Annotated in this window: 91 protein-coding genes, 1 tRNA gene and 1 pseudogene (2 of these 93 cut by a window edge); 42 read left to right on the plus strand and 51 right to left on the minus strand. The window is 63.6% G+C overall.

Translation table 11 applies throughout. The features are described from left to right. Positions 1 to 1,255 carry the 5' portion of an OPT family oligopeptide transporter gene (locus ACLI1P_RS11540; RefSeq protein ID WP_296133089.1) on the minus strand. Its footprint begins 725 nt before the window's first position, so the window shows 1,255 of its 1,980 coding nt (coding positions 1-1,255); its start codon is at positions 1,253 to 1,255; its stop codon lies beyond the left edge, outside the window. Positions 1,256 to 1,369: 114 nt separating this feature from the next. Between ACLI1P_RS11540 and ACLI1P_RS11545 the strand changes: the two genes are divergently transcribed. From ACLI1P_RS11545 to ACLI1P_RS11580, 8 genes are all read left to right on the plus strand, one after another. Then, entirely contained in the window at positions 1,370 to 2,737 is a 1,368-nt protein-coding gene (locus ACLI1P_RS11545) for a dipeptidase (protein ID WP_411708932.1), read from the plus strand. Positions 2,738 to 2,989: 252 nt separating this feature from the next. Beyond that, positions 2,990 to 5,935: a Na+/H+ antiporter subunit A gene (locus tag ACLI1P_RS11550; RefSeq protein ID WP_411708933.1), complete on the plus strand. Its 2,946-nt coding sequence runs from the start codon at positions 2,990 to 2,992 to the stop codon at positions 5,933 to 5,935. Then, on the plus strand, positions 5,935 to 6,435 hold the full coding sequence (locus ACLI1P_RS11555; RefSeq protein ID WP_408929640.1) for a Na(+)/H(+) antiporter subunit C: 501 nt from the start codon (positions 5,935 to 5,937) through the stop codon (positions 6,433 to 6,435). The genes ACLI1P_RS11550 and ACLI1P_RS11555 overlap by 1 nt, the downstream gene beginning before the upstream one ends. Further along, positions 6,428 to 8,248, plus strand: a complete 1,821-nt coding sequence (locus ACLI1P_RS11560; protein WP_411708934.1) for a Na+/H+ antiporter subunit D — start codon at positions 6,428 to 6,430, stop codon at positions 8,246 to 8,248. The genes ACLI1P_RS11555 and ACLI1P_RS11560 overlap by 8 nt, the downstream gene beginning before the upstream one ends. Continuing rightward, positions 8,245 to 8,763 carry a Na+/H+ antiporter subunit E gene (locus tag ACLI1P_RS11565; protein WP_411708935.1) on the plus strand — a complete coding sequence of 173 codons (519 nt, stop codon included), beginning with the start codon at positions 8,245 to 8,247 and terminating at the stop codon, positions 8,761 to 8,763. Before ACLI1P_RS11560 ends, ACLI1P_RS11565 begins: the two co-directional genes overlap by 4 nt. Beyond that, entirely contained in the window at positions 8,763 to 9,035 is a 273-nt protein-coding gene (locus ACLI1P_RS11570; protein ID WP_408929643.1) for a monovalent cation/H+ antiporter complex subunit F, read from the plus strand. The genes ACLI1P_RS11565 and ACLI1P_RS11570 overlap by 1 nt, the downstream gene beginning before the upstream one ends. Continuing rightward, complete coding sequence (locus tag ACLI1P_RS11575; protein WP_411708936.1) at positions 9,032 to 9,418, plus strand: monovalent cation/H(+) antiporter subunit G; 387 nt, start codon at positions 9,032 to 9,034, stop codon at positions 9,416 to 9,418. Before ACLI1P_RS11570 ends, ACLI1P_RS11575 begins: the two co-directional genes overlap by 4 nt. 18 nt (positions 9,419 to 9,436) lie before the next feature. Further along, entirely contained in the window at positions 9,437 to 10,675 is a 1,239-nt protein-coding gene (locus ACLI1P_RS11580; RefSeq protein ID WP_411708937.1) for a glycosyltransferase 87 family protein, read from the plus strand. 30 nt (positions 10,676 to 10,705) lie between these two features. On the opposite strand, the gene ACLI1P_RS11585 is transcribed toward ACLI1P_RS11580, so the two are convergent. The 3 genes from ACLI1P_RS11585 to ACLI1P_RS11595 are packed head-to-tail and all read right to left on the minus strand — an operon-like array spanning position 10,706 to position 13,050. After that, positions 10,706 to 11,842 (minus strand): glutamate--cysteine ligase, encoded by a 1,137-nt coding sequence (locus ACLI1P_RS11585; RefSeq protein ID WP_411708938.1) that lies wholly within the window; start codon positions 11,840 to 11,842, stop codon positions 10,706 to 10,708. Positions 11,843 to 11,890: 48 nt separating this feature from the next. Continuing rightward, positions 11,891 to 12,769, minus strand: a complete 879-nt coding sequence (locus ACLI1P_RS11590; RefSeq protein WP_411708939.1) for a LytR C-terminal domain-containing protein — start codon at positions 12,767 to 12,769, stop codon at positions 11,891 to 11,893. Positions 12,770 to 12,795: 26 nt separating this feature from the next. Continuing rightward, positions 12,796 to 13,050 carry a DUF3263 domain-containing protein gene (locus ACLI1P_RS11595; RefSeq protein WP_408929648.1) on the minus strand — a complete coding sequence of 85 codons (255 nt, stop codon included), beginning with the start codon at positions 13,048 to 13,050 and terminating at the stop codon, positions 12,796 to 12,798. A 16-nt stretch (positions 13,051 to 13,066) separates the two neighbouring features. Here ACLI1P_RS11595 and ACLI1P_RS11600 point away from each other — a divergent pair, with 16 nt between their 5' ends. From ACLI1P_RS11600 to ACLI1P_RS11615, 4 genes are read left to right on the plus strand one after another with little or no spacing between them, the layout of a single operon-like run. Further along, positions 13,067 to 13,681: a peptide deformylase gene (locus tag ACLI1P_RS11600; protein ID WP_296133080.1), complete on the plus strand. Its 615-nt coding sequence runs from the start codon at positions 13,067 to 13,069 to the stop codon at positions 13,679 to 13,681. Next, positions 13,682 to 14,665, plus strand: coding sequence for a GNAT family N-acetyltransferase (locus tag ACLI1P_RS11605; protein ID WP_411708940.1), 984 nt, complete (start codon positions 13,682 to 13,684; stop codon positions 14,663 to 14,665). A gap of 5 nt (positions 14,666 to 14,670) precedes the next feature. Then, the gene (locus ACLI1P_RS11610; RefSeq protein ID WP_296133078.1) at positions 14,671 to 15,480 is read left to right on the plus strand and encodes an exodeoxyribonuclease III; all 810 of its coding nucleotides are present in this window, start codon (positions 14,671 to 14,673) and stop codon (positions 15,478 to 15,480) included. 6 nt (positions 15,481 to 15,486) lie between these two features. Beyond that, entirely contained in the window at positions 15,487 to 16,950 is a 1,464-nt protein-coding gene (locus ACLI1P_RS11615) for a phospholipase D-like domain-containing protein (RefSeq protein ID WP_411708941.1), read from the plus strand. On the opposite strand, the gene ACLI1P_RS11620 is transcribed toward ACLI1P_RS11615, so the two are convergent. Genes ACLI1P_RS11620 through ACLI1P_RS11645 form a run of 6 tightly spaced genes read right to left on the minus strand, consistent with a single transcriptional unit; the run spans position 16,922 to position 20,357 of the window. After that, the gene (locus ACLI1P_RS11620) at positions 16,922 to 17,389 is read right to left on the minus strand and encodes a hypothetical protein (protein WP_411708942.1); all 468 of its coding nucleotides are present in this window, start codon (positions 17,387 to 17,389) and stop codon (positions 16,922 to 16,924) included. The two genes, ACLI1P_RS11615 and ACLI1P_RS11620, sit on opposite strands and share 29 nt — an antisense overlap. A 15-nt stretch (positions 17,390 to 17,404) precedes the next feature. Next, positions 17,405 to 17,971: an MFS transporter gene (locus tag ACLI1P_RS11625; protein ID WP_411708943.1), complete on the minus strand. Its 567-nt coding sequence runs from the start codon at positions 17,969 to 17,971 to the stop codon at positions 17,405 to 17,407. Positions 17,972 to 17,986: 15 nt separating this feature from the next. Continuing rightward, positions 17,987 to 18,115, minus strand: coding sequence for a hypothetical protein (locus ACLI1P_RS11630; RefSeq protein ID WP_411708944.1), 129 nt, complete (start codon positions 18,113 to 18,115; stop codon positions 17,987 to 17,989). Then, complete coding sequence (locus ACLI1P_RS11635) at positions 18,112 to 18,876, minus strand: ABC transporter permease (RefSeq protein WP_411708945.1); 765 nt, start codon at positions 18,874 to 18,876, stop codon at positions 18,112 to 18,114. The genes ACLI1P_RS11630 and ACLI1P_RS11635 overlap by 4 nt, the downstream gene beginning before the upstream one ends. Next, positions 18,876 to 19,829: an ABC transporter ATP-binding protein gene (locus tag ACLI1P_RS11640; RefSeq protein ID WP_411708946.1), complete on the minus strand. Its 954-nt coding sequence runs from the start codon at positions 19,827 to 19,829 to the stop codon at positions 18,876 to 18,878. The genes ACLI1P_RS11635 and ACLI1P_RS11640 overlap by 1 nt, the downstream gene beginning before the upstream one ends. 39 nt (positions 19,830 to 19,868) lie before the next feature. Further along, a complete protein-coding gene (locus tag ACLI1P_RS11645) occupies positions 19,869 to 20,357 on the minus strand; it encodes an NUDIX domain-containing protein (RefSeq protein WP_411708947.1) in 489 nt (162 codons plus the stop codon). A 48-nt stretch (positions 20,358 to 20,405) separates the two neighbouring features. On the opposite strand from ACLI1P_RS11645, the gene ACLI1P_RS11650 reads away from it, so the two are divergent. The 3 genes from ACLI1P_RS11650 to ACLI1P_RS11660 are packed head-to-tail and all read left to right on the plus strand — an operon-like array spanning position 20,406 to position 25,596. Continuing rightward, positions 20,406 to 21,842: a hypothetical protein gene (locus ACLI1P_RS11650; RefSeq protein WP_411708948.1), complete on the plus strand. Its 1,437-nt coding sequence runs from the start codon at positions 20,406 to 20,408 to the stop codon at positions 21,840 to 21,842. After that, complete coding sequence (locus ACLI1P_RS11655) at positions 21,842 to 22,930, plus strand: glutamate ABC transporter substrate-binding protein (protein ID WP_411708949.1); 1,089 nt, start codon at positions 21,842 to 21,844, stop codon at positions 22,928 to 22,930. The genes ACLI1P_RS11650 and ACLI1P_RS11655 overlap by 1 nt, the downstream gene beginning before the upstream one ends. After that, positions 22,927 to 25,596 (plus strand): tetratricopeptide repeat protein, encoded by a 2,670-nt coding sequence (locus ACLI1P_RS11660; RefSeq protein WP_411708950.1) that lies wholly within the window; start codon positions 22,927 to 22,929, stop codon positions 25,594 to 25,596. Before ACLI1P_RS11655 ends, ACLI1P_RS11660 begins: the two co-directional genes overlap by 4 nt. A gap of 28 nt (positions 25,597 to 25,624) precedes the next feature. On the opposite strand, the gene ACLI1P_RS11665 is transcribed toward ACLI1P_RS11660, so the two are convergent. After that, complete coding sequence (locus ACLI1P_RS11665) at positions 25,625 to 26,845, minus strand: acetate kinase (protein ID WP_411708951.1); 1,221 nt, start codon at positions 26,843 to 26,845, stop codon at positions 25,625 to 25,627. Continuing rightward, positions 26,846 to 28,210: a phosphate acetyltransferase gene (gene pta / locus ACLI1P_RS11670; protein WP_411708952.1), complete on the minus strand. Its 1,365-nt coding sequence runs from the start codon at positions 28,208 to 28,210 to the stop codon at positions 26,846 to 26,848. Between the two features lie 333 nt (positions 28,211 to 28,543). On the opposite strand from pta, the pseudogene ACLI1P_RS11675 reads away from it, so the two are divergent. Together ACLI1P_RS11675 and ACLI1P_RS11680 are read left to right on the plus strand one after the other, a co-directional pair. Then, positions 28,544 to 30,651: pseudogene (locus tag ACLI1P_RS11675) on the plus strand (glucose PTS transporter subunit IIA). Positions 30,652 to 30,776: 125 nt separating this feature from the next. Then, positions 30,777 to 31,604: a PRD domain-containing protein gene (locus ACLI1P_RS11680; RefSeq protein ID WP_411708953.1), complete on the plus strand. Its 828-nt coding sequence runs from the start codon at positions 30,777 to 30,779 to the stop codon at positions 31,602 to 31,604. A 6-nt stretch (positions 31,605 to 31,610) separates the two neighbouring features. Here the strand turns inward: ACLI1P_RS11680 and ACLI1P_RS11685 are convergent, their stop codons facing one another. The 7 genes from ACLI1P_RS11685 to ACLI1P_RS11715 all read right to left on the minus strand — a co-directional run bounded on the left by ACLI1P_RS11685 (position 31,611) and on the right by ACLI1P_RS11715 (position 52,343). Then, positions 31,611 to 32,609, minus strand: a complete 999-nt coding sequence (locus ACLI1P_RS11685; protein WP_411708954.1) for a class F sortase — start codon at positions 32,607 to 32,609, stop codon at positions 31,611 to 31,613. A 160-nt stretch (positions 32,610 to 32,769) separates the two neighbouring features. Next, positions 32,770 to 38,664, minus strand: coding sequence for a VaFE repeat-containing surface-anchored protein (locus ACLI1P_RS11690; RefSeq protein WP_411708955.1), 5,895 nt, complete (start codon positions 38,662 to 38,664; stop codon positions 32,770 to 32,772). Positions 38,665 to 39,402: 738 nt separating this feature from the next. Further along, positions 39,403 to 40,740, minus strand: a complete 1,338-nt coding sequence (purT, locus tag ACLI1P_RS11695; RefSeq protein ID WP_306507612.1) for a formate-dependent phosphoribosylglycinamide formyltransferase — start codon at positions 40,738 to 40,740, stop codon at positions 39,403 to 39,405. A 144-nt stretch (positions 40,741 to 40,884) separates the two neighbouring features. Then, entirely contained in the window at positions 40,885 to 48,195 is a 7,311-nt protein-coding gene (locus ACLI1P_RS11700; protein ID WP_411708956.1) for a hypothetical protein, read from the minus strand. A 542-nt stretch (positions 48,196 to 48,737) separates the two neighbouring features. Further along, positions 48,738 to 50,030: an adenylosuccinate synthase gene (locus ACLI1P_RS11705; protein WP_306507310.1), complete on the minus strand. Its 1,293-nt coding sequence runs from the start codon at positions 50,028 to 50,030 to the stop codon at positions 48,738 to 48,740. A gap of 85 nt (positions 50,031 to 50,115) precedes the next feature. Further along, positions 50,116 to 51,243: a hypothetical protein gene (locus tag ACLI1P_RS11710; protein WP_408929662.1), complete on the minus strand. Its 1,128-nt coding sequence runs from the start codon at positions 51,241 to 51,243 to the stop codon at positions 50,116 to 50,118. 20 nt (positions 51,244 to 51,263) lie between these two features. Continuing rightward, positions 51,264 to 52,343, minus strand: coding sequence for a hypothetical protein (locus ACLI1P_RS11715; RefSeq protein ID WP_306507312.1), 1,080 nt, complete (start codon positions 52,341 to 52,343; stop codon positions 51,264 to 51,266). A 153-nt stretch (positions 52,344 to 52,496) separates the two neighbouring features. Here ACLI1P_RS11715 and ACLI1P_RS11720 point away from each other — a divergent pair, with 153 nt between their 5' ends. Next, complete coding sequence (locus tag ACLI1P_RS11720) at positions 52,497 to 53,390, plus strand: hypothetical protein (RefSeq protein ID WP_306507313.1); 894 nt, start codon at positions 52,497 to 52,499, stop codon at positions 53,388 to 53,390. On the opposite strand, the gene ACLI1P_RS11725 is transcribed toward ACLI1P_RS11720, so the two are convergent. The 10 genes from ACLI1P_RS11725 to ACLI1P_RS11770 all read right to left on the minus strand — a co-directional run bounded on the left by ACLI1P_RS11725 (position 53,387) and on the right by ACLI1P_RS11770 (position 66,723). After that, the gene (locus ACLI1P_RS11725) at positions 53,387 to 54,610 is read right to left on the minus strand and encodes an FUSC family protein (protein WP_306507314.1); all 1,224 of its coding nucleotides are present in this window, start codon (positions 54,608 to 54,610) and stop codon (positions 53,387 to 53,389) included. The two genes, ACLI1P_RS11720 and ACLI1P_RS11725, sit on opposite strands and share 4 nt — an antisense overlap. A gap of 148 nt (positions 54,611 to 54,758) precedes the next feature. After that, complete coding sequence (gene fbaA, locus ACLI1P_RS11730; protein ID WP_306507315.1) at positions 54,759 to 55,793, minus strand: class II fructose-bisphosphate aldolase; 1,035 nt, start codon at positions 55,791 to 55,793, stop codon at positions 54,759 to 54,761. A 185-nt stretch (positions 55,794 to 55,978) separates the two neighbouring features. Continuing rightward, positions 55,979 to 57,175 (minus strand): glycoside hydrolase family 76 protein, encoded by a 1,197-nt coding sequence (locus tag ACLI1P_RS11735; protein ID WP_306507316.1) that lies wholly within the window; start codon positions 57,173 to 57,175, stop codon positions 55,979 to 55,981. A gap of 63 nt (positions 57,176 to 57,238) precedes the next feature. Next, positions 57,239 to 57,907: a TrmH family RNA methyltransferase gene (locus ACLI1P_RS11740; protein ID WP_306507317.1), complete on the minus strand. Its 669-nt coding sequence runs from the start codon at positions 57,905 to 57,907 to the stop codon at positions 57,239 to 57,241. Beyond that, positions 57,900 to 58,445 (minus strand): orotate phosphoribosyltransferase, encoded by a 546-nt coding sequence (pyrE, locus tag ACLI1P_RS11745; protein WP_306507318.1) that lies wholly within the window; start codon positions 58,443 to 58,445, stop codon positions 57,900 to 57,902. Before pyrE ends, ACLI1P_RS11740 begins: the two co-directional genes overlap by 8 nt. Positions 58,446 to 58,545: 100 nt before the next feature. Continuing rightward, on the minus strand, positions 58,546 to 59,853 hold the full coding sequence (locus ACLI1P_RS11750) for a hypothetical protein (protein ID WP_306507319.1): 1,308 nt from the start codon (positions 59,851 to 59,853) through the stop codon (positions 58,546 to 58,548). Positions 59,854 to 59,909: 56 nt separating this feature from the next. Continuing rightward, positions 59,910 to 60,761 (minus strand): sulfurtransferase, encoded by an 852-nt coding sequence (locus ACLI1P_RS11755; RefSeq protein ID WP_306507320.1) that lies wholly within the window; start codon positions 60,759 to 60,761, stop codon positions 59,910 to 59,912. Positions 60,762 to 60,839: 78 nt separating this feature from the next. Further along, the gene (gene clpB, locus ACLI1P_RS11760) at positions 60,840 to 63,404 is read right to left on the minus strand and encodes an ATP-dependent chaperone ClpB (RefSeq protein WP_306507321.1); all 2,565 of its coding nucleotides are present in this window, start codon (positions 63,402 to 63,404) and stop codon (positions 60,840 to 60,842) included. 233 nt (positions 63,405 to 63,637) lie between these two features. After that, positions 63,638 to 65,026, minus strand: coding sequence for a WHG domain-containing protein (locus tag ACLI1P_RS11765; RefSeq protein WP_411708957.1), 1,389 nt, complete (start codon positions 65,024 to 65,026; stop codon positions 63,638 to 63,640). Positions 65,027 to 65,352: 326 nt separating this feature from the next. Beyond that, on the minus strand, positions 65,353 to 66,723 hold the full coding sequence (locus ACLI1P_RS11770) for a sodium/glutamate symporter (RefSeq protein ID WP_408929665.1): 1,371 nt from the start codon (positions 66,721 to 66,723) through the stop codon (positions 65,353 to 65,355). Positions 66,724 to 66,914: 191 nt separating this feature from the next. On the opposite strand from ACLI1P_RS11770, the gene ACLI1P_RS11775 reads away from it, so the two are divergent. Then, on the plus strand, positions 66,915 to 68,114 hold the full coding sequence (locus tag ACLI1P_RS11775) for an FAD-binding oxidoreductase (RefSeq protein WP_408929666.1): 1,200 nt from the start codon (positions 66,915 to 66,917) through the stop codon (positions 68,112 to 68,114). A gap of 13 nt (positions 68,115 to 68,127) precedes the next feature. On the opposite strand, the gene ACLI1P_RS11780 is transcribed toward ACLI1P_RS11775, so the two are convergent. Further along, a complete protein-coding gene (locus ACLI1P_RS11780; protein ID WP_411708958.1) occupies positions 68,128 to 68,937 on the minus strand; it encodes a carbon-nitrogen hydrolase family protein in 810 nt (269 codons plus the stop codon). A gap of 101 nt (positions 68,938 to 69,038) precedes the next feature. Here ACLI1P_RS11780 and ACLI1P_RS11785 point away from each other — a divergent pair, with 101 nt between their 5' ends. Together ACLI1P_RS11785 and ACLI1P_RS11790 are read left to right on the plus strand one after the other, a co-directional pair. Then, positions 69,039 to 69,299 (plus strand): hypothetical protein, encoded by a 261-nt coding sequence (locus tag ACLI1P_RS11785; protein ID WP_408929668.1) that lies wholly within the window; start codon positions 69,039 to 69,041, stop codon positions 69,297 to 69,299. Continuing rightward, complete coding sequence (locus tag ACLI1P_RS11790; RefSeq protein WP_408929669.1) at positions 69,296 to 70,456, plus strand: alpha/beta hydrolase; 1,161 nt, start codon at positions 69,296 to 69,298, stop codon at positions 70,454 to 70,456. The genes ACLI1P_RS11785 and ACLI1P_RS11790 overlap by 4 nt, the downstream gene beginning before the upstream one ends. A gap of 45 nt (positions 70,457 to 70,501) precedes the next feature. On the opposite strand, the gene ACLI1P_RS11795 is transcribed toward ACLI1P_RS11790, so the two are convergent. From ACLI1P_RS11795 to dnaK, 4 genes are all read right to left on the minus strand, one after another. Next, entirely contained in the window at positions 70,502 to 70,915 is a 414-nt protein-coding gene (locus ACLI1P_RS11795; RefSeq protein ID WP_306507328.1) for a heat shock protein transcriptional repressor HspR, read from the minus strand. 13 nt (positions 70,916 to 70,928) lie between these two features. Further along, positions 70,929 to 72,134 (minus strand): molecular chaperone DnaJ, encoded by a 1,206-nt coding sequence (dnaJ, locus tag ACLI1P_RS11800; protein ID WP_306507329.1) that lies wholly within the window; start codon positions 72,132 to 72,134, stop codon positions 70,929 to 70,931. Between the two features lie 123 nt (positions 72,135 to 72,257). Then, positions 72,258 to 73,001: a nucleotide exchange factor GrpE gene (grpE, locus tag ACLI1P_RS11805; RefSeq protein ID WP_411708959.1), complete on the minus strand. Its 744-nt coding sequence runs from the start codon at positions 72,999 to 73,001 to the stop codon at positions 72,258 to 72,260. Positions 73,002 to 73,004: 3 nt separating this feature from the next. Next, the gene (gene dnaK, locus ACLI1P_RS11810; protein ID WP_411708960.1) at positions 73,005 to 74,849 is read right to left on the minus strand and encodes a molecular chaperone DnaK; all 1,845 of its coding nucleotides are present in this window, start codon (positions 74,847 to 74,849) and stop codon (positions 73,005 to 73,007) included. A gap of 476 nt (positions 74,850 to 75,325) precedes the next feature. Here dnaK and ACLI1P_RS11815 point away from each other — a divergent pair, with 476 nt between their 5' ends. Next, positions 75,326 to 78,769 (plus strand): bifunctional proline dehydrogenase/L-glutamate gamma-semialdehyde dehydrogenase, encoded by a 3,444-nt coding sequence (locus tag ACLI1P_RS11815; RefSeq protein WP_411708961.1) that lies wholly within the window; start codon positions 75,326 to 75,328, stop codon positions 78,767 to 78,769. A gap of 35 nt (positions 78,770 to 78,804) precedes the next feature. Then, on the plus strand, positions 78,805 to 80,124 hold the full coding sequence (locus ACLI1P_RS11820; protein WP_408929672.1) for an AI-2E family transporter: 1,320 nt from the start codon (positions 78,805 to 78,807) through the stop codon (positions 80,122 to 80,124). A gap of 34 nt (positions 80,125 to 80,158) precedes the next feature. On the opposite strand, the gene ACLI1P_RS11825 is transcribed toward ACLI1P_RS11820, so the two are convergent. Then, positions 80,159 to 80,743 (minus strand): nucleosidase, encoded by a 585-nt coding sequence (locus tag ACLI1P_RS11825; protein WP_411708962.1) that lies wholly within the window; start codon positions 80,741 to 80,743, stop codon positions 80,159 to 80,161. 89 nt (positions 80,744 to 80,832) lie between these two features. Between ACLI1P_RS11825 and ACLI1P_RS11830 the strand changes: the two genes are divergently transcribed. Further along, complete coding sequence (locus ACLI1P_RS11830) at positions 80,833 to 81,447, plus strand: LppP/LprE family lipoprotein (protein WP_411708963.1); 615 nt, start codon at positions 80,833 to 80,835, stop codon at positions 81,445 to 81,447. Here the strand turns inward: ACLI1P_RS11830 and ACLI1P_RS11835 are convergent, their stop codons facing one another. After that, entirely contained in the window at positions 81,448 to 82,431 is a 984-nt protein-coding gene (locus ACLI1P_RS11835; protein WP_411708964.1) for a hypothetical protein, read from the minus strand. Positions 82,432 to 82,758: 327 nt separating this feature from the next. On the opposite strand from ACLI1P_RS11835, the gene ACLI1P_RS11840 reads away from it, so the two are divergent. The 4 genes from ACLI1P_RS11840 (at position 82,759) to ACLI1P_RS11855 (ending at position 86,253) form a co-directional block, all read left to right on the plus strand. Then, the gene (locus ACLI1P_RS11840) at positions 82,759 to 83,655 is read left to right on the plus strand and encodes a hypothetical protein (RefSeq protein WP_411708965.1); all 897 of its coding nucleotides are present in this window, start codon (positions 82,759 to 82,761) and stop codon (positions 83,653 to 83,655) included. Between the two features lie 74 nt (positions 83,656 to 83,729). Next, positions 83,730 to 84,374: an LppP/LprE family lipoprotein gene (locus ACLI1P_RS11845; RefSeq protein ID WP_411708966.1), complete on the plus strand. Its 645-nt coding sequence runs from the start codon at positions 83,730 to 83,732 to the stop codon at positions 84,372 to 84,374. A gap of 269 nt (positions 84,375 to 84,643) precedes the next feature. Then, positions 84,644 to 85,558: a hypothetical protein gene (locus tag ACLI1P_RS11850; protein ID WP_411708967.1), complete on the plus strand. Its 915-nt coding sequence runs from the start codon at positions 84,644 to 84,646 to the stop codon at positions 85,556 to 85,558. Between the two features lie 14 nt (positions 85,559 to 85,572). Then, positions 85,573 to 86,253 carry a hypothetical protein gene (locus ACLI1P_RS11855; protein ID WP_408929677.1) on the plus strand — a complete coding sequence of 227 codons (681 nt, stop codon included), beginning with the start codon at positions 85,573 to 85,575 and terminating at the stop codon, positions 86,251 to 86,253. Positions 86,254 to 86,271: 18 nt separating this feature from the next. Here ACLI1P_RS11855 and ACLI1P_RS11860 read toward each other — a convergent pair whose 3' ends face one another. From ACLI1P_RS11860 to ACLI1P_RS11870, 3 genes are read right to left on the minus strand one after another with little or no spacing between them, the layout of a single operon-like run. Further along, positions 86,272 to 87,564: a sulfate adenylyltransferase subunit 1 gene (locus tag ACLI1P_RS11860; protein WP_408929678.1), complete on the minus strand. Its 1,293-nt coding sequence runs from the start codon at positions 87,562 to 87,564 to the stop codon at positions 86,272 to 86,274. Further along, positions 87,564 to 88,460, minus strand: coding sequence for a sulfate adenylyltransferase subunit CysD (cysD, locus tag ACLI1P_RS11865; protein ID WP_306507340.1), 897 nt, complete (start codon positions 88,458 to 88,460; stop codon positions 87,564 to 87,566). Before cysD ends, ACLI1P_RS11860 begins: the two co-directional genes overlap by 1 nt. Then, a complete protein-coding gene (locus ACLI1P_RS11870; protein ID WP_411708968.1) occupies positions 88,460 to 89,242 on the minus strand; it encodes a phosphoadenylyl-sulfate reductase in 783 nt (260 codons plus the stop codon). The genes cysD and ACLI1P_RS11870 overlap by 1 nt, the downstream gene beginning before the upstream one ends. A gap of 161 nt (positions 89,243 to 89,403) precedes the next feature. On the opposite strand from ACLI1P_RS11870, the gene ACLI1P_RS11875 reads away from it, so the two are divergent. Next, entirely contained in the window at positions 89,404 to 89,826 is a 423-nt protein-coding gene (locus ACLI1P_RS11875) for a methylenetetrahydrofolate--tRNA-(uracil-5-)-methyltransferase (RefSeq protein ID WP_411708969.1), read from the plus strand. Here the strand turns inward: ACLI1P_RS11875 and ACLI1P_RS11880 are convergent. The 3 genes from ACLI1P_RS11880 to ACLI1P_RS11890 are packed head-to-tail and all read right to left on the minus strand — an operon-like array spanning position 89,823 to position 92,386. Beyond that, positions 89,823 to 90,518, minus strand: coding sequence for a hypothetical protein (locus ACLI1P_RS11880; protein ID WP_306507343.1), 696 nt, complete (start codon positions 90,516 to 90,518; stop codon positions 89,823 to 89,825). The genes ACLI1P_RS11875 and ACLI1P_RS11880 overlap by 4 nt on opposite strands. A gap of 9 nt (positions 90,519 to 90,527) precedes the next feature. Further along, positions 90,528 to 92,027, minus strand: coding sequence for a molybdopterin-dependent oxidoreductase (locus tag ACLI1P_RS11885; RefSeq protein WP_306507344.1), 1,500 nt, complete (start codon positions 92,025 to 92,027; stop codon positions 90,528 to 90,530). Positions 92,028 to 92,029: 2 nt separating this feature from the next. After that, positions 92,030 to 92,386 (minus strand): hypothetical protein, encoded by a 357-nt coding sequence (locus ACLI1P_RS11890; RefSeq protein WP_411708970.1) that lies wholly within the window; start codon positions 92,384 to 92,386, stop codon positions 92,030 to 92,032. 588 nt (positions 92,387 to 92,974) lie between these two features. On the opposite strand from ACLI1P_RS11890, the gene ACLI1P_RS11895 reads away from it, so the two are divergent. The 5 genes from ACLI1P_RS11895 (at position 92,975) to ACLI1P_RS11915 (ending at position 97,933) form a co-directional block, all read left to right on the plus strand. Further along, positions 92,975 to 93,235, plus strand: coding sequence for a CBU_0592 family membrane protein (locus ACLI1P_RS11895; protein WP_306507346.1), 261 nt, complete (start codon positions 92,975 to 92,977; stop codon positions 93,233 to 93,235). Positions 93,236 to 93,280: 45 nt separating this feature from the next. After that, positions 93,281 to 93,535 (plus strand): CBU_0592 family membrane protein, encoded by a 255-nt coding sequence (locus tag ACLI1P_RS11900; RefSeq protein ID WP_306507347.1) that lies wholly within the window; start codon positions 93,281 to 93,283, stop codon positions 93,533 to 93,535. Positions 93,536 to 93,625: 90 nt separating this feature from the next. Then, on the plus strand, positions 93,626 to 94,192 hold the full coding sequence (locus ACLI1P_RS11905) for a TetR/AcrR family transcriptional regulator (RefSeq protein WP_306507348.1): 567 nt from the start codon (positions 93,626 to 93,628) through the stop codon (positions 94,190 to 94,192). 78 nt (positions 94,193 to 94,270) lie between these two features. Next, on the plus strand, positions 94,271 to 95,989 hold the full coding sequence (locus ACLI1P_RS11910) for an ABC transporter ATP-binding protein (RefSeq protein ID WP_411708971.1): 1,719 nt from the start codon (positions 94,271 to 94,273) through the stop codon (positions 95,987 to 95,989). Further along, positions 95,990 to 97,933: an ABC transporter ATP-binding protein gene (locus ACLI1P_RS11915; RefSeq protein WP_411708972.1), complete on the plus strand. Its 1,944-nt coding sequence runs from the start codon at positions 95,990 to 95,992 to the stop codon at positions 97,931 to 97,933. Here the strand turns inward: ACLI1P_RS11915 and ACLI1P_RS11920 are convergent. The 3 genes from ACLI1P_RS11920 to ACLI1P_RS11930 are packed head-to-tail and all read right to left on the minus strand — an operon-like array spanning position 97,930 to position 99,398. Then, positions 97,930 to 98,469 carry a hypothetical protein gene (locus ACLI1P_RS11920; RefSeq protein WP_408929684.1) on the minus strand — a complete coding sequence of 180 codons (540 nt, stop codon included), beginning with the start codon at positions 98,467 to 98,469 and terminating at the stop codon, positions 97,930 to 97,932. The genes ACLI1P_RS11915 and ACLI1P_RS11920 overlap by 4 nt on opposite strands. Beyond that, entirely contained in the window at positions 98,462 to 98,836 is a 375-nt protein-coding gene (locus tag ACLI1P_RS11925; RefSeq protein WP_408929685.1) for a DUF6114 domain-containing protein, read from the minus strand. Before ACLI1P_RS11925 ends, ACLI1P_RS11920 begins: the two co-directional genes overlap by 8 nt. Next, positions 98,826 to 99,398 carry a DUF6230 family protein gene (locus ACLI1P_RS11930; protein ID WP_296134139.1) on the minus strand — a complete coding sequence of 191 codons (573 nt, stop codon included), beginning with the start codon at positions 99,396 to 99,398 and terminating at the stop codon, positions 98,826 to 98,828. Before ACLI1P_RS11930 ends, ACLI1P_RS11925 begins: the two co-directional genes overlap by 11 nt. Positions 99,399 to 99,512: 114 nt before the next feature. Between ACLI1P_RS11930 and ACLI1P_RS11935 the strand changes: the two genes are divergently transcribed. The 4 genes from ACLI1P_RS11935 to ACLI1P_RS11950 are packed head-to-tail and all read left to right on the plus strand — an operon-like array spanning position 99,513 to position 105,632. After that, positions 99,513 to 102,524, plus strand: coding sequence for a (Fe-S)-binding protein (locus ACLI1P_RS11935; RefSeq protein WP_411708973.1), 3,012 nt, complete (start codon positions 99,513 to 99,515; stop codon positions 102,522 to 102,524). A gap of 40 nt (positions 102,525 to 102,564) precedes the next feature. Beyond that, positions 102,565 to 103,776: a cation:proton antiporter gene (locus ACLI1P_RS11940; protein WP_411708974.1), complete on the plus strand. Its 1,212-nt coding sequence runs from the start codon at positions 102,565 to 102,567 to the stop codon at positions 103,774 to 103,776. Between the two features lie 10 nt (positions 103,777 to 103,786). Continuing rightward, complete coding sequence (locus ACLI1P_RS11945; protein ID WP_411708975.1) at positions 103,787 to 104,398, plus strand: DUF1707 domain-containing protein; 612 nt, start codon at positions 103,787 to 103,789, stop codon at positions 104,396 to 104,398. 10 nt (positions 104,399 to 104,408) lie between these two features. Further along, positions 104,409 to 105,632, plus strand: a complete 1,224-nt coding sequence (locus ACLI1P_RS11950; RefSeq protein ID WP_408929689.1) for a pyridoxal phosphate-dependent aminotransferase — start codon at positions 104,409 to 104,411, stop codon at positions 105,630 to 105,632. Between the two features lie 47 nt (positions 105,633 to 105,679). On the opposite strand, the gene ACLI1P_RS11955 is transcribed toward ACLI1P_RS11950, so the two are convergent. Then, positions 105,680 to 106,891 carry an HNH endonuclease signature motif containing protein gene (locus ACLI1P_RS11955; RefSeq protein WP_411708976.1) on the minus strand — a complete coding sequence of 404 codons (1,212 nt, stop codon included), beginning with the start codon at positions 106,889 to 106,891 and terminating at the stop codon, positions 105,680 to 105,682. Between the two features lie 121 nt (positions 106,892 to 107,012). Here ACLI1P_RS11955 and ACLI1P_RS11960 point away from each other — a divergent pair, with 121 nt between their 5' ends. Next, on the plus strand, positions 107,013 to 108,239 hold the full coding sequence (locus ACLI1P_RS11960) for a YibE/F family protein (RefSeq protein WP_296134129.1): 1,227 nt from the start codon (positions 107,013 to 107,015) through the stop codon (positions 108,237 to 108,239). Here the strand turns inward: ACLI1P_RS11960 and ACLI1P_RS11965 are convergent. Next, complete coding sequence (locus ACLI1P_RS11965; protein ID WP_411708977.1) at positions 108,169 to 109,500, minus strand: UDP-glucose dehydrogenase family protein; 1,332 nt, start codon at positions 109,498 to 109,500, stop codon at positions 108,169 to 108,171. The two genes, ACLI1P_RS11960 and ACLI1P_RS11965, sit on opposite strands and share 71 nt — an antisense overlap. A gap of 53 nt (positions 109,501 to 109,553) precedes the next feature. After that, on the minus strand, positions 109,554 to 110,126 hold the full coding sequence (gene dcd, locus ACLI1P_RS11970; protein WP_411708978.1) for a dCTP deaminase: 573 nt from the start codon (positions 110,124 to 110,126) through the stop codon (positions 109,554 to 109,556). 87 nt (positions 110,127 to 110,213) lie between these two features. On the opposite strand from dcd, the gene ACLI1P_RS11975 reads away from it, so the two are divergent. The 3 genes from ACLI1P_RS11975 to ACLI1P_RS11985 all read left to right on the plus strand — a co-directional run bounded on the left by ACLI1P_RS11975 (position 110,214) and on the right by ACLI1P_RS11985 (position 111,562). Next, a tRNA-Gly gene (locus tag ACLI1P_RS11975) sits at positions 110,214 to 110,287 on the plus strand. Between the two features lie 47 nt (positions 110,288 to 110,334). After that, complete coding sequence (locus tag ACLI1P_RS11980) at positions 110,335 to 110,523, plus strand: hypothetical protein (protein WP_411708979.1); 189 nt, start codon at positions 110,335 to 110,337, stop codon at positions 110,521 to 110,523. Positions 110,524 to 110,632: 109 nt separating this feature from the next. Next, positions 110,633 to 111,562 carry a class C sortase gene (locus tag ACLI1P_RS11985; RefSeq protein ID WP_411708980.1) on the plus strand — a complete coding sequence of 310 codons (930 nt, stop codon included), beginning with the start codon at positions 110,633 to 110,635 and terminating at the stop codon, positions 111,560 to 111,562. Positions 111,563 to 111,640: 78 nt separating this feature from the next. Here ACLI1P_RS11985 and ACLI1P_RS11990 read toward each other — a convergent pair whose 3' ends face one another. The 3 genes from ACLI1P_RS11990 to ACLI1P_RS12000 all read right to left on the minus strand — a co-directional run. Further along, the gene (locus ACLI1P_RS11990; RefSeq protein WP_411708981.1) at positions 111,641 to 112,252 is read right to left on the minus strand and encodes a prealbumin-like fold domain-containing protein; all 612 of its coding nucleotides are present in this window, start codon (positions 112,250 to 112,252) and stop codon (positions 111,641 to 111,643) included. 128 nt (positions 112,253 to 112,380) lie between these two features. Next, positions 112,381 to 115,143 (minus strand): DUF6923 family protein, encoded by a 2,763-nt coding sequence (locus ACLI1P_RS11995; protein ID WP_411708982.1) that lies wholly within the window; start codon positions 115,141 to 115,143, stop codon positions 112,381 to 112,383. Next, on the minus strand, positions 115,143 to 115,343 hold the 3' end of the coding sequence (locus ACLI1P_RS12000; protein WP_250409129.1) for a surface anchored protein. The gene runs 684 nt beyond the window's last position; 201 of the gene's 885 nt are visible here — the last part of the coding sequence; the start codon falls outside the window, past its right edge; it ends in the stop codon at positions 115,143 to 115,145. Before ACLI1P_RS12000 ends, ACLI1P_RS11995 begins: the two co-directional genes overlap by 1 nt.

A 115,343-nucleotide genomic window follows, 5' to 3' on the forward strand; every position in this document is an offset into this window, starting at 1 on the left:
CGAGGGACAGCGGCTCGGCGTCGGTGCCGCGAGTCACCAGCGCGATGATGAGCGCGGCGACGATGACGGCGATAATGCCAATGGAGGAAATCGGCGAGTTCGACGCACCGATAAGGCCCGCCATGTAGCCGCACACCGAGGCGATGACGAGACCCACCAGCAGCGTAAAGAGCACAGACACGGTAATGAGCACCGCCATGTGCTCGTGAATATCGGTGCCGCGCACGAAGTTCCACAGCAGCAGGCCGATGGGGATCATGAGGGCAACGATGGTGCCAATGACGTAGGGCGCCGGAATGTCGCGCTCCTCCACGTCCACCTGCTGGCCGCTCTTGCGGTGGCGGGAGGAGGCGAAGGACTCCGCCATGCCCTTAGCAATCGGACCGGCAATCTTGATCAGCGTCCACACGGCCGCGATGGCCATGGTGCCCACGCCGATGAAGCGGATGCGGCCGGAGAAGACACTATCCACGGTGTCCATGAGGGTGGCCGGATCTCCCAGAGCCTCACCACCGGTGAGGATGGGCAGCAGAATCAGGTAGGAGATGACAACGCCGACGAGCATGGCTATACCCACCGCCAGGCCCACCAGGTGGCCCACACCGATGAGCGCCAGGGACAGCGAGGAGCCCAGGGTGGTAGCACCGGAGCCGAGCTTGAAGTACGCCGCGACTTCCGACGCCGCCGCCTTCATCGCTGCCAGCAGCGCCATCACGGCAGACAGGATGCCGCCGAAGACGATGACGCGCAGGCCCTTGGCGTTTTCCTCGTGGGCAACATCGCCCTCCACACCGGAGCTATCGCCCACCTTGAGGACCTCGGCCGCGGCCACGCCCTCCGGGTACGGCAGGTCGGAGCCAGTCACCAGGGCGCGGCGCAGCGGGATGGAGTACATCACGCCCAGCACACCGCCGATGGCGCACACCGCCGCGGTATCGACGAAGGAGAATCCCTGCCAGTAGCCCACCATCACCAGGCCCGGAAGCACGAAGATGATGGCGGACAGGGTGCCGGCGGCCGACGCGATGGTCTGCACAATGTTGTTTTCCTTAACATTGTGACCGGCAAAGCGGCGCAGCACGGCCATGGAGATCACCGCGGCCGGGATGGAGGTGGCAAACGTCAGGCCCACCTTGAGGCCCAGATAGACGTTGGCCGCGGTAAAAATCAGCGTGATGAGTCCACCAATGATGATGCCGCGCAGCGTGAGCTCGCGGAGCGTGGACTGGGAACCTTCGGCGGTGGTAGTCGCCATGTCAGGTCCTTTCTAATGCAATATGGAGTGAACCTTAGAAAGTCTAGTATGCCGCGGCCGTTACGCCTAGCCAATACGCTCGGCGCCCAGCCCGCACAGGGTACGTTGGAAGCTATGAGCAACATTTCTGAATTCATCGCTTCCGACCGCGAGAACATCTTTAGCCAGCTCAAGGAGCTGGTGTCCTTCAACTCCGTGCACAACGAGCCGGGCTTGGAAGACCAGACTGCCAAGGCCGCTGAGTGGGTCAGCAACGCCCTGTCTACTGCGGGCCTTGAGCCGCAGTCCATCACTACTGCCGATGGCTCCACCGCCATCCTGGCCACCCGCCCGGGCAAGGAGGGTGCGAAGACGGTGCTGCTCTACTCGCACTACGACGTCGTCCCGGCCGGCAACCCGGAGGCGTGGGAGTCGGATCCGTTTACCCTCACCGAGCGCAATGGCCGTTGGTACGGCCGCGGCGCCGCCGACTGCAAGGGCAACGTGGCCATGCACCTGGCCGCCCTGCGCGCCCTAGATGCGAATGGCGGCACCGACCTCAACCTCACCGTCCTCATCGAAGGCTCCGAGGAGCGCGGCGGCGAGGGCCTGTCCGCACTCATTGAGGAGCGCCCGGAGCTGTTCGCTGCCGACGCCATCCTGATCGCCGATGCCGGCAACGCCAAGGCGGGCGTGCCGACGTTGACCACCTCCCTGCGCGGTGGCTCCCAGATCAACGTCAAGGTCTCCACCCTCAACTCGGCAGTGCACTCCGGCCAGTTCGGCGGCGCGGCTCCCGACGCCGTCAAGGCTCTCATGCGCGCGCTGGACTCCCTGACGGATGAGTACGGCCGGACGACTATCGACGGCGTCGATTGTGACGGCACCTGGCCCCTCGCCGCCGGCCAGGACACCGCCTACACCGAGGAGGACTTCCGCGCCGACGCGCAGATGCTCGACGGCACCGAGGTCATGGGCGCCCACGACCCTGCAGGCGCCACCGCCATCGCGGACCTCATCTGGGCCCGCCCGGCCATCACCGTGACTGGCTTTACCTCTACCCCGGTGGCAGAAGCCGTCAACGCGGTGCCGGCAACCGCGGAGGCCAACCTGAACCTGCGCACCCCGGCCACCATGGACCCGCAGACCACCGCCGAAGCCGTAGCAGAGCACCTCAAGAAGCACGTCCCGTTCGGCGCGCACATCGAGGTCACCATCCTGGAAGCCAACCTGGGCTTCGAGACGGACCCGGAGAAGCCCGCCGTAGCGTTGCTGGGCCAGTGCCTGGGTGAGGCCTACGGTTCCGAGGCCATCACGCAGGGCATGGGCGGTTCCATCCCGCTGACCGTGGAGTTGCAGGGCAAGCACCCCAGCGCTGAGATTGCTCTGTTTGGTGTGGAGGAGCCGCAGGCCACCATCCACTCCGCCAACGAGTCCGTGGACCCGAACGAGATTGAGAAGATTGCCGTTGCGGAGGCGCTCTTCCTGCAGCGTTTCCAGTAACGCGCTCTGCACAAACTCTGCGCCCACACCGCATCCGCCCAGGAGCCGCCCAGTACCTGCCAGGTATCTGCTCGGTATGTGCTCGGCATCCGGCCCTGCGGAAAGTCTGTAGGCGCACCATATATAACTGTATGAACCCAGAATGTGAAAACCGGCTTTCCTGTCTGTACTGTGAGCACTAGTACTTCCTGCTCATTCGTGCAGCGGGATTAGCCGGTTTTCAATTTTGCAAAGGACGCCCCTACTAGCACCGTGCTCATCCTTTTTTGCGCCCTGGTTCTTACCACCATCGCCGCTCCGTTTCTCATCTTTTCTCTCGGCCGGTGGGCCTTTGGTCTGCTCGCAATGGTGCCCGCCGTCGGTTTCTTTTGGGTGCTGCGCCAGCTGACCGAGGGCACGCTACGCGAAGGCCATCAGCTAGCCTTCGACGCCGAGTGGATGCCCGCCGTCCATCTGGACATCAGCTTCCGCATGGACGCGCTTTCAGCGCTGTTCAGCCTGATCATCTTGGGCGTGGGCGCGCTCGTACTCATTTATTGTTGGGGCTACTTTGACCACTCGCCGCGGCGTCTGGCACTGTTCGGCGCGCAGATGGTGGGCTTTGCCACCGCCATGTACGGCCTGGTCATCTCGGACAACTTCCTGCTGCTCTACGTCTTCTGGGAAATCACCTCCTTGCTGTCCTTCCTCCTGGTCAGCTACTACGGCGAGCGCGCGTCCTCCCGGCGTGCCGCGCAGCAGGCGCTCATGGTCACCGTGTTGGGCGGCCTGGCCATGCTCATGGGCATCATCCTGCTCGGCCGACAGACCGGCGCGTGGTCCTTTACTGACATCGCCGCCACGGAGGACCTGGCCACCACCCCGTACCTCACCGTGGCCATCGTGCTCATCCTGTGCGGTGCGCTGTCCAAGTCCGCCATCGCGCCGGCGCACTTCTGGCTGCCGGGCGCCATGGCCGCCCCGACCCCGGTCTCGGCCTACCTGCACTCGGCCGCGATGGTGAAGGCGGGTATCTACCTCGTCGCGCGCCTAGCTCCCTCGGTGCACGAGGTCACCACCTGGCACCTCGTCGTCGTCCCGCTCGGCGCGTTCACCATGCTGCTGGGCGGCTGGATGGCGCTCAAGCAGCGCGATCTCAAGCTCATCCTGGCCTACGGCACGGTCTCCCAGCTGGGTTTTATCACCGCCGTCATTGCCATCGGCTCCCGCGAGGCCATGCACGCGGGCCTGGCACTGACCTTTGCGCACTCGCTGTTCAAGGCCGCGCTGTTCATGATCGTCGGTGCGATTGACCATGCGGCGGGAACGAGAGACGTCGGCAAGCTGGCGGGCCTGGGCAAGCAGAAGCCGGGCCTGTACATTCTGGCTATCCTGCCCGCGATGTCGATGGCAGGCGTCCCGCCGCTGCTGGGATTCGTGTCCAAGGAGGCCACGCTCGAGGCCATCATGCATGAAGAGCTCTTGGTGGGCATGCCGCGCAACCTGCTGCTCGCGGCCGTCGTGGCCGGCTCGGCGCTGACCATGGCCTACGCGCTGCGCTTTTTGTGGGGTGCGTTCTCCTCCAAGGGCCAGGAGGAGCCTTCCGAGGCCGTAGCCGCCATGCATCCGGTGGCCCCCTTCCTGTGGCTGCCGCCGGCGGCGCTCACGCTGCTCACCATCTTCTTCGGTGTCCAACCCACCCCGCTGGATCACGGCATTACCCAGCACCTGAACAACACCTTCGGTATAGAAAAGGGCTCCCACCTGGCGCTGTGGCACGGCTGGACCGTCGCGCTGCTGCTCTCCGCGGTGATCATCGCCGCCGGTGTGATCCTACACTGGCAGCGCAAGGCACTGGCCAAGGCTCAGTTCGCCTACCCGGCGCTGGGTTCGGCAGACAAGGCCTACGACGCCGTCATTAACTACCTGCGCCAGCTGTCCCTGCGCACCACCGCCTCCACGCAGCGCGGTTCCCTGCAGCTGAACCTCACCATCATTTTTGCCACGCTCATGGTGCTGCCGGTGGCTATGCTCATTCGCGGCGACCTCACGGATGTGCACATGATTGTGGCCGACAATCCGTGGCAGGCTATGGCCGCGGTCGTCATCATCATCGCGGCGGTGACCGCCGCGGTGCTGGATAACCGCCTCTCCGGAGTCATCCTCGTCGGCACCACCGGCTACGGGCTAGCCTTCATCTTCGCCCTGCATGGTGCCCCAGACCTGGCGCTCACGCAGTTGCTGGTGGAGACCATCGTCATGGTGCTCTTCATGCTGGTGTTGCGCCGTATGCCGGCCTCCACCGAGTGGAAGCAGGACCCGAAGATGGGCCGCCTGCGCGCCTGGCTGGCCGTGGGCGTGGGGCTCACGGTGACCATGGTGGGCATGTTCGCCGTCAACGCGCGGCGCGAGGAGCCTATCTCCCAGTTCATGCCGGATCTGGCCAAGGAGATTGGCCATGGTGCTAACACCGTCAATGTGCTGCTGGTTGACCTGCGCGCCTGGGATACCTTCGGTGAAATCACCGTCCTTATCATCGCCGCCACCGGCATTGCCTCCCTCATCTACCGCACCCAGTCCTTTACCCGCGAATCCCGGCGGCCCACCTTGCGCGCCACTGGCCGTCGTTGGCTGGCCGCCGGGGCGGAATCGGAAAAGGCACTCAACCGCTCCCTCATGGTGGACGTGAGCACCCGCCTGCTCTTCCCGTCCATGATGGCGCTGTCGCTATACTTCTTCTTCTCCGGGCACAACGCACCGGGCGGCGGCTTCGCCGGCGGTCTCGTGGCCGCCCTGGCGCTCATCCTGCGCTACCTGGCCGGTGGGCGCGCGGAGCTGGAGGAGGCGCTGCCTATCGACGGCGGACGCACCATGGCCGTGGGCTTACTGTTCTCCCTGAGCGCGGTGGTCACGCCGATGTTCTTCGGACACCCGCCACTCACCACGGCCTACACCAAGGTGCCCATCCCGCTCGTCGGCGATGTGTCGCTGCCCTCGGCGCTGATTTTCGACGCCGGCGTGTACCTCATCGTCGTCGGCCTCACCCTCTGCGTGCTCTCCTCCTTGGGCGCCAAGCTGGATGAGGAAGAGGACATGCGTAAGCAGCGCGCCCGCGACCGTGCCCGGTCGCTGGCCCGACGCAACCAGGAAAAGAAAGCGGCGAATGCCACGAACTCTGCACAGTCCAGTGCCCGTTCCACCGAAGGGAGCAACGCCTAATGGATGCTAATCTCATGCTCCTGCTGGCCGCGGGAACGCTCTGCGGCGCAGGTGTCTACCTCCTGCTGGATCGCGCCATGACCAAGATGCTGCTGGGCATCCTGCTGCTGGGCAACGGCGCCAACCTCTTCATGCTGATGGCGGGCGGCCGAGCGGGCTCGCCGCCTATCGATGGCCGCACGTCCGCGCCCTACGGCGAGGAAATCGCCGATCCGCTGGCGCAGGCCATGATCCTCACGGCCATCGTCATCTCCATGGCCATGACCGGATTCATCCTTACCCTGGCCTACCGCCAATACCGTTACCGCTCGGCCGACGTCATTGAGGACGACACCGAGGACACCGCCATCGCGGCCATTGCCTCGCGCCCGGGTAACGCCGCCGCGGCGCCCGACCACGATGCATCCAGCGACCCGTCTACCGGCCGCGCTACCAAGGCGGGCGACAAGTTTGGCCCCGAGTTCTTCGAGGCACCGGTGAAGGAGGCTAACGATGACTGAGACCATCCAGCCCGTCGTTGATGCCCTGCTGCCCTACATCAGCTACCTCATCCCGCTGCCGATCATCATCCCGGCCATCGCGGCGGCCCTGGCCATCCTGTGCGCCCGCAGCGCCACGGCCCAGCGTCAGATCGCGTTCTTCTCGCTGCTGCTGCTCGCGGCGGTCAACGCCACACTCATCTTCATCGCGGATACCACCGGCATCCAAACCCTGCAGGTCGGCGGCTGGGACGCCCCAGTGGGCATCACGCTGGTGGCGGACCGGCTGTCCACGGTGATGCTCTTTACCTCCTCCGTCGTGCTCTTCAGCGTGATGTGGTACGGCATCTCCCAGGGCGTGCGCGACGGCACAAAGGACGAGCCGGTGGCGGTGTTCCTGCCTACCTACATGCTGCTCACCATGGGCGTGAACGTGTCCTTCCTGGCGGGCGACCTGTTCAACCTCTACGTGGGCTTCGAGATCTTCCTCGTGGCCTCCTACGTGCTGCTCACCCTGGGCGCCTCCCCGGCCCGAGTGCGCGCCGGCGTGGGCTACGTCATGGTATCCATGGCCTCCTCGCTGATCTTCGTGCTGGCCTTGGGCTACGTCTACGCCACGGTGGGCACCATGAACATGGCGCAGATTGGCATCCGCATGGAGGACGTCCCGGAGGGCACGCGCACCGCGGTCTTCTCCGTCCTCCTCATCGCCTTCGGTATCAAGGCCGCCATCTTCCCGCTGGACGCCTGGCTGCCGGACTCCTACCCCACCGCGCCGTCCCTCGTCACCGCGGTCTTCGCGGGCCTGTTGACCAAGGTGGGCGTGTACGCCATCATCCGCGCGCGCACCTCCATCTTCACCGGCGGCGGCCTGGACACGCTGCTCATGTGGGTGGCGCTGGCTACCATGCTGGTGGGTATCCTGGGCGCGATTGCGCAGTCCGACATCAAGCGTTTGCTGTCCTTTACCCTGGTCAGCCACATCGGCTACATGATCTTCGGCGTGGCGCTGGGCACCGCGCAGGGCCTGTCCGGCGCCATCTTCTACGCCGTGCACCACATTCTGGTGCAGACCACGCTCTTCCTCGTCGTGGGCCTAGTCGAGCGCCAGGCGGGTACCTCCTCCCTGCGTCGGCTGGGTTCGCTCATCTACAGCGCGCCGCTCATCGCCATCCTGTACTTCATCCCGGCGATCAACCTGGGCGGCATCCCGCCGTTCTCCGGCTTCCTGGGCAAGGTGTTGCTCCTGCAGGCCGGCGCCAACGAGGGCTCCTGGCTGTCGTGGGTGCTCATCGCCGGCGCGATCATCACCTCCCTGCTCACGCTCTACGTCATGATCCTGGTGTGGGCCAAGGGCTTCCTGCGGGACCGCGGCGACGCCCCGGAGGGCCACCTGGCCATGGCCCGGCCCTCTACCCTGGGCGAGGTCACCGAGTACGTCGAACTGGATGAGCGTGCCGACGTGGGCCGCCTGCCGTTCGGCATGCTGGCCTCGACGTCACTGCTAGTACTCGCCTCCGTCTCGATGACGTTCCTGGCCGGCCCCATCTCCGCGGTGACGGGCCGGGCGGCTACCTCGGCGCAGGATGGCTCCATCTATCGCTACGCCGTGTTGGGTGACAACGCCGATAATCCGACTCGCCACCTGGATCCGAAGGACCGCTACGACGGCGGCGCGGACTCGCTGGAACACCGCGGCGGCCCGGTGTCGGAGCCGGAGCCGGGGACCACGAAGGCGCCGCCAAGCACTGCGCCCTCCACCCCGTCCTCTGTATCCTCGCCCCCGCCGCTTCCTACCTCCGTGGGCAGCGCAGAAAAGGAGGTGTCCCGATGAAGCTTTCAGGAGTAAAGCACCGCTTCCGCCCGTGGTTCATCGTGTGGCTCACCATCATGTGGTGCCTGCTCATGGGCGAAGTCACCGTGGCCAACCTGGTCGGCGGCTTGCTGGTGGGCATCTTCATCGTCTTCGCGCTGCCGCTGCCAGCCATGCCGGTCGCGGGCATCTCCATTAGTTGGGGACGCCTGGTGGCCTTCGGCGCGCGCTGGTTTATGGAGCTCATTCACGCCTCTCTGAAGGTGGGCTGGCTAGCGGTGCGGCCCAAGCCGGTGCCGAAGACGGCCATTATCCAGATGCCCATGCGTGTGGACAATGAGTTCATCCTGGCCCTGGCGGTGAGCCTGTACAACCTGCAGCCGGGCGGCACCATTTCCGATATCGATATTGCCAACCGCATGCTCACCATCCACCTCCTATCGGCCGACTCTGACGGCGACCTAGAGCGGGAAACCGCGGCCGTGCGCCGGCTGGAGGCGGACATGATCGCCATCTTCGAAAGGAGCCATTCCTGATGGACACGGACGTCTACAACATCTTCCTCACCGTGGCCGCCGGCATCCTGGTGGTAGCGTTCCTCATCACCACGTGGCGCATCGTCGTCGGCCCCAACTCGCTGGACCGCCTGGTGGGCGTGGACGGTTTTGTAGCCATGGCGCAGTGCGCGATGGCCACGTACATGTGCTGGACGCTGGACACCACAGTGTCGAATGCCATGCTCGTCGTGGCACTGTTGGGCTTTATCTCTACGGTCTCCGTGACGCGCTTTAGGAAGAGGGATTCATGAGTTACGAATTTATTGCTGATGTAGCCTCCCTGGTCCTCATCTTCGCCGGCTCCCTGCTCATCCTGACTGCCGCCGTGGGGATGGTGCGCTTCAAGGACACGATGTCGCGCGTGCACGCCATCTCCAAACCGCAGACCACCGGGCTTATCTTCACCATTGTGGGGGCGATCATCAAGGTGACCGGATCCCAAGATTTCAGTGCGGCTGAGCGTGGCGATCTGGGCATCCTCTTCCTACTGGTACTGTTTGCAATGATTACCAGCCCGGTGACCGCCCAGAGGACCTCCCGCATCGCGCGCCGTGAGGGTCTGTACGGCACGCCGGAGTCGATGTCGCGCAACGAGAGCCCAGCCACGCGCCCGCTGCGCCGTAAGAAGGATTAGCAGCAAGGAGGACTCGCCGTGAAGAAGCTGTATGGCGCGACCACCATGTTCGCCATACTGGCCGCCCTGGTTGCGGTGATGGTGTACAAGTTCAGCCAGTACGATGGCCCCCACGCCTTCACCTTCATCCTCCCCTTCGACCTGTCCATCTACCGGATGGCAGGCCAAGACCTGCTCGACGGCGGCCTGCTGTACGACGCTCCCTATATCTTCAACTTCCCCTTCACCTACCCGCCGTTTGCCGGCGTGCTCTTCATGGTGCTGCCGCTGTTGAGCAAGGACGTCCTCACGGTCCTGTGGCCCGCGCTCATGTTCGCCGCGCTGCTGGCGATCATCATCATGGTCTTCCGCGAGCGCGGGCTGAAGATGACCCCGGCCGCCTGCCTCATCGCGGCGCTGCTGACCGCCCTGACCCCGGCTAATGAGACGATTCACGGCTCGCTCTACTACGGCCAGATCAACGTCTTCCTCATGCTGCTCGTCGCCTTCGACCTGCTGCCTATCAAGCGCCGCCTGCCCGGCGTGGGCATCGGCCTGGCTGCCGGCATCAAGCTCACCCCGGCCTACATGGGCCTAGCACTCCTCTTTGAGAAGCGCTGGTGGGCGGCCGCGGGGTCTGTCATCACGTTCTTTGTCACCGTTGCCATCGGCTTCCTCGTGGTGCCGGACGCGCTCGACTTCTGGACCGATGCCATGTTCAACTCCTCCCGCGTGGGTGAGCACGATAACCCGGGCGCGAAGTCGCTGCGCTCCCTGATGTTCCGTCAGCTGGATATCGACGGCGGCTTCTGGTGGATCCTGGCGGTGGCCGTGGTCTTCGCCCTGACCTGCCTGGCGCTGCGCACCGCGTACCTGCGCGGCAACCGCTCCGCCGCCCTGGCCATCACGGGCCTGAGCACCTGCCTGGTCTCCCCGTTCTCCTGGTACCACCACTTCGTGTGGACCATCCCCTTCGGCATCTGGATCTTCGTCGAAGCCAACCAGGCCGTGGGCAAGCGCCTGTCGGGCACGGCCGGCACCCAGCTCGCCGGCCTGGCGGGCGTGGCCGCGCTGGTGCTGGTGGAGCTGCCGTTTGTCTCCGTGCCGGTGTGGTTCACCATGTCCTCGGCCAACCTGGACGTGACCACCACCCTGCAGCCGTGGGCCACGTGCCTGTGGACGCTGTCCTGCGTAGCCTACATTGCGGCCTACGCCGTGTGGGGCTTCATCGCGCCGCGCCACCCGAAGGGCACGGCGGTCCCGGCGTCGAAGAAGTAGTCCACCGGGGGCAGGTTTCGGCCGCCTACCTTAGAGTGGGCGCAGCTGCTCCATCTCGTCCGCGGTGGCCTTGACCACCTTCTGCCAGCTGCCGGTGTCCTGGAACAGCCGGCGCTGACGCTCATAGCCGGCGCCGGAGTCAATGATCTCCTGCACCAACTGCAGTTCCCGGGCGCAGCCGAGCTCCTGGGACAGCGGCGCGAGCTCCTCGATCAGGTCTGCGAGCTCGTCCTTGACCCAGCGCTCGTCGGTCTCGCGCGAGGTGATGACCAGCGCGTCCATGCCGTAGCGCGCACCGCGCCACTTGTTCTCCGCCACGTGCCAGGGCTGCAAGGTGGGCAGCGTCTCGCCGGCGTCGATAAGGCGGTCGTAGTAGACGACCAAGCAGTGAGTCAGCGCCACGATGGCGGAGAGCTCGCGGAGGTTTGAGGTGGCGTCGGAAATGCGCACCTCCACCGTGCCCCACTTGGAGGCCGGGCGGACATCGAAGTGCATGGAGCCGGTGTGGTTGATGACCCCGGAGATGGCCTGGTCCCGTGTGTAGGACTGCCACTGCGCCCAGCTCTCAAACTGGTAGGGCATGCCGGCCGTGGGCAGCTGCTGATACAGCATGGTGCGGTTGGATGCGTAGCCGGTGTCGAGCCCCTCCCACGCCGGCGAGCAGGCAGAGATGGCCAGCAGGTGCGGGTACTTCGTCATCAGCGCGTTGATGATGGGCCACACGCGGTCCTCGTGGCAAATACCCACGTGCACGTGCGTGCCCCACAGCAGCATCTGCTGCCCCCAGTACTGGGTGCGGTTGATGATTTCGGAATAGGCGGGCTTATCGGACACCGGGTTCTTCCGGAAGTCCGTAAAGGGGTGCCCGCCGGAAGCCCACAGGCGCACGCCCATAGCATCGGCCACGTCGCGCACTGCGCTAAGCGACGCCTCCAAGTCCCTCATCGCCTCCGGTACCGTCGCGCATACCCCGGTGACGAGTTCCACGGTGTTCTGGAGGAATTCCTTTTCCACGTGGATGCCGGGATGAGCAGCATTGACGCGATCAATAAGCTCGGCACCACGCGGCACGAGATCCCAGGTCACTGGGTCAACGAGGGCTACCTCCCACTCAACCCCGAGCGTGGGCTCGGGGGAGCAGGCGAAGTTCTCTTCCGGAATGTTCACCCGTCCATCGTATCTGTCAGACGGATGAATTTAATAAGATTTTATTCCTTAAGCCTGCGGTACGGCGAGGACCACGACGACCGCGTCGCCCTTGGTGTAATCGCCCTTCAGCTCGGCCGGGTACGGCGCGAGGGCCTCGGCCGGGACACTGCCGCCGTAGTACTGCGCGGCGACTTCCTTGGCCAGGTTCTCCGCGGCGGCGTCGCCCTCCGGGAAGTAGATGGTGGTCTGCGGCGCCGTGAAGACGTCACCGCTCAAGTTGCCTACCTCGGAGACCTTGAAGTTTTCGGACTTCAGGCGCTCGGCCTCATCGGCGGCGTAGTTGACGCGGGCGGAGTTGTTGTAGACGTTGACCGGGATGTCAGCCTGCTTGCGGTTGCCCGCAGCGTTGCCGCCCTGGCCAGCCGCGCCGTTCTCCGCGTCCGCGGCCGAGTCCCCCGTCGAGTCCGCCGGGGCACCAGGCTGGGAGCCGTCCTGAGCCTCGCCGGCGGCACCGTCCCGGCCCGGCTTGTCGCCGGCCTGGTCCTGGGAGCCGTGCTCGGCGGCGCTGCCCGGCTCGCCGCCCTCGGCGCCGCCGGTGGCGGGTGCGGACACGGTGGCGTCGCCCGTACCAGAGCCGTCGCCTGCGGCAGAGTCATCCTTGTCCGAGGTCAGCGAGTACAGGGCCCACATGCCCAGCATCACGGCCACGGCGATGAGCACCATGGCGACACCGCGCAGCGGCAGCTTGCCGGCGCCGGCGGAGGAGCCAGACGATGCCGGAGCTGCAGAATTGGCAGAGTTGGCAGGGGTAGCGGCGCCACCCTTCGCCCCGGAAGCCGCCCCAGCAGCAGTAGCCGTGGCGGCCTCGGGCTCGGCGGGCTTCGCGGCGTGGCGCGGGCCGCGAGGGGTCGTAGAGTCAGAGTTATCTGGATTCACATTAGTCACACGGGCAACTTTAGTAGTTCCGGGCGCTACTCCGGTGCATTGTCCCGCGCGGCGCGCCGGACATCCTCGCGCGCGTCCCGCAGCCGGCGCAGGCGCGCCACGAGGAGGGGATAGGCGGCGTGGGCCGCGGGGACGTCGAGAAGCACGTTGAGGCGTTGGTGATAGCGCACGGGCGAGATGTCCAGGCGGGTGCGGATCGCCTCCTCCTTCGCGGCAATCTCCCGCGGGGCGTGGGACTCGAACTCCAAAATGGCGGCGTCTAGGTCTGACAGGGACTGCATGCCTAAACTGTAGGCCATGACTATTCGACCCATCGTGATCCACGGCGACCCGGTCCTTCACAATCCGACCGAGCCGGTGACCGAAGCCATCGACTCTCCAGAGCTCCAGGAGCTCATCGCGGACATGCACGAGACCATGGACGCGGCCCACGGCGTAGGCCTGGCCGCCAACCAGGTCGGCGTGAACAAGCGCCTCTTTGTCTACCACTGCCCCGACACCGACGGCCCGGACGGCACCGAGCTGCCAGAAGGCGGCATGCGCCGCGGCTGCGTCATCAACCCCGTGCTGGAAACCTCCGAGATCCCGGAGACCATGCCGGCGGATGACGGCTCCGAGGACGAGGGCTGCCTCTCCGTCCCGGGCGAGGGCTTCCCCACCGGCCGCGCCGACTGGGCCCGCGTGACCGGCAAGAACGAAAAGGGTGAGGACATCACCATCGAGGGATACGGCTTCTTCGCGCGCATGCTGCAGCACGAGACCGGCCACCTCGACGGCTTTGTCTACACCGACGTGCTCACCGGCCGCTACAAGCGCCAGGCCAAGAAGACCATTAAGCGCAACGGCTGGACCGAGGCCGGCCTGACCTGGATGCCGGGCGAGGACGACGATCCCTTCGGGCACGAGGACTAAATGTCTCGCATCTTCCGCTCCGACACCGTCTCCGTGGGCGAGCGCGTGGTGGCCCGGCGCGAGTTCGGCGACGTCCACAGCGACGTCATCGGCCACGTGCTCAGCCTCGATCCGCTGGTGATCCGCCCGCAGGAGGTGGGCGGCTACCCGTCCTCGCTCGAGGCCGTGGAGATCCCGCCGGAACAGCTCAAGATTATTAAGCGGCTCTCCCCGCGCACGGTGCGCAATTCCGATATCCGGGCCGCCGAGGTTGCAGCTGCGGCCGCCTCCCCGGGCGCGGAGCAGGAGTGGACCGCCGACGGCCAGTGGCTCATGCGCGCCAGCGATGGCATCACGAGCCAGGCCAATTCGGCCATTCCGCTGGGCCACTCGGCGGGGTTCCTGCCGGTGCCTATCGACGACATCGATGCCTTCTTTGCCCGCCATCACCTGCCCACCTGCCTGGCCATCCCGGAGCGCATTGGCAAGTCCGCCGAAAAACTCATTGACGCCGATCCGGGTGCCTGGGAGATGGGGCCGGAAATCCTGGTGATGGTCCGCGCCCTGGACCAGCTGCCCGAGCCCGCGGGCGCGGCGTTCACCGCCGACGCACAGCCCGACCCCGCCTGGCTGGACCTATACCACTCTGGCAGCCAGCCGTCGGAGGCACTTGCCGCCCCGGCCGAAGGCACGGCCGTCTTCGCGCGCCTGCTGGCGGATACGGGCGAGACGACCGCGATTGCTCGGGGCACGCTCACCGAATCGGGCGACGGCACAGTGTGGCTGGGCCTGTCCGCCCTCACCGTGGCCGCGGACCAGCAGGATACGCGGCTGGAGGCGGAGTTGGCCGCACATCTTCTCACCTGGGGCAAGGACCACGGCGCCGAGAAGGCCTGGCTGGAAATCGAGGCGTCGGATAGCACCGGCGTACAGCTGGCTGAGGGGCTGGGCTTCCTGGAGCAACACCGTCACCGCTACGCCCGCCGCCGTGGTCAAGTAACCTAAGCGGCATGCGCATTGCCACCTGGAATATCAACTCCGTTCGCACCCGCGCCCAGCGCGCGGTGGACCTGCTGGCCAAGCACGACCTCGACGTGCTCTGCCTGCAGGAAACCAAGGTGGCCGATGACAAATTCCCCCGCCAGATTTTTGAGGACGCCGGCTACCACGTCACCTGCCACGGGCTGAACCAGTGGAACGGCGTGGCCATCATCTCCAAAGACCCGGCTGAAGAGGTCCAGACCTTCTTTCCCGGCCAGCCGGGCTTCCACAAGGACCCCGCCAAGGAGCAGAAGCGGGAGGCCCGCGCGGTGTCGGCGCGCATCCGCGGGGTGGAGATCTGGTCGCTCTACGTCCCCAACGGCCGCGAAATCACCGACCGCCACTACGACTACAAGCTGGAGTTCCTCTACGCACTCGCCCGCTACGTGGAGGACCACGCGCAGTCCAAGCTGCTGCTCACCGGTGATTTCAACATCGCCCCGCGGGACGAGGACGTGTGGGACATCCGCCCCTTCCGCGGCAAGACCCACGTCACGGAGCCGGAGCGCGCCGCCTTCCAGATGCTCGAGGAGGCCGGCCTGCAGGAAATCACCCGCCGCTTCACGGAGAAGGAGCGCTGGACCTACTTTGACTACAAGTCCCTGCGCTTCCAGAAGAACGAGGGCATGCGCATCGACTTCCAGCTGGCCACCGAGCCGCTCGCTGCCCTGGTCCAGGGCGCCCAGGTGGACCTGGTGGAGCGCGCCGGCGACAAGACCTCAGACCACGTCCCGCTCATCGCAGACTTCGATGTGCCCGACTTTGCCTCCGTGCGCTAGGACCCTATGAACTTAAACATCGACCTCTCCATGTGGCAGCTCGTACTGCTGATCATCGACTACGGAATCAAAATCATCGCCATCGGCGTGGTCCCGGAGGGCCGCCGCCCGTCCAGCTCCACCGCCTGGCTGCTCGCCATTCTGGTGCTGCCGATTGTGGGCCTGCCGCTCTTCCTCCTCATGGGCTCGCCGTACATCAACCGGCGCCGCCACCGCATCCAGCAGGAGGCCAACGAGCTCATCAGCGACGTCACCGCCTCCACCCCCAATCACCCCGAGGGGCGCCTGTCCTCCGAGGTCGAGTCCCTCATCCAGCTCAACCGCAACCTCACCGGGCACCCGGCGCTCATCGGCCACAATATGGGCCTGCACGCCTCCTACAACGAGGCGATCCTGGCCATGGCCCGCGCCGTGGACCGAGCCGAGAAGTACGTGCTCATTGAGATCTATATCCAGTCCTGGGACGAGGTCACGGACGTCTTCTTCCAGTCCCTCAAGCGCGCCCGGGAGCGCGGCGTGGAGGTCAAGCTGCTGCTGGATCAGATCGGCAGCTACAAGTACAAGGGCTACCGCACGCTGGGCAAGCGCCTGACCGCCATCGACGTGGATTGGCGCCTCATGCTGCCTCTGCAGCTGCACAAGGGCCGCTTCCGCCGCCCGGACCTGCGCAACCACCGCAAGATCGTGGTCATCGACGGCAACACCGGCTTCTTGGGGTCGATGAACATGATCAAGCGCCAGTACAAGACTAAAGACCGCGCGTGGATCGATTACATGGTGGAGCTCACCGGCCCCGTGGTGACCTCGCTGGCCGCGGTGTTCGCGGTGGACTGGTATCTGGAGTCCGAGGAACAGCTCTCCCTGGACATGCAGCCCTACGACGACGCCGTGACTGCCGACGCCAACCACCTCCAGCTCGTGCCGTCTGGCCCCGGCTACACGACGGAACCGAACCTGCGCATGTTCAACTCGGTGGTCCACCACGCCAAGGAAAAACTGGTGATGTGCTCGCCCTACTTCATCCCGGACGAGTCCCTGCTGGAAGCGGTGACCACGGCCTGCTACCGCGACGTGGAGGTCCACCTGCTCGTCTCCGCCAAGGCCGACCAGTTCATGGTCAACCACGCACAGTCCTCCTACTACCAGGCCCTGTTGGAGGCCGGCGTGCGGATTTTCCAGTTCCCGGAGCCCTTCGTGCTGCACTCCAAGTTCATCCTGGCGGACCCCAACCTGCCAAACCGTGACCCGTTGTGCATGTTCGGCTCCTCCAACATGGACATGCGCTCCTTTGGCCTGAACTACGAATCCACCATGCTCGTGGCCAAGGGCAATCTCATCGAGGACTTCACCCAATTGGCCCTCAACTACAAGCAGGTCTGCCACGAGCTCACCTTGGAGGAGTGGAACGAGCGCGGCCTGTTGCGCCGCTACGTGGACAACGTCATGCGCCTGACCTCGGCGCTGCAGTAGCGCGGGAAAGGCGGGCAGAGGCTAGCAGCCCGCACAGCGACACGCAGGCGCAGGCCACCATACCCAGCGCCATGGTGCGCGCCGCATTGGAGCCCAACCCCATGAGCGGGCTGATGGAGCTAGCGAGCAGGGATTGGCCGAAGCCCATGATGGCCGACACGCTGCCGGCGCGAGAGCGCATCAGCCCGGTGGCCAAGGCGGTGGCGTTGCCCATGATGAAGCCGGTGGGCGCGATGCACACGAAGAGCGCGATGAGGCTTAGCCACACCGGCGCGCCCGCGACAATGCTCAGCAGCAGGAGCACCGCGCACACCAGCACGCCCACCACGCCCACGCGCAGAATGAATGCCGGCGACACCGAGTCCATGGCGCGGGAGTTGACCACGGTAGCGGCAAAGAGGCCGAGGGAATTCACGCCGAAGACGAGCGAATAGCCCACCTCCGAAAAGCCCCACTAGTTCTGCAGCACGAACGACGACGCCGAGATGTAGCAGAACATGGCGCAGAAGCCGAAGGCCATGGTGACCAGGTAGCCCCACACCCGGGCATTGGTGAGCACCGCCCAGTAGTTACCCGCCATCGCGCGGAAGACGCCAGAACTCGAGCGCCCGCCAGCGGTCTCCGGAACGACGACAATGGCCAGCAGGAGCTGCAGGGCATGCAGGCCTGCCAGCGCCCAGAAGATGCCGCGCCAGCCCAAAGGCTCCGCCAGCACGCCGCCCAGAATCGGGGCCACCGCCGGAGCGATTCCCTGCAGCGCCATGAGCAGCGAATAGGCCTTGGCCGCCGCAGCGCCCTGGAGAAGATCCGGCACGACCGCGCGGGCGAGTACCACGCACGCCCCGCCGCCGAGGCCTTGGAGCACGCGGGCTACGACGAGGACGAGGGCGCTCGGCGCCAAGGCCGCCAGCGCGGAGGCAAGCAGCGCCACGGCGGCGCCGAGGATGAGGAGACGCTTGCGCCCGACGACGTCCGAGAGCGGACCAATCAACAGCTGACCCACGCCCATGCCGATGAACAATCCGGAGATAGTCAGCTACACCATTGACCGGGTGGTGTCCAGGTCCTCCATAATTGCCGGCATGACCGGCAGGTACATATCAGTGGCAAAAGGCGCCGTTGCGGACAACAGCGCCAGGGTTGCAAGAAGCGGGAGGGGAATCACGCGTCGCGCTTCTCCAGCAGGATCACGCCGATAATCCACAACACGATCGCCCACGCAAAGAAGATAAGCGCGGAGATGCCCGGGGAATCCCACGGCACGGTGTCCGGCACCGAGTTATTGAGCCACCGGTTCAGCGCGGTAATGGGCAGGTAGTCCACAATCTTCTCGCCCACGCGCGGCAGGAACATAATGGCGTTTTCGAGAGCCAAGTACCAGATGAGCGCCAGTGCCACAGCACCAGAGGTCTGGCGCAGCAGCAGGCCCAGGGCCTGACCGAAGAGCACGATGCCAAAGGCTTCGAGGGGGTAGGTCCACAGCATGCGCTTCGCATCCCCATCGGAGAAGGGGCGGAAGGCCTCTGCCGCCGAGGCGTTTGCGGTGCTGTCCGCCAACACGAAGATATACACCAGCCCGAAGAAGGCGATAAGCGCGGCAATTGCGCCGTACAAGACCAGCTTGGCCAGGGCGACGCTCCAGCGATGCGGGTTCGCCAGGAAAGTGATGGTTTGGGTCTTGTGGCCGTATTCCGTGGTGACGACCATGATGCCTTGGATCATCATGATGGGCACGCCCAAGAAGATGATGACCGCTCCCAACGAGCTGGCCTGGAGGGGACTTACTCCGAGGACTGCCTCACCGGCGTTCATGGAAATGATGAGCGTCGACAGCGTGATGATGGCAAAGATAAGCCCGGTGGTCCACCAGAAGGTCTTTGTCGTGCGCAGCTTGGTCCACTCCGCATGCAGCGTGTTGATAAACATTAGCTCTGCGCTCCTTCCTGCGCGCCGGCCGCGTCGAATTGCGTGGCGTGGTATTGCACGGACTGGTTCGTCCGTTTCACAAAGGCCTCCTCCAGTGAGGCGCGGTGTAGCGAGAGCTCCGAGAGCGGCACGCCCGTGGAGTGCGCCAGCTGGCCAATGTAGTCCGTGGTCTGCTCCGGGATGACCAGCGTGGGCCGCTGCTCCTCATCGAGAGACTCGCTAAAGCCCACCCCAGCCTCCTGCAGCGCGGAGGCGAAGGCCGGAAGGTGCTCCGAGCGCACGATGACAGAGGCGCTAGAGTTGTCTTTGACAAAGTCATACGTGCGCTGGTCCGCCACCAGGCGGCCCTGGCCAATGACCACGAGGTGGTCCGCGGTCTGCGCCATCTCCGAGAGCAGGTGGGAGGAGATGAGCACCGTGCGGCCTTCCGCCGCCAGTGCTCGCACCAGCATGCGCACCCACCGGATTCCCTCCGGGTCTAGGCCGTTGACCGGCTCATCCAGGATCAGCACGCCCGGATCCCCCAACAGTGCCGCGGCTAGGCCGAGGCGCTGCCCCATGCCGAGGGAGAAGCCACCGGCTTTCTTACCGGCAACGTCGGACAACCCCACCAGCCCCAGTACCTCGTCCACGCGGGAGGTCGGAATACCGTTGGACTGCGCCATCCACTTCAGGTGGTTCGCGGCGGAGCGGTTGGAGTGCACCGCCTTGGCATCCAAGAGGGCGCCTACCTCCCGCAGCGGATTGCGGAGCTCACGATAGGGTTTTCCGTTGATTCGCGCGGATCCTGCGGTGGGCTTGTCCAGCCCCAGGATCATGCGCATGGTGGTGGACTTGCCCGCGCCGTTTGGCCCCAAGAAGCCGGTCACTTGCCCCGGCTTCACCTGGAAGGTGAGGTCATCCACGGCGCGCACAGACCCATACTGTTTTGTCAGTCCGGCTACGTCAATCATGCCCACTAGCGTGCCACACCCGCCGGACACACGCGCGCTTTAGCTGTTCAGCTCCTCTAAGCGCGCCAGAACGCCGGGCAGCGCGGACCGAAACGGCCCCAGAAGGTTGAGGGAGTCCACGTCGGAGAAAGCAACCCAGCGCAGTTCGGTGGATTCTTCATTTGCAGTGGTGTCCAAGCACTGCCCCGACACCGTCCGCGCCAGCACCGTAGTGTAGGTCCATCCGCCGTCGAAAGGCCCGGCCGTCACCATCGAGTCGAGCACGTCGACGTCCGCGGCTGCGATGCCGGTCTCCTCTGTGGTCTCCCGCAGCGCCGCCTCTACCGCCGTCTCTGGTTTATCGCGCGCCCCGCCGGGAATTCCCCACGTATCGCCGTGATTAGTCCACGCCGCGCGGTGCTGAAGCAGAACCTGGTCCCCCGCCACGAGGAAGAGCCCCGCCGCGCCAAACTTGCCCCACACCGGCACGCCGCCAGGGCCCGTGGCCCAACCGTCGCCGGAGAGTTCTGGGTTTACGCGTGTACACATGCCTCCAATCTATACCCACTTTTCCGTCAAGGGCGCTATCCTAAGGGAATGACCGGCCCGGCCACCGAACAGCGCGAGCACACGCCCGATACGTGGGGCGATCACTGGCTCGATGAGGTCACCGAGCCCGCAACTCCCGCCTTTAACCGCCCCACCCAGCTGGCCATGAGCTCCTTCGCCGGCCCGGCGCGCGTGTTGAAGCGGCTCTATAGCTTCGCCTCCACCACCCCGGGCAAGCTCTTTGGCGTCACGCTCATCCTCACCGTGGCCTTGGCCGCGGCGGGTTTTTCCATGTCCTCCTCCTCGGCCGCGCGGCACGACGATTTGGATACACTGCTCTCCTCCACCGAGCCGATGTCGAACGCGGCGCACCACCTCTACACCAATCTGTCCCTGGCGGACACGGTGGCTACCACCGGCTTCGTGCAGGCCGGCGTGGAATCGAAGAGCAACCGCGAGCGCTATAACGCGGCTATCGACGCCGCCTCGGTCGCCGCCACTCAATCCGTCGTCGGTAGCTCGGAGGAGGACGAGCGCGTGCGCGAGCTGGTCACCTTTATCCAGCGGGAGCTACCCGTCTACACCGCCCTGGTGGAAAAGGCCCGGGTCAACCACCGCGCGGGTAACGCGGTGGCGAACTCCTACATGTCTAATGCGTCGGCGCTCATGCGCACCCAGATCCTGCCCGCGGCCTCGGAGCTCTTCGCGCTGACCTCGGAGAAGGTCTCCCACCAGCAGCAGCGGCTTACTCGCCCGCAGTGGGTGCCGCTGTCCGGGCTAGTCGCGGCTCTCATCTTCCTAGGGCTGGCGCAGTGGTGGCTCTGGCGGCTGACCCGCCGCCGCCTCAACCGCGGTTTCGTCGCGGCCACGGTGCTGCTCTTTACCGCCTTGGTGTGGGCGGCCGGCGCCAACCTGGCCACGTGGGCCTCCGGCCACCAGGGGTTTGAGACTGTCTCGCGCCCGTGGGATTCCCTCACCGCCTCCCGCATTGAGGCGCAGCAGATGCGCACCTCGGAGACCTTGGCGCTTGTCATGCGCTCCTCCCAACAGGACATGACGGTGCACTTCGACTCCACGGTCTACTCCGTGGACCAGGCGCTGCGGGACTACGAGGACGCTCTAGGCGGCGACCCGGAGGTCACCCCCAACCCGGAGCTCATCCCGCAGGCCCAACAGGCCGTGGAGGATTGGACCACCACGCACGACAGCTTCATGGCGGACCTGTCTGCGGGCGATTACGACTCCGCGGTGTATCAGGCCACGGCCATTGACCAGGACGGCGATCCGACCGCAGCTAGTGCCTTCAACGCCGTGGATAACTCGCTGGCAGCTCTCATTGACCAAGCCCGCGCCGCCATGCGCAACTACCTGGTGCAGGGCCTCAACGCCATGACGCTGGTGTCCACGGGCGTGTCCCTGGCCACCTTCGGCGCCATCATCGCGGTGTGGCTGGGCATTCGTCCGCGCCTGCAGGAGTACCTCTAATGCGCGTACCCAGCCTTATCCCCGCCGCGCCAGCACCAGCCACAGCCCGCGCCGCAGTCCCAGTCACAGTCACAGCAACTGTCACGCTCGCCGCCACCGTGCTGGCCGGCTGTACTCCCTCGGCCCCGCCGCCGCCCCAGCCCATTGTCGCCCCCAGCGCCAACCTGGAGGCCACGCCTGGCCCGCCGCTGCCGGAGGACGCCATCATTGAACCCGCCGGCACGGGCGAGCCCGCCAAGGACAGCGGCGAAGAGGCGGAGGGTTCCTACCGCCCCGATGACAAGACCCCGGAGGAGCGCGTGCCGGAGATCCGCAAGCGCGGCCGGCTCATCGTGGGCGTTGACCGCTCGAATAACCTGCTTAGCTACCGCGACACCGCCACCGGTGAGGTCCGCGGCTTCGAGGTGGACATTGCCCGGGAGGTGGCCCGCGATATTTTTGGGGACCCCAACAAGGTGGACTTCCGCTTCGTGGAGGCTTCGGACCGCTCGAAGGCGCTCAATGACCGGACCGTGGACATTGTCATCCGCACCATGACCATTAGCCCGAAGCGCCAGCGCGAGGTGGCCTTTTCCATCCCGTATATGAAGACGGATGCCCGCATGCTGGTGCTGAAGAACTCTGGCATCACCTCCATCGAGGACACGGCGGGTCTAACCCTGTGCGCGGTCAAGGGCTCCACCATGGTGGACGCCATCCGCCGGCACGCGCCGTCTGCGGACATCCTGGAAACGCGCGCATGGGGCGACTGCCTCATGTCCCTGCAGCTGGGTCAGGCCGATGGCATCGTGGTGGATGACGCGCTCCTAGCCGGCATGCTGGCGCAGGATTCCTACACCGAGATCGTGGGCAGCCCCGTGGAGACGCAGAACTATGGGGTGGCGGTGCGCAAGCCGGATGCTGCCTACGATTCGCGCCCGCTCATCCGCCAAATCAATTCCACGCTGGAGCGCATCAGGGAGGACGGGACGTGGTCGCGGCTTTTCACCACGTGGCTGGGGGATTACATGGACAAGCCCACGCTGCCGGCCCCGAAGTACCGCGCTGAGACGCCGCCGAGCACCACCAGGGAGGATGAGAAGCCATGACGCAGAGCTTTAGCGAAGACGAGCTGGACCACCTCACCCCGGAGGAACACGAGGACCCGAAGGACCGCGACGCCGCGGCTCTCGACGCCACCGCGGCTGTCCCCTTCGATCCCTTCGCGGACGAGGACGGCGACGGCGACGAGGCCATCGACGGGGCAGGCGCCGAGGGCGGTGCAAGGACCGACCCCCACAGCTCAGAAGTCGCGGGTGAAGCCGACGCCTCCGACCGAACCGCGGCCGTGCCCTACGATCCCTTCGCGGACGAGGACGACACGGACGCCTCCTTCGTCCTGCCCAGCCCCGACCAATCAGACGCCACGGCCGCCACGCAGCACCCTACCGGCGCGAGCAGTGCGAGCGGTGCAACCGGCGCGAGCAGTGCGAGCGGTGCAACCGGCGCCAGCGGCGCCAGCGGCGCTCCCGGCGCTGCCGATGAGGCCTACGAGGACTCCGACAACATCGCCGCGCTCATCGCGGAGCTGGGGCAGCTGCGTGATCGCCGCAAGGCGGAGGACCCCTCCCGCGCCTCGCGCCGCCGCGCGCTCGATACCTTCCGCCAGCGCCGCTCCACCAAGCGCACCGACCGTGAGGTGGCGGACGGCATGGCCACCCTGCCCTTCGTGGTGCCCGGTAACCCGGCGGATGCCCTGGTGGACCCGCAGGATTCCCCCACCATCGCCCCGCCGCAACTGCAGCCGGGAGACATGGTGGCCGGCCAATACGAGATCCTGGGCGTCTTGGCCCACGGCGGCCTGGGCTGGATTTACCTGGCTAACGATCATTTCGTCTCCGGGCGCATTGTGGTGCTCAAGGGCATGCAGTCAGAGAAGTCCGCGGAGGAGACCGCCACGGCGGAGGCGGAGCGCGAGTTCTTGGCGGATATTACCCACCCGAACATCGTGAAGATTTTCAACTTCATCGATGATCCCCGCGTCCCCGGCGGCTTCATCGTCATGGAGTACGTGGGCGGGCCCTCGCTGAAGAATCGGCGCAACGGCCAGCCGGGGGATTGCTTCCCGGTGGACACCGCCATTGCCTACATCCTGGAGATCCTGCCCGCCCTGGACTACCTGCACGCCCGCGGGGTGGTCTACAACGACTTGAAGCCCTCCAACATCATCGTCACCGAGGACCAGGTCAAGCTCATTGACCTGGGCGCGGTGTCCGGCATTGGCGCCTTCGGCCACATCTACGGCACGCAGGGCTTTCAGGCCCCGGAGATTGCCACGCAGGGCCCGTCGGTAGCCAGCGATATCTACACTATCGGCCGCACCTTGGCCTGCCTGGTGCTCAAGCTGCCGGTGGAGGACGGCGTGTACAAACCGGGTCTGCCCTCCCCCGCGGAGGAACCGCTACTGCGCCGCTACCTGTCCTTCTACCGCCTGCTGCTGCGGGCCACGGACCCGGATCCGGACAAGCGCTTCCGCTCCGTGGCGGAGCTGCGGGACCAGCTCTTCGGCGTGCTCCGGGAGGTTATCGCGCTGCGGGACGGCATCCAGCATCCCGCTCAGCACTCGGCCTTTTCCCCGCAGCGTACGACGTTTGGCACCAAGCACCTGGTGTTCCGCACGGACCAGCTCATCGACGGCATCGACCGCACCGTGCGCATCACCGCTCCCGAGGTGGTTTCGGCCCTGCCCACGCCGCTCATCATCCGCTCTGACGTGGGCGCCTCGCTGCTCCAGGGCTCGTCCTATACCGAGCCGCAGGAGGCCCTGGAGACCCTCCGCCAAGCCATGCAGACCCCGGAGTACGAGGAGTCTGAGGAGATTCCGCTGGGCGTGGTGCGTGCGATGATTGACCTGGGCTACATCGGCCAGGCCCGCGAGTGGCTGAAGTCCATCGAGGACCGCCTGGGCAACGACTGGCGCTTCCACTGGTATTCGGGCGTGGCGGAGTTGCTGCTGGACAAGTACCGCGAGGCCCAGGTTCACTTTGCCCGCGTTTTAGATATTCTGCCTGGTGAGGCCGCCCCCAAGCTGGCTATTGGTGCGGTCAATGAATTGATCCTGCAACAATTGGGTTACTCAGAAGCGGCGCTTATCGACGCCGCAGTGGCCCGCGCCTGCGCCAACCTCACCACCTCGCTGGCTGATTTGCCGAGCGAGGACTTCGCAAAGCAGCCCGGCATCTGGGACCACGTCACCGAGGACCCGGCGCACCTGCGCTTTAACTCTTTGCGGCTCTACGGCATTGTGTGGGCGACGAACCCGACGACAGTCTCCTCCGCCTTCGGCCTGGCCCGCCAGCTGCGCGCGGAGCACCAGGTGGAGCTGGCCGTGGCCACCTTGGACCGCGTGCCTAACGCCTCCCGGCACCACCGCATGGCGCGCCTGACCACGATTCTGCAGCTTATCGTCCACGATCTCTCGGAATCCCGCATCCGGCGTGCCGCACGCCGCCTGGAGGAGATCCCGCAGAACGAGCCGCGCTTTCTACAGATCAAGATCGCCGTCATCTCGGCCGCGCTGACCTTCTTGCGCGAGGCCGATCTCGACGCCTCGGCCTCCCCCAACGATCTCTTCGAGTTCCCCTTTACCCAGCGCGGCCTGCGCTACGGCCTGGCGGATACGCTGCGCGCGCTGGCCCGCCAGGCGCCCTTCTCGCGCCACCGCTACGCGCTGGTGGACCTGGCCAATAAGGTCCGCCCAGTCACGCTCTTCTAGCAGCCCCGGCGCGGGGGAGGGCAACCGGCTAGTACAGGCCCGCCTCGCGCGCCATGGCGGCAATGCCCGCGGCCTTCTGGGCAATCGCCAACTCCTCGTTGGTGGGAACCACGAAGACCTTGACCTGGGAGTCCGCGGTAGAAATCATGCGCGGCTCCTTGGAGCGCACCAGGTTGGCTTCCTTGTCGAAGTCAATGCCGTACATGTCCAGGTTGTACAGCGAATCCTGGCGAACCTCGGTGTCGTTCTCGCCCACGCCGGCGGTGAACGTAATCGCGTCCACGCGGCCGAGCGCAATCATGTAGGAGCCGATGAAGCGGCGCAGCTGGTGGATGTAGATGTTGTAGGCCAGCCAGGCGTCCTGGTCCTCGTTGTTGATGCGCTCACGCAGCACGCGGAAGTCGTTGACGCCCGCAATGCCCTTCACACCGGACTGCTTGTTGAGCAGGGTATCGATCTCGTCGATGGACATGCCCGCCTGACGCGAGAGGTGGAAGATGATGCCCGGGTCGATGTCACCGGAACGGGTGCCCATGGCCAGGCCGGCCAGCGGGGTCAGGCCCATCGAGGTATCGATCGGGCGGCCGTTGCGGATCGCCGCCGCGGACGCGCCGTTGCCCAGGTGGAGGGTGATCTGGTGCGTGTGATTGGGATCGCGGCCGAGCAGCGCCGGCACCTGCTGGGAGACGAACTCGTGGGAGGTGCCGTGGAAGCCGTAGCGGCGAATGTCGTACTGCGAGGCCACGTCGTTGTTGATGGCGTACAGGGCGGCCGCCGGTGGGAGGCGGTTGAAGAAGGCCGTATCGAAGACCGCCACGTGCGGGATGTCCGGCAGGAGCTTCCGGGCGACGCGGATGCCGTCCAGGTTGGCCGGGTTGTGCAGCGGGGCCAGCGGAATGAGGTCCTCAATCATGGACTCGATCTGGTCCACGATGAGCTGGGGTTCACTAAACAGGCGGCCGCCGTGCACGACACGGTGGCCCACCGCGATAACCTCCACGTCCGTCGGGCCCACGTGGTGCTCGTGCATGATGCTAAACGCACGGTCGAGGCCGAAGGAGTGGGTTGGAATCTCCAGCTCTTCCTTGTATTCCTCTCCGCCGGTCTTCACGGTGACCGCGCCCTGCGGCTCGCCCACCTGCTCCACCAGGCCGGAGACCAGCGGGGTGTCGGTGGCGGAGCTTTCCGGGTCTACCAGCTGGAATTTGACGGAGGACGAGCCCGAGTTGAGAACGAGTACGTACGCCATTTACTTCACTCCTGCCTGGATTGCGGTGATGGCCACCGTGTTGATGATGTCCGGCACCGTGGCGCCACGGGAGAGGTCATTGACCGGCTTGTTCAGGCCCTGCAGAATCGGGCCCACGGCCAGGGCGCCACCGGTGCGCTGTGCGGTCTTGTAGCCGATGTTGCCGGCCTCCAGGTCCGGGAAGACAAAGACGTTGGCCTGGCCTGCCACCGGGGACTCCGGGGCCTTCTTGGCGGCCACGCCGGCATCACACGCAGCGTCGAACTGCAGCGGGCCGTCCACGGCCACGGACGCGTCGATGTTCTTGGCGGCCTCCACGGCCGCGGTCACCTTCTCCACGTCCGGGCCAGCGCCGGAGGTGCCGGTGGAGTAGGACAACAGCGCCACGCGCGGGTCGATGCCGAACTGGGAGGCGGTCTGCGCCGACACGATGGCGATTTCTCCGAGCTGCTCCGGGGTCGGGTTCGGGTTCACCGCGCAGTCACCGAAGGCCCACAGACGCCCCGGCATGACCATAAGGAAGATGGAGGAGACCACGGAGGCTTCCGGCTTGGTCTTGATGATCTGGAAGGAGGGCTTGATGGTGTGTGCGGTGGTGTGGGCGGCGCCGGAGACCATGCCGTCCGCCAGGCCCTTGTGCACCATCATGGTGGCGAAGTAGGACACGTCCTGCATGGTTTCGCGCGCCTGCTCCAGGGTGACACCCTTCTTCTTGCGCAGCTCCGCGAAGTCCGCGGCGAATTCTTCTGCCAGCGGGGACTCGAGGTGGTTGATGATCTCCACCCCGTCCAGGTTGATGCCCAGTTCCTGTGCGCGCTTCTCGACGTTCTCATCGCCCAGAATCGTCAGCTTCGCCACCTTGCCCTTGATGAGCTCACCGGCCGCCTCGAGGATGCGATCATCCTCGCCCTCCGGCAGGACAATGTGGGCCCCGACCTCGCGGGCCTTACCCAGCAGCTGCTTCTGGAAGAGCTCGGCGCACATGCGCGGCTCAACGTCCTCCTGGGAGGCGAGGGCGCCGGGGATCGAGGAGACGTCGGTAAGCGCGCCCACCACGGTTGCCCCCACCGAGCGCGCGTGATCCAGCGCCAGCTCCGCGGTGCGGGCAGGCGCGTTGGAGATGAGCACGAAGGGCAGGCCCAGGGCGGCTGCCGCCTTGGCGTCGAAATCCACGACGCCGGTGCCCTGGAGGATCAGGTTGCCCTCCGGGACGTTCTCAAGGACAGTACCGAGGTCCGTGCCCAAATCATCTACCTGCGCGAAGGTGGCCTCCAGCTCGGATGCCACGGACTGGATGTCGAGGCCGTCGAAGCCGCGCCCGATGACGCTAACGAATGCGGAAGTGCGTGAAGACTTGGCGGTCATGTAGAACCTTTCTCTGCATGCAAGGCGTGTACCCGCGCTCACATTGTGGGCACACAGTGACAGTTTCAGAGTACTGGAGGCCGCCACTAAACGCCGCTTCAGAAATCCGCGACATGCCCGTTACGCACCCCCACTTGCCCGCTTAAGTGCGGGATCTCACAGGGCTTGCGCAGCGTGATGACAACGGCGTAAGCTCCTTATCAGGATTGTTACTTCGGGCAAGACCTAGGCTCCCCGCTCTTAGCCGCGCGGGGATGGTTCGCTATGAACCATTACGGCCTAGGTCTTTTGTGGTTTTTTACGCCCAGCCCGCTTACCCGCGAAAGGACTGACATGTCGACTGAAGTTCGCTCGCCAGCTGAAGCCATCATCGATGGCATCGGCGGAGCGGAGAACGTCACCTCGCTCACGCACTGCGCCACGCGCCTGCGCTTTGAGCTGGCTGATGCCTCCAAAGCAAACAAGGAAGCACTCGAGGCGAACCCCAAGGTTATGGGCGCTGTGCCGCAGGGTGGTCGCAACTACCAGGTGGTCATCGGCGGTGACGTCGCCACTGTCTACGACCAGATCATGGCCCTTCCCCAGATGAAGAACGCCGGCGAGTCCGACGGGCGCTCCAACGACGACGTCAAGGCCGCCGCACGCGCCAAGTCCAAGGGCAAGCTGCCGTGGATGGATACGTTCTTTGAGTACCTCTCGGATTCTTTCCGCCCCATCCTGGGCGTGCTGCTGGGCGCTTCCCTCATCATCGCTTTCGCCTCAGTTCTGGATGCCGCTGGTGTCGTGGACTTCCGGTCCCCGGATAAGCCGGCCTCCTGGTTCTTCGTCGACGCCATGTGGCGTTCCGTCTTCTTCTTCCTCCCGGTCATGGTGGCCTACAACGCCGGCAAGAAGCTGCGCATCGACCCGTGGGTCCCGGCCGCAGCCATGCTCGCGATGTTTACCCCGGAGTTTCCGGCCTGTCTGACAACCCCGCCGTGCAGTGTGTCACCAACGACACGCTGGCTGCTGAGCAGTGCTCCATCGATATCTTTGGCATGCCGATGCAGCTGCAGGACTACGGCGGAAACGTCTTCGTCCCGCTCATCATGGCTGCTGTGGCAGCGCTGTTCTACAAGGGCTTCCAGAAGATCATTCCGTCCGCGGTTCACATGGTCTTCGTCCCCTTCCTTACCTTGCTCTTCATCATCCCGCTGACGGCCTTCCTCATTGGCCCGTTCGGTGTGTGGGCCGGTAACGGCATTGGTGCGGGCCTGTCCTGGCTGAATGACACCGTCCCGTTCGTCTTCGCCCTAGCCATCCCGATGCTCTACCCGTTCCTCGTCCCGCTGGGCCTGCACTGGCCGCTTAACGCCCTCATGCTGGTCAATATCCAGACCCTGGGCTATGACTTCATCCAGGGCCCGATGGGCGCATGGAACTTCGCCTGCTTCGGCGCCACCGCTGGTGTGCTGGCACTGTCCATCCGCGACCACGACAGCGTAATGCGCCAGACCTCTGGCTCTGCTCTCCTGGCTGGCCTGCTTGGCGGTGTGTCTGAGCCTTCCCTCTACGGTATCCACCTGCGTTACAAGAGGATTTACCCGCGCATGCTGGTGGGCTGCTTTGCCGGCGGCCTCACCGTGGCGCTGCTGACCCTGGGTACGAACGGCATTACGACCGACGCCTTCGTCTTCACCTCCATCCTGACCATTCCGGTCTTCACCCCGATGGCTAAGTACGCCATCTCCATCGCCGTGGCCTTCGTCGTGGCCTTCCTGCTCATCTTCTTCACCGACTACCGCACCCCGGAGGAGCGCGCTGAGGCCAAGGCCGCCCGCGAAGCTGCCGAGAACGGTGAGGACACTGCAACCACCGAGAACACCGCGAACGCTGCCGCCCCGGCCGCCGGCGCCGCAGCCGGTGCTGGCGCAAGCGCTGCAGGCGCCGCTGACGCTCACGCCGCGGACTCCGCAGATTCCGCCGACGCTTCGGCCGCAGCCGGCACCACCGCTGACATCGCTTCCCCGGCCGAGGGCGACGTGGTCCCCATGGCGGACATCGATGACCCGGTCTTCTCCGCCGGCACGTTGGGTGATGGCGTAGGAATCGTGCCCGAGAACAACGAGGTCTACTCCCCCGTGAGCGGCACCGTGATGAGCGCTATGAAGTCCGGCCACGCCTACGGCATCAAGACTGCCGATGGCGTCGAGGTCCTGGTCCACATCGGCATCAACACCGTGAAGATGAAGGGCGACGGCTTCTCCCCGGCAGTCAAGAAGGGCGACACCGTCCAGAAGGGTGAGCTGCTGGCCACCGTGGACTTCGACAAGGTTCGCGCTGCGGGCTACGACACCACAATTGTCCTGGCAGTAACCAACACCAAGGCCCTTGCGGCCGTCACCCCGGCGGGCCTCAAGCACGCCGCTGCGGGCGATACGGTTATTACCGCCACCCACTAAAGAGCGCCCTCGCGCGCGTGCGCGAGCTGACCGACTAAGCTGGCACGATGTCTATCATCGTGGCCGGCTTTTGTCGTATCTGACAAACTTCCACCCGAACCAGACCGCAACAAGGAAGGTGTTTCGTGCAACTGCTGCGCGTGTTCAACAACAACGTCGTGCTCGCGCGGCGCGGTACGGAGGATGTCATCGTCACCGGCCGCGGCATCGGTTTCCAAGCCCAGCCGGGTGCTGAGGTGGATCCTGCCAAGGTGGTCAAGGTCTTCGTCCCCGACTCTGGGCGGGACCCGGATCACCTCGCCGCCATGATTGCCGGCATCCCCGGCGAGTACGTGCAGCTGGTCATTGACGCCATGCACCGCGTCGACATGCCGGAGACTCTACGCAACAAGCTCACCCTCGTCGTGGCCATCGCGGACCACGTCCACGGCGCCGTCACCCGCGGCGCCGCTATCTCCTACCCCTTGGAGGCCGAGGTCCGCCACCTCTACGCCGAGGACTTCACCCTGGCCAAGCAGCTGCTTGCCGCCATCAACGACGGCCTGCAGTCCCCGCTGGCCCCCGCGGAGGCCGTGGCGCTCACCTTGCATCTGGTCAACGCCGGTTTTGCCGTGGGGGATCTCTCCGGTACGTACCGCATGACGGGTCTCATCCAGCAGATTCTGGCGGTCATCGGCTCCCACAGCGGCACCACATTAGACAGCGAGGACATCTCCGTCGCCCGCTTCATCACGCACCTGCGCTACCTGTTCGTGCGCATGGCGGAGCACCAGCAGTTGGATTCCGATGACCGCCAGGTGGCCACCGCCATCTCCGCCCGCTACCCCGAGGCGGGCGAGACAGCCCAGATCGTGGCCAACCTGATCGAGCTGCGCCTCGACAGCGCGCTCACCCCCGATGAGGTCTCCTACCTGGCACTGCACATCGCGCGCCTGCAGGAGGCCTCCGTGTAACCCCCTTTAGGCAGCAGGAGCCTCAGCCGGGATTTCGCCCTCGGCACCGGCTGCGCCATCAGCGTCAGCCGCGCCCTCGGCGCCATCCGCAGGAGCCTCCACCGGCGCCACCGGCTCCGCCACGGTGATGATGTTGTCCTCGTAGCCCAGCTCGCCGCCGACAAACTTGCCGCCGCACGTGATGAGCACCAGGCGGTTCTCACCCTGCGAATCGTTGACTACATCGGGGAAACCGGAGCCCTTGGGCAGGCGGTACGGCGCCTCCGTCACGCGGAAGACGCGCTCCTCACCGTCGATGAAGACGGAGAATTCCTGGCCCTGCTCCAGGGTGGTGAACTTCTCCGCAAAGCCGGTGCCCTGGCCCTGGTAGTTAATGTGGCCGGTAATGACACTGGAGCCCACCGGGCCGGCCGTGCCGGGCACTGCCGATGCCGAGTACCAGCCCAGGCGCGTCACATCGCGCGGCGGCACGAGCATGCCCGTGTCAGAAACCTGGATTGGATCCACCGCGGCGTACTCCTCACCAATGCCCAGGGACATGGCCTCCATACCCTGGAACTGGCCCGGGGCGGCGTCGACCTCGCGGTCCTGCTCACCGGAGTCATCCACGAAGGGGTCGGAGTTGGTCGTCGTCGGCGACGCCTCTGCGCTTACCGACGTCTCCTCGGCCGCCTCTTCCTCTTCCGCGTCATCCTTGCCGCCCAGTCCCACGATGAGCTGGATCAGGATAACCAGGACTGCCAGCGCAGCGATTGCCGCGAGGAGGAGCTTCTTGTTGCCGCCCTTCTTCTCATCACTGCCCACCGGCGTGCTTGCCCCGGTGGGCTGGGCTGCTGCCTTCTCGCTGGAAGCCTCGTTAGTCGCCTCGACAGAGGCCTCAGCAGAATCCTCAGCACGATGCTTCGGCGTGTGCTCCGCCGGTTGTTCAGCCGACTGCTCAGCACCCGCGCCTTCTACTCTGTCCGGATCTACCGGGTGTGTGTTTCTATCTTCTTCGCCTGCCATGGCGCCTACTCCTAAATAACTAGATGCTGTTTATTTTTCTTCTTAGACAATAGACGAGAAATCCCCTCCAGCGTTTTCACCCTGGAGGGGATTTCCTTATCTCAAGTTTGGCCCCAGCCTACCCCGGCCCATTTAAGGCTGGGGCGGCGTGGTGGGCGGACTACTTGATGAAGTCCTTCATACCCGGGTCGAGCTTGGTCGCACCGGACGGTACGTGCTTGATTTCAACACGCTCGGCGTTGGACGGCAGCGGCTGGCCAGCGTCCTCCGGCGGGGTGGCATCCAGGACGGTGACGTCGCGGTCATCACCCTGGTCGCCGCCGTGGCCGTTGTCCTCGGTCACCCCGTTGTGGCCATTGCCACCATCGTGGTCACCATTGCCACCATCATGGCCGCCGTTGTGGCCGCCATCGTGACCATCAGTGATGATCTTGACAATACCCAGGCCCGGGATGAGCAGCAGCCACCACGGCCAGTCAGACTTGCTGGAACCGCCGTTGCCATTGCCCTTGCCGTTGCCATGGTCATCATCGTCACCGTCACCATTGCCGTGACCGTGGCCCTCACCCGGAGTCTCGGAAGGCTTACCCGGCTTCGGAACAGTCTGGTTCTTGTCGTTGATGTCCTTGTGGTCAGCAATGTGGTTCGGCTTCTCCGAATCAGTACCCGGAGTCTCCTCGCCCTTGCCGTTGACCTCCACAGAAGTCAACTCCTCGAAAGCAACCGCAGCCTCAACCGGCTCAGTCACAGACTCATCAACCGAAATCTCAACAACAACCTCACCCTTAGCAGCATCCGGCGTAAAGGTCTTGTGACCCTCACCCAGAACAGAAGAGCCATCAACCTTAGAAATCAACTCAGCCTTCAAGGTGTACTCCTTACCCGGGACCAAGCCCTCGTAAGTCACCTTGTCATTGACCTGCGCACCAGCAACAACCTCAGTTGCGCCATTAGCAAAGTCAGCATTCGTCGAAATCTTCGCCTTACCCGGCTTATTCGCCTTCGAGCTAGTCACCTTAGTAGTCGTCGTCTCAGAAGTCGGAACCTCCGGCTTGCCCGGCTTGGTGGTCTCACCAGTCGGCTCAGTAGTCACCGGAGTCGTCTCCTTGCCCGGCTCGCACGGTTCAGTCGGCTCAGTGGTCTCCTCGCCCGGCTGGGTCGGCTCAGTGGTCTCCTCGCCCGGCTCAGAAGGCTTCGCCGGAGTCGTCTCATCACCCGGCTTGCACGGCTCCGTCGGCTCCGTCGGCTCGGTCGGGTTCGTCGGGTTCGTCGGGTTGGTCGGCTCGGTCGAAGTCGTGGTCTCCTCTTCCTTCGGAACAGTCTGATCCTTGTCGTTGATGTCCTTGTGGTCAGCAATGTGGTTCGGCTTCTCCGAATCAGTACCCGGAGTCTCCTCGCCCTTGCCGTTGACCTCCACAGAAGTCAACTCCTCGAAAGCAACCGCAGCCTCAACCGGCTCAGTCACAGACTCATCAACCGAAATCTCAACAACAACCTCACCCTTAGCAGCATCCGGCGTAAAGGTCTTGTGACCCTCACCCAGAACAGAAGAGCCATCAACCTTAGAAATCAACTCAGCCTTCAAGGTGTACTCCTTACCCGGGACCAAGCCCTCGTAAGTCACCTTGTCATTGACCTGCGCACCAGCAACAACCTCAGTTGCGCCATTAGCAAAGTCAGCATTCGTCGAAATCTTCGCCTTACCCGGCTTATTCGCCTTCGAGCTAGTCACCTTAGTAGTCGTCGTCTCAGAAGTCGGAACCTCCGGCTTGCCCGGCTTGGTGGTCTCACCAGTCGGCTCAGTAGTCACCGGAGTCGTCTCCTTGCCCGGCTCGCACGGTTCAGTCGGCTCAGTGGTCTCCTCGCCCGGCTGGGTCGGCTCAGTGGTCTCCTCGCCCGGCTCAGAAGGCTTCGCCGGAGTCGTCTCATCACCCGGCTTGCACGGCTCCGTCGGCTCCGTCGGCTCGGTCGGGTTCGTCGGGTTCGTCGGGTTGGTCGGCTCGGTCGAAGTCGTGGTCTCCTCTTCCTTCGGAACAGTCTGATCCTTGTCGTTGATGTCCTTGTGGTCAGCAATGTGGTTCGGCTTCTCCGAATCAGTACCCGGAGTCTCCTCGCCCTTGCCGTTGACCTCCACAGAAGTCAACTCCTCGAAAGCAACCGCAGCCTCAACCGGCTCAGTCACAGACTCATCAACCGAAATCTCAACAACAACCTCACCCTTAGCAGCATCCGGCGTAAAGGTCTTGTGACCCTCACCCAGAACAGAAGAGCCATCAACCTTAGAAATCAACTCAGCCTTCAAGGTGTACTCCTTACCCGGGACCAAGCCCTCGTAAGTCACCTTGTCATTGACCTGCGCACCAGCAACAACCTCAGTTGCGCCATTAGCAAAGTCAGCATTCGTCGAAATCTTCGCCTTACCCGGCTTATTCGCCTTCGAGCTAGTCACCTTAGTAGTCGTCGTCTCAGAAGTCGGAACCTCCGGCTTGCACGGCTTAGTCGGCTCGGTCGGCTCGGTGGTCTCACCGGTCGGCTCGGTCGGCTCAGTGGTCTCCTCGCCCGGCTGGGTCGGCTCAGTGGTCTCCTCGCCCGGCTCAGAAGGCTTCGCCGGAGTCGTCTCATCACCCGGCTTGCACGGCTCCGTCGGCTCCGTCGGCTCGGTCGGGTTCGTCGGGTTCGTCGGGTTGGTCGGCTCGGTCGAAGTCGTGGTCTCCTCTTCCTTCGGAACAGTCTGATCCTTGTCGTTGATGTCCTTGTGGTCAGCAATGTGGTTCGGCTTCTCCGAATCAGTACCCGGAGTCTCCTCGCCCTTGCCGTTGACCTCCACAGAAGTCAACTCCTCGAAAGCAACCGCAGCCTCAACCGGCTCAGTCACAGACTCATCAACCGAAATCTCAACAACAACCTCACCCTTAGCAGCATCCGGCGTAAAGGTCTTGTGACCCTCACCCAGAACAGAAGAGCCATCAACCTTAGAAATCAACTCAGCCTTCAAGGTGTACTCCTTACCCGGGACCAAGCCCTCGTAAGTCACCTTGTCATTGACCTGCGCACCAGCAACAACCTCAGTTGCGCCATTAGCAAAGTCAGCATTCGTCGAAATCTTCGCCTTACCCGGCTTATTCGCCTTCGAGCTAGTCACCTTAGTAGTCGTCGTCTCAGAAGTCGGAACCTCCGGCTTGCACGGCTTAGTCGGCTCGGTCGGCTCGGTGGTCTCACCGGTCGGCTCGGTCGGCTCAGTGGTCTCCTCGCCCGGCTGGGTCGGCTCAGTGGTCTCCTCGCCCGGCTCAGAAGGCTTCGCCGGAGTCGTCTCATCACCCGGCTTGCACGGCTCAGTCGGCTCCGTCGGGTTGGTCGGCTCCGTCGGGTTGGTCGGCTCCGTCGGGTTGGTCGGCTCCGTCGGCTCCGTCGGGTTGGTCGGCTCGGTCGGGTTCGTCGGGTTGGTCGGCTCGGTCGGCTCGGTCGGGTTCGTCGGGTTGGTCGGCTCCGTCGGCTCGGTCGGGTTCGTCGGGTTGGTCGGCTCCGTCGGCTCCGTCGGCTCGGTCGGGTTCGTCGGGTTGGTCGGCTCCGTCGGGTTCGTCGGGTTGGTCGGCTCGGTCGAAGTCGTGGTCTCCTCATCCTTCGAAGTCACAGTCTGAGCCTCATCCTCAAGATTCTTGTGGTCAGCAATCTTGTTCGGAGTCTCATTACCCGGAGTCTCATCACCATCAGCATTAACCTCCACAGAGGTCAACTCCTCAAACGCCACAGCAGCATCAACCGGCTGCTCAGCATTCTTCACAGTGATATCAACCGTCGTAGAACCACTACCACCCTCAGCAGCAGTGAACTCAGCCTCACCATCACCCAGGACAGACTTGCCATCCTTAGACATCAGCTTCGCATCCAGGTGGTACTTCTTACCAGCAACCAGACCCTCATAGGTCACAGTGTCAGTAACAACCGCACCATTAACAACACGCGGCTTCGAACCCTTCGCAAACTCAGCCTTCGTCTCAATCGACGGAGTCAGAGCCTTCTTAGAGGTAACAGTCTGAGCCTCATCCTCAAGATTCTTGTGCTCCGCAATCTTATTCGGAGTCTCATTACCCGGAGTCTCATCACCATCAGCATTAACCTCCACAGAGGTCAACTCCTCAAACGCCACAGCAGCATCAACCGGCTGCTCAGCATTCTTCACAGTGATATCAACCGTCGTAGAACCACTACCACCCTCAGCAGCAGCGAACTCAGCCTCACCATCACCCAGGACAGACTTGCCATCCTTAGACATCAACGTCGCATCCAGGTGGTACTTCTTACCAGCAACCAGACCCTCATAGGTCACAGTGTCAGTAACAACCGCACCATTAACAACACGCGGCTTCGAACCCTTCGCAAACTCAGCCTTCGTCTCAATCGACGGAGTCAGAGCCTTCTTAGAGGTAACAGTCTGAGCCTCATCCTCAAGATTCTTGTGCTCCGCAATCTTATTCGGAGTCTCATTACCCGGAGTCTCATCACCATCAGCATTAACCTCCACAGAGGTCAACTCCTCAAACGCCACAGCAGCATCAACCGGCTGCTCAGCATTCTTCACAGTGATATCAACCGTGGTGGAACCACTACCACCCTCAGCAGCAGTGAACTCAGCCTCACCATCACCCAGGACAGACTTGCCATCCTTAGACATCAGCTTCGCATCCAGGTGGTACTTCTTACCAGCAACCAGACCCTCATAGGTCACAGTGTCAGTAACAACCGCACCATTAACAACACGCGGCTTCGAACCCTTCGCAAACTCAGCCTTCGTCTCAATCGACGGAGTCAGAGCCTTCTTAGAGGTAACAGTCTGAGCCTCATCCTCAAGATTCTTGTGCTCCGCAATCTTATTCGGAGTCTCATTACCCGGAGTCTCATCACCATCAGCATTAACCTCCACAGAGGTCAACTCCTCAAACGCCACAGCAGCATCAACCGGCTGCTCAGCATTCTTCACAGTGATATCAACCGTCGTGGAACCACTACCACCCTCAGCAGCAGTGAACTCAGCCTCACCATCACCCAGGACAGACTTGCCATCCTTGGACATCAACGTCGCATCCAGGTGGTACTTCTTACCAGCAACCAGACCCTCATAGGTCACAGTGTCAGTAACAACCGCACCATTAACAACACGCGGCTTCGAACCCTTCGCAAACTCAGCCTTCGTCTCAATCGACGGAGTCTTGGGAACAGGGTTTTCAGAGGTTTCGGTGGTAGGCGTTTCGGTGCCCGGGGTCGGGACATCCGGAGTCTCGTGTCCACCACCGTTATCACCGGGGAGGCCCGGCTGATCCGGCGGCATCACACGTTGACCGTTCGGGTCACCCCCCAACTGTCCGTTGGGGCCCACAATTGTAATGTAAGCGCCTGCAGGAGCCTTAGGGACGTCAACCGACGGATCGCGCACGAATTCAACATCGAAGCCGTTGCTACTCCTCGTGGTATTGATGTCCAGGCCCGTCAGCTGCTTAAACTCTTCGGCACTTCCCCCGTCTTCCTTAAAGGTTGGGTACCACTCTTGGTCGTACGGGTTGTCAAACTTGTAGTCATCACCAGTAATAGTGAGCGCTGCAGCCTTCTGATTTTGTGCAGTCGAAGCAAGCAGAGCTGACATATAGACCGAGTAGTTTCGGGCAGCAACCTTGTCCCCACGATCCACAGCATCGCGCAGCTTCATGGCTACATTAATCGCCCCATCACGAAACTCATCCTGAATGGGCGCCTTACCCGCGGTCGAGGCACTGTACTTAAAGTTGGTCTGCATTGGAATAGCCGCCGTGGCATCAATACACCACGCCCATCCAACATTATTAGCAGGGTTGCCTTTGTGGAAGCCAGTAACAGTAGGCTTGCCAGCCCACACCAACGGCCCCCACGACTCATCAAGCGCCAGATCGTCGGTTTTCGCACCCAACGTCTCGTTAGGCACAAAGTCGGTTGGCGCCGACTCTTCAGCCTGCGCCTTTCCCCAAGGAACGGTGACCATGGCAGCAATGACCGCAATGGCAGCAAGCACTGCGGTAAAGACCATCCACCCCTCTCTGGAGATGTTCCTTAATCTACTCATCGTTTCCTCTTCGAGCGTTTCAAATACTTACAATTTTTTTCTGCAGTTTGCAGACAGATCGCTGTTCTAATCTGAAATCTTTACGTGGTATTTCCGTTCTGACCTCCGGAAATTCCATCAGACTCTCGATTAACTCTTACAGTCCACTCAGCAGATTATCATTCTGCACAGGAGCCAGCAAGATTGCTGTTCCTCTATAGGGTCCACTTATATCGGCGTCTTTCGGGTAAATCCGCAGGTAAAAACTGTTGGTATCACCTTTTCCTTGCACATATAGAACGCCCGTTCGTCACATGGTCCACTTTTTAACCCAGGGTTATTCTCATTAATATTCTTACCTCCCCCGCGCAGGACCCCAGCGCCCAGACGCAATTCTTAGGTAAGTTTTCAGTTTCAGCTGGGGTTTATTTGTTTCACCGTCAACTAGTTATCTCATTCGGGAAACAAAGTACCCCTCTCTAATGAATTCGATCCCCTTTAAAGGTTCTCGTGTCCGCAAAGTCGCGTCCCGTTAGATCTGTAGAACGCGTGTTCTCATTAATTCTTCACTGGACAGAGCTAGACCCCGCCACATGCCGTCGGCGGCGTCACAATCAGCGAAGAAGCGGCCACACACCATTGCGTGACCGCTTAAAACCCCAGCGTACGTCCACCCCCGGGCAACTACCCCCGACTATAAATTCCGCTTATGTACTTCCCCGCTTAGTCGTCGGCGGAGCGGGTGAGCTTCGGGTCGACATCGATGACCGGTTCCCGGACCTCCAGGACCTCGATGTCTGGGATGGAGGTCCCCACCGGGTTGATCGTCTGGACATCGCCCTGGACGCTATCGCCCGGCGTGGAGACCACGTGTATCTTCGCAGCCGCCAGAGCGGCCCTGTCGCGGGCGGTGTCGACATCCTCCGCGGTCGTGGACACCATGCCCATGCGGCGGCCAACGTAGGCGCCTGGCTTGCCAAAGAGGCGCACGTCAGTCTCCGCGTAGGAGAGGGCGTGGTCGAGGCCGGTAAAGGAGACGTCGGCAAGCTCGGCGTCTGCATGGACGATGACGGACGCACCCGGGGAGACCATCGTGACGTCGATGGGAAAGCCCAGCATGGCGCGCACGTGCAACTCGAACTCAGAGAAGCGCTGCGTGTAGCCCGTAAGCATCGCCGTATCCAGCGGACGCGGGGACACGGAAGAGAAGTACACGTCATCGCCCGCCACGAAAAGCTCCACGCCGTACACGCCGCGCCCGCCCAGCTCGTTGGAGATGCGCGCGGCGACAGAGCGGGCGTTGGCCAGCGCGTCCTCACTCATGGCCATCGGCTGCCAGGACTCCACCAGGTCACCATGCTCGTGGCGGTGACCAATGGGCTCGCTGAACCAGGTGGCCATCTTGCCCGTGGCCGGGTCGATGGAGCGCACCGCCAGGAGCGTGACCTCATAGTCAAAGTCCACGAAGCGCTCCGCCACTACGCGCTTGTGGTCCGAGGACACACGGCTCACCATGGCCCATGCCTCGTCGATGTCTTCGGCGTCCCTGAGCAAGACGTGGCCCTTGCCGGACGTGGTCACATCCGGCTTCACAATGCACGGCAGCCCCAGCTCTTCCACGCCCGCGCGCAGCTGTTCCGGAGATTCCGCAATGGTGTACGCCGTGACCGGCAGGCCGATGCTCTCCGCCACCTCCCGCACGCTTTCCCGCGACTGCGTGAGCTCACAGGCCCGCGCCGTGGGCACGACCACGGCCGGCGTCTCCTCCTCAATGCGCAGCAGCGCCTCCACGGAAGCGGACTCCACCTCCGGCACCACGTAATCCGGTCCGATGCGCTGCACCAGCTCCCACACCTTGGCCGGGTCCCCGATGTCCGCGATGTAGCTAAAGTGCGCGAGCTGCTGCGCCGGCGCCCCGGCGTAGCGGTCCACAGCGTGAACTTCGAGGCCCAGGTTCTGGAAGGCTACGACGAGCTGCTTGCCCAATTCACCCGCCCCAAGAAGCAGCACCTTGGTGGCGCTTCCGGTCAGCGGGGTTCCGATATGGCCTGCAATAGTCATTCCCCGATTATTTCACACTTTCTACGCTGCACTGCTTGGCGACGTCCCCCTCCTCCCCCAAACGCCACAGCCCCCTCCCCGCACCGTCGATATCGGTGTGGGAAGGGGGGCCGTCTAGCGCGCGGTTACCTCACGCTGGGCCTCTTACTTGGAAGAACCATCGGAGGAACCGTCCGAAGAACCAGCGCCCGGGGTGCAGGCATCAGCGATAAGGCCGATAGCCAGCGCACCAGCAGCAACCAGCGCGATGGAGCTAGCGTTAATGCCGAAGCGCTTGAGCTGAGCATCAAACGCAGCAGCCTGACCAGCCAGCGGGCCCTGGAAGATACCAGCCTGCTTCTGCAGCTGAGTATTCAGCGCCTGAATCTGACCATCAATCGGTGCCACGAACTCCTTCAGACCCGGGATGTTGAGCTGAGAAGCCAGACCAACCGGAATCAGGAACAGCAGCGGGATACCAGCACCCAGGCCCGTAGCCAAGCAACGCTCAGACGAGCCCGTCGCCTGGTTGCCATCGCTCGGGTCGGTGGTATCGGTCGGGTCGGTTGGCTCTGGGGCGTCAGTTCCCTTGACAACAACAGACTTCTCGTTACCGTCAGAATCCGTCACGGTGACCTTATCGCCCGCAGCGACACCTACCGCCGGCTTCAGGTTCCACTCGCCGTTCTTATCGACGTCTACCGGCTCACCCTTGAGCTTCTCCTTACCGTCCTTGTCAGTGATGGTGACTGTGACCTCGGCGCCCGGCTTAGCAGTACCCGTGATGGTGGTATCGCCCTCGGTCACCGGATTGATCTCCGGTGCACGGGTCTGGTCCTCTACCGGGACCTCCACCGTGGTCTTACCGCCGTCCAGGTCCGGATCGGTGATGGTGACCGTAATCGGGCCCTCCACCTTCTCGCCCGGGGTGACGACCAGGTCGCCGTCCTCATCGATGCGGGCATCGACCTTCGCGCCCTTCTTATCGACCGCGGACACCGTCGTTCCTGCCGGGTTGGAGACCTCCACGCCAGTGGACTGCTCGGTGCCGTTCGGCTTCACCGTGGCGGGCTTATCCGCGCCCTCGACCGTGGTCTTCGGCTCCTCCTGGGAGGACTCGTCCTTCACGGTCGGATTGGTGCCGGCCTTGACCTCGTCACCATCGTTGACGCCGTCGCCATCAGTGTCGGCCTCATTCGGGTTCGTGCCGAGCTCGGTCTCCGTGCGGTCAGTCAGACCGTCGCCATCGGAGTCAGCCTTCGTCGGATCCGTCGGCTCGTTGTCGTACTTGCCGTTCTCGGAACCGTCCAGCTCCTGCTTGTCCGACAGGCCATCACCATCGGTATCGGCCTTAAGAGGATCAGTACCCTTCTCCTTCTCCTTGCCGTCCGTCAGGCCGTCACCGTCGGTGTCAGACTTGAGCGGGTCGGTGCCGTCCTTAACTTCCTGGCCGTCCTCGACACCATCGCCGTCGGAATCAGCCTTATTCGGATCGGTTCCGCGCTCCTTCTCCTCACCGTCGCTCAGCCCATCACCATCGGAATCAGCCTTGTTCGGGTCAGTACCGTCGGCAGCTTCCTGCTCATCGGTGACACCATCACCATCGGAATCCTTCGCAGGCTCCTCAGGGGTCTCCTCCTTCACGGTGGGGTTGGTGCCGGCCTTGACCTCGTCACCATCGTTGACACCGTCTCCATCAGTGTCGGCCTCGTTCGGGTCGGTGCCGAGCTCGGTCTCCGTACGGTCAGTCAGACCATCCTTATCGGAGTCAGCCTCGGTCGGGTCGGTCGGCTCATTGCCGTACTTGCCGTTCTCGGAACCGTCCAGCTCCTGCTTGTCGGTGAGGCCATCACCATCGGTATCGGCCTTAAGAGGATCAGTACCCTTCTCCTTCTCCTCACTATCCTTCAGGCCGTCGCCATCGGAATCAGACTTCAGCGGGTCGGTGCCGTCCTTAACTTCCTGACCATCCTCGACACCATCGCCGTCGGAATCAGCCTTCGTCGGATCAGTACCGCGCTCCTTCTCCTCACCGTCGCTCAGGCCATCGCCATCGGAATCGGCCTTGTTCGGATCGGTACCGTCAGCAGTCTCCTGCTCGTCGGAGACACCATCACCATCGGAATCCTTCGCCGGCTCCTCGGACGGGTCGGTCGGGGTCACGCCGCCGGTGTCCTCGGAACCGTTGTCGTCCTTGCCCTTCTCGTGGCCAGTGACCGGAACCTCCACGGTTGCAGGCTCATCCAGGGAGGGATCCTTCACCGCCACAGTAATCGGACCATCAACACCCTTACCCGGGGTAACGAGAATCTCGCCGGTGTCCGGATCGATCGTGGCCGGAACGGCCTTGCCGTCCTCATCCTTGGCGGTCACCGTGGTCTTGCCGGTCGGGTTCTCCACCTTCACACCGGTCGACTGCTCGTCGTCCGTCGGGTTAACGGTGTTTGGCTTGTCAGCGCCCTCGACGGCAACCTTAGGTTGCTCGGGAGCAGGCTCGTCCTTGGCCGTCGGGTTGGTGCCGGCCTTGACCTCATCACCATCGTTGGTGCCGTCGCCGTCGGTATCAGCCTTATTCGGGTCCGTACCGATCTCAATCTCGGTGCGGTCAGTCAGACCATCACCATCGGAGTCAGCCTCGGTCGGATCCGTCGGCTCGTTGTCGTGCTTAGTGTTCTTGGAACCGTCGAGCTCTTCCTTATCGGAGAGGCCATCACCATCGGTATCGGCCTTGGCAGGATCAGTACCCTTATCCTTCTCCTCGGCATCCGTCAGGCCGTCGCCATCGGTGTCAGCCTTGGTCGGATCGCTACCCAGCTCCTTCTCTTCACCGTCGCTGAGGCCATCGCCATCAGTGTCAGCCTTGAGAGGATCAGTGCCGTCCTTAACTTCCTGGTCGTCCTCGACGCCATCGCCGTCGGAATCAGCCTTCGTCGGATCAGTACCGCGCTCCTTCTCCTCACCGTCGCTCAGCCCATCGCCATCGGAATCAGCCTTGTTCGGGTCAGTGCCGTCAGCAGCCTCCTGCTCATCGGAGACACCATCACCATCCGAGTCCTTCGCAGGCTCCTCAGGAGTCTCTTCCTTCGCGTTCGGGTTGGTACCGGCCTTGACCTCGTCACCATCGTTGACGCCGTCGCCGTCGGTATCAGCCTTATTCGGATCGGTGCCAAGCTCGGTCTCCGTGCGGTCAGTCAGACCATCGCCATCGGAGTCAACCTTCGTCGGATCCGTCGGCTCGTTACCGTGCTCGGTGTTTTTCGAACCGTCCAGCTCGTCCTTATCGGAAAGGCCATCACCATCAGTATCGGCCTTAAGAGGATCAGTACCCTTCTCCTTCTCCTCGCCATCATTCAGGCCATCGCCATCGGAATCAGACTTGAGAGGATCAGTGCCGTCGGTGATCTCGTCGCCATCGTTGACACCATCGCCGTCAGAATCAGCCTTATTCGGATCAGTACCGCGCTGCTTCTCCTCACCGTCACTCAGGCCATCACCATCAGAATCAGACTTGTTCGGATCGGTGCCATCAGCAGCCTCCTGCTCATCGGTGACACCATCACCATCCGAGTCCTTCGCAGGCTCCTCAGGAGTCTCCTCCTTCACGGTCGGGTTCGTACCAGCCTTGACCTCATCACCATCGTTGACACCGTCACCGTCGGTATCCGCCACGTTCGGGTCCGTACCGATTTCAATCTCAGTACGGTCAGTCAGACCGTCCTTATCGGAGTCAGCCTTCGTCGGATCCGTCGGCTCGTTACCGTGCTCGGTGTTCTCGGAACCATCCAGCTCCTGCTTGTCCGACAAGCCGTCACCGTCGGTATCGGCCTTAAGAGGATCAGTACCCTTGTCCTTCTCCTCACCATCCTTCAGGCCGTCGCCATCAGTGTCAGCCTTCAGCGGATCGGTGCCATCGGTGACCTCATCACCATCGTTGACACCATCACCGTCGGAGTCAGCCTCATTCGGATTGGTCCCGAGCTTCTTCTCTTCACCGTCAGTCAGACCGTCGTCATCGGAGTCGGCCTTGTTCGGGTCAGTACCGTCAGCAGCTTCCTGCTCATCGGAGACACCGTCACCATCAGAGTCCTTCGCAGGCTCGGAATTGTTGTCATCCTGGTCCTTCTCGTGACCATTAACCGCAACCTCAGCAGTAGCAGGCTGGTCCAGAGACGGATCCTCAACTGTCACGGTAATCGGGCCATCAACGCCCTCACCCGGCGTAACGAGGATTTCACCGGCCTCTGGGTCAATCTTGGCAGGAACACCCTTACCGTCCTCATCCTTGGCGGTCACAGTGGTCTTACCCGTCGGGTTCTCCACCTTCACACCAGTCGACTGCTCATCATCAGTCGGCTCCACCGGGGTCTTGGAGGACTCGTCGACAGCTACCTGCGGACCTGCCGGCTTATCATCCGCATCGTTCGGATCGGTGGGGGCAGGGTTACCGTCGGCGTCCGTGTTGTTGACCTCGTCGCCGTCGTTAACGCCGTCTTCATCACTGTCGGCCTTGGTCGGATCGGTCGACTCGCCTTTGTTCTTGGAGCCGTCAACCTCTTCCTTATCGGTCAGACCATCACCATCAGTGTCGGCCTTCTTCGGATCGGTACCCTTTTCGGCTTCCTGCTTGTCCGTCAGACCATCATTGTCAGAGTCTGCAGTGGCGTCCTTGACCACGAGCGGGAAGGTCTGGGTACCGGTGCTGTCGCCATCAGTGACCTTGACGGTCACGTTGTAGACAGCGTTGCCGTCCTCGGTCACAATGTCAGCGGTGTCCTTGTTATAAGCAGGGGTACCGGTGATCTTGCCGTTTTCATCGATGGCGATTCCCTCAGGTGCACCAACGAGCTCGTACTTGGGGTTGGACAGCTCCGCACCATCGGCGTTGGTGGCTGCGACCTGAATCGGGTCAATGGCCTCATCGGACCAGGTCTCTTGGCCTTGAATCTTGTCAACGACCAGATCCTTAGGAGCCGGCTTCTCATCACCAGCTGGGACCTGAACAACGATGGTGTCGGTGAATTCTTCGCCATCGATAGTAACGGTAACCGGCAGCTCAAAAACTTTAGCTGGAGCGCCTGGCTCCTGCTTCGGAACGGTGATGGTTGCAGCACCGTTCTCATCGAAGGTCACCTTTGTGCCGCCAGGTGCATTGGCGGTATCCGCCGTGAACTTAGATCCCTCAGGCAAGGTATCCACGGGCTCACCGTTGAGAGTCAGCTTCGGAGAAACCTTAGAGGTGGCGTTCTCGCCGTCCACGGCAAGGTTCTCCAGCGCTGGGTAGTCAACGCCGTAGGTCTTATCGGCCTCAGGAGTCTCAGGGTCGGTTGGATTCTCCGGCTTCGGTGCGTCCGCAGCCGTAACCTTTACGGTTGCCGGCTTCGACGGCTTCTTGCCATCCTCAGTTGCCACGGCCTTAATCTCGTCATCGGCCTTGAGCTTTTCGCCCTCAGGAATATCTGCGGTGAAGGTGCCCGGCTTGTCCGCATCCTCAGTAGCGGTGACTTCCTTACCAGACGGCAGGGTTACCTTCACCTCGCTGCCTGCAGGAGCCTCGACAGTGACCTTGGTCTCACCAGCCTTTACCGGCTCGATGGACGGGGTCTCGGTTGCTTCGGTCGGGGCATCCTTGGTGGCCTTGAACGTGCCACCCTTGGTGCGCTCACCATTCGGGGACTCCGCAACGAGCGTGTACTCCGTGCCCTCTTTTAATTCAAGCTTGCCGGATTTGAACTCGCCCTTCTCGATAGCTGCGGCGTCGTCAAGCGATGCAACGGCAATAGCGTCAGCAGCCTCATAATTAAGGTTGCCGTCTTCGTCTTCGCTCAGCTTCGCAGTCGGCACAGCGACAATCTTGACCGGTGCGGCGTCAGCATTCGTGACATCAAGCAGCGGGATGTCCTTGCCCTGAGTGTCCTTATCCTGCTCACGCTTAATGGTGCCCGACAAAGAATCGATCTTCGGGAGGACTTCCTTCTCACCCGGCTGCGGAGCAGCAGGCTTGAAGGACTTCGCGTCTACCGGATCGGTGCCATCGGTAAGGACCTCGACATCGTCGCGAATACCATCGCCGTCAGTGTCTACAGCCGACGAGTCGGTACCAAGTTCACGCTCGTAGTCGTTAGTGAGCCCATCCCCATCGGAATCCGCAATGTTGAGGAAGTCGGACTTGAGCGTGTTCCTCAGCAGCGTCGGCTCAGCACCGCCGTCTTGCTTTTCGTCGTTCGGCAGGGTCTTAGGCCACTTGTCCGTAAAGTCCACCGAGATCCAGGAGGTGGTGTCGATACGCTTACCGTACGGGGAATTGGCGAGGTTTTCCGCGCCCTCTTCAAGCTGGTACTCGATGGTAAAGCTGCCGGTGGCGTTAGACGGGAAACCCACGATGTTGCTCGTGTTGACCCACACTTGGTCCTTAGTCTTTGCGTCAATGTCGGTCCCGTGTGGGACGTAGGACAGTTCGGGGCGAGTTGCGGTAGTTGCGAGCCCTGTCTCCTTGTCGAAGTCCATCTTCCACTTCTTCGCGCCCTTAAGTGGATTGCCTTCCATATCAGACTTGTAGACCGTGACGTCGGTAATGTGCTTCGCTACATCAGGGCTGATGTACTCGTTAAGAATCCAGTTCCAGTACCGGTTGCCAGAGTAATCAAAGAACGAGAACGTGCCGGTGGCGGTGGACTTAATAGACCCGTTCTCCTGGTTGTACTTCAGCTGCTTAGTGATACCGTTGTTGCCGAACACACTCTCTCCCGTGCCCGCGAAAGTGCTTGAGGGAATGCCGTTCTTCCCCGCAAGCTGACTCTTGCTAACGAGGTTCACGTGCTGCACAGAGTTATTGAAGATTCGACCATCCTTACGGACCCAGTAGTAGTCAACCTGCGAACCCTCTGCCGGAAGGCCAAGATCCTCAATCTTCTTGCCATTCTTCAAGAAGATCTGAATATAAGAAGCATACGGGACACCAGATGCGCCAGGAAAGTTCCTAGTGTTTTCGAACTTCAGTCCCCACTCAGAGCCCTTCGGATCACGCTTGGTGAATGAACCCTGTTGGTCACCATTCTCACCCACCAGCTCAATGCGGGCGATCTGGGAGTAGAGGGCCTCATCACGGAATCGGATGTACTGGCCGTTCGCATCCGTATCCCCCTCCGGGGTCTTACCGGTATTCCAAATCGCCTTCCTTAGATGCGGAACCTTGAAGACGTACTGCGGGTTGTTTTGCTGTGCATTGGTAAACTCGGGCACAAGGCCGGCATAGAGAAGGCCGTCCTCCTCACCGTTGTCATTGATTCGCCCGGAAGCCGCCGGAATGTAGTTGCCGTCTGCATCAGTGAGCTCTGCAGCAGACGCCATGGCGGCCGTCTGCGGTGCAACAACAGGGTGAACGAACGGAGCAATCAGTGCGACAGATAGGACAGCTGCCGCGAAGGATGTACCGCGGCGACGGGCGCTGGATGTAACGCGCAAGCGCTTCTTAGACATACCAAGAAGTCCTTTCCTTAAGACTTGTAAGAGGTGATCACGCTAGGGACACGTGACCGCGTAAGTGGGAATCCGGCTTACGCTACCGAGAGCGACTCACATCTTCTTCCCCAGACAGAGGTCAGAGAATCCAGGGACCAGTAAGTTAACTCCCCTAATATGCTAGCCAGTTTGGAACTTTTAGGAAACCGCACAGCAAGCTTAAAAGCCCATCGAAACTATGCTTTCGAAACTATCGTTATGTAAACACCTGCAACCAGCACATATAACCCGCAATCATGACACGCCGAATATTTTGTGCGTTGGATCACATTCTCACATTTGTAACACCAGCCACAAAAGTGGTGCCCACATGGGGTGTTTTACACATTGTGGACAGCGCAGCACCCTCGTATGCAGGGAAATCTCCTGCACCTACCTACAGTTGGACGTGAAAAATCCCCGACTCCTTGGTGCTTACTGGCGTACTACAGCACGGCACAGCTTCAAGAAATCAGGGATTCCAATAAATAAGTAATACTTATACTGCTCGCATGTCCGGACTACTGATCCTCCATGACATCATGGCGCACAATGGTCTGATCGCGACCGGGGCCGACACCGATGTAGGAAATGCGGCAGCCGGAAAGTTCCTCCAAGCGTAGGACGTAGTCCTGGGCCTTCTGAGGGAGCTCCTCGAAGGTCTCACAGCCAGAAATGTCCTCATCCCAGGCCGGCATGGTCTCAAAGATGGGCTCGGCGTGGTGGAACTCCGACTGGGTCAGCGGCATATCGTCGTAGCGCTTGCCGTCCACGTCGTACGCCACGCAGATCGGAATCTCGCCGATGCCAGTGAGCACGTCCAGCTTGGTCAGGAAGTAGTCCGTGAAGCCATTGACGCGAGTGGCGTAGCGGGCCACCACGGAGTCGTACCAACCACAACGGCGCTTGCGGCCGGTGTTGACACCAACCTCGCCGCCGGTGGTCTGCAGGTACTCGCCCCACTTATCGAAGAGCTCCGTGGGGAACGGACCGGCGCCGACGCGGGTGGTGTAGGCCTTGATGATGCCCAGGGAGGTCTTGATACGAGTGGGGCCGATGCCGGAGCCCACCGACGCACCACCGGCCGTCGGATTCGACGACGTCACGAACGGGTAGGTGCCGTGGTCCACGTCCAGCATGGTGGCTTGGCCGCCCTCCATGAGCACGTGCTTGCCCTGCTCTAGGGCCTTGTTGAGCTCGAGCTCTGCCTCAATGACCATCGGGCGCAGGCGGTCCCGGTACCCCAGGAAGTAATCCACAATCTGATCCGGGTCAATGGCCTTGCGGTTGTACATCTTCACCAGCATCTGGTTTTTGATATCCAGGGCGGACTCAACCTTCTGGCGCAGGATAGATTCATCGAAGATGTCCTGGACGCGGATGCCGATGCGCGCGACCTTGTCCGAGTAGGTCGGGCCAATGCCGCGGCCCGTGGTGCCGATGGCGCGCTTGCCCAGGAAACGCTCCTGCACGCGGTCCAGCGTCTGGTGGTACGGGGCAACCAGGTGGGCATTGGCGGAGATCTTCAGGCGGGAGGCGTTCGCACCGCGGGCCTCCAGGCCATCGATCTCATCAAACAGAGCCTCCAGGTTGATCACCACGCCGTTGCCCAGCACGGGGGTGGCGTTCTCCGAGAGGATGCCGGCGGGAAGGAGCTTGAGCTCATACTTCTCGCCGCCCACCACGACGGTGTGGCCGGCGTTGTTACCGCCGTTGGGCTTGACCACGTAATCGACCTTGCCGCCGAGGATATCGGTGGCCTTGCCCTTGCCTTCGTCGCCCCACTGAGCGCCCACAATGACGATCGCTGCCATCTTTTCTTGTCACTTCCTAGTAATTGAAGCCAAATACGCACCCACTTTACCCGCCCGAAGGCCCAAGGTGGGGAGTATGTGACGCTTAAGTCTTGTGCAGGTCTGTGTCGTCCGGCTTAATCTCGGAATCGTCGACCACGAGCGGCTCGTTGTTAGCACCGTGGGCGCTGAGGGTGTATGCGGTAATCATCATCGTTAGCTGCGTATCTTCGTCACGCGAGACCTTGATGTTCACGTAGCTGTCGTTTACGTCAATGTGGGTGCGGGTATCGCCGTTGGTGAGCTCGTAGGTCTTCCCCGAGGGCAGGTCGCGGAAGTCCGACTCCGGGATAGGCTCACTATTGGTGTAGCGTTCCAGCTCCCCGGAGTCGAGGTGAACTCGGAACAGGTCTAGGCTGATTCGGCCTTTCTCCTTGAGTGAGGCAGTGTCCTGCCATACCTCTCCGTCCTCGCGCACGCACTCCAGCAGCTGGGGCTGCTCGTCGACGAAACAGACCATGGTTAAGTCTTCAGTGCGGATGCGGAAGCTGGCCGGGACACTCAGGTGCTCGATCTCGCGGCGCGTGACCGCGTCGTACGGCAGAATCAGGCGCTTGACGTTCACTTCGGGACCAGTGGTCTCACCGCTGTGGTCCGGCTTTCCGTCCGGGCCCGGCGTGCCGACGTTTCCTTCCAAGCCAGCGAGGTTGTCACTGGGCTCCGATCTGTACACAAAGCCTTCTCCCTGCGGCGTGATGGTCAGGGACTCCGTAGTCACCATCAGGTACTCTGCCGAGGCCATGAGGCTACCGAAGAAGAACACGGGGACCTGCGCGGGCTCCCCTGCTACGTCTCCTTCCAGGACGATATAGCTGTACGGCTTGCACGGGTTGTAGCGGTCCTGCGCCACGGAGATGTTGTTGAAGGTCAGGCCCTCAATCTTGGCCTGGGAGTCTTTGAGCTCCACCTTCTCTTCCTTGAGCAGTGGGCCAATCCCCGTCTCCTCCAGCTTCTTGCCGTCGGGGCATTCCTCTTCGGTGGACTCGGTGGACGCTGCGGATTCGGTGGCACTCGGCGGCGCAGTGTCCCCTTCCGCGTCGAGGAAGGGGATGTCACTGGGGTCAGGGACACCGCAGGAGCTCAACGCAGCGGCCGTCACGGTGACAACGGCGGTTAGGGCGGCAAGGAAGTTCGTACGGCGTGGCTGCGTAGTGGTCTTAGTGGTTGTCTTCATGGAGGGCTTCTCCCCTGGTGTTAGTGGTCTGTGGAGATTCCAGTAGGGCTGATGTATTCATCCATCACGGATACGCCGGCGGTACCAAAGTCCCCCTTGATAGTGATGTGGGCGCCATCCTCTTTCACCAGCATGTGGCCTTGGACCCCGGCGCTATCGAAGATGTAGAACTTTCCCGGCTCTAGTTCCCGGAAGTTGCGCTCCGGTACCGGGCCGCCGTTGATAAAGCGCTCCAACTCCCCGGTTTCGCCGGACAAGGCGAAGTAGTCCAGCTCGGTGCCTGGCGCGTCGAGATCTTGCCACCGGCGGCCGTCATTGCGGAAGCACGAGAGCTTCTTGTCTTCTTTCGTGATGACGCAGACCATGTCCAAGCCCTTCAGGCGCATTCGCAGGGCCGTATCCCCCGCGAGCTTGACATGCTCCGGCGCCTTTCCCGGCGCTTCTTGTTCTTCCTGGGAGACGTCAAGAAATGTGTCCTTCTCCTCGCTTCCCCGGATAGCGGACGTGAAGTCCGCGCCCGCACCACCGGCGTCCTTGCCCACTGTGCCTTCGTAGCCAGCGAGGTTCTCGTTTTCCTCGGAGGTGAACTTGAAGCCGTCGCCCTGTGGGGTGATGTTCAGTGACGGCGAGGTGACCATCACGTGTTCCGGGGAGAGCATCTGGTCCTTGTGAAAGAAGACCGGAACGCGTACCTCGTCGCTGCCCACCGTACCGCGGAGGACCACATAGCTGTACTCGGAGCATGGGTCGTAGCGGTGCACGTCAAGCGTGGCGGACAGCAGCTGCGCGCGCCCTTCTTCCTCGCCTTCCTTGCCCTTGACCTTTAGCTCTGCCCGTTTATCATCTAGGACCCGCTTGAGCTTGGTTTGCCGGAGCTGTATCTCCAGGTGGCACTCCTCCTCACTCGTCGGGGCAGCCGCGGCGGCACCTTCGGGTACCGCGGAGAAGCCAGGTTCGCCGGCGTGTGACTGCGCTGCAGCCTCCTCTGCCGTCGAACCGTCTGCGGTATCGCGCGCGTTGTCATCGGCGGAACTACACGCACCCAGCGTGAGCGCCGTGACACACAGGACAGGAAGGAGGCAATGGCGAAGAGAAGTCATGTCAGAGTGCTCCTGGAGGTGTGGAGAGTACTGGCGGGGCTTGTGTAGTGAATGTTATCCCGGTGGTGTGATCTGTGCTACATGTGCGGGGCGATCTCCCCGGCTCTACAGGCCAACAGCTTCTGTGTCCCACCGGCCTAATATGATCCGGGTATGTTCTGTGTGGTTCTAGACTGCGGCGGCCAGCTGTCCGACGGGCCTGGTGGCCCCCTCGCGGAGACCGAGAAGCGCGGTATGACGGTCCGGCACCTGCGCGTGAGTGAGATACCCACGCGCCAGGAACTCAAAGAGCTCGATGCTTATGCCCGGGAGATCCTTCCGGAGGATCCCACGCCGTCGCTCGATGACATTGCCGCGCAGCCGAACGTGCGGCACCTAGGCAAGCCAGCACCGGCACCCCAGGCGCAGTATTTGCGCGAGCCGTTGCGCGTTATCGTGGCCGGCAGCGACGCCGCCTTGAGCGCGGTGCTCACCCGCATGATGCGCGGGGACTACCTATGGGCGGAGGTCGGGTTTGTTCCCACTACAGGAGCATCCACGGCGGCGACGAACTGGGGCCTGCCGGAGGACCCCGCGGCCGCGTGGGCGCTGGCCCTCGACGGCGCGGTGAAGCCGGTGCCGCTCATCCGCAATGATGCCGGCCTGGCCGTGGCCGGTTCTGCCACGATTGCGGAGTGGACGAACGAGCCCATCACGGGGGAAATCATCGTGGATGACGCGGTGCTGCTGCGCGCCGACCGGGACAGGCACACCTTTGGCGCCAAGCTCGTACCGATGGTGGAAGACCCCGGAATCCTCGCCGCCAAGGCGGTGTCACCCGTGGACGGCAAGACAAACGCGTCCAAGCGCAAGCGTGGCCTCTTGAGCTTCCTGCGCACGGACCCGGAACCGGGGCAGCTGGACCCTGACAGCGTGCTCACTGGGCGCGCGGTGCAGGCCGGCGGGCCGCAGCTGCGCGTGAGTGTTGATGGCGAAAGCGCCAAACGGCCGGTCACGCGCGTGACGTTCTACCGGCACCTGCGTGACTTGCAGGTGGTGCGGCCCTAGTCACCCTCCCAGACCTCCGGCGGGTAGGCCGGGTGAGCGGAGGTGGGCGCCAGCTGCGCCAGGGCGGACTCGCGGGACATGCCGCACACCATGAGAAGGTCCACGATGATGGACCGCGTCTGCGCCAAGACCGAATAGGCCGACAGGACGGGCTTGTCCCCGGCCACGTCCATAGAGCAGCGCGCGCCCAGCTGACGCAGGTGCTTGACCAATTCCGGCATCGCGTGCGCCTCGTCTCGGCTCTCCCGGCGGGAGGGCTGGTGGGAGTACAGGTCTGACAGCTCCATCATGACGTCGGAAAGCTCCATGATGAGTTCGATCTGCTCCGGAGAGACCGAGTCATGATCCTCCGCCAGCACCACCGCGCGGCGCGAGAGCACACGCGTGCCGCGCACGGCGTTGTCCACCGGGGTCAGGATGCGCTCCAGGGACTTCACCGTGCGCTGGGAGCCCCACAGAAAGGGCGAGAGCTTCGCGGTCTCCGCACCGCCCTTGGTGGCCGCGAGCATGCGGTTGATATCGCCCTGCGTACCGCGCACGGCGTTGCGGGCTTCGCGGATGCCGCTCGGGTCGCCGTCGGTAAGCCCCCGCGCCACGTCCGAGAGCACCGACGACGCCACGCCCAACACCTTCGAGACTTCCGCGCGGCCCTGCCGTAGCGGCGAGGTGGGAATGAGAACGATCATGGTCACGCCGATGACCGCGCCGATCACGGCGTCGATTGCGCGGTTAATGCCGCCCATTTCCTCCGGGGGCAGGATGGTGGCAATAAGGATGGCTGCGATGACAATCTGGTTGCTCACCAGCTGCGAGCTCGTGACAAAGGAACCGATGATCAGGGCTAATCCGATGATGATGGTCATGTGGATAGGCCCCGTGCCCAGGGCATCCACCAACCCGGTGCCCACCAGCACGCCGATGACACCGCCGACGGACATGTCGATGGCGCGGCTGAGGCGGTCACTGCCCGATAGTCCCAGGATGATGATGACCGCCATCGGGGCGAAGAAGGGCTGCTCGTGGCCGAAGAAATCGTGGGCCACGAAGAAGGCCAGACCGGCGCCCAGCGTACACTGCAGCATAAACAGCAGGCGGGTGCGCACGCGGGTGAACCGTGACTTGAGGGATTCGTTGGCTTGCCGCAGCTGCTCGCGCGTGGTCCTGCGCACGCGCGCGACGGCCGGCGTCTTTTTCGTCGATTCCTCTCCCGTGGTTCCCATGGTTTCAGTATTCTACGCGCACAGCGCTCAGTACTGGGCCGCGGCGGGACGAGGCTGAATAGAGACAAAGAGCGCGGTAGCCCTCCCGAACCTGGTGGTTCAGTCAGCTACCGCGCTCTCCAATCGTGCGGGGTTATAAGCGCCCGTCTTACTTGGAGACGGTCTTGCCCACGGAGTGCAGGTCGGTGCAGGCCTCAACCACGCGGTCAGCCATAGCCTGCTCGGCCTTCTTCATGTAGGAGCGCGGGTCGTAGACCTTCTTGTTGCCCACCTCGCCGTCGATCTTGAACACGCCATCGTAGTTGGAGAACATGTGGCGTGCGACCGGGTTGGTGAAGGCGTACTGGGTATCGGTGTCAACGTTCATCTTGACCACGCCGTAGCCCAGAGCTTGCTCAATCTTCTCCTTCTCGGAGCCGGAGCCGCCGTGGAAGACGAAGTCGAACGGCTGAGCGCCGTCCTCAAGGCCCAGCTTCTTGATGGCGGCCTTCTGACCCTCATCCAGAACCTCCGGGCGCAGCTGCACGTTGCCCGGCTTGTACACACCGTGGACGTTACCGAAGGTAGCGGCCAGCAGGTAGCGGCCCTTCTCGCCGGTGCCCAGGGCGTCGATGGTCTTCTCGAAGTCCTCGGTGGAGGTGTAGAGGTTAGCGCCGTGCTTAGCCTCGACGCCGTCCTCCTCGCCGCCGACCACACCAATCTCGACCTCGAGGATGATGTTGGCCTTGTGGGCCTTCTCCAGGAGCTCCTGGGCAATCTCCAGGTTCTCGTCGATCGGGATAGCGGAGCCGTCCCACATGTGGGACTGGAACAGCGGGAGCTCGCCGCGGTCAACGCGCTCCTGGGAGATGGCGATCAGCGGGCGCACGTACTCATCCAGAACTTCCTTCTGGCAGTGGTCGGTGTGCAGCGCGATGTTGACGCCGTAGTGCTTAGCTGCCTCATAGGCGAAGGCTGCGAGGGCCTGAGCGCCAGCAACCTTGTTCTTCACGGACAGACCGGAACCGAACTCGGCACCACCGGTGGAGAACTGGATGATGCCGTCGGACTCAGCCTCGGCAAAGCCGCGGAGTGCTGCGTTGATGGTCTCGGAGGAGGTGCAGTTGATGGCCGGGAATGCGAAGCCGCCCTTCTTGGCGGTATCAAGCATCTGGTTATAGACCTCAGGGGTTGCGATAGGCATGTAAATCCATCCTTTGGAGTTGCTGTGCAGTAAGCCGCGCCGCTCCGCCCGCTGGCGAAACAACACGTTCCAACACCCAAGTATGCCTGTTATTGTGGGTTTTTGCCGCCAAATCTATGTGAGGTGAGTCAAAGTGCTCGGTTTCTACCCGGCCGATACCACAACTACCTGCATAAACGGTGCCGCTAACTAGTTTTTGACTTATACTTCACAATTCGCGTGCAGGCCTCCAGAAGCATCCAACCGGACAACTGAACGGACAGATCCCGCTCCGCCACGCGGATAATACCCACCTTCTCCCCCAGCGTGGTGGGGCCAAAACCATAGTTGTGGGGCAGGCGCGCATCCGCAGTCCAGTCCGAGCCGAAGATGGGCAGGCCGTCCACCTCTAGGCGGTGCTCCCACACGGAGTCCGCCGAGGCCAGCACCAGGCGCGCGGCCAGCTTCTTCGTCGCACGGTTCGCCGGGGAATCGCCCGGCAGGCGCACCGCCACGTCCGCGAGGTAGCGCGCCAAGATACCTTTGAACAGGCCACCATCTCCGTCCCCGGTCTCCCAGTCGATGACACCGGAGTGCGTGGCCATACCCGTGGCCACCGCCTGGACCAGGCCGCGGATGCGGGTGGTGTAGTCCATCATGTCCGCGGCCAGATCGGCCTCGTGGATGGTGTCGATCTTCTCCACCGAGGTCAGCCCGGACTGCTCCCGCAGCGCCAAGACAATCTCCAGGCACGCGCCCAGCACCACTCCCTGGCAGTACGGGTGGATGGCGCGGACGACTTCCCGTCCATCCATGCGCATGCGGATGCCGTCCATGACAAAGCCGTCGTCATCGATGAGGTGGTCGTAGATCCAGTCCACGATGTGCCGGGCCTCATCCACCTTGCCCATGCGGGCCAGCATGATGGCGCCAGGGCCGTTGGAGGGCACGTTCATGAAGTTCTCGCCCTCGCGCCAGGGCAGCACGCCCAGCTGCTTGTCCACGCCGTCACGGATATTGAGCTGCAACGCGCCCAGCTTCTTGTGCGGGCGCAGCTTCTTCAGCTCGCCGGCGCGGGCCATGGCCAGGGCCATCCAGGCCTTGTCGTCGTAGTAGCGGTTCTTCGTCAGCGCGCGCAGGTTGCGCACGTGGATGCCCCGGATGGTGTTGGCAATAAGCGCGCGGCGCGCCTTAGTGTTCTTGCGCAGGGCGGCGTCCACCTGGCAGTCCAGGTAGTGCGCCTGCCACCAGTAGTGCCAGTGGAAAAACATGGCGTCTTTGCCGGTGGGAGGCCAGCTCACCACGGCGAGGTTGGTACGCGGCAGCCCCCACACGGCGTGCGCGTGGCGCTCATTAATGGCAGTCTCCGCAAGGTCGGCGCGGTGTGCCCACTTTTCTAACACAATTGTCTCATCATTCTGGAGCGCGATTTTGTTACCTAAAACGTAAACATATCCGGCAATGACTTACCAGGCTTTTGATAAATCCGCGTGCTGCCGGATCCACGCGTGCATGGCAATGCCCGCGGCCACGCCCGCATTGATGGAGCGCGTCGAGCCGAATTGCGCGATTGAGCAGGTCATCAGCGCACCTTCTTGCGCGGCCTGGCTCACCCCGGGGCCTTCCTGGCCAAAGAGAAGGAGGCAGCGCTCCGGCAGCTCGGCGGTTTCCAGGGGCACGCAGCCGGGGGTGTTATCGATAGCCACGACGGTCAGCTCCTGCTCCCCGGCCCACGCCATAAGCTTGGCCACGTCCTCGTGGTGCATCAAGTGCTGGTACCTATCCGTCACCATGGCGCCCCGGCGATTCCACCGGCGGCGGCCCACGATGTGGACGGTGTCTACGGCAAAGGCGTTGGCCGTGCGGACGACGGTGCCGATGTTGGAATCGTTCTCGAAGTTCTCAATGGCCACGTGGAGGGCGTGCCGGCGGGTATCGATGTCCGCGCGGATCGCCTCCCGCGTCCAATAGCGGTAGGCGTCGACGACGTTGCGTCGGTCCCCTTCCGCCAGCAGCTCGGGGTCGTACTTAGCGGCATCCACCCCCTGCGGCAGCGGCCCCTCCCAGGGGCCGACGCCATGCCGTCCTTCGTTCCACTCAGTGGGTCCCTTCGCCTCCTGCTCGGAGCTAGGCAAGATCCAGGTCCTCGAGTCCCAGCAGGTAGCGGTACTCCAAGCCCTCGGCGGCAATGGCGTCGCCGGCGCCGGTGTTGCGGTCCACCACGGTGGCCACGCCCACGACCTCAGCACCTGCCTTGCGCAGCGCGGCCACAGCGGTCAGCGGGGAGTTGCCGGTCGTGGTGGTGTCTTCCACCACGAGCACCTTCTGGCCTTCGACGTTGAAGCCCTCGATCTGGCGCTGCATGCCGTGCTTCTTGGCTTCCTTGCGCACCACGAAGGCGTCGATAGCGCGGCCATCCGCATGCATGATGGCCAGGCCCACCGGGTCCGCACCCATGGTCAGACCACCGGCAGCGGCGTAGTCCCAGTCCGTGGTGAGCTCGCGCAGCAGGGAGCCGATCAGGCGGGAGGCCTCGTGCTGCAGGGTCGCACGGCGCAGGTCAACGTAGTAGTCAGCCTCCTTACCGGAGGACAGCGTGACCTTGCCGTGGACCACGGCCAGCTCCTTCACCAGTTCCGCTAGGCGTTGCTTCTTCTGCTCATCCAGGCTCATCGCGCGCTCCTTCGTCTGTGGCTTATACGTCTATGGCTTGTGCCTCTTTAATCCGCCCCGTAGTCTACCCGCTCCCCCGCTCGGGGCCGTGCGGGGCCAGCTAGTCGAAGATGGACGGGCCGTTGTCCTGCCGGCGCGGCAGGCGCGCCCGGTCCTGCTCGGGGGTGGGGCGCTCGCGGCCATCGGCAATCGCGTCCACCTCGTCGGCTCCCAGGCTGGTGTGATCGATGGCGCCGCGGGCCTCGCTGGTGGTGCGGGACGGCATGGTCACTGGCTCGGTGGGGCGCTGAATGTTCGGCGCGCCGAGGCTGGCGTCCCGGTCCGGGACCGCAGTGGGGCCGGTGGGCTCGGGCTGCGGCGGGGCCGGGATGTCGCGGCTGGGGTCGAGCTCATCCACGCGCAGGACCTGGGTGGCGGAGGAACGCGGGGGGAGGACCCGGGAGGCGCCGGCAAGCACTGCCAACGGCGCAAGCAGCGCCTCCCAGTCGGCCGAGCGGGCCTGCTTGGTGGTTTGGGCCAGGACCCACTCACCTTCCATCCACGCGGCCGTCACCGCGCTCGGCAGCCCGGCCAGGGCCGCGGTGACGCGGGAATCGATGAAGCGCTGGGCCACGCCGGCGTCGGAGGCCCAGATGTCGAAGCCCTCCAGCTCGCAGACTTGGACCAGATCCTCGGAGGGCGTCTCCACGGTTTCGCCGGTGCGGCGGGCGTCAATAACAATGTCGGAGGCCGCGCCGGTGCGCATAGCAGCCACGGGGATGCCTGCCATGTCGAAGAGCAGTGTCTCGTGGCCGCGGACCGTGCCCGCGATGATGTCCTTCGGCTCCGCGCCGCGGGCAGCCGCGCCGCGGGTCCACTCGTCCGCCAAGTAGGAGTCGTGCTTGGTGTAGTCCCAGCCGCGCTGCTGGCCAAAGGCCTTGCGCTCGCGGCGCGCGCTGCCGGGCACGAAGGAGTGCCGGGGGCGCGGCTGCGGCTCGGCTACTGGCTGTTTCTCTACTGCGGGTTCGGTTTGGGCCGGCGTCGGTTCCGTCGGCTCAGGTTCCGCAGGTGTCGGCTCCGGTACGGAACCCGGTTCCGGAGCCGCGTGTGGAGCGGGCGCGGGCTCGGCCGGTGCCGCCGGCGTGGCGGGCGTGCTCGGCCCGGAGTTGTCGGTCGGCTCAGCGTGAGCCGCCAGCGATGCGCAGGCAGCCGGCTCCGCGGGTTCGGCGGGCTTGGCAGGCTCGGCGGACGTGTCAGGCGCAACCGGGACTGAGGACTCGGCCGTCTCGGCCTCCGGGGCGGCGTCGGAGTCTTGGTCGGGTGCGCGGAGAGTATCCGTCTCGCCTGCGCGCTGGCGCTTGTCCAGGCGCAGCAGGACGAGGCCAGCGGCAAGCGCGGCGGCAGCGAAGAGTAAGAGTAGAAAAGCCATCACTGACCGACTCTAATGCCCCGCGCAGCGTTATCCGCGCTGGCACGCGGGGTGGACTAGACGTGCTCGCGGTCGCCGCGCTCAATCGGGTTGGAGCGGTCCGCACACCACTGGGACCAGCCGCCCACGAAGTGGCGCAGGCCGGTAAAGCCCACGTACTCCAGGACCGCAATCGCCAGGGACGAGTGGTTGCCGGAGCCGGAGTAGATGATGGCACCGTCGACGTTCTCCTTAGTCACGCCGTGCTGAGCCAGGATTTCCAGGATCTCGTCCTTGCTGCGCCACGTCGTCATGTCCTCCGTGTGGAACAGACGCTCCGGCAGGTTGACCGCGCCCGGGATGTGGCCGGCCTTGAGGTCAAGGTTCTCGCGGCGGCCGGCGAAGCGGTTGCGCGTGCGGGTATCCAGCAGCAGGCCGTCGTGGGCCTTGACGTCCTCCATCGTCGCGGTCGGCATAGAACCCGGCGCGACGGTAACGGTGGAGGTCATTCCCAGGTTGCCCGGGCCAGTCAGGGTAGCCAGGCGCTTCTCACGCCAGTGGGCCAGGCCGCCGTCGAGGATGCGCACGTTCTGCACGCCCGCCCAACGCAGGGTCCACCAGGCCCGGCCGGCGAAGAGGCCACGGCCTTCGTCGTAGACCACGACCTCGTAGTCCTCCCGCAGCCCCCAGTCATCGACCCATTCCTGGACCTTCGCCGGATCCGGCAGCGGGTTGCGGCCCACCTGGGAGCCGGGCAGACCGACGAAGGCGCTTGCCGCATCGCCATAGTGGGCGGTAGGGATGTGGAGGGAGGAAAATTGGTTGTAGGATTCCCCCTCCCCCGGGGCCCACAGGGAGGCCAGGATGGTGGTTTTATGGCCGCGGTAGATCTTGTCACGTAGCTCGTCAGGAGAGACCAAAATGCTCATGCCCCTGATGATAGGGGCATGAGCTCAAGACCGCGCGGCGAGTGCCGCACAGTACTGCACGGCACTGGTCACGGCGTTCTAGGCAGAGCGCACGGCGGCCAGGTCGAGGCGCTCGCCGCCATCGGCCACGTCGACGTGGACGGTGTCACCATCCACGATGTCACCGGCCAGCAGCTTCTTCGCCAGCTGGTCACCGATGGCCTGCTGAATCAGGCGGCGCAGCGGGCGCGCACCGTAGGCCGGGTCGTAGCCGCGCTCCGCCAGCCACAGCTTGGCGGCGTCGGAGACCTGCAGCGTCAGGCGGCGGCCGGACAGGCGGTCCATAAGCCCCTTGAGCTGAATATCCACGATGCCGGACAGCAGGTCGGAGGTCAGCGGCTCGAACATCACCACGTCATCGAGACGGTTGATGAACTCCGGCTTGAAGTTGCGCTTGACCGCCTCCATGACCTCCTCCTTGGTGCCGCCGGCGCCCAGGTTCGAGGTGAGGATGATGACCGTGTTGCGGAAGTCCACGGTGCGGCCCTGGCCGTCGGTCAGGCGCCCCTCATCGAGCACCTGGAGCAGGACGTCGAAGACGTCCGGGTGGGCCTTCTCCACTTCGTCGAAAAGCACCAGCGTGTACGGGCGGCGACGCACCGCCTCGGTGAGCTGACCGCCGGCGTCGTAGCCCACGTATCCCGGAGGGGCACCGACGAGGCGGGCCACGGAGTGCTTCTCACCGAACTCGGACATATCGATGCGCACCATGGCGGATTCATCGTCGAAGAGGAAGTCCGCCAGGGCCTTCGCGAGCTCCGTCTTACCCACGCCCGTGGGGCCGAGGAAGAGGAAGGAACCGGTCGGGCGGTTCGGGTCCGCCACGCCAGCACGGGCGCGCCGCACGGCGTCGGAAACCGCCTGGACGGCCTCCTTCTGGCCCACCACGCGCTCACCCAGCACGGACTCCATGTTGAGCAGCTTCTCGGTCTCACCCTGCAGCATCTTGCCAGCCGGGATGCCAGTCCACGCGGAGACGACCTCCGCGATGGTATCCGGGGTCACCTCCTCCGACAGCATGGAGTTGGACTGGGCGTGGGCACGACCTTCGGCATCCGCCAGCTGCTTCTCGACGTCCGGGATGCGCCCATACCGCAACTCCGAGGCCTTCTCGTAGTCGCCATCGCGTTCCGCAATCTCCGCCTGGCGCTTGAGGTCCTCCAGCTCTTCCTTGGCGTCCTGCACCTCATCGATGGCCTTCTTCTCGTTAGCCCAGCGCGCTTTGAGCTCGCCGAGCTTCTCGCGCTCATCGGCCAACTCCTGCTGGAGATGCGCCAAGCGGTCCTGCGAGGCGGCGTCCGACTCCTTCTTCAGAGCCAGCTCCTCAATCTCCAGGCGGCGCACCACGCGCTCCAGCTCATCGATCTCCTGCGGCGAGGAGTCAATCTCCATGCGCAGGCGGGAACCGGCCTCATCCACCAGGTCAATGGCCTTGTCCGGGAGGAAGCGGTTGGTGATGTAGCGGTGCGAGAGCTCCGCGGCGGAGACCAAGGCGGAGTCCTGGATGCGCACGCCGTGGTGCACCTCGTAGCGCTCCTTGAGGCCACGCAGGATGCCCACGGTGTCCTCCACCGAGGGCTCGGCGGCGTAGACCTGCTGGAAACGGCGCTCCAGGGCGGCGTCCTTCTCGATGTATTTGCGGTACTCATCCAGCGTGGTGGCGCCCACGAGGCGCAGCTCGCCGCGGGCGAGCATGGGCTTGATCATGTTGCCCGCGTCCATGGAGCCATCCCCGCTAGCACCGGCGCCGACGATGGTGTGCAGCTCATCGATGAAGGTAATGATCTGGCCCTCGGAGGCTTTAATCTCATCGAGCACGGCCTTGAGGCGCTCCTCAAACTCACCGCGGTACTTCGCGCCGGCGACCATGGAACCCAGGTCCAGGCTCAACAGGGTCTTGCCCTTGAGGGACTCCGGGACGTCACCGGCGACGATGCGGCGGGCCAGGCCCTCCACAATCGCCGTCTTACCTACGCCCGGCTCACCGATGAGGACCGGGTTGTTCTTGGTACGGCGGCTGAGCACCTGGACCACGCGGCGGATTTCCTGATCGCGGCCGATCACCGGGTCGATCTTGCCCTCGCGGGCGCGTGCGGTGAGGTCGGTGGCGTACTTCTCCAACGCCTGGAACTGGTCCTCCGGGTTCTCCGAGGTCACCTTCGCCGCTCCGCGCACGGACGGGAAGGCCCCCTTCAGCGCGTCGTACGTAGCGCCGCGGGCGGTCAACAGCTCCGCCGCATCAGTCTTCGAACCGGCAATGGCCGCCAGCAGCACCTCGGTGGAGACGTATTCGTCACCGAGCTCGCCGGCTAGCTCCTGGGCGCGGGTAAGGACGTTGAGCGCGTCGCGGTTAAAGTTCGGGTTCGCCATGTTGGCGCCCTCGGCCTTCGGAAGGGCGTCCACAAGCTGGCGCGCCTCCTTCAGGACCGTCTCCGGGTCTACCCCCGTGGCCTTAAGAACCGGAGCGGCAATGCCGTCCTTCTGGCTCAGGATTGCTGCTAAGAGGTGGGCCGGGCGGATGTCCGGGTTGCCTTTCGAGGAGGCGTCTTGCAGTGCTTGCTGCAGGGCCTCCTGCGTCTTCGTGGTGGGGTTAAATGAGTTCATTATGGTGTTTCTCCTTCGGTATCGCCTACCCCTACCCTCTCCGAGGTATCCACGATGGAGGAGGGCGGAGGTGCTTCACCGACTATAACGCCACAGAACTTGAGTCTGTTCCACTCAATTAGAAGTTTTTACATCCCCACCACTTTTATTCTTGATAAGTAGGGACTCAACCCTGAGTTACTCGCCCGGCTTTGGCTGACCGGTCTTAGTTGACCGCCGCCTTCTGACCGTCGCTATTTGACCGGCTCGCGCACCAATTCGTACTCAAAGGAAGCGAACACGATGCTGGCCACCGCGTAGTAGAGGGACCACTTTTCCTCGACGTCCACGTTGCGGAACTCGCCCACGGACGCCAGGTGGCACATGCCGTTCGCGCCAGCCCACAGGGTGAAGTTCTTGATGTAGATCAGACGGTCCTCCGGTTCGTGCCCGGATTCGCGCACCGCCTCGCGGGAGTAGCGCATGAGCTGGCCGAAGGCCTCACCCATTTCGGTCTGCTCCTCGCCGCCCTCACTGAGCGGCACCACGGAGCCCGAGGCCGCCGCGATGCACGCGCTGTAGCGGATGGGATTGCGCAGCGCGTAGTCGAAGTAGGCTACGGCCACGCAGAGGAGCTTATCCAGCGCGGGCGCCCCCTCCGGGAGGCAATCGATGAGGTAGGTAATACGGGTGCTCAGCTCACTGTCCGTGGTCTGCTCCACGCGCTCACGCAGCACGAAGTCATTGTCCAGCAGGGAGGCCATGAACACTCCGGAGACCCCGAAGTAGTCCGCCACGTGCTCAATGGTCACCTTCTGCAGGCCGCCGCGGCCCGCCAGCTGAATCGCGCACTCCAGGGCGACCGCGCGCGCTTCCTCTTGGGGGAGCGCCGTCAGATCCTCCACCCCATCGACATCGGGCAGCGACGGCAGCGCAGCATCGTAGTCCTTCATCTGCTCGCGGAAGCGCTTCATGCGGGGCGCATAGTCCGGGAGCGTGCACGTTTCCGCAAGCCCGAAGAGCGTGCCGATGAGCGCCTTCGATACCTCCCGCAGGTTGTAGCGGCGCACCACCGGATGCTGGTGCCGCAGGACGCCGAGCACGCTCAGGTGCGCCATGCCGTGAATAGTGGCCCAGCTGCCCACGCTCAACTTGGCCAGGGTCTGCGGGCACACGTCGGGGCCCACCTCGAGCCCGGCCGAATCAGCAATCTGGACCATGTTGTCATAGATCATGTCCAGGGCTGCGTTGCCCGAAGGCTTACCGGTCAGGAGGGTCTGCCACTCGTTTTCAAAGACGTAGGCCTTTTCCTCAAAGAGGTAACGGAAGAGCACCGGCTCCCGCTCGGCGTATTCGTAGTAGGCTTCGCTGAAGGTATCCAGCTTGGAAAACAGATCCGCGTAAACCGGATCCGCATCGAGGGTCTCCTGCACGAAGCCCACCTTGCGCTCAGAGACGTACCCAGGGATGGCAGCGAGAATCTGCTCACGGTCCGCAAAGACAGCGGTCACGTCAGCTGGCTCGATCTCCGCCTGCTTAGCCACGGAGTCAATTGTGATGGCGTCATCGCCATCGACGGCGCCAATATAGACGGCAGCCTCGAGCACAGCCTCACGCGGTGAGTCCTTATAGTGAATGTGCATGTAGATCCCTAAAAATTCGCCTTTGAGCCAGTCGGTCTACCCGCAGCTCAGACTGATAACTCTTAGAATCTTATCCCGAACAATGTATAAACAGCAACGCCCAAAGCTTGGAAAGCTCTCGCAGCCTCACCCTATAAGCCTTTGACGTGCTCTTATGCATTATTTATAGCAGGTATTCCTTAAAGCCCCGCAGAACATTCCACACACACCTCCCGCCACCACCTGCACTTAAGCACGCAGTGACGGGCGTTAACTTTTCTTGCTCTAGCTAAGAATTAATTAAGAATTCCAGCTCAGTTGTATACATGTCACCTTGTGGGGACGTGCTAGGACTTCTCCCCCACGTGCCCGATACCTTCCTTAAAGATGGTGCCGCGCGGTGGCATCATTCCAGTGAACTTGAAGACCAAGTAGATGCCGACGGAGATGGCCAGGGACGCCCAGCCGAAGCCAGCGGTGAAGCCGTGCATGACGGCCAGCGGGGCGATGATGGTCCAGGAAATCTCGAACGGGCCAAAGCCGATGTAGGCCATGCCGTATTCGGACAGCGTGCCGGACTTGAGCTTGGGGTCCACGATCTTGAGGATGGCAATACCCGTAGCCACCGTGGCGGTGGCCCAGCCCCAGCCGAAGATGCCACGCTCAATCCAGCGCTCACCAAAGAACTCCGCCGGGAACCACATGAGGAAGAAGATGCAAAAGACGGTGCCCAGTACGAAGAGCACCAGCAGCGCCTGCCAGTAGGCGGCGATGGCAGACGGCACGATGGCCGCCACACCGAAGGCGATGAGGTAGTCCGTGGCCGCGCCGGACACGGAGCTGACCGTGTCCTTATCCAGGTAGTCCTTCGCGCCAATGAGGTTCATGAGCGCGCGGAAGATAAGGCCCACCACCATGGACATGGCGAACAGCGGGATAGAGGCGTTCTCCCAGATGGAGGAGATGAAGTGGTTGATGCCGTAGGCCGTCATCACGGTCAGCCCGATGAAGCCGACGTGCAGGGTGATCGGCTCGATGGCGGACGGGTTCGTCGTCGCGCGACCCAGGGAGGGACGATCCTCCAGGCGGGAAATGTACCCGCGGCGCAGTTCCTCCGGAAGCTGCTTCGGCACGTGGGACACCTTGCCTTTGCGGATACCCCAGTTGCCGGCCACGATGCCGCCGATGATGGCGGCCAGCGTACCCACGGTCGCGGAGGTGAAGCCTAGGGAAGATGCCGCCTCCGCACCCACGCCCTCGAGCGCGCCGCCCACGGCAGCAGCGGTGCCGAAGCCGCCGGTGAAGCCGACGGGCAGCATCATGCCGAACCAGTCCGGGGTATCGAAGGTGGGCGCGAAGAAGAGGAGGCCCAGGACAATGAACAGGCCCCACTGGCCGGTGAACATCATGGTGGAGTAGCCCCACATGTTGCGTGCACCCTTGCCCATGCTGCCGCCCATCTCCATGGAGTAGGCCATGGAGGCGAAGACCACTGCGATGAGCAGCGAGGTGTAGTCACCCAAGTTGTCGGAGAAGCCGATCCAGCCCAGGACGTGTGGGCCAAGGATCAGGCCGAGCAGGCCCGCGGTGATGGGGGCAGGTAGGAGTAGGTCCTGGAAGACGAACTTGATCTGATGACGCAGAACGTTGCCGATCACCATGAGCAGGGAAATCCAGCCCACGTCGAGCATAATGGTGTACGCAGAGAATTCTTCCACGCGAATCCTTTCTTCCGGGCCGCACTGCGCACAGCAGGCAAAGCCATGTAGAGACGAGAGTCACTCTCGGGAGGGAAATGAACCAGAGATTACACTACAGCTTGTTGTCTGTCTCATACCCCCTTTCCGTAGCCCGTGGGTAATTGGACGCTACCCGCGAAGTCGCTATCGGGGCGCTAGGATAAACGGTTATGAGGGAACTGGGTGAACATCTGCGCAACCACGCCGAAGAGTACCGCGACGCAGTTCACAGCCACTTTTTCACCACCGTGGCCCAATCCCGGCAGATCTTCGCGCTGTCCATGTCGGATACCCACCCCTCCATGGCCCCGGCACTGGCGTGGGTACTGGAAAACCTGGAGGATGGCCAGATCCGGGGGGATGTGAAAGAGCGCCTGTCCCAGATGGGCCGCGACCACCGCCGCCACGGGTTCCCGCCGGAGGTCTACCCGCTCTTCGCGGACTCACTTCTGCATGGCCTGTCCGTACTGGGCCTGACGCAGTGGCAGCATTCTGTGGCCGCGCGGACTATTTCGCAGGTGTGCACCATCATGCAGGAGGCAGCACAGCGCGCCGATGTCTCCGGTATTGCCCCCGCGCACAGCGCCCAGGTGGTGTCGGCGGAGCGTCCGAATCGGCACACCGCGGTGATCCGCCTCGAGTCTGGCGTGCCGCTGAACTACCGCGCGGGGCAGCACGTGCCGGTTACCTCGCAGCTCACTCCGGGCACGTGGCGGCTTCTCACGCCCGCCGCCCCGGCGGAAGACTCCGGCCAATTGCTCTTCCACGTGGCGCTGGCGGGTGAGGCCTCCTCCATGTTGGCAATGGCCCGCCCTGGCGACTGGTGGACGCTGGGCAACCCCGCGGGCGAGCCCACCCGCGTCGGCCCCTCCACTACTCTCATCAGCTTCGGCACCGGGTGGGCAGGGGTGCGCGCGCTGCTTCTCGACGCTATGGCGGACCCCCTCCCGCCCGACCTCCAGGTCTTCGCGGTGGCCCCCTCCCCGGGCGAGCACTACGACACCGAGTTCCAGGCAAACCTCAAGGCACTACTGCCGCAGCTACACCTGCAGCACATAGTCCGCGAGGCGCACGATCCGTGGCTGCTCGGCGCGCAGCCTCCAGCCGCGGGCTTTGACCCCATTGTCTCCGCCGAGCCGATGGATCCGGTCCTTGAGGCTGGCACAGACCGAAACTTCGTCCTTGTCGGCCCGGCTGACCGCGTGGAGCTAGCACAGGCCGCGCTGGTCACAGGGGGCGTGGACCCCACCTCCATTAGCGCGCACAGCTGGCAGCGCGGGCACGAGTGGGCGGCGTCGGCAGCCGAGCTCGATGGCTGGGGCGCCGACTGGGAAGCCTGGGCAGAGTGGAAGAAATCCCAATGGTCCTAAACGCTCTGAGCGCTTAGGCATCGAGCACCGGCAGGGCTTTGCGGGTAGCAGCCACCGTGTCCACATCCACCTCGCCGTAGAGAATCTCCTCGTCGTCGCCGGCCTCGGCCACGCGGGTGCCGTCGGGAGCCGCCAGCACGGAATGACCAACGCCAGTAGGCCCGGAATCCTGCCCTGCCATCTCCTCCCCGCCCGGACGCGCTTGGCCCGCAGCCAGCACGTAGCTGGTGGAGTCCAGCGCGCGGGCGGTGGTCAACAGACGCCACTGCTCCAGCTTTCCCGGGCCGTCTGCCCAGCTCGTGGGAACCACAATGAGCTGCGCGCCCCGGCGGGCCAGCTCCTTGAACTGCTCGGGGAAGCGAATGTCGTAGCAGATAGCCAGCCCGACCGTGACGCCGTAGGCATCAAAGGTCACGAGGGAATCGCCGGCGCGCACGGTATCGGACTCTCGGTAGTTAAAGGCGTCGTAGGTGTGCACCTTCTCGTAGCCGCCCAGGTATCCGGGGCCGGCAATGAGCGCGGTGTTGGCCACGCGGTGGATGGTCTTCTCGCCGCGCTGCACGCTATCCGCGGGGGCGAACATGCCGGCCACAACGAAGACACCGAGCTCTTCCGCCAGGCCGTGCACGGCGGTGGCGAAATCCCCGTCTAGGCCTTCTGCGTGGGTATCCAGGCGCCCAGAGTCGAAGCTTTGGGACATCGCCTCCGGGAATACGATGAGCTGGGCGCCGTTGCTGGCAGCCTCCCGGATCTTCTCCAACACGAGCGACCGGTTCGCCTCCACGTCGCCGCTGCTGATGACCTGTACTGCTGCTACCTTCATGCGGCCCACGGTAGACGAGCCCGGGCTAGTTATCCACAGATTTCACCGCGCGCACCACGCGGGCCTTTACGCGGGCCTGCTCCTGCCGCAGGCTAAAGACCATGACCTACTTAGAGATTGATCCCGCCATCCGCCACCAGCTTCGCGCCCTGTATCACCACCACGCCCCGCGGTCTGTGCCCGCGCTCACCAGCCCACCCCGGACCGTCATGGCCCTAGCCCACCTGCACCAGCTGTGGGAGGCAACCCGCAGCGCGAGCGAGACCGCCCGGCAGGCCCAGCTGGAGGAGCTCGAGACATTCGTGGATGAGACCCATGGTCGTGATTCCGACCTTGCCGCACGGCTAGGGGCCGGTGCATGAGCACCGCCGCCTCCCTACGCGCCGAGTCGCACAGATTGGACTCTATTGCCGCTGAACTGGATAGATTCATAGATGACTCGCACCATGATTGGGTATCCCTAGCACTGTGGGGGCAGGCTGCAGACGCCGCACGCACCTCCCTTCGCCGCACCACCGATTCCCTACTCGCGCAGGCGCAGCAGATGCGCGCGGCTGCCGGAATTCTGGCACTGTACGCTCCGCTGCAGGAGCAGCTCGAGCGCCTGCGCGTCGATCTGACCGCTTGGGCCGGCCGCGCCGACGCCACCAGCGTGGGCCGTCAAGCAAGCCGGCTGCTGTCACAACTTGACGCGTTGGCTGACGCCCTGGATTGGGCCTGCGCCCGCCAGCTCACCGCCCTGTGCACCCCGGCACTGGCTGAGGTACCGAGCCGCCTAGAAGACTTTTCGGACCTGCCGCTGCCACAGCTGCACCAGGTGCAGCTCGCCATGGCCGGCGATAACGTGCGCGAGCTCGCCGCGGCGAACCCTGACATGAGCATCCTGGAGACCAGTCCCGGAAGGTTGGTTGTTCTCGTTGATCCTGAAGGCATCGGCACCCAGGCGGCGCAGGTGACCACCTTCGTCGGCGGTGTGGGTTCCTCCGAGCCAGCATCGTGGCCGTCCTCCATCGAGCGTGCGCGATCCCTCGCTAAGGCAACGGGCGGCCCGGCGGTGGCCTGGATTGGATATTCCGCTCCGCCCTCCTTGCCGTACGCCGCACACGAGGAACCGGCCCGCCGCGGGGCGGCGGAGCTCACCCGTTTTCAGCGCTCCCTGGGCCAGCGCTTTCCGCGGGCACAGCGCATCGTGGTGGGCTATTCCTACGGGTCCGTGGTGGTGGGCAAGGCCGCGCGTGAGGCGCCGGTGGGCGAGGACGTTGTGCTTGTAGGAAGCCCCGGCGCCTCCGCGGCGCACGCCCACGAGCTCCACGGCCGGGTATGGAGTGCTACCAACGCCCAGGACCCCATCGCCATTGTTTCCGGTCCCCTCGGCGGAATCCACGGCCCCAACCCGGCCGCCCCCGAGTTCGGCGCGATGTCCCTACCGGGGGCTAGCGGACGCCCTGGTGACCACGGTTCCTATTGGAAAGACCCCGCATTTCTGCGGGGTCTTGGGGAGGTGGCGCGGCTGCACTAAAAGTCTGCGCTAAACCTGCCAGTCCTGCCAGCCGTGCTAACAGTGCTAGCGGTCGCGGCGGCGGTTGCGGCGTGGGGACCACATGACCACGGAGGTCGAGCGCGGCACGTGCACCAGCTCGCCGCGGGAGGGCCGAGCCTGGCTGCGCAGCCGCTCGACCTCAGCCTGTAGTTCATCGCGCTCGGCGGCGAGGCGGTCACGCTCCGCTGTGAGCTCGATGATGGATTTAATGCCCGCCAAATTCACGCCGTCATCCTGCGACAACGTCTGAATCTTGCGCAGTAGCTCAATATCACTCTCGGAATAGCGGCGGCCACCGCCGGAGGTACGCGCCGGAGAAACCAGCCCCATCCGGTCATACGTGCGCAGCGTTTGGGCGTGCATGCCGGACAGCTCCGCGGCCACGGAGATGACGTACATCGCCTGCGGCTTCGCCGAATCGATCCTGTCCTTGCTCATCACACACCTCCTTCTAGCGCGCTACCGTATTCCCGGCCCAACCCTGGCGCGGGTCGAAGCCGGAATCCTTCTCCGCCTGCGCGTAGCTGCGCAGCGCAGAAGAGGCCGCAGCATCCAGGTTCGTCGGGACGGTGACCTGCACGGTCACCATGAGGTCGCCCGCCTTGCCGCCACGCTTGGCCACGCCGCGGCCGCGCACGCGCAACGTGCGGCCATCCGGGGTACCGGCCGGGACCTTCACCCGCACCGGCGAATCGAGGGTGGGCACCGTAATGGTGTCCCCCAATGCCAGCTCCGCAAAGGAGACCGGGACGGTCACGTGCAGGTCGTCGCCCTCGCGGGTAAAGACCTCGTCCGGCTTTACCGTCACGGCGACGAAGAGGTCACCGGACGGGGTGCCGTTGGGTCCTGCTTCACCCTGGCCGGCAAGGCGTACCTTCTGTCCATCGATAACACCGGCCGGGATGCGGACGGTGATGGAGCGGGTACGGTGCACCGTGCCGCTGCCATTGCAGTCCGGGCACGGATCCTCGACACGCGTGCCGGTGCCGTCACAGTCCGGGCACGGCGCCGAGAGCCCGAAGGTGCCGCGCTGCTCCGAGGTGAACCCAGAACCATCGCAGGTCGAGCACTTCTTCATCTTTCCGGACTTGGAGCCGGAGCCATGGCAGGTTGTGCAGGGCGCCTCGCCGCTGAGCTGTAGGGGGATGGTGGTGCCCTTGGCGGCCTCGCGGAAGTCGAGCGTTATTTGCGTTTCGACGTCGGCCCCCCGCGACGGCCGAGCTGCGTGGCCAGCACTACCGCCGCGGTTGAAAACGCTACCGAAGATATCCCCAAGACCGCCGCCTTGAGCCGATCCTCCAGCGGATCCTCCGAAGAGGTCCGAGAGGTCGAACTCTTGCGCGCCCGGTCCACCCATGTTCGGGGATCGAAACCCGCCGGGAAATCCGGCGCCTCCTCTCCGCCCAAAGCCGCCACCACGCATCATGGCCTTGAACTGGTCGTAGTCCTTGCGGTCGGAGGCGTCAGACAGCACGTCGTACGCCTCAGCCACCTGCTTGAATTTCTCCGCAGCCTCCGGGTTGTCCGGGTTCGCATCCGGGTGGTTCTCGCGGGCGAGCTTGCGGTAGGCGTGCTTAATCTCGTCGGCGGAGGCGGATGAGGAGACCCCCAGATCCGCGTAATAATCTTTGTCTGCCCATTCTGGCTTAGCATTCACTGGGCATCTCCTCCTTTCAGGAGCGTCGTTGTGACGTCAGGGGTAAGTAAGTTTTGTTGATAACTAAATAACTAAAGAACAGTGGCGCCAAGGACTGCAACGTCCTGGCGCCACCATCAGCGATTACTCCGCGCTTTCTGTGCTTTCTGCACTAGCAGAATTGCCGGAGCTCTCTGCGTGGTTCGAGCCGGCCGCGTCAGCCGGGTCGGCGATGATCACCATGGCGGTGCGCACCACGCGCTCGCCCACCTTGTAGCCGCGGCGGACGACGGTGCCCACGACCTGCTCGCCACCGGAGGAGAGGTCCTGGACGGCCTCGTGCACCTCCGGGTCGAAGGGATCACCCTCGGCGCCGAACGGCGCGAGCTGGTTGCTGCTCAGCGCGCCCTGGAGCTTGTCAGCGATGGCCTTGAGCGGGCCCTCGTTGAGGTCACCGTGCTGGCGTGCGAGCTCCAGGTCATCAAGGATAGGCAGGAAGTCTGCCAGAACCTTGGCCTTGGCGGTCTCAATCACGGCCTGACGGTCGCGCTCGGTGCGGCGGCGGTAGTTGGTGTACTCCGCGTTGAGGCGCTGCAAGTCCTCGGTACGCTCCGCCAGCTGTGCCTCCAGGGAGTTGTCCGCGGCGGCAGCAGCCGGGTCGGCGTCGGCCTCCTCGGCGATGTCGCTCGCAGCGTCGTCCACGGCGGCCTCTGCCTCAGCGGTGTCGGCGGTAGCGGCGTTGACAGCCGCATCAGCCTGCGCGTCAACGGCCTCGTCCGCAACCCCGTCGGCAGCGGCGGCCTCGGCGGCGGCAGCCTCCGCGGCATCGGCGGAGGTTGCCTCAGGGTCGGTGTTGGCCGGGTTGCCCGGGTCCTGAGGGGAGGTCATATTTTACTTCTCCTTGTTCTCGTCGTCCTCGTCGACAACCTCGGCGTCGACGACGTTCGGGTCACCAGCGGCGTCGCCAGCAGCAGCACCCTCAGCACCGGCCTCAGCAGCCTGTGCCTCGTACAGGACCTTGCCCAGCTCCTGGGACTCGGTGCCCAGCTTCTCCACGGCGGCCTTGATGGCCTCGATGTCGTCGCCCTTGAGAGCCTCATCAACAGCGTCGGCAGCCTCGGTGACGCGGGTCTTCAGATCCTCCGGCAGCTTGTCGGAGTTTTCCTCCATGAACTTGCGGGTCTGGTAGGAGGTGGACTCCGCCTGGTTGCGGGTCTCCTGCTCCTCGCGGCGCTTCTTGTCTTCCTCGGCGTGTGCCTCGGCGTCCTTGACCATGCGGTCAATCTCGTCCTGGGATAGACCGGAACCATCCTGAATCTTGATGGTGTTTTCCTTACCGGTGGCCTTGTCCTTGGCGGTGACGTGGACGATGCCGTTGGCGTCGATGTCGAAGGTGACCTCAATCTGCGGAACACCACGCGGGGCCGGGGCAATGCCGCCGAGCTCGAAGGAGCCGAGCAGCTTGTTGGCGGAAGCCATCTCGCGCTCGCCCTGGAAGACCTGGATCTGCACGGAGGGCTGGTTGTCATCGGCCGTGGTGAAGGTCTCGGACTTCTTGGTCGGGATGGTGGTGTTGCGCTCGATGAGCTTGGTCATCACACCACCCTTGGTCTCGATACCGAGGGACAGCGGGGTGACATCAAGCAGCAGCACGTCCTTGACCTCGCCGCGCAGGACACCTGCCTGCAGGGCGGCGCCGACTGCCACCACCTCGTCCGGGTTGACGCCCTTGTTCGGCTCCTTGCCGGTGAGCTCCTTGACCAGGTCGGACACGGCCGGCATACGGGTGGAACCACCGACGAGGACCACGTGGTCAACGTTGGACAGGGACAGGCCAGCGTCCTTGATGACCTGGTTGAACGGTGCCTTGGTGCGGTCCAGCAGGTCCTGAGTGATCTTCTGGAACTCGGTGCGGGACAGGGTCTCATCCAGGAAGAGCGGGTTCTTCTCGGAGTCAACGGTGATGTACGGCAGGTTGATGTTGGCGGACTGGGAGGAGGACAGCTCAATCTTGGCCTTCTCCGCGGCCTCACGCAGACGCTGCAGGGCCATCTTGTCCTTGGTCAGGTCAATACCGTGAGCGGACTTGAACTTGTCCACCAGCCAGTCAACGATGCGCTGATCCCAGTCATCGCCACCGAGCTGGTTGTCACCGGCGGTTGCCATAACCTCAACCACGCCGTCACCGATTTCCAGCAGGGAGACGTCGAAGGTGCCGCCACCGAGGTCGAAGACCAGGATGGTCTGCTCCTGCTCGCCCTTCTCCAGGCCGTAGGCCAGAGCGGCGGCAGTCGGCTCGTTGACGATACGCAGGACGTTGAGGCCTGCGATCTGGCCGGCCTCCTTGGTGGCCTGGCGCTGGGAGTCCTCGAAGTAAGCCGGGACGGTAATCACGGCATCGGTAACGTCCTCACCCAGGTAAGCCTCAGCGTCGCGCTTCAGCTTCATCAGGGTGCGGGCCGAAATCTCCTGCGGGGTGTACTTCTTATCATCAATGTCCACGGTCCAGTCGGTGCCGATGTGGCGCTTGACGGAGCGGATGGTGCGGTCAACGTTGGTGACCGCCTGGTTCTTAGCAGACTGACCGACGAGGATTTCACCATTCTTGGCAAAAGCCACGACGGACGGGGTGGTGCGAGCGCCCTCAGAGTTGGCGATAACGGTGGCCTCGCCACCCTCCAGAACGGATACGACCGAGTTGGTAGTACCGAGGTCGATTCCTACTGCGCGTCCCATAATCAATTTCTCCTTGCTATGTGGGGTTTGTTCTTAAGTTGATTGTTCGCGACTCAACTTCTGCCGCGTTCAGTCAGCGACTGTAACAGAAGCAACGCCCGAAGTCATCCAAACCTGAGCGCCGGTCACTCAACCTACACAACGGCACCCGCGTCAAAGTTGTTCCCGATACGCTCAACTTTTTCTCCGCAGACCACAAAGGGGCAGTTCAGGCCGTCGATAAGCGCTGCCTTTGTGAGATAAAACACCCTTGCCTCGGTCTAGTCAGCGGCACCACTGGAACATATACTGTCCCAAGTTTCCATGTGATGTCTCACATCACTTCCCATGAAGTGGCTTGCCAAACACCCCACGTACCGCAGCAAAGGGGCGCACCGATGACAAGAACCCGCCGCGACGGCGACCGCCCGCCGGTCCGCCAGGCCTAATCCCCCCCAGGCCCACCCGCAGAGTTACTCATACATATAAGGACACCGATGACGAACGCCACTACCCCCGTGCCCGAATCCGCTGACATCAACGCCGCGCTGATCGACGCCGCCGCGGCCCAGGCCCACGCCTGGCTCGCTGCCACCGCCGACGAGCAGGACCCCGCCACCGAGCAGCTCGCCGACTTGCTGCGCAACCCCGACGGCGTGGCCTTCACCATGGACTTCGTTGACCGCGTCATGCGCCCCGAGGACGACAAGGTGGCCGCCCAGGCACTGAAGTCCGTCACCACCAGCTACGATGCCTCGTTCCTGGGACTCATCAACGGCTCCCTGGTGGGACTCGGCGGCTTCTTCGGCCCCATCCTGCCCAACCTGGTGATGCCGCTGGCACGCCTGCGCATGCGCCAGATGGTGGGCCACCTGGTCCTCGACGCAGAGGGAGAGGCCCTCAACAAGACCCTGGATGCCGCCGCCGACTCCGGCGAGCAGCTCAACCTCAACCTGCTCGGTGAGGCAGTGCTGGGCGACGACGAAGCGCGCTCCCGCGCCGAGCGCACCCTCAAGCTCATCGAAAACCCCCGCGTGACCTACGTATCCGTCAAGGCCTCCTCGATGGTGGCCCAGCTCAACCCCTGGGACATCGAGGGCTCGCTGGTCCGCCTCAAGGAGCGCCTGCGCCCGCTGTACGAGGCCGCCGCCAAGCGCGCCGATAAGGTCTTCATCAACCTGGACATGGAGGAGTACCACGACCTCCATCTCACGGTGCGCCTGTTCACCGAGATTCTCCGCGAGCCGGAGTTCATGAACCTTGAGGCCGGCATCGTGCTGCAGGCCTACCTGCCGGACACCTTCGACGCGCTGGTTCACCTGGCGGAGTTTGCCAAGCAGCGTGTGGCCGACGGCGGCGCGCACATCAAGATTCGCATCGTCAAGGGCGCCAACCTCTCCATGGAGCACGTCCAATCCGAGGTCCACGGCTGGCCCGCCGCGCCGTACACCACCAAGGAAGAGGTGGACGCCAACTACTACCGCCTGCTGGATTACATCCTGCGCCCCGAGTTCGAGGGTGCTGTGCGCATCGGCGTGGCCACCCACAATCTCTACACCGCGGCCTTTGCCTACAAGCTTGGTACCGAGCGCGGAGTGCTGCGCATGATGGACTCCGAGATGCTCCAGGGCATGTCGCCCGCCCAGCAGGCGGCGGTGCGCAAGGCCTTCGAGGGCCGCCAGATCCTCTACACCCCGGTGGTGCACCGCGAGGACTTCGATGTCGCCGTCTCCTATCTGGTGCGCCGCCTAGAGGAAAACGCCGCCCCGCAGAACTTCCTCTACGCCCTCTTCGCCCCGGAGGAGTCCGCGCTCCAGGACCAGGAGGCTGTCTTCCGCCACGCCGTGGACACGCGCTGGGATACCTTCGCCGGCCCGCGCCGCACCCAGAACCGCCTGGAAGAGGCCGCGAACCGCGCCGGCCGCCAGGCAGCGCGCACCGGGCGTTTCGCTAACGAGCCGGATACCGACCCGGCCCTGGAGTCCAACCGCGAGTGGGCCATCCAGGCGCTGGGCACCGACCCCGGCACGCACGGCGTGGAGCAGGTGACGGATGCGAAAGACGTCGACAAGCACGTGCTCCGCGCCGCCGAGCTGGGGGCTGAGTGGGGCGCGCGCGACGCCGAGGACCGCGCCCGCGCGCTGGAGGCCGTGGCTGATGAGCTGGCCAACCGTCGCGGCGAGTTCATCTCCGTCGCAGCCGATGAAGCCAACAAGACCGTCACGCAGACCGACCCGGAAATTTCTGAGGCCATCGATTTCTGCACCTACTACGCCCAATCCGCGCGCCTGCTCGAAGGCTACGCCGCCGAATTCACCCCGCACCGCGTGACCGTGGTGACCCCGCCGTGGAACTTCCCCGTGGCCATCCCCACCGGCGGTATTGCCGCAGCACTCGCCGCGGGTTCTGCCGTCATCATCAAGCCCGCGCCGCAGGTTGTGCACTGCGCGAAGGTCGTCGTGGACGCCTTCCGCACCGCGCTGGAGTCCCAGGGCCTCGACCCGGACTTGGTGCAGCTCGTCTTCACCGACGAGTCCGATGCCGGCCGCGCGCTCATCTCCCACGCGGACGTCGATGCCGTCATCCTCACCGGTGCCTCCGCCACCGGCCAGCTCTTCCGCTCCTGGGACCCGCAGATGAACATCATGGCGGAGACCTCTGGCAAGAACGCTCTCATTATTACCCCGTCCGCGGACCCGGACCTGGCCATCCAGGACCTGTACCTGTCCGCCTTCGGCCACTCCGGCCAGAAGTGCTCGGCGTCCTCGCTGGTCATCTTCGTCGGCGCCGCGGGCGAGTCCGAGCGCCTGCGCACGCAGCTTATCGACGCCGTCTCCACCCTCATCCCGGGCCCCGGCCACGACATCACCACCACGATGAACGGCCTGGCCGAGGCCCCGGGCGAGAAGCTTCTGCGCGGCCTTACCCAGCTGGAGCCGGGCGAGACGTGGCTCATTAAGCCACAGAAGCTCAACGAGGAGGGCACGCTGTGGTCCCCAGGCATCCGCGATAACGTGCGCCCGGGCTCCTGGTTCCACGTCAACGAGTGCTTCGGTCCGGTGCTGGGCATTATGCATGCGGAGACCCTCGATGAGGCCATCGAGTGGCAGAACTCCACCGGCTACGGGCTGACCGGTGGCATTCACACGCTGGACAACGACGAGATTGACTACTGGCTCGAGCGCGTCGAGGTGGGCAACGCTTATGTTAACCGCGGTATCACGGGCGCGATTGTGCAGCGCCAGTCCTTCGGTGGCTGGAAGCAGTCCGTCATGGGCCCGGGTGCGAAGGCGGGCGGCCCGAACTATGTAGCGCAGTTCGGCACGTGGGCCGATGGTCCGCTGCGTCCCTTCGACGCCGACATCTCCCAGCCGGTGGCCGCGCAGCTGCGGGGCTTTGAGCGCCTGGGGCTGTCCGACGAAGACACCGCCTGGCTGTGGCGCGCCGCCGAGCTGGATCAGCTGGCCTGGCAACAGGAGTTCGGCCGCGCCCACGACCGCGCGGGCCTGGTCTGCGAGGCCAACGTCTTCCGCTACCGCCCGGTGCTCACCCCGCTGCAGATCCGCGTTGCTGAGGACGCGCAGCTTCGCGACGTCGCCCGCCTCGCCCTCGCCGCCACCCGCACCGGCTCCCCAGTACGCCTCAGTGCTACCCCGGACAAGGCCACTGAACTGCGCGGGCTGGGCTTCGATGTGGAAGCTCTGAGTGCCGAGGCCTTCGCCCGCGAGGTCGCCGGGCTGGAGTCCGCACGCGTGCGCACGGTGGGTTCGGTGGAGCCTGGCGTGTACGAGGCAGCGGTGCAGTCCAACTCCGTGGTGCTGGACCAGCCGGTGCTGGCCGACGGCCGTCGCGAGCTCCTGCCCTTCCTCCTGGAGCAAGCAGTGTCTGTCACCATGCACCGCTTCGGCATCATCCGCGAGGTAGGCAGCATCCGCGCATAAGTAAGATCGCGCTCTCATGTGTAAAGATAGAGCGCATGAGTAACAACAACGGCGACGGTGCCCGCTCGGGCACCGACCCCCAGTCCTCCACCGCCGCGGCTTCTGGCGCGGGGCATTCTGCTGCTGCCTCTGAAGCGTCGACGGCGGAGCCCATTAGCGAAGAAGCCGTCCTCCACCCCTCAGAGACCGACGACAAGTCCCGTGTCCTCGGGCGCGACGCCATCTCCCTGGCCAAGGTGTGCTTGATCTTCATCATCGTGGTGGCAGGCGTCGGCCTGGCTGGCTACCTGCTGAAGTTCATCTGGGTAGGCCTGCTGCCGGTCATCCTGGCCATCCTGGTATGCACGGTGCTCTTCCCCGTGACCAACTGGTTGCGCGAGCATAAGTTCCCCCGCGCGCTGGCCTCCATCACCACGTTGCTGGGTTTCTTGGCCATCATCGGCGGCGTCTTCGCGGCGATGGCCCCGGTGGTCTCCTCCCAGGGCGCAGCGCTGGTCAGTCAGGCCGAGGACGGCTTGAATAAGCTCGTTGAAATGGCCAATGACCTGCCCTTCGATATCGATGCGGAGAAGATGCAGGAAGTACTTGATGACGCCATGACCTTCATCAAGGGCCAAGCTTCCAACATCGCCACCGGGGTGATTTCCGGTGTGTCGATGGCTAGTTCGATCGCCATGGCCCTAGCTATCATGCTCTTCGTCGCCTTCTTCATCCTCAAGGACGGCGACAAGTTCCTGCCGTGGCTGCGCACCTACACCGGATACTCCGCGGGCTGGCACGCCACTGAGCTGCTCACCCGCGTGTGGAACACGCTCTCTGGCTTCATCCAGGCCCAGGCGGCCGTGGCGGCTGTCGACGGCATCCTCATCGGCATCGGCCTCTGGATCCTTCAAGTCCCACTTGCTCTGGTTATTGGCGTGGTCACCTTCTTCGCCAGCTTTATCCCGGTCATCGGTGCGGTCACCGCAGGCGCCTTGGCCGTCATCATCGCACTGGTTTCCGATGGCCTCACCAAGGCTCTCTTGGCCCTCGCCCTCATCATCATCGTCCAACAGGTGGAGGGCAACGTGCTCCAGCCGATGCTGCAGTCCAAGGCCATGGGCCTGCATGCGGCCATGGTGTTGCTCTCCGTGACCGTGGGCTCCGCGCTAGCCGGCATCATCGGCGCCTTCCTCGCCGTGCCGGTGGCCGCCACCATCGCGGTGGTCTTCCGCTACCACCAGGAGATGGCCAGCCTGCGCGCCGGCGAGCTCGACGCGGAGAACATCAAGATCTCCACTACCGAGGGCCACGAGACCGTCATGGAGCTCTACGAGCACCTGGAAGGCAGCCACGCGCGCCACGCCTCCGCCTAGCCGCCCCACACAAAGGGCGCTGTGGGAGCCTTAGTCAGCGGTCACTGTGGGTCACTGTGCTGGTGGCCGCCGCCAGCTCCTCCGCCGCGCGGTCGAGCACCGTAGCCCACGTGCCGTAGGACTCCTCATTCGCGGTGTCCGAGACCTGCTTGAGCAGCGTGCACGGCACCCCAAACTTCCGGCACACCGCGGCGATGGCGTAACCCTCCATGTCACACAGCTCCGACTCTTCGGCTAAGCGCGTGCGGGTCTCGGTATCGGAGATAAAGGAATCCCCCGTGGCCAGCGTGGCCGTCGGCAGCGTGCCCGAGCTCTCTAGTTCGATGACCTCCGGCAGCAGGTAGCGGGAAATATCGCTGAGCACGTCGAGGTGGAAGTCGTGCTTGCGCACGTGGGAAACCTCGAAGACGCCGGCGAAATCGTCGCGCAGCGCCCCGGCGGTACCAATATTGATCACGCGCTCCGGCAATGCTTCTGCCGACGCCAACGCGTTCGTCAGCTCAATCGCCGCCGGAACCGTGCCAATCCCCGTGATGAGCAGCGGCTCCCCCTCCGGGACGTGCGCGGCCTCCGCGTCCACCGCGGCAACGAACAAAGTGCGACCAGATAGATTCTCCATGCCTGTGAGACTACCCGTGAAGAACAGTCCCCACACTCGCCACGAGGCCGCCAGGGATCTATAGGGTCAGGACCACAGAAGGAGGAATCATGTTCACCCGAATCACCACCGTCGCCGTACTGACCATCCCCCTGGCCGCATGCACGCCCGCCCAGCAGGCCGAATCGCCCGCCGAGTCAATGACACCGGACACGCTCGCCAGCGCCCCGGCCCTCGCGACCACCGCGTCCTCCCCTGCCGGCTCCACCCAGCCGCAGCCGGAGCACTCTGCCGCAACAGACACAGCGACAGACACCGCGCCTCCCCAGGACTGCCACACGATGGGCGCGCAAGCGGCCTACGAATCAGGCATCGACACCATCCCCGCCTGGCACGGCCACGACTGGGTCCTGTCTGACTTCTCTCACTTCGACCCCTGCGACGAGCTGACCTGGCTGACCCTCGGCATCGAAGACGGAACGGCGTCCTCGCCGTACCACATCATGCTCTTCCACTATGGCCGCTACATTGGCACCGCCACCCAAGAGCCCCAGGGCTTCTATCCTTCGGTAACCCGAAAGAGCAGTTCCGAAATCGCTGTCACCTATCGTTGGCCGCGCGAGGGCGAGGCCAACGCCAACCCCACCGGCACCACCGAGGCCACCTTCCGCTGGGACGACGCGCAGAACAAGGTCGTCATGACGGGCGACGTCCCTCAGCACTAGCTAGTCAAAGTTCAGCGTCCGGTTCTTCTGCCGCAGCCGGATCGTGATGTTCTTTTGCGCCGCCCCTAAGGCGATCAGCTTCCCCGACAACGCCCGGGCCACCTGCAAGTCGGTCTCGCTGGGCCGCTCCGCGGCAACGCTCACCGTGGGCAGCCAACAATCGTCCGGATCCGGCGCGCCCAAGTGGATGAGGCGCTCGCGCTCCGCGTCGATCCAATAGCCCTCGGTGGCCATGTACCTATCCTGCCCGCCGTCGAAGGAATCGCAGCGCCACCCGCCCTCAGCCACACGGAAGACGAAGGGGCAATAGCCCAGGCGGGAGGGCACGATGTAGGTGGTATTGGGGCTAACTCGCCAATGCCCGCGGGCGGAGCTCCACACCTGGCGGTAGGTATCCGCCAGGCTCATGCCCAGGCGGAGACGCTGCTGGCGGTCGTCGTCAAGCCCTGCGCCCTCCACCCGCGTATCCAGCTCACTTAGGTGCGTGGCGTCGGCCACGTACATGCCCAGCCAGGCCTCTTCCGGCGTGGTGTAGGGCCCGGTGACGTCGCGATGGAAGGACTCCGGGATGACTTTCTCCGCATCCCGGGGCAAGCGCTGCCGGGTGGCGAAGGCCCACAGGCGCGGGTGCCCCATGCGGTAGAGCATCACCGTGGCCCGCGGCAGGCTGTCGTGCGCCTGCTGCCGCGTGAGGTAATCGCCCGCACCGATGCGGCGCAGCAGCTGCGTGGCCACCTCGCCCTCCACCTGCTGTTCCACGCCCGGCGCGACCTCCAGGCCGGGCAGCTGGCTGAGCATCATCAGATCAATGATGTCTCCCACGTCGAAGACCTTGCTCAGCTCCGTCTGCGCATCAGGGCCAAAGGCTTCGATGTCGGCGTAGCCCAGGACCCCCGCGAGCCGGCGAAGCACGTCGGGCGACACGCTCACCCGGTTGCGCGTGGCGTGTAATTCTGCCGCGTTGAGGTTGCGCTCGAGTGTCATGGGGAACCTTCCTCGCTCATTTTCGATGTGAATTCTGGCCTAGCTTAAGACCACGCCTGGCACGCAGCGACGTGCGCTGGGCGCCCGCTTCCGGAGGCGGAACGCCGAGGTAAGACGCATATGGTCCACCGTGCAGCCGCGGCCCACCCTACCACCTGGGTGTCATCCTTAATCCCCGCGCGCTACATCAATTTCTCTCTCGCGCGCGTTCACCAGCCCCCTCACCTGCCGATTCGGAAGTGAACCTGTACCCCGCGTGCCTATAGTAAGACGCGAATTGATTCTTCTCGCGCCTTCTCTTCCACACCGCACAAAGGAGCACACCACGTGACTAACAACAGCTGGGGCACGCCCCCTACCCAAGCCGCACCGACAAACTCGGCTAAGCGTATCGGAATCATCATCGCCGCACTCGTCGGCGTCATTGCACTGACCGCGGGTATTACGTGGGCCATAGCCGCAAACATCAACTCAGACTCCTCATCAGATTCCGCGGCAGCATCCCTCACCACAGAGTCTTCGCCGGACGACGCAACCAGCGAGAATTCAACGGCCACAGAGGAAACCACTGAATCCACCAAGAGGAAATACAAAATCGTTGAGGGTCCCGAGTACACCAAGGACCAAAAATGTGGCGAAATGGCTGACGCTTTTCGGGACAAGATTGATAACCCAATGACCATCTTCTGCGACGATGACTGGCTGCTCCTCGCCCAAGAAAACAGCTCGCTGTACTACCTCCATTCCTGGGCAGGCAACTCATGGATCCCGCACGAGGCCGATGGCGAATACGCAGACTCGCACATGGACTGCTACGACCGCGAGGCACTGCTTGAGGACGGCCTTCCCGAGCAGTATGTCGATGACGTTCCTCTCTGCTCCTCTGAAGAGTTGGCCGCGGCTGACCAAGAGAAAGAACTTGAACCAGGCTACTTGGGCGACCTCTGCGATGGCAGCTACATCCTCATCGTCGACAGTGTCCTTGTGCCTTATGACGAGCGCCCCCCGCCGCCTATCGACCGAGCCCTTGCCCAATACCCGGGCGCAAAGTCGATGCCGGGCCTTGGCTGCAATTCCTTGCGCTCTGAAGTCGATGGCAAGGCGGTCTTCGCCATCTACTACGACGCCGGCCACAGCGTGGACAAGGTCTGCGAGCTCAAGGCCCAGTACGGCGGCAACGCGCGCTCGCTCAACAACAACGCTGACTTCACCGACCCCTGCTAGCCCCCGCTGCAACCGCTACGCGCCTACCATTGAGCGTGTCAGCGCACAGCCTCTCTCAAAGGAAAGCTCCCCCCGTGTTTACCGCCCGCCGCACCCTGCCCACTGTGGCCGCCCTTCTTGCGTGCTGCATCCTGACTGCCTGCGGAGAACGGCCCGCGCGCACCGCAGCGCCGGACGCTGCGCCGGCCTTCTCCGCGGTCAGGGAGCACAGCACCCCGGAACGCAGCCCGGAAAGCAGCTCTGAGACAACGGCGCCCCAGACCACGACGGTGACGCAGACGGTGCGGCAGGAGTCCCCGTCGGAAAGCACCGCGGCCACGTCTGATGGCTGCGGCCCCGACCAGCAGGCAGCCTACGCCGAGGCGATGTCGAAGCTCGATCCGCTCCCCGGCTTCAACCGGCCCTGGCGCCTCGCCGATTCCGGCTATGACTCCTGCGCGGCGCTGTCTTGGATGACCGTCACCATCGAGGGCGCGACGGTGTCCTCGCCGTACCACATCCTCCTCTTCCACAACGGCGAGTACCTGGGCACGGGCACTTTCGAGGCCTACGGCTTTGCCCCACGGATTAAGCAGGTGAGCGATTCCAAGATTGCCGTGACCTACCGCTGGCCGCGCGCAGGCGAGGGCAATGCGGAGGCATCCGGGACCACGCAGGCGGGATTCCACTGGGATGAGGACCTCCAGGAGTGCGTCATGACCGGGGACGTTCCGCACTAATTTCCCCCTGTTTGTGGGCGGTCACGCTTGGGACTACGCCTCACACGTTAAGGAACGCCTGTGCTTGGCGACGTCTCCCCGTCCGTCACCCGCACGGCACAGGAATGACACGACCGTCGCCACCAACTGGGGATTGAACCCCGAAGCCGAGTTTTTGGTGGGCACAAGTGGCAGGCGCAAGGCTATAGTGTGACACGGTTTCCTCGGAAGCCACTCATTCTCTCTGGCGCTTTCTCTCCGCCCCTTTATCGATGTAAGGAGCTCTCTGGATGACTGACAACTTCCCTTCGGATGCGCCCACTCAGTACAGAGCTGTTCCTGACTCGTATCCCGCTCCCGCTGCTCCGGCCGGTGCGACCGGCTCGTCGGCCGCGGGGCGCACGATCTTCGCCGTCGTCGCGGTGATAGCGCTCCTCGCGCTCACCGCCGCGGTGACCTGGCTGGTCACCGCCCCCTCCCGCACGGAGGCACCCCCGGACGACGCTGCGGCGTTCACGCAGATTAAGACGGGGGCGTCGGCGCAGAGCTCGGAAAGCACTGCCGCCACCGAGCCCTCGCGCGCCGCGAGCAACACTCCTGTGCCCGTCGCCACCACCTCCGCCGCAGCACGGCCGGATAAATGCGGCGCCGCGGCGGACGCCGTCCTCAGCCAGGTCAGCCACCCGGTGGGCATTATCTGCGACGGCGACTGGCTCTTCTTCGCCCAAGACAGGAGCACGGGGTACTACCTCTACTCGTGGTCAGGCACCGAGTGGACCTCCTACGCGTCCCACGGGCGGGCTGAGCCCTCCCACATCAGCTGCTGGGACCGCGGCACGCTGGAAAAAGACGGCGTGCCTGCGGAGATTCTCGCTGACATCCCGCTGTGCGCCACCGATGAGCCAGCCGGAGATTCTCCCGTCTGCGACGGCCGCTGGGTGCTCATCGTGGACTCGCTGCTCATCCCGCCGGGGCAATCGCCGCAGTCGGAAATCGACCGCGTGCAGGCCTACTACTCCGGCGCCAAGGTCATGCCGGGCTCTACCTGCAGCTCGCTGCGGGACGTCGTGGACGGCAAACAGGTCTACGCCGTCTACTACGAAGCAGGCAAAAGCGTCGATGAGGTCTGTACACTCAAGGCGCGGCATGGCGGCGGAAACGCCCGCTCCCTCAACAACGATGCCGACTTCACCGACCCCTGCTAACGCGAAAGGACGCAATGGCTCACCACAACCTCTATTCTTCTCTCGGACTTAACCGCCAGGCCGATTCGGCTTCCCTGACCGCCGATATCGACCGCCAGCTGGCGGAGGTGAGCCCCGGAGACGCGGCGAAGCGCGACGAGCTCGCCACCGCCCGCGAGATCTTCTCCGTCCCGTCCCGCCGCGCGGTCTACGACGAAGAGATTTCCGCCCCCTTCGGCGCGGACGTCGACGTCGCCCGCATCCGCCAGATCGCCGCCCTGCCCGCCGGGGACCGCGGCGTACAGGGCCCGCAGAGCATGGGGCTAGCGGGCCACTCCACGTCCGGCGTGCAGCTCATGCCGCAGTCCTCAAACGCCACTGGCGGCAACCAGTTCAACGTGGACCTGAGCTCCTTTTCCTTCCCCGTAGAGCCCTCCCGCCAGCGCTGCCAGTCCGTCCAGTGGTGCATCGTCTGGGGCCTTTTGGCCTTCCTCTGGATCATCTCCACCCTGCGCGGCCTGGGCGCGCTTTTGGAGGTCGGCAGCGCCAGCGGCGCCGAGCTGCTTCTCGGCGCCGATGACTACGCGGAGGATGCCAGCTCCGCTATCGCCTTCTTCTTCATGGTCGCCGGCGGCACGCCGGTCTACCTCATGATCGCGGAGTTCATCTGGTCCCTGCGCAAGACCCTCGGACGCAAAAAGGCCCCCAACGCCTAAAGCAGGCGCGGACTGCGCTTAGCGCAGACGCTGGCCGGCGAACCCAGCCGCCAGCGTGTTGCCCGTGGACTGGTCAATGAGCAAGAAGTTGCCCACCGCGCCACGCGCGGCGTAGTCCTCCACCGGCAGCTCCGCCTGAGTCTGGACGGTGATGTAGGCAATGTCATTCAGCGTGGCGGACTCTGGCGAGTCATGGTCAGCCACCCCGTCCAAATCCAGGACGCGGTCTACCGACGCCACACGAGCCTTGACCAGCGCGGTTCCGTAGCGCAGCTTGAGCATCTGACCCGGCGTGAGGTCCTTTTCTGTGAGCACCACCGCGGTGGCGGCGAACTCGCGGGTGGCCTCTGGGCGCTCGGAGCCAGCGATGAGGTCGCCGCGGGCGAGGTCGATGTCGTCGGCAAGCAACAGCACCACCGAATCCCCCGCCGTGGCGGACTGGCCCTCAGCCAGCGCGCCGTCGGCGGTATCAATGCCCGTCACCGTGGACGTGCGCCCGCCGGGCAGGGTCACCGTATCCCCCACCGAAATGGAGCCCGCCTTCACGCGGCCGGCGTAGCCGCGGTAATCGGAGGCGTGCTCACGGATGACGTACTGAATGGGGAAACGGAAGTCCAGGTCCTCCGCGCGGCCGCCCGTCACCGGGACAGTCTCCAGCACCTCGAGCACGGTGGGCCCGTCGTACCAGGACATGTTCTCAGAGCCCTCCACCACGTTGTCGCCCTTCAGCGCGGAAATCGGGATGGCCACCGAATCCGTAATGCCCAGACGCGCGGCGATGTCGTTGAACTCGGACTCGATAGCGCGGAACGTCGCCTCGTCGTAGTCCACCAGGTCGATCTTGTTCACGCCCAGAATCACGTGGCGCACACCCAGCAGCGCTGCGACGTTGAGGTGGCGGCGGGTTTGCTCGACAACGCCATGGCGGGCGTCGATAAGCAGCACCACCACCTGGGAGGTGGACATGCCGGTGACCGTATTGCGCGTGTACTGCACGTGGCCCGGCGTATCGGCCAGGATGAACGTGCGCTTGTCCGTGGCGAAGTAGCGATAGGCCACGTCGATGGTAATGCCCTGCTCGCGCTCGGCGCGCAGGCCGTCCACCAGCAGCGAGAGGTCCATGCCGTCAAAGCCGCGGTCGGCGGAGGAACGCTCCATGGACTCCACCTGGTCCGCGAGCACGGACTTGGTGTCATAGAGCAGGCGGCCGACGAAGGTGGACTTGCCATCATCGACGGAACCGGCGGTGCACAGCCGCAGGGTGTCGCGCTGCTTAAGCGCGCCAACATTCGGTGCGGGGGTAATCGTCATCAGAAGTAGCCTTCCTTCTTGCGGTCCTCCATAGCGGACTCGGACAGTTTGTCGTCGGCGCGGGTGGCGCCGCGCTCGGAAAGTGTCGACACGGAGATTTCGGCGAGGATTTCATCCGTCGTCGAGGCGGTGGACTCCACCGCACCGGTGCAGGACATGTCACCCACGGTGCGGTAGCGCACGGTGCGGGTCTCCAGCTGCTCGCCCTCGCGCGGGCCACCCCACTCGCCGGGAGTCAGCCACATGCCGTTGCGCTTGAACACCTCGCGCTGGTGGGAGAAGTAGATAGACGGCAGCTTCAGGCCGCGGGCGCCGATGTACTCCCAAATATCTGCCTCGGTCCAGTTGGAAATGGGGAAGACACGCACGTTCTCGCCGGCCATCTTGCCGCCGTTGTAGAGGTCCCACAGCTCGGGGCGCTGGCGGCGCGGGTCCCAGCCGCCGAAGGAGTCACGGATGGAGAAGATGCGCTCCTTGGCGCGCGCACGCTCCTCGTCGCGGCGCGCGCCGCCCAGGACAGCGTCGTAGCCGCGTTCCGCAATGGTCTCCACCAGCGGTACGGACTGCAGCGGGTTGCGGGTGCCGTCGGGGCGCTCCTGCAGGTCGCCGCGGTCGATCCAGTCCTGCACCAGGGCCACGTGGAGGCGGGCGCCGGTTTCTTCCACCAGCTCGTCGCGGAACTGGATGACTTCCGGGAAGTTGTGGCCGGTGTCGACGTGGATGAGCTCAAACGGCACGGTCGCCGGTGCAAACGCGCGGCGCGCCAGCTCGAAGACCACGACGGAGTCCTTGCCGCCGGAAAACAGCAGGCCTACTTTGTCGAATTGCCCGGCCACCTCGCGCAGGATGTGGAGGGATTCATTCTCAAGATCGTGAAGGTGTGGTGAAAGAGTCATTATTCGTGCAACCCGCATTCTGTCTTGCCGTCGGCGAACACGCGGCCGGAGCGCGCGTCCTCGCCCTCGCCCACCGGGAACGTCAGGGGCGCGCAACCGATCGAGCGGTAGCCCTTGAGGGTGAGCGGGTGGATGATGAGATCGTGTGCCTTGATGTAGGCGTCGGTGTCGTCGAGGTCCCAGGTGATAATCGGGGAAATCTTCAGCCGGCCGGTGCGGTCTAGGCTCAGCGCCGGGGCAGTGGCGCGGTGCTCGGAATCGGCACGGCGCAGGCCGGTAATCCAGCCGACGTAGGGGTCCATCGCCATGTTGAGCGGCTCCACCTTGCGCATGCGGTTATACGCTGCGGTATCGCGCGCGTAGAGGCGCGGACCGTAAATCTTGTCCTGTTCTTCCGGGCTGAGAATCGGCAGGACCCTGACCAAGGGCAGGTCCGCATAGCGCTTCTCGACGTCTCCCGCCACCGCCAGCGTCTCCTCAAAGTGCCAGCCGGTGTCGATGAAGAGCAGGTCGGCGTCCAGGTGAGCCTGGTGGGCGAGCTCTGCCAGGACGGTGTTTTCCATGGACATCGTCACCGCGAGGCGGCCCGGCGCGTGCTCGGCGGCCCATTCGGTGATGGTCGCGGCGGAGGCGTTATAAAGCTTGTCCGCCCAGTCGTCGACGAGTTCTTGATTGCGCGCGGCCACGGCGGGGTCGAGCGGAGCGGTGTCTCGCGTGCCCTCGGGGCTGATGCTGGGGTCGCGGTAATCGCCGCGGTCCAGCAGGTTGATCGGTTCGGTCATGGCACTTCACCTTATGTGCCTCGGGCGGTCGGCGCAGCCGGGCGGGGGCTCCACGTGCTGTGAGCTTGGCCGCTGGAGAGAATAAAAATTGGCCGATGTGAACCGAGCGGACTAGATTTACAGACTAGATAGTCTAGTAAGTCCGAACTGAAGGGGTTGCCATGCAGCGTGTAGCCATCGTCGGGGACAGCCCGGCCGCGCTCTCCACCGCCGAACGGCTCGTCGGAGCCGGCCTGTGTGTGGACCTCTATTGTGAGCGCCCCGCGCCCTTCGGCTTGCTGCGCCGCTTCGCCGGGCTGGCCGGCGCCCAGGACGAATCGGAGGCCGCGCCATGCCCCAAGGGCACCACGCCGCGCCTGCGGCTCATCGGCAACGTGCGCGTCGGCTCCGGCCCCGACGCCGATATTAGCCACACGGACCTCAACCAGCTGTCCGCCTCCGGCGACCGCCACCTGGTGCTGCTGGAGCTCATGGCGCGCGGGGTCGCCGTCACCACGTGGGAGGGCCTGTGCCGTCCGACGGCAGAGGTAGAGGACTGGGAGGCCGTCGCCGCCCGCGCCCAGCGCGCCCCGGTCTGCTTCTAACCGTCCTCGCGCTTGGGCTTGGTGAGGTCCTCGAGGGTAGCCAGCCCCAGGGAGTGCAGAATCCCCTCGACCGAATTGATCTCGGCCTCTACCGCACGCAACCTGTCAGCTTGCGGCGCCGACAGCCGCCCGGACTTCTCCAGGTGTTTCAGGCGTGGATAGCGCCCCGCCAAGAGCGTTCCCCAATACACACGCAGGTCCAGGATCTCCTGGTTACCTGGCACTGGTTCGCCGTTGTGGAACGCTACGATGTCGCGAAGTTGTTGTTCAACCATGGACAAGTCCATATCGGCACCGGGAGCGCCCGCATCGGAGGAATATGTCTCCTCTCCATGACGCAACGGGCGTCGCTCTTCGTCGTAAAAGCGATGTAACGTCATGGCATCTGCTGCCAAAACAGGATCGTTGACCGCCAGAATGGGTGCGTCCTCGTGCCCTAGCAGCTGCCCGCGCGACATCCTGATAAACGTGCGCTGGTGCTCCATTCCCGGCGCGGTGCATTCCAACCCCACGCCATAGGATTCCAAATCTTCTTGTTGGAACATGTACCCCAAGTAGCGCGCGTGTTGATTGATGGCAAAGTCTGCGCTGGTAGCCCCCGGCAGGTGAAAATCCACCTGGCGAATGTAGCTGCGCACGCGCTCAATCTGTTCAGGGTTTAAGAAGAGGTCTTCATAGAGTGCTCGTGACATGGCGTACTCCTAAAGCATTTGCAGGCGGTCGTAGCTGTCAGTGTCTTCGAAGAAGCCACCGCGCCCGTTGCCCACTATGTCGAAACGGTTGACAACTTCGATACGGTCGAGCCACTTGGCAGAACGGAAACCAGTCGACGTCTCCAGTCGCAAGCGCATGGGTGCACCGTTCTTGATCGGAATCTCGCCGCCGTCATAGCCGATAGCGATGAGCGTTTCCGGTTGGCGCGCTTCCACCATGGGCATGGACTCGTAGTAGTACGAACCGCTGTAGTTATCATCGTCGCGGGTCATGTTCTGGAAGCTATGTACAACGACGTCGGAGGCCCCGTCCAGAGGTTTGACTAAATCCAAGAGCTGCGCCAACGGAACACCTTCCCACTTTCCCACAGAAGTAAATCCTTGGACACAATGGTGCACCGTATTCTGGGAATGCCCGGCCGAAAGTCGGCGCAAGTCCTCCAAGGTCAGACGCATGGGCTTTTCGACGAACCCACCAATTTCAAGTACGTAGTCCTTCTCAAATCCGTTGCACAGGAGCGCCATGTATTCCTCGGAACCCGGCGGCATGCCCGAGGCCCTATGATGTGGCGCCTTGGTGACCTCTGAATCGGCATACACCCCGCGTTGGCGCGATGGCGCCTTGGCACGCAGAAACCGTGTAAAGGGGCGCACCACAGCGTTGTGTATCGCGGCGACTGTCATCGGGCGTTTGAGGGAGGTCTTCGTGGCCCAGATGTGGACGAAGACAATGAGCATAAGTCCCATCGTGAAAATGATGCCGCCAGCTACTGGCTTATCAGCGTGTCCGAAGACCATCTTGGAAACCTCGTGGCCGTAGCCGTGCATGACCACCATGCTCACGTGAATGAGAATGAAGACCAGGTAGGCAACAAGCCCCCAAAAGTGCAGGGTGCGAATGACCTGGCGGCCGCCCATTGCCTTGGAAATCCGAGGGAAGTGGTTATTGATGGCAGGCGACTGGAACATGCCGGTGAGAATCATCCACATAGGCAAGATGAGGACGACAAAGCCATAAGACAGCTGTTGGATGGCATTGAATGGGTAACCGTCCATCGCGCTGGGGATTTGGAAGCCTAAGTAGTGGACGAGATCATCCCAGGCTTGGGCAAAAACGCCCCAGTTTTCAGGCCAGTAACGACGCCACTGTCCCGTCGCTAGTAAAAGCCCCCAGTAGATAACCAGTAGGAGCAACCACCCCATCACCGAGATGAAGTGCCAGTAGCGGCCTTGTCCCAAGGCTCCATAGCCCGGAAGAGAGACGATGGGGCTGTAGTTTTCATACTCACCGGAAACCGGGAAGTACTTATGCTTGCGCTTCTGCTTAACAGAAAACTGGGCCCACTGTTTTCCTAGGGGCGTGTGGATCGAACGGTGCAGCTTGGGGAACGTTCCTAGGATTTCGATGCCGCTTCGGATGAAAAGCGTAACGAAGAGGATATTGACAAAGTGTTCGATGCGTAGCCATGCGGGAAATTCAGTCAACATGATTAGTCCTCAAATCCTTGATCGTCCGGGTAGGCAACGAGCACGCCATAGTCCAGCGCCCAGTACACAACGAGGTAGGCGAGGCCACACAAGGCTGTTGTATTCCATGCAGCGGCCAGATATACATCGGCTCCGTTCCATCCCCAAGGCGGGGTGCCGGCAAGACCACCGACAAACAGAAGCAGCGATCCCACCGCGGGGATAAGCCCGAAGTCCCACACACGCCACGGCGTCACGGCGCCGAGGACAGCGACGACGGCGCACAAGGCGACGAGGAGATAAAGGACAACTTCCTGCCCAGGGAAAATTAAGAATTCGGTCCGCGCCACGTACCAAGCAAGACCCCCTTGAAGGGTCATGATGGCCACTATCACGGCTCGGGTTAGCTTTGGCAGATTGAAGCGAAAATAGCGAAAGAAAGGTGCACGCTCTTTGCCCGGTTTGACGTGCAAAGAGATGTCATGAAGGTTTGGGTCGACCGATGTTGGTAAGGCGGACATGAGCTACTTCTCCTATCGCGCCAGCTGCGATCCGCAGGCGTGCTTCGCCCGTGACCATCGCTGGGCACTCGTGTCCAGGTGACTCGCTACCGTCACCTGCTGGCAACACCTGCCCTACCGGAGATTCGCAACGCTGGAGGCAGGCTGGAGCTTTTCTCAGCTCCCTAAACTTCAGTAAACCCCCACCCCAAGCATCAAGCGAATATGGACGGCCGTTCAACTAGCGCCCGAGCCCGCCAGCTGCAGTTTAGACAAGTGTTCACAAACCGTCCGTTTGTCCCATTTACCGCACGCGACGCGGCGGTGCTTAACTTGGCAATGTCGAGCTCAACGCCAATTTCTGCCCCCAATCCACGCGCTCAATTCGCTACGCGCTTCAGGGGCAGCCACGCTCCGGAGAAGCATCGATGTACCACCCATACCATTCTTGAAAGGACATGTTTTTCAATGTCTGCCATGGTCATTTTCGGCCTCATCGCCTCTGTAGCGCTGCTTTTCGCATTCGCAATGCTCAACCTTGGGAAATGGACGGTTGACGACTACCCGTACCAAATCCTCAACTTTATTGGCGCCGGCTTCCTCGCCGCTTCGGCCGCCACGCCCTTTAATGCCGGTGTGTTCTTCACTGAGCTCATCTGGTCCCTCTTCGGCCTGTATGGAATTATCCGCATCTACCGAGACCGCAAGAAAGCCGCCACCCAAGGCTAGAACCCGCCCGACCTGCTTCCACTTTTGACAGAAAGAAATACCCCCATGAGCTTCGCTTTCGAAATCGGCATCATCGCCGGCGTCCTGTTCGTCGTGGCCTACGGCCTTCTCAACTTCCGCGTTCTGACGGCCGATTCCCCGCTGTACCAATCCCTCAATTTCCTCGGCGCTACAGGATTTGTCTACACCGCAATTTCACCCTTTAACCCAGGACTGTTCATCGTTGAGGCGGTATGGGCCGTGGTTGCGCTGCTTGGCCTCTGGAAGATTTTCATGAAGAAGGAGCCAAGCCAGGCCTAATAAAGCCTTCTCCGCCCACATGCTGCCGACTTCCCACTGCTCAGTACATGCGAACACTAGACTGAAGGATCACCACACACAGGGAGCGAGATGTCTAGAGAAGGTACACAGCGCAGGGAACTCATCATAACTGCTGCGCTAAACACCATTGTCCGCGAAGGCGTCGCAGGACTAACCCTGCGTGCAGTCGCTGCAGAGGCGCATGTGGCGCTCGGCTCCATTGCCTATTATTTCTCTGATAAAGACGGCCTCATTAACGCCGCATTCCAGAGCTTCACTCACCGCTCAGTTACCGAGTTTCGAGAATTCTACGAAGGCGTCTCCACGCTCAAGGACGCTCGAGCCGCCACCGTGGACATGCTCTCGGCTACCGCCAGTTCACGCACCGATCTCATCCTAGGCAGCGAACTTTACGCACTATCGCTTCGCCGGCCACGCCATCGCATGATCCTCCTGGAATGGACACGTGCATGTCAGGAAATCCTCTCCACCTATTTTGATGAACCCACCACGCTGGTGCTTGACGCGCTTTACGAAGGAGCCATCCTCCATCACGCCATGCGCGTAGGGGAAACGTCGACTCAGCGGATCGCCCTCGCCGTTGAGCGCCTCACCCCACCGGAGACATTCATCTTGCACACCACGCGCGCGAGCTAGACGCACGGGCTAGCGCCCGCGCAACCACAAGGGATAAACTTGCGCGGTCACTGCACACTCCGCACGAATCGCTGGTTTATGGAACTCGTTCGCATACTGTTATCCCGCTCAAAGCCGTACGCCGGCTACGTCATCGCGGTTCTCATCCTCCAGGCGCTCTCCACCGCCGCCACGCTCTACCTGCCTTCGCTCAACGCGAAGATCATTGACCGAGGAGTGGCACAGGTGGACGTCGACTATATCTGGCGCACCGGTGGCATCATGCTCGCCGTGGCCTTCATTCAGGTCATCGCCGCCATTGCCGCGATCTGGTTCGGCTCGCGCACGGCGATGGGCCTCGGTCGCGACCTGCGCTCGGACGTCTTCCGCCGCGTTACCCGCTACTCCGCCGAGGACATGAGCCACTTCGGCACGGCCACCCTCATTACCCGCGGCACCAATGACGTCCAGCAGATCCAGATGGTCTACATGATGATCCTCAGCTTCATGGTCACCGCCCCCATCATGTCCATCGGCGGCATCGTCATGGCGGTGCGCGAGGACGCCGGCCTGTCCTGGCTCGTGGTCGTTTCCGTCGTGGTCCTGCTGGCCGCCATCACCGCCATCATCCTGCGCCTCATGCCGCTCTTCCGCTCCTGGCAGGGCAAGCTCGACACCATGAACGGCACGCTGCGCGAACAAATCGCCGGCATCCGCGTCGTCCGCGCGTTTACCCGCGAGGAGCACGAGGCGAAGCGCTTCCGCGACGCCAACCAGGACCTCACTGGCCTCTCGCTCAAGGTGGGCCAACTGTTCATCCTCATGTTCCCCATCATCACGGTCATCCTCAACGTGGCCACGGGCGCGGTCCTGTGGTTTGGCGGCCACCGCGTGGACGATGGCCTGGTGGAGGTCGGCTCGCTCACCGCGTTCCTGCAGTACCTCCTCCAGATCCTCGCCGCGGTCATGATGGGTACCTTCATGGCCATGATGCTCCCGCGCGCCATCATCTGCGCCCGCCGCATCACCGACGTGCTCAACCACGAGCCCTCCATCACCGAGCCCACCAATCCCGTTACCCCGGCCCGCTCCGAGGGCGTGGTGGAGCTTAATGACGTCACGTTCCAGTACGCCGGCGCCGACGAGCCCGTGCTTCACGACGTCTCCTTTACCGCCACCCCCGGCACCACCACCGCGCTCATCGGCGCGACGGGCTCCGGCAAGACCACCGCGCTCTCGCTCATCCCGCGCCTCTACCTGCCCACCCACGGCCAGGTGCTACTCGATGGGACGAATGTGGCGGAAATGGCCCGGGCGGACGTCGTCAAGCGTGTGGGCCTCGTGCCGCAGAAGCCGTACCTGTTCAGCGGCACCGTCGCCTCCAACCTGCGCCTCGGCGCCCCGGAGGCTACTGACGAGGAACTGTGGGCAGCGCTGCGCACCGCACAGGCGGACTTCGTCGAGGACCTGGACATGCACATCGCCCAAGGCGGCACCAACGTCTCCGGCGGCCAGCGCCAGCGCCTGTCCATTGCGCGAATGCTCGTCGCGCGCCCGCTGGTGTACCTGTTCGATGATTCCTTCTCCGCGCTGGACGTGCTTACCGACGCCGCCGTGCGCGACGCCATGCGCGAGTACACCGCTGAGGCCACGACCATCATCGTGGCGCAGCGCGTGAGCTCGATTGTGGACGCCGACCAGATTCTGGTCATGGACGCCGGGCGCATCGTCGCGCGCGGCACTCACGAGGAGCTGCTGGAAAGCTCCGATACGTACCGCGAAATCGTGGAATCCCAGAAGACCGCGGAGGTGGCATAAATGGCTGAGAAGCTCGACGCAACGCACAACGACCACGAGACCGCGGATCTGGAGGAAAAGACCGGCGAGGCCGCCCCACGCAAGGCGAAGAATTTCTGGCCCTCCGCCAAACGTCTCTTTGGCCTGCTCGCGCCGTTCAAGGTGCAGCTGTGGGCAATTGGCGCGATGAACATCGTGTGCGTGGTGCTTGCCGTGGCCGCGCCGAAGGTGATGGGCAAGGCTACCGACGTCATCTTCTCCGGCGTAATTTCGCGCCAGATGCCGGCAGGCGTGACGAAGGACCAGGCCATCGAGGCGATGCGCGCCCAGGGCCAGGACAAGTTCGCGGACATGGCCTCCGCCATGGACCTCAACCCGGGCTTTGGCATCGACTTTGACAAGCTGGGCACGATTATCGGCATCGTGATTGCGATGTACGTGGTGTCCTCGCTGTTCCAGTGGTGGCAGGGTTATCTGCTGAACTCGCTGGTGATGAAGGTGGTCTTCGAGCTGCGCGAGCGCATCGAGGCCAAGCTTAACCGCCTGCCGCTCAACTACTTCGATACGCAATCGCGCGGCGACCTGCTCTCTCGCACGACCAACGACGCCGACAATATCCAATCCGCCCTCCAGCAGGCCATTTCGCAGCTGTTCTACAACCTGCTCATGGTCGTGGGCATTACGGTCATGATGTTTACCGTCTCGTGGCAGCTGGCGCTTGTGGCACTCTTGGCGCTGCCGCTCACGCTGGTCATCGTCGCGGTCATTGGTTCCCGCGCACAGAAGCAATTCAAGGCGCAGTGGAAGGCCACCGGCGATCTTAACGGCCAGGTGGAGGAGGCCTTCTCCGGCCACGACCTCGCCACCGTCTTCGGCCGCATCGACGCCATGACCGAAGAATTCGATAAGCGCAACGAGGAGCTCTTCCGCTCTGCCTCGCTGGCACAGTTCTTGGCCGGCATGATGATGCCGATCATGCAGTTCATCTCCTACCTGTCCTACGTGGTCATCGCGGTGCTGGGCGCGCTCAAGGTGGCTTCCGGCACTCTGACCTTGGGAGGGGCGCAGGCCTTTATCCAGTACTCGCGTGAGTTCAACCAGCCGCTGGGCCAGCTCGGCGGCATGATGCAGCAGGTGCAATCCGGCGTGGCCTCAGCAGAGCGCGTCTTTGAGTTCCTCGACGCCGAGGAGGAGACGCCCGAGCAGACCGGCTCCCGCCTGGGCGGCCGCGCCCAGGGGCTGGTGGAATTCGCGGACGTGGACTTCTCCTACGATCCCGCTTCCCCACTCATCCAGGACCTCTCCCTGCGCGTGGAGCCGGGCCAGACCGCGGCCATCGTGGGCCCCACCGGGGCTGGTAAGACCACGCTGGTCAACCTCCTCATGCGCTTCTACGACATCGATTCTGGCACCATCCGCCTGGACGGCGTCGACACCGCCGAGATGTCCCGGCACGAGCTGCGCTCCCAGGTGGGCATGGTGCTCCAGGACGCCGTCGTCTTCGAGGGCACCATCATGGACAACATCCGCTACGGCCGCCTCGACGCCACCGATGAGGAGGTCATCGCCGCGGCGAAGGCCACCTACGTGGACCGCTTCGTGCACGCGCTTCCCGACGGCTACGAGACGAAGATCGACCAGGACAGCGGCGCGATTTCCGCCGGCGAGCGCCAGCTCATCACTATTGCCCGCGCCTTCCTGGCGCAGCCGGCGCTGCTCATTCTGGACGAGGCCACCTCGTCGGTGGATACCCGCACTGAGATGCTGGTCCAGAAGGCCATGAACGCGTTGCGTGCGGACCGCACGTCCTTCATCATCGCGCACCGCCTGTCCACGATTCGGGACGCCGACCTCATCATCGTCATGGAGTCCGGTCGCATCGTGGAGCAGGGCACCCACGCCGAGCTTCTCGACGCCCACGGCGCCTACTACCGGCTCCACCAGTCCCAGTTCCGCGAGTCCTAGTCCACGCCGACCGCAATCACCGGGGCGGAGAAGCTATCCCCGGTGAGGTTTGCCAGCTCAAGGGTGACGTGGGTGAGGGAGACGTGGTCCATGAGGACGTCGGGAAGCGCAGCGTCCGATGGCAACCCCAGCGCCTCGCGCACCGCGTTGACGTCGGCGACGTCCACCGCGACGGTCACGGTGTCCGCGCCCGCCACCGCTGGCGTGGCGACCAGGCCGGTGGCCACCACGCGCGCGTTCTCCACGGTGGTCACCGCGCCACCGGTGGTGAGCAGGCCGTCGCCCGCGTTGCCCGGCAGCGTGATACCTAGGTTGCGCACGTCCAGGCGGTCCCCGGTCAGCTCCAGCACGCGCACCTCCCCGTCGCGCGTGGGCATGGTGCTCAGCGCCACGCCCACGTTGCCCCGCAGCGTCACCTCGTCCGCCGTCACGGTGGAGAAATAGGGCCGGGCGGGCGCGACCTGCGCGCTGACTGGCTCGGCAACGCTCAGCGCCCCGGCCGCCAGCACCATTGCGAGTGCTCCGCGCCTACGCATCGCTCGGCTCCCACGCAAGAGTCAGCGCGCCGCCGACGATGCCGAGCAGCGAACCGAGGAGGAACCCGCCCAGGTTCGAGGTGGGCACCGCTACCACCGCGACAATGATGCCCAAGACCCCGAGGTACGTCGCGGTAGCGGGCCGAAACCACGCGCCGAGGCCAAACATCACCTGCAGCGCGCCGATGAGCAGCGTGGACACGCCCGACACGGTGGAAATCATGACGAGCAGGTCCGAAATCTGCACCGTGAAGTAGGCCGGCATCGCAATCACGACGCCCGACAAAATGAGCAGCAGCCCCGGGATGAACGGCCGCCCGGCGCGCCATTCCTGAAACCGCGACTTATTCCGCGTCTTAGCAGCCACTGCTGCGGCCCCGCTCCACGGATACGCCCACGTTCTTCGCGGACAGGGTCTTCGCGCCGATGGAGGTAGCGCGGACATCGTCGGCAGTCAGCGAGACCTGCTTGGCGTAGAGGCCCCAGGTGCCGGGGTCGGCGGTCTGGGAGAGCTGGCTGGCATCGATGCCCACGTTGGCGTCCTGCATGACCAGCGAACCTTCGATATCTGAGGCGCCGACGAGGAGGTCGGTGGCCTCCACGCTGTTATCGCCCTTGGCCTTGAGCGCGAGCGTTGACTCACCCACCGCGGGCAGGTCGGTGGTGACATAAAGACACAAGTCCGAGGCCACGGCATGCTCCAGCTTCAGCCGCGCGGTGGGGACGTCCTCCTCGCCCTTCTTGTCGCTGTCCACGAAGAGCGAAAATCCCTCGCCCTCTAGATGGCGCATGTTGACGTTGAAAAACGTGCCCGAGAGCGCCAGGTTCGCCGTCAGACCGCCCTGTGCCACCGCAAACCCGGCCACGCCGAAAGCGGCGAAACCCGCCACAAGACCCGCCGCCGCCTTCGGAACACTGATTCTGCCCATAACGCCTCCTGAATTCTTAACCCTCAAAATGATAGCTGAATCCCAACTCCCGGATTTCACGCCCGAGGCCTTAAGGTAGGAGGCAGCATTGAGCCAAGCGATAAAGGAGCACGCATGTACGGCTGGGTTGCCATCGCCGCATCGATCCCGGTGTGGCTGTATTTCTTCTACCGAGTCGGGGTGCTCTTCCGCTTCATCCGCTCCGGCGGGCCGACGCAGCTCAACCGTTTCGACCGCCCCGTCGCCCGCGCGGGCCGCGTCATCACCGAGGTCTTCGGCCATACCCACTTTAAAGGCCGCCCGCTCGTCAACGCCGCGCACTGGCTCGTCATGGTGGGCTTCCTCTTCGGCATCGTCGTGTGGTTTGAGGCCTATATCCAAACCTTCGCGCCTGATAAGGGCTGGCCGTGGCTCAGCGACTGGCCCGTCTATCACTTCATCGAGGAAGTCCTCGGCATCGCCACGGTGCTGGGTATCGGTTTCCTCTCCGCAGTGCGCCTCAAGCTCGGCCACACTGAGCGCGGCAGCCGCTTCTACAACTCGCAGGTCTTCCCGGCGCGCTTGGTGGAAGGCATTGTGTTCATCGAGGGCCTCGGCATGCTGTTGGTCAAAGCCTCCACCATCGCTACCTACGGCGGTGGGTCGCCGTGGGCTGATTTCGTGACGATGCATGTGGCGGGGTTGATGGGGGCGTCGCCAAGCACAGTGCAGTTCTTTGCCCTAGTGAAGCTCCTGTCGGGCCTGGTCTTCATCGCGTGCATCGCGCGGTACTTCCAGTGGGGCGTGATGTGGCACCGTTTCATGGCGTTCTTCAACATCTTCTTCCAGCGCAACGCCGACGGTGCGAAGGCGCTGAAGTCCCTGCCCACCCCGGACCTTGAGGAAGACCTCACGCCGGGCAGCTGGAAGATGCTTCTCGACGCCACCTCCTGCACCGAATGCGGCCGCTGCCAGGACCTGTGCCCCGCATGGAACACCGAGAAGCCGCTGAGCCCGAAGAAGGTCATGATGGACCTGCGCCAGGGTGCCTTGGACAACTACAACCCGCATGAGGGGCTTAACGTGCTGGCGATGGCCGGCACGATTGATGATGACGTCCTGTGGGCGTGCACCAACTGCGGCGCCTGCGTGGACCAGTGCCCGGTGGATATTGAGCACATCGACCACATCGCGGACCTGCGGCGCTTCAAGGTGCTGGCGGAGTCCGATTTCCCGTCCGAGCTCACCGGCATGTTTAAGAACATGGAGACCAAGGGCAACCCGTGGGGCCGCAACGCCTCGGAGCGCCGCACGTGGATTGATGAGGCGCGTGCCGATGGCATTGAGGTGCCGATTATCGGCGAGGACGCCACGGATTTCTCGGACCTGGAGTACCTGTTCTGGGTGGGCTGTGCCGGTGTCTACGACGACCAGGGCCGCGCCACGACGCGTGCCGTGGTAGACATGCTGCACACCGCCGGCGTGAAGTTCGGCGTGCTGGCCACGGGCGAATCCTGCACGGGTGACCCCGCGCGCCGTGCCGGCAACGAGTTCCTCTTCCAAGTGATGGCGGAGCAGAATGTCGCCGCGCTTAATAGCGCCTTCGCCGGCGTCCCCACCGGCCAGCGCAAAATCATCACCACCTGTCCGCACTGCTTCAATACGATCCGTAACGAATACCCCGATTTCGACGGCCACTTCGACGTGCTGCATCACACGCAGCTGCTCAACCGCCTGGTGCGCGAAAAGCTGCTGGTGCCCGTGCCGCGCTCGCCGGAGAACCGCCGCCCTGTTACCTACCACGACCCGTGCTTCCTGGGCCGCCACAACAAGGTTTTCGACCCGCCGCGTGAATTGGTGGAGGCCACCGGTGCCTCCCTGGCGGAAATGGACCACAACCGCGACGAGGCCTTCTGCTGTGGCGCGGGTGGCGCGCGCATGTTCATGGAGGAGAAGCTGGGCACGCGCATCAACGAGTTCCGCTCGGAGCAGGCCGTGGCCACCGGCGCGGAGCAGATTGCCACCGGCTGCCCGTTCTGCAACGTGATGCTCACCGGCGGCGTGAAGTCGGTCGCCCCGCAGACGCAGGTATCCGACGTTGCGCTCATGCTTCGCGACGCCATCGCCCCCACCGGCGACCTCCCCGCCCCACGCGAGAAGGCCTTCCTCGAGACCCCGCGCCGCCTCTCCCCCGCCGAATCCGCTGCCCCGGCCTCTCCGTCCGCCCCTGCCGCGCCGGCTGCTCCCAAGTCCCCAGCGGCACCTTCCGCTGCTGCGCCCACGTCGCCGTCCGCACCACCCGCTTCCGCTGCCGCGCCCACGGCGCCGTCCGCACCACCCGCTTCCGCTGCCCCGGCCTCTCCGTCCACCCCTGCCGCTCCCGCCGCTCCAGCGGCACCCACCGCCCCCTCTGCACCTGCCGCACCGGCAGCGCCCTCCGCACCCAGTGCTCCCGCGGCACCGTCTGCTCCAGCAACCCCTGCGGCACCATCTGCACCGGCAGCGCCCACAGCACCGACGGCTGCACCCGCTCCCGGCGCACCCGCTGCGCCACCCGCGCCCGGCGTTCCTTCCGCACCGCCTGCAGCAAAGGCACCAGCCGCACCGTCCGTACCCAGTGCTCCGGCTGCACCCGTTCCCAGTGCCCCCGCTACGCCATCAGCGCCGAACGCACCATCCGTACCCAGTGCTCCGGCTGCACCGTCTACTCCTGCCGCGCCGAGCGCTCCGTCTGCAGCAACCGTCCCGAGCACACCAGCAGCGCCTGCTGTACCGTCTACACCGTCCGCGCCGAGTGCTCCCGCGGCGCCGTCTACTCCTGCCGCGCCGAGTGCTCCCGCGCCAACGACTGCACCCAGTGCTCCGGCTGCACCCGTTCCCAGCGCACCGGCAGCGCCCAACGCGCCCACGGCACCGAGCGCTCCGTCCGCGGCAACGGCCCCGAACGCACCAGCAGCGCCTGCCGCACCGCCCGCACCAGCCGTACCGAGCGCTCCGGCTGCACCGTCTACTCCTGCCGCGCCGAATGCGCCCGCGGCACCGAGTGCTCCGGGTGCGCCGGAAGTTCCGAACGCTCCTGCAGCGCCGAAGGCGCCGGGGGCGTCGGAAAGCGGGGGCACTCCGCCGCCTCCCCTGCCGCCGAAGTAAAAATAGGCGCAGGCTGCGCGGCGCAGGTACGCTCTGAACCATGCTTTCTGACGCGACCTTCGTCCTCGCTGCGGGCGAGAACGCTTACACGCCGTCGCTTGTTTCGTTCGCCTGGATTATGGCCGTGGCGCTGCTCGCGCCGCTGGTCTCCCACATCCTGGGCCAAAAGATGCCGGCCGTGGCCCTGCTCATTTTCTTCGGCATGGCCATCGGCCCGTCGATGCTGGACTTGGCCCACGAAGACCCCGGTATCGGCATGCTGAAGGAGCTGGGCGTTGGTGCGCTGTTCCTCCTCGCCGGCTTCGAAATCGACTTGGCCACGCTCAAATCCAAAGAGGCCGTCACGGGACTTTCCACGTGGCTCATCTGCGCGGTGGCCTGCGGCATCGGAGCGTACTTCCTCATGGATGACATCCCCGGCGCCATCGTCATGGCCATCGCCCTGACGTCGACGGCGCTGGGCACGATTACGCCGATGCTGAAACAAGACCAGCTGCTTGGCACGAAGGTGGGCGATTCTGTCGTCATTCACGGCGCAATTGGTGAGGTGGCCCCGATTACCGCTATGGCGCTGCTGCTGGGAACGCGGTCCACGCTAACCACCATGCTCATCCTGCTGGCGTTTATCGCGATTGCGGTGGCGGTGGCGTTGATGCCGATTGCCGTCGGCAAGCTTATGCCCTGGTTCAAGGACGCGTTCATCTCCGGGGCGGGCTCGACCAACCAGACGATTCTGCGCCTCATCATCCTCATCCTGGCGGTGCTCATGGCGGTGACGGCAGTCTTCGAGCTGGACATTGTGCTGGGCGCGTTCGCCGCCGGCATCATCCTGAACCGCATCATCCCGGACGAGTTCCACAAGGGCCTAGAAAACCGCCTCGACGTGGTGTTTTATTCCATGCTCATCCCGGTCTTCTTTGTTATTTCCGGCATGTCGATTGACTGGCACGTCATTGTGGAGGAGCCGCTCAAGGTCCTGGGCATCCCCGCGCTGATTCTGGTCACGCGCGGCCTGCCGGTGTTCCTGCGTGAGAACATTCACCACACCGGCTCCGACGTGGAGACCACCCGCGAGCGCATCCAGGTCGCGCTGTACGCGGCGACGGGTCTGCCGATCATCGTCGCGGTGATGACGGTGGCGGTGGACTCCGGCATTGTCGACGCCGAAACGGGCTCCATCTTCATCGCCGGCGGCGCGCTGACCGTGGCCATCTTCCCACTGCTGTCCACCCTGGTGCGCGAAAAGGGTTAGGGTTATATCTGTGACAAATCCCTACAGCATGCGGCTTTCCGACGCCGAACGAACCGACGCCGTCAACGATCTCGCCCAAGCGCTGGGTGAAGGCCGACTCAGCCTCGACGAGTTCGAGGAGCGCACCGACGCGGTGATGATAGCGTCGACCAGGCGCGAGCTGGCAGAGGTCTTCATGGATATCCCCACCAAGGCCAGCAGTGAGCTCAAGGTGTACTCCCAGGGCGAAGTGGCCCGCGCGTTCGAGTCCACGCGGAAGCCGCGCCTAGCCACGGCCATGGTGGGCTCGCTCGGGCTCTTTTTCGGCGCGATTGCATCCTTTGCCGCCCTGTCCGGCGTCACCGCCGCGCTGACCGGAACGGGCCTGCTGTTTCTCATTCCGGCGCTGTGGATCATGCTCTACGTGGCGAAGGTGGGCCCGGAATCGTGGCACCGCCCGTCGCTGAGGCAGATTGAGCGCCAGCGCCGCCGAGAGCTCAAGGCCGCGACGGCAGAAGAGCGCGCGCAGATGCGGGCGTTGGAGCAGGCGCAGTGGGCGGAGAGGCGTCGGCAAGCAGGCGAAATCACCGGGGATGCGATGAATCTGGCCAAACGCAAGCTGGAGCAGTGGAACCAGAAGTAACATAGCCCACATGACTCAGAATCGGATTTTTGACCAATCCACCAAGCTGCAGGGTGTGGCCTACGATATCCGCGGTGAGGTGTCCGCCGAGGCGGAGCGCATGGAGCTGGATGGGCACAGCATTTTGAAGCTCAACACCGGCAATCCCGCGGTGTTTGGCTTCGACGCGCCCGATGTGATTATGCGGGACATGATTGCGGCGCTGCCGACCTCGCAGGGCTATTCCACGTCGAAGGGCATTATCTCCGCGCGCCGCGCGATTGTGACGCGCTACGAGCTGGAGGATTTCCCGGCCTTCGATCTGGATGACGTGTATCTGGGCAACGGCGTTTCTGAGCTCATCACGATGGTGACGCAGGCGCTGCTTAACGACGGCGACGAGGTCCTCATCCCCGCCCCCGACTATCCCCTGTGGACGGCGGCGACGTCGCTGGCGGGTGGCACGCCCGTGCACTACCTGTGCGACGAGGAGGATGACTGGAACCCGTCGATTGAGGATATCCGGGCGAAGGTTTCGGAGAAGACCAAGGCGATTGTGGTCATTAACCCGAATAATCCGACGGGCGCGGTGTATTCGCGGGAGGTGCTGCAGAACATCGTTGCGGTGGCGCGCGAGTATAACCTGCTGATTTTGGCGGATGAGATTTATGACCGCATTCTTTACGACGACGCGCAGCACATCTCGATTGCGTCGCTGGCGCCGGACCTGCTGACGATTACGTTCAATGGCCTGTCCAAGGCGTACCGCGTGGCCGGCTACCGCGCTGGCTGGATGGTGCTGACGGGCCCGAAGTCCCACGCGCGCGGGTTTATCGAGGGCCTGGACCTGCTGGCGGGAACGCGGCTGTGCCCGAACGTGCCGGCGCAGCACGCCATCCAGGTGGCCCTGGGTGGGCGGCAGTCGATTTACGAGCTCACCGGCACCGGCGGGCGCCTGCTCAAGCAGCGCAACATTGCCTACGAGCGGCTCAACGAGATTCCCGGCGTGTCCGTGGTCAAGCCGATGGGTGCACTGTACTGCTTCCCGCGCTTGGACCCCGAGGTTTATGAGATTCATGACGACTCGAAGCTCATGCTCGACATCCTGCGCGCGGAGAAGATCCTCATGGTGCAGGGCACCGGCTTCAACTGGCCCGCGCCGGATCACTTCCGCGTGGTCACGCTGCCCTGGGCGTCGCAGTTGGGGAATGCGATTGAGCGCCTGGGCAACTTCCTGGCCAGCTACCGCCAATAGCGCAGGGGTGCCCTGCCCCGCTCGCAGAGTCGAGCGGGGTGGAGTGGTTAAGGGTCGCCGCGGGGCGGGGCTGGCCCGGAGGGTGACGCCCGACGTGAACCGCCGGTGGCATCGGGGCTGGCGGTAGAGCCAGCAGGAATGTTTCTGGCGGCGGGGAGGCGCTGGGCGCGGGGCGCGCGGTGCGGGTGGAACGTCTCGCGCGGATCGCGCGGTCCTGGTGGCTGCCACCGGATGCGGCCGTTCTCCCGGACGATGCGTCCGCGGCCGGGCAGGCCATTGATGGCGTTGTGGTATTTGCACAGCGGGGTGAGGTTCTCCGGGTTGGTTTCGCCGCCGTCCTTCCACTCTGTGATGTGATGAATCTGGGCGTAGTCCGCGCCACACAGGCACTCGTCCCAGGCACACGTGGGCTGTTCACCAATGGCCATGATGCGCTGCTTGTCGGAGGCGAGGCGCTGGGTGCGGTGGAGATCGACGGGTCCTTTCACGCGGTCGACGATCATGACGAGGCCCTCCTCGGCGAGCTCGCGCTCGATGAGCTCAGCACCAGTGATTTTCGCGCCGTTGGAGAGTTGGACAACGATATCGCCAAGATCTGGCGCCGGCCCCGGCGGCATCGGCTCGGTGGAACCAGGGTGGGAATCGGGGCGCGGGGTGGAGGGATCGCCGAGGCGGCCGAGAATTTTCGCGTACTCGGGAAGCTCCATGACGGCGAAGGTCTGGGCCACGGGCCGGGCGAGGCGGCCTTCACGAAATGCTGCGGTGAAGGACCCAACGGGATCGTCTTCATCAATGTTGGGGCGGAGATCCTCGATGAGTGCGGCCGGTGCAGTGAGGGTGAGCTTGGACAGTTGTTTGCCGCGGCGAATCTTGATACCCGGCTTCGGGGTGGGAGGCGGGTTGAGCTCGCGGATGCGGGTGCGGGCATAGCGGGCGACGGTCTTCTCGTCGCCGGCGATGCTGCACAGCTCAATGCGGAAATCCCAGGCCTCGCGCTGTTTCTTAAGGCGGCGGGCGAAGCGCTCGATGAGTTCAAGCGTGGGCAGGTCGTGGCCGTTTGAGCGCGCAGCGTCCACGGCACGGGCTTGCTTGCGGGTGTAGGAGGTGGGGGCAAAGTAGACGTCGTAAAGCGCTAGCAGGGACTGGGCCGCCGACTCCGGGCCCCACGCCCGCAGCTGGTCGAGGCTGAGCCCCGCAACGCCGGCGACGAGCTCGATGCCCGCCGCCTGGCTGCGAAGATGCGCTTCCACAAGGTTCATGCCAGCAACGCTAAACGCCCCACCCGCACCACACAACAGTGCCGCCGCCAGCCTGTGGATAACTTGTTGAACGCATCAGCATAAGTTTTCATTCTTATGACAATCGTTCACAATAGTAGGTATGACTAGCCTAAGCCCGTGGCGGGTGGGACTACTTGGATTCTTGGCAGTGGCAGCGCTCGCAACGGTAGCTGGCCTGTTTATTCTCCGCCCCACCAGTGCCTTGACCGAGCACACCAGCCCCGACTTCGCGTCAACGTATGCGCTCAACCAGCCGCAGGTTGACGGCACGGTGACGACTGTGGATAACCATTTGTGCAGCGACCCACACACGGGCACGGCCTTCGACGAGGCGCCACTCATCCCCGCCTCCGGCGATGACACATCCTGTACTCGCGTACTCCTTGACCTTACCTCCGGCGAAGACCAAGGCCGCATCACACAGCTCGTGTTCTATGGGGTGGCGGGCGACCCCACACTGAATCCCGGCGATGAGGTAATGCTGTCGCGCTCAGCAGACGGAACGTACGCCTTCGCCGACTACCGACGCGGCGGCAACCTCGCGCTGTGGGCCATCATCGCGGCGGTCATCATCGTCGGCTTTGCCGCGTGGCATGGCCTGCGCGCGATGGCGGGTCTGGGGATTAGCTTGGCTATCGTCTTGTTCTACCTCGTACCTTCACTAGTCGAAGGACACCCACCGCTGCCGCTAGCCTTGGCAGCCTGTGCTGCGATTCTCTTCCTCGTCGTACCGCTTGTCCACGGCGTGAACTGGAAGTCCGCCTCGGCGTTGGGTGGCGCGCTCGTGGCGTTAGGGGTTGCGGGGGCGCTGGGGTGGGCGTCGATAAGCAGCACGGCGTTGACCGGCGCAAGCTCGGAAGACAACCTCAAGTTGCTGCTCTACATGCCCGGGGTGCCCGTTGTGGGCGTGCTGCTGTGCGGGTTCATTGTGGGCGCGTTGGGCAGCCTCAACGACATCGCGGTCGCGCAGGCTTCGACCGTGCGGGAGCTGCATGCAGCCGACCCTTCGGCGGGGCCCGGAAAGCTCTTTGCGTCCGCGATGAAGGTGGGACGCGACCACATCGCGTCCGTGGTGTACACCATCGTGCTGACCTACACCGGTGCCGCGCTGCCGCTACTCATTCTCATTACGGCGGCGCAGCGCCCAGCGGGTCAGATCCTCTCCAGCGATCTCGTGGCAACGGAGGTCATGCGCTCGCTGCTGGGCGCCATGGCCTTGACCCTCGCGGTGCCACTGACCACGGCAATTGCGGCGTTTACGATGCCGGAAGGACACGGCCGAGAGCGTCAACAGTCCAGCCGGCGGCACGCCAAGCATCGACGTTGAGGACGTTGCGGCCATCGATGATGTGGCGGTTGGCCACGAGCTCGCCGGCCGCAGCCGGGTCGAGGTCGCGGAACTCCTGCCACTCGGTGGCGAGGATGACCAGCTCGGAGTCCTGCAGGGCGGCGTCGGCAGTCGGGGCGTAATTCAACGTCGGGAACACCTTCTTCGCGTTCTCCATACCCTCCGGGTCGTAGACCGTCACGGCGGCACCCGCCAGGGACAGCGAGCCGGCCACGGCGAGGGCCGGCGAATCGCGCACATCGTCGGAATTCGGCTTGAACGCGCAGCCCAGGACGGTCACGCGGTGGCCCAGCAGCGAGCCGTCGAAGGCGTGCTTGGCCAGGTCCACCACGCGGTCGCGGCGGCGCATGTTGATGGCGTCGACCTCGCGGAGGAAGGTCAGGGCCTGATCGGCGCCGAGCTCACCAGCACGGGCCATGAACGCGCGGATGTCCTTGGGCAGGCAGCCGCCGCCGAAGCCCAGGCCAGCGCCCAGGAACTTGCGGCCGATGCGCTCGTCGTACCCGATTGCGTCGGCAAGCTTGACCACGTCCGCACCGGCAATCTCGCAGATTTCGGACACAGCGTTGATGAAGGAAATCTTGGTGGCGAGGAAGGCGTTGGCGGAGACCTTGACCAGCTCCGCGGTCTGCAGGTCCGTGACGATGAACGGGGTGTTCTGCGCCAGCGGCTGCGCGTAGACCTCGCGCGCGATCTCCTCGGCGTGGGTCTCGCCCTCGCCAACGCCGAGGACGATGCGGTCCGGGCTGATGGTGTCCTTGACGGCGTAGCCCTCACGCAGGAACTCCGGGTTCCACGCGATCTCCACGCTGGTGCCCTCCGGGGCGAGGTCATCGGCCATCTTCTGCAGCTCCGCCGCCGTGCCCACCGGGACGGTGGACTTACCAAAGATGATGTGCTCGCCCTTCAGGCGCGGCACGAGCTCCGAAATGACGGACTTCACGTAGGTCAGGTCAGCGGCATAGGAACCGTGCCGCTGCGGAGTGCCGACGCCCAGAAAGTGCAGGTTCGCAAACTCCGCGGCGTCGTCGTAGCTGGTGGAAAACCCCAGACGGTCGGCCTCGATGTTGCGCTCGAGAACCTCCGGCAGGCCGGGCTCGTAGAACGGCACGCGGCCGTTCTTGAGAGCCTCGATCTTTTTGTCATCTACATCTACACCGAGTACCTCGTGTCCAAGCTCCGCCATGCAGGCGGCATGGGTTGCACCCAGGTATCCGGTACCAATAACAGTCATACGCATAACCAGCCATTTTAGGCGGCATGCGCGGAGCCTGCGCGGTGAGGGCAAAAAGTTTAACGGAAGTTCAGATAGGACTTCGACGGCGTCGGCCCGCGCTGCCCCTGGTACTTCGAGCCCAGCGCTCCGGAACCGTACGGCGCCTCCGCGGGCGACGACATCTGGAAGATGGCCAGCTGGCCTACCTTCATCCCCGGCCACAGAGTAATAGGCAGGTTCGCGGTGTTGGACAGCTCCAGCGTGATGTGGCCGGAAAAGCCCGGGTCAATAAAGCCCGCGGTCGAGTGCGTCAGCAGCCCCAAACGGCCCAGTGAGGACTTACCCTCCAAACGACCCGCTAGGTTCACTGGCAGGGTGAATTTTTCCAGTGTCGCGCCCAGCACGAACTCGCCCGGGTGCAGGACGAAGGCGTCTCCGTCCGCCACCTCGACCTCACTGGTCAGGTCCGGCATTTCCTCCTTGGGGTCAATGTGCGTGTAGCGCGAGTTATTAAACACGCGGAAGAACCTGTCCAAGCGCACGTCGACGGAGGAGGGCTGGACCATCTCGGCGTCATAAGGCTCGATGCCCAAGGCCTCTGGCCCCTCGGTAGCGATGGCAGCACGAATGTCACGATCTGAAAGAAGCACGGCACACAGTCTACCTCCCCACTGGGCCTTTTATGGCCTCGGGCGGCGGCGGTGCTAAGCTTTACGACGATGCACATTCTGCATTGCGCCGACGTAGTTTAATGGTAGAACTGCAGCTTCCCAAGCTGCTGGCGCGGGTTCGATTCCCGTCGTCGGCTCCACTTGTTTTCCCAGTTCATGGACTAATTTCATACCTACAGGATGGACCATGACAGCCCCTATTTTCACGCCCAAAACCACAGCAGAGCTTCGCGCTGAGCGTGAGCATATACTTCAAGATCTTGCGCCCCGCACAATCGATGAGCTCCGCGAACAGCGCGCGGTTGATCAAATCTCGGCCATCGACGAGGCAACTCTGAATCGGTATGAAGCCCTGTGCTTCGTTATCGGCGACTAGACACAGTTTCAGTTTCTCTCCGATCTAGTCTGAGGTTCTAACACTCACTTTATGTACCCCACGTCAGCACCAGGGCGTGCGGCAACAGACCCCACACAGGCAGGACACAATGGGCAAGCACGAACCAGCGGGAATCACCGACGCAGCCAAGAAAAAAGGCACCAACCACAACGCCATCATCGCGTTGATCCTGATTCTCGTCGGCCTCGGTGTCTTGCTCTACCCCGTCGTGGCCACGCAGTGGAACAACCACACCCAATCCCGCGCCGCGGAGGAATACGCCAAGCTGGAAAAGCAAGCCCCGCCTGAGGTACTGCACACCGCGTGGGACGAGGCGCAGTCTTACAACGCGCAGCTGGGCCACATCAGTGTGGAAGACGCTTGGACCACCACCGATGACGAAGACTCTCCCGAATACCAGCGCTACCGCCAATACCTGTCTGTATTGTCGGAGACCGATGCCATGGGCCGCATTGTTATCCCCTCCATCAATTCCGATCTGCCCATTTATCACGGCACCTCAGAAAAGGCACTTTCTCGCGGCGCTGGCCACCTCTATGGCACGGACTTACCTGTCGGCGGCGTAGGTGATGGTGAGGGCCGGCACGCAGCACTTTCCGCTCACACGGGCCTACAAAACGCCACGCTGTGGGACAACCTGACCAAGGTCAAGAAGGGTGATGCTTTCTATATCGCCGCCGGCGGCGAGAAGCTCAAGTACGAGGTGCACGATATTCGCGTCGTCGAGCCCGCAGACACCAGCTCGCTTCACCGTGAGCCTGGCCAGGACCTCGTTACGCTCATTACCTGCACTCCCTACGGCGTAAATACCCACCGCTTGCTCGTCACCGGCCACCGAGTGCCGATGGATCCGGAAGACGAGGCCGCATTCAACAGCTCGGGTGTTCACTGGCAGTGGTGGATGTGGGCCATCCTGGCTGCCACTGCCATCATCGTGCTTCTGCTCATCTACTGGTGGCGCAAATATGTCAGCAACGCCAAGGACACCGCGCTTGACGACGACCCGCAAGACTCCTAACCGCCAATGAACATGCAATAAGGCCCGCCCTTCCCTGGAAGAGCGGGCCTTTTCTAAAAGTAGCCGCAAGCGGTGGTTCTATACCCAGCGGCGTCGCAAAGCGAGGCACCCTGCCGCGACAATTGCGGCGCCAGCGAGAGCCCACAGGCCTACGCCCTCACCACCGGTCTTGGGCAGTGCACCCTTGGTGATGTCAGCGACCTGAAGGACGCCGATCTTCTTCACGCAATTAGCAGCGGTGTCAGACTCAGCGCACCTATTACTGGTGATCGCGGTCCCTCCGGAGAGCACCTTGATGACTGCATTGCCATTCTGATCCCACTCCGTCGAGAACTTGATCGGCGCGGGCAGCAGGTTATAGCCGTTCGGCGCCTTCGTCTCGATGAGGTAATAAACGCCAGGGGCATCCAAGCCTTCGAGCTTGACGCGGCCTGTGGTGGTGGTCGTGGACTGCTTCACCACGGGGTTAGCATCAACGTTGACGCTGCCATCCGCGTTTAGCTTCAGGTTGCCGTTAGCATCACTGCGGTGGACGGTGAACTGCGCGCCGCCAAGCAAACCGTCGGTTTGGATCTCGTCCGGGTTGTCCGGGTTATAGCTCGCCTTTTCGAGCAGGACGTCCATCGTTTCCTTGGTCCCCAGCGGGATACAGTCAGTATCCTTCCAGCCGCCCATTTCTGCCTCATTCATGAGGCCAAATTTAGGCTCGTACAGGCCACCCTTGGTGTAGCAGCGGGTGTTTCCTGAAGGTTGGCTCGGGTAGCCGGCGGGTACAGAGGTGCTGTCCAGTTTTGAACGATCCAGCTTGAAGCGCACCGTTACCTCGTAGACGTGCTGCCCAGTGCTTCCGTCAACACCCTTGGGTTTAATGATCTTCGGAGTGTCATTCTTGTTGAGCTCAAAGGGGCCGGACCTTGGTACGCACGCGGCTGGCTGGTCTTGTTGAACTCGTCCTTGAAGATCACAGTGGCCCCAGTAACCGTGGCAGCACCAACAAACCTCGGGGTGTCCGTGAGCTTGCCGTAGATCACGTCGTTGGTGTCGAAGCCAGGTGCGTCCGGTGCCTCAACTACGACGTTGTACTTCGCGGTATATTCATTCGCTGCACCAGGAACAGGTTGCGGTGTGCTGTCGACGGCAACCTTATTGAAACAGGCTTCAGTAGCGACGTTGTCATCTTCAGCCGGGCTAGACTCCCCGTCCGTAGCCTGGAAAGCAACCTTGTTCGGACTACATACCGTCTTGAGGTTCCCGTATTCATCTGTTCGCACCGGCGCAGAGACGACATACTCTACCTTCGCGTGCCCTGGAAGAGTACCAACATAGCCCATCATGTATCGGGACTCACCGTCCGCTCCGGATGGGACAATCATGCCTGCATAAATACCAGTTCCCGGCGCAATCTGATCAGGCCCGGGCTTTTGACCGTTGACCTCGGTAGATCCTGCTCCAAATCCCTCGAATTTCGCAGTGGGACCGGAAGCGTTCACTCCATAGTGAGTATCCGTTGGTAGGTATTCCCAGAATGTGCCGCCCGAACTGGTGTTATCCGTGGTGTTTTCCACGGAGATGGTCCAGAAAGTACGCACCTCGCCGTTTACCACCTTGGTCTCCGAGCGTTGCTTCTTCACCGCAATGTTTGATTGCAGCCCTGGCGGTGGCGGAACTAGGTCGGAGGCCGCGTCCGTGTTAAATGAAGCAGGCAGGTTGTTCATTATGTTGACCAGCTCGAACTTCGGGCTATCATCATCTGGGTTGGTGATCTTTAGCTCAAAGCCCAGCTGATTCGCATTCGCACTACCCGAGCCAAAGCCCAGGTTTCCATTGGAGTAGGTCCACGCCTTGCCCCAAGAAGCAGAGGGGTTCGAGATCGTGCGCCCATCGAAGGTCTTGATGCCGGTGAGATCCCAGGTCCTGATGTCGCCGGTCTGTGTGTCAATGCGTTCAAGGATAAGCTTGTCGCCTGCCTGAGCCTTACTCTGGAAACCCCACATATACTTCTGGGCCTGCGGGAGCACCGCCCAGTCCTCCGAGTAGGACTTCTGGCTTCCTAGCACGCGTTGAGCCGTGACTTTGTCGACGTCGACCTTATAAAGGTGACGGCTACCAGAAGTGGACGTGTTGGCCACAAAGAATCCCTCGCTGGTGTACACGCCAGCGTTGAGGACATCCCGGTCGCCGCTCGTTTCAAACGGGGTACCGGTACTTCCGGCCTTTAAAATAGGCCCAAGATTATATACTTCACCGGTTGCCGGATTGATCTGAAGGAGATTTCCTGCCGGGTAGCAAGGATCACCATTTCGGCCGCGACTCTGGCTCACCGCATAGAGCCAGTTATCACTCGAATCAAAGGCTAGAGCATTGTACACCCAGGGAGTGGACTCTCCCACCTGGCGAAAGTCTCGGCCTTGGTTGACTTGACGGCTCAGAATGGAAGTGTCTCGGCGAAGATCCTTAGGTTCACTGGTTACAACGTAGACAGGGCTACCGTCGGCAAATTCAGCTGGGGTGAGATCGCGCTTTGGCTGTCTGCTTGTAACCGGATCTTGGCACTCCTCTTTCGCAGGAACGGTGAAGGAAGCTGTAAACACTGTATCGGCTGGCCCGCGGTGAACACCCTTAAACTGAATCTGTGCGGTGCCACCAATAGTAATCTGCGGCAGGATGACTTGGTATTCCTTGGCGCTAATCCTTTTGTAGGTCACCTTCGCCTCATACCAACCTCCGTTGGCACCGGTGTAATAGATCGTCAGGTCATCAGGGTTAGTCGATAAATAACTGTTAACGCTGGATTTGAGGGTAACCACCGTGCCTTGCGGAATGGACAGCTGGCCGCCAAAAAGCTCACCGGCCGGAATCTTAAAGTTCGGGATATAGCGGCTTCCCTTGAGCACGTATCCATCGTTTACCATCGTGATGGTGCGGTCGCCTGCAGCGTACGGGGTAATGTTCGGCGCCGCCATCAGACGGGCTGGGGCCGCGTCAACGTCAGCAATATCAAGCGGCTCAGTCACCTCCGAAGGGGCTTCTAAGGCTTCGCTGGATTCAGGTGATGACGTGCTGGTAGTCTCCTCGGCTACTCCACGCACGTCGACGGACATCCCGCTCAGTTCGGATTCCTCTGCGACCGCTGGGATCTTCAGTGAGAAAGCTGCCCCTGCTGGCACGTCAGTAGAAAGGCCAGCGATTCGGAAAGTCACTGAAGAACTGGTTGATTTTACAACGAGGTTGTCTCCTTCGCGGACGGGGATCTCTTCGCCGTCGATAGTCAGTGTGTAGGCCGAGCCTTCGAACTCCAGTCCTGCAGTCTCAACAGTGAACTCCAACTCCTCCACGTTTCCGGCGTCAACAAAGTGGCCTTCAAATGTTGCGGAGTCGCCAGCAGTCAGGCTCAGCTGGTCTGCAGAATCGAGCTCGGTGCGCAGAGCCGTGGTTTGTGCTTCGGCGACGGCACCAACGATTCCGGGCAGAGCAGCCGGTGCAGCAACACCAACAATGAGAGCCAGTGCAGCAATGAACGCCGCAAAAGCTCGCCAGCGGTACACTACCGGCTCGGCCGGGTGAGCATCTGTCCAGGACATTAGCGTCCCTCGCTTTCTGAATTCTTCCTGCGACTAAAGGCAATCATCACGAAACCAGTGGCGATCAACACCATCGCTGCGGCAACCACACCGAGTACCTGTGCACCGGTCATCGCCAATGAGCCACTGTTCCCCGACGGAGCTGCCGGAGTGGAGGTCTTACCTGCACCTGGAGTACTCGACGGTGTTGTCTCGGGTTG

This window comes from Corynebacterium tardum, from assembly GCF_046717785.1.
Taxonomy (GTDB): domain Bacteria; phylum Actinomycetota; class Actinomycetes; order Mycobacteriales; family Mycobacteriaceae; genus Corynebacterium.

Excerpts from the sequence above, each read along its gene's own strand:
- ACLI1P_RS11545 (WP_411708932.1), top strand. The coding sequence starts at position 1,370 with ATGAGCAACATTTCTGAATTCATCGCTTCCGACCGCGAGAACATCTTT.
- ACLI1P_RS11555 (WP_408929640.1), top strand. The coding sequence starts at position 5,935 with ATGGATGCTAATCTCATGCTCCTGCTGGCCGCGGGAACGCTCTGCGGC.
- ACLI1P_RS11560 (WP_411708934.1), top strand. The coding sequence starts at position 6,428 with ATGACTGAGACCATCCAGCCCGTCGTTGATGCCCTGCTGCCCTACATC.
- ACLI1P_RS11565 (WP_411708935.1), top strand. The coding sequence starts at position 8,245 with ATGAAGCTTTCAGGAGTAAAGCACCGCTTCCGCCCGTGGTTCATCGTG.
- ACLI1P_RS11570 (WP_408929643.1), top strand. The coding sequence starts at position 8,763 with ATGGACACGGACGTCTACAACATCTTCCTCACCGTGGCCGCCGGCATC.
- ACLI1P_RS11575 (WP_411708936.1), top strand. The coding sequence starts at position 9,032 with ATGAGTTACGAATTTATTGCTGATGTAGCCTCCCTGGTCCTCATCTTC.
- ACLI1P_RS11595 (WP_408929648.1), bottom strand. The coding sequence starts at position 13,050 with ATGCAGTCCCTGTCAGACCTAGACGCCGCCATTTTGGAGTTCGAGTCC.
- ACLI1P_RS11600 (WP_296133080.1), top strand. The coding sequence starts at position 13,067 with ATGACTATTCGACCCATCGTGATCCACGGCGACCCGGTCCTTCACAAT.
- ACLI1P_RS11605 (WP_411708940.1), top strand. The coding sequence starts at position 13,682 with ATGTCTCGCATCTTCCGCTCCGACACCGTCTCCGTGGGCGAGCGCGTG.
- ACLI1P_RS11610 (WP_296133078.1), top strand. The coding sequence starts at position 14,671 with ATGCGCATTGCCACCTGGAATATCAACTCCGTTCGCACCCGCGCCCAG.
- ACLI1P_RS11615 (WP_411708941.1), top strand. The coding sequence starts at position 15,487 with ATGAACTTAAACATCGACCTCTCCATGTGGCAGCTCGTACTGCTGATC.
- ACLI1P_RS11635 (WP_411708945.1), bottom strand. The coding sequence starts at position 18,876 with ATGTTTATCAACACGCTGCATGCGGAGTGGACCAAGCTGCGCACGACA.
- ACLI1P_RS11640 (WP_411708946.1), bottom strand. The coding sequence starts at position 19,829 with ATGATTGACGTAGCCGGACTGACAAAACAGTATGGGTCTGTGCGCGCC.
- ACLI1P_RS11645 (WP_411708947.1), bottom strand. The coding sequence starts at position 20,357 with ATGTGTACACGCGTAAACCCAGAACTCTCCGGCGACGGTTGGGCCACG.
- ACLI1P_RS11650 (WP_411708948.1), top strand. The coding sequence starts at position 20,406 with ATGACCGGCCCGGCCACCGAACAGCGCGAGCACACGCCCGATACGTGG.
- ACLI1P_RS11655 (WP_411708949.1), top strand. The coding sequence starts at position 21,842 with ATGCGCGTACCCAGCCTTATCCCCGCCGCGCCAGCACCAGCCACAGCC.
- ACLI1P_RS11660 (WP_411708950.1), top strand. The coding sequence starts at position 22,927 with ATGACGCAGAGCTTTAGCGAAGACGAGCTGGACCACCTCACCCCGGAG.
- ACLI1P_RS11665 (WP_411708951.1), bottom strand. The coding sequence starts at position 26,845 with ATGGCGTACGTACTCGTTCTCAACTCGGGCTCGTCCTCCGTCAAATTC.
- pta (WP_411708952.1), bottom strand. The coding sequence starts at position 28,210 with ATGACCGCCAAGTCTTCACGCACTTCCGCATTCGTTAGCGTCATCGGG.
- ACLI1P_RS11685 (WP_411708954.1), bottom strand. The coding sequence starts at position 32,609 with ATGGCAGGCGAAGAAGATAGAAACACACACCCGGTAGATCCGGACAGA.
- ACLI1P_RS11690 (WP_411708955.1), bottom strand. The coding sequence starts at position 38,664 with ATGGTCTTTACCGCAGTGCTTGCTGCCATTGCGGTCATTGCTGCCATG.
- purT (WP_306507612.1), bottom strand. The coding sequence starts at position 40,740 with ATGACTATTGCAGGCCATATCGGAACCCCGCTGACCGGAAGCGCCACC.
- ACLI1P_RS11700 (WP_411708956.1), bottom strand. The coding sequence starts at position 48,195 with ATGTCTAAGAAGCGCTTGCGCGTTACATCCAGCGCCCGTCGCCGCGGT.
- ACLI1P_RS11705 (WP_306507310.1), bottom strand. The coding sequence starts at position 50,030 with ATGGCAGCGATCGTCATTGTGGGCGCTCAGTGGGGCGACGAAGGCAAG.
- ACLI1P_RS11710 (WP_408929662.1), bottom strand. The coding sequence starts at position 51,243 with ATGAAGACAACCACTAAGACCACTACGCAGCCACGCCGTACGAACTTC.
- ACLI1P_RS11715 (WP_306507312.1), bottom strand. The coding sequence starts at position 52,343 with ATGACTTCTCTTCGCCATTGCCTCCTTCCTGTCCTGTGTGTCACGGCG.
- ACLI1P_RS11720 (WP_306507313.1), top strand. The coding sequence starts at position 52,497 with ATGTTCTGTGTGGTTCTAGACTGCGGCGGCCAGCTGTCCGACGGGCCT.
- ACLI1P_RS11725 (WP_306507314.1), bottom strand. The coding sequence starts at position 54,610 with ATGGGAACCACGGGAGAGGAATCGACGAAAAAGACGCCGGCCGTCGCG.
- fbaA (WP_306507315.1), bottom strand. The coding sequence starts at position 55,793 with ATGCCTATCGCAACCCCTGAGGTCTATAACCAGATGCTTGATACCGCC.
- pyrE (WP_306507318.1), bottom strand. The coding sequence starts at position 58,445 with ATGAGCCTGGATGAGCAGAAGAAGCAACGCCTAGCGGAACTGGTGAAG.
- ACLI1P_RS11750 (WP_306507319.1), bottom strand. The coding sequence starts at position 59,853 with ATGGCTTTTCTACTCTTACTCTTCGCTGCCGCCGCGCTTGCCGCTGGC.
- ACLI1P_RS11755 (WP_306507320.1), bottom strand. The coding sequence starts at position 60,761 with ATGAGCATTTTGGTCTCTCCTGACGAGCTACGTGACAAGATCTACCGC.
- clpB (WP_306507321.1), bottom strand. The coding sequence starts at position 63,404 with ATGAACTCATTTAACCCCACCACGAAGACGCAGGAGGCCCTGCAGCAA.
- ACLI1P_RS11765 (WP_411708957.1), bottom strand. The coding sequence starts at position 65,026 with ATGCACATTCACTATAAGGACTCACCGCGTGAGGCTGTGCTCGAGGCT.
- ACLI1P_RS11775 (WP_408929666.1), top strand. The coding sequence starts at position 66,915 with ATGAGGGAACTGGGTGAACATCTGCGCAACCACGCCGAAGAGTACCGC.
- ACLI1P_RS11780 (WP_411708958.1), bottom strand. The coding sequence starts at position 68,937 with ATGAAGGTAGCAGCAGTACAGGTCATCAGCAGCGGCGACGTGGAGGCG.
- ACLI1P_RS11785 (WP_408929668.1), top strand. The coding sequence starts at position 69,039 with ATGACCTACTTAGAGATTGATCCCGCCATCCGCCACCAGCTTCGCGCC.
- ACLI1P_RS11790 (WP_408929669.1), top strand. The coding sequence starts at position 69,296 with ATGAGCACCGCCGCCTCCCTACGCGCCGAGTCGCACAGATTGGACTCT.
- ACLI1P_RS11795 (WP_306507328.1), bottom strand. The coding sequence starts at position 70,915 with ATGAGCAAGGACAGGATCGATTCGGCGAAGCCGCAGGCGATGTACGTC.
- grpE (WP_411708959.1), bottom strand. The coding sequence starts at position 73,001 with ATGACCTCCCCTCAGGACCCGGGCAACCCGGCCAACACCGACCCTGAG.
- dnaK (WP_411708960.1), bottom strand. The coding sequence starts at position 74,849 with ATGGGACGCGCAGTAGGAATCGACCTCGGTACTACCAACTCGGTCGTA.
- ACLI1P_RS11815 (WP_411708961.1), top strand. The coding sequence starts at position 75,326 with ATGACGAACGCCACTACCCCCGTGCCCGAATCCGCTGACATCAACGCC.
- ACLI1P_RS11820 (WP_408929672.1), top strand. The coding sequence starts at position 78,805 with ATGAGTAACAACAACGGCGACGGTGCCCGCTCGGGCACCGACCCCCAG.
- ACLI1P_RS11825 (WP_411708962.1), bottom strand. The coding sequence starts at position 80,743 with ATGGAGAATCTATCTGGTCGCACTTTGTTCGTTGCCGCGGTGGACGCG.
- ACLI1P_RS11830 (WP_411708963.1), top strand. The coding sequence starts at position 80,833 with ATGTTCACCCGAATCACCACCGTCGCCGTACTGACCATCCCCCTGGCC.
- ACLI1P_RS11835 (WP_411708964.1), bottom strand. The coding sequence starts at position 82,431 with ATGACACTCGAGCGCAACCTCAACGCGGCAGAATTACACGCCACGCGC.
- ACLI1P_RS11850 (WP_411708967.1), top strand. The coding sequence starts at position 84,644 with ATGACTGACAACTTCCCTTCGGATGCGCCCACTCAGTACAGAGCTGTT.
- ACLI1P_RS11855 (WP_408929677.1), top strand. The coding sequence starts at position 85,573 with ATGGCTCACCACAACCTCTATTCTTCTCTCGGACTTAACCGCCAGGCC.
- ACLI1P_RS11860 (WP_408929678.1), bottom strand. The coding sequence starts at position 87,564 with ATGACGATTACCCCCGCACCGAATGTTGGCGCGCTTAAGCAGCGCGAC.
- cysD (WP_306507340.1), bottom strand. The coding sequence starts at position 88,460 with ATGACTCTTTCACCACACCTTCACGATCTTGAGAATGAATCCCTCCAC.
- ACLI1P_RS11870 (WP_411708968.1), bottom strand. The coding sequence starts at position 89,242 with ATGACCGAACCGATCAACCTGCTGGACCGCGGCGATTACCGCGACCCC.
- ACLI1P_RS11875 (WP_411708969.1), top strand. The coding sequence starts at position 89,404 with ATGCAGCGTGTAGCCATCGTCGGGGACAGCCCGGCCGCGCTCTCCACC.
- ACLI1P_RS11880 (WP_306507343.1), bottom strand. The coding sequence starts at position 90,518 with ATGTCACGAGCACTCTATGAAGACCTCTTCTTAAACCCTGAACAGATT.
- ACLI1P_RS11885 (WP_306507344.1), bottom strand. The coding sequence starts at position 92,027 with ATGTTGACTGAATTTCCCGCATGGCTACGCATCGAACACTTTGTCAAT.
- ACLI1P_RS11890 (WP_411708970.1), bottom strand. The coding sequence starts at position 92,386 with ATGACCCTTCAAGGGGGTCTTGCTTGGTACGTGGCGCGGACCGAATTC.
- ACLI1P_RS11895 (WP_306507346.1), top strand. The coding sequence starts at position 92,975 with ATGTCTGCCATGGTCATTTTCGGCCTCATCGCCTCTGTAGCGCTGCTT.
- ACLI1P_RS11900 (WP_306507347.1), top strand. The coding sequence starts at position 93,281 with ATGAGCTTCGCTTTCGAAATCGGCATCATCGCCGGCGTCCTGTTCGTC.
- ACLI1P_RS11905 (WP_306507348.1), top strand. The coding sequence starts at position 93,626 with ATGTCTAGAGAAGGTACACAGCGCAGGGAACTCATCATAACTGCTGCG.
- ACLI1P_RS11910 (WP_411708971.1), top strand. The coding sequence starts at position 94,271 with ATGGAACTCGTTCGCATACTGTTATCCCGCTCAAAGCCGTACGCCGGC.
- ACLI1P_RS11915 (WP_411708972.1), top strand. The coding sequence starts at position 95,990 with ATGGCTGAGAAGCTCGACGCAACGCACAACGACCACGAGACCGCGGAT.
- ACLI1P_RS11920 (WP_408929684.1), bottom strand. The coding sequence starts at position 98,469 with ATGCGTAGGCGCGGAGCACTCGCAATGGTGCTGGCGGCCGGGGCGCTG.
- ACLI1P_RS11930 (WP_296134139.1), bottom strand. The coding sequence starts at position 99,398 with ATGGGCAGAATCAGTGTTCCGAAGGCGGCGGCGGGTCTTGTGGCGGGT.
- ACLI1P_RS11935 (WP_411708973.1), top strand. The coding sequence starts at position 99,513 with ATGTACGGCTGGGTTGCCATCGCCGCATCGATCCCGGTGTGGCTGTAT.
- ACLI1P_RS11940 (WP_411708974.1), top strand. The coding sequence starts at position 102,565 with ATGCTTTCTGACGCGACCTTCGTCCTCGCTGCGGGCGAGAACGCTTAC.
- ACLI1P_RS11950 (WP_408929689.1), top strand. The coding sequence starts at position 104,409 with ATGACTCAGAATCGGATTTTTGACCAATCCACCAAGCTGCAGGGTGTG.
- ACLI1P_RS11955 (WP_411708976.1), bottom strand. The coding sequence starts at position 106,891 with ATGAACCTTGTGGAAGCGCATCTTCGCAGCCAGGCGGCGGGCATCGAG.
- ACLI1P_RS11960 (WP_296134129.1), top strand. The coding sequence starts at position 107,013 with ATGACTAGCCTAAGCCCGTGGCGGGTGGGACTACTTGGATTCTTGGCA.
- ACLI1P_RS11965 (WP_411708977.1), bottom strand. The coding sequence starts at position 109,500 with ATGCGTATGACTGTTATTGGTACCGGATACCTGGGTGCAACCCATGCC.
- ACLI1P_RS11980 (WP_411708979.1), top strand. The coding sequence starts at position 110,335 with ATGACAGCCCCTATTTTCACGCCCAAAACCACAGCAGAGCTTCGCGCT.
- ACLI1P_RS11985 (WP_411708980.1), top strand. The coding sequence starts at position 110,633 with ATGGGCAAGCACGAACCAGCGGGAATCACCGACGCAGCCAAGAAAAAA.
- ACLI1P_RS11990 (WP_411708981.1), bottom strand. The coding sequence starts at position 112,252 with ATGAATGAGGCAGAAATGGGCGGCTGGAAGGATACTGACTGTATCCCG.
- ACLI1P_RS11995 (WP_411708982.1), bottom strand. The coding sequence starts at position 115,143 with ATGTCCTGGACAGATGCTCACCCGGCCGAGCCGGTAGTGTACCGCTGG.